Raw genomic sequence first — 113,501 nt, forward strand, 5'->3', positions numbered from 1 at the left:
CACCCCCACCCCACGACCTCCCAGAACGGACCCCCGCCCATGCCACGCCCGCCATACTCCCCGCGCGCACGCCGACCCCGGCATCTCGCCCCGCTCCTGCTCCTCCCCCTGGCCCTGACGCTGAGCGCCTGCGCCGGTGCTTCCTCCGCCCACACCTCCAGCGGGGGCCTCGGCGGCGGCAACACCGATGGAAAGGGGTCGCTCACCCTCAACGTCGGTGACCAGAAGGGCGGTTCGGAGGCCGTGCTGCGTGCCGCCGGGGAGCTGGACGACCTCCCGTACAAGATCAAGTGGTCGACCTTCACGTCCGGTCCGCCGCTCCTCGAAGCCGTGAACGCCAAGGCCGTCGACGTCGGCGCGGTCGGCAACACCCCGCCGGTGTTCGCCGCGGGCGCGGGCTCGAAGATCTCCGTGATCGCGGCGACGCACGGCACCGCGCACGGCGAGGTGATCGCCGTGCCCAAGGACTCCGAGCTGCGCGAGACCGCCGACCTCAAGGGCAGGTCGGTGGCCGTGGCGCAGGGTTCGTCGGCGCACTATCAGCTGCTCGCCTCCCTCAAGAAGGCGGGGCTCACGCTCAAGGACGTCTCCGTCAAGTATCTGCAGCCCGCCGACGCGCTCGCGGCGTTCAGCGCCGGCAAGGTGGACGCGTGGGCGGTGTGGGACCCGTACACCTCGCAGGTGCTGCGCGGCGGCAAGGCCCGGGTGCTCACCGACGGCGAGGGCGTCGTCAACGGGCTCGGCTTCCAGGTGGCCGCGCCCGGCGCGCTCCACGACAAGAAGAAGTCCGCGGCCGTCGCCGACTATCTGAAGCGGCTGCGCAAGGCCCAGGACTGGGTCTTCAAGCACCCCGAGGCGTGGGCGAAGGTCTGGGCGAAGGACACAGGGCTTCCGTACGAGGTGGCGCTCGACGCCGTCAAACGCACCAACGGCACTCGGGTGTTCGTCGCCGTCGACAAGAACGTCGTGGACTCCCAACAGCAGATCGTCGACGCCTTCGCCGCGCTCAAGCTGATCCCGCGCCGCATCGACTTCGGCGACTTCACGGACACCCGGTTCAACGGCTCCCTGCCGCCCTCCACCACCGCGCCCCGTACGTACAAGGAGTCCTGAGCATGACCGTGCACCTCCACTGGTTCCTGCCGACGGGTGGCGACGGCCGCACCCTCGTCGACCGGCACGCCTACACCGACGGCGGCATCACCCGCTCCCGCGTCACCCCGGTCAGCGGCGTGCGCGCCCCCGACATCGAGTATCTGGCCCAGATCGCCAAGGCCGCGGAACAGTTGGGCTTCGAGGCGGTGCTCACGCCGACCGGCACCTGGTGCGAGGACGCCTGGCTCACCACCGTGGCGCTCGCCCAGCACACCGAGCGCCTCAAGTTCCTGGTGGCGTTCCGGCCCGGGGTGATCTCACCGGTCCTCGCGGCGCAGATGGCGGCGACGTACCAGCGCATCACCCGCGGCAGGCTGCTCCTGAACGTCGTGACAGGAGGGGACTCCACTGAACAGCGGCGCTTCGGCGACCACTTGGACCACGACCGCCGCTACTCACGCACCGACGAGTTCCTCTCGGTGGTGCGCGGGGTGTGGAGCGGCCGCCCGTACGACTTCGAGGGCGAGCACTACCGGATCGACGGCGGGCTCACCGCGCTGCCGCCGGACCCGCTGCCGGAGATCTTCTTCGGCGGTTCGTCGGCGGCCGCGGGCCCCGTCGCCGCCCGGCACAGCGATGTGTACCTCACCTGGGGCGAGCCGCCCGAGCAGGTGAAGAAGAAGATCGACTGGATCCGGGGGCTCGCCGAGGCCGAGGGGCGCACCGTGCGCTTCGGGATCCGGCTGCACACCATCTCGCGGGACTCCTCCGCCGAGGCCTGGGCCACCGCGGCGCGGCTCCTCGACGACCTCGACCCGGACACCGTCGCCGCCGCCCAGGAGGCGCTCGGCCGCAGCGAGTCGGTCGGCCAGCAGCGCATGCTCGCGCTGCACGGCGGCTCCCGCGACGACCTGGAGATCTCCCCCAACCTGTGGGCGGGCGTCGGTCTGGTGCGCGGCGGCGCGGGCACCGCCCTCGTGGGCAGCCACGCCGAGGTGGCCGACCGGATCGAGGAGTACCACGCGCTCGGCATCGAGCACTTCGTGCTCTCCGACTATCCGCATCTGGAGGAGGCGTACTGGTTCGGCGAGGGCGTGCTCCCCGACCTCGCCGCGCGCGGGCTGCTGCCCCGCATCCCGGCCTCGCCGCTGACCGGCGTCCTGGCGGCGAACGGGCGGCCCGCGTCCGCTCCGGGCGGCGCGCCGCTCCTGGTGGCCGGGGGTCGCTGAGCACGTCTCGTGGCCAGGAGTCGCTGAGCACGCCTTCGCGCGCGGGGAAGATCTCGGCTCCTGCCGTAGTTAGTAGAAGCGTGAACGACATCGGGGTACGAGACGCGGGCGTCACCGAGGTGGACGTCGTGGTGATAGGCGCTGGTCAGGCTGGTCTGTCCAGCGCCTACCACCTGCGGCGCAGAGGGTTCGAGCCGGAGCGGGACTTCGTCGTCCTCGACCACGCGCCCCGGCCGGGCGGCGCGTGGCAGTTCCGGTGGCCGTCGCTGACGTACGGCAAGGTGCACGGCATGCACGCGCTGCCGGGCATGGAGCTGACGGGCGCGGACCCCGACCGGCCCTCCTCGGAGGTGATCGGGGAGTACTTCGACCGCTACGAGCTGCGGTTCGACCTGCGCGTACGGCGTCCCGTCGACGTCCACCGCGTCAGCGAGGGCACGGACGGGCGCCTCCTCGTCGAGACCTCGGCGGGCGTCTGGTCGGCCAGGGCCCTGATCAACGCGACCGGAACCTGGGACCGGCCCTTCTGGCCGCGCTATCCCGGGCAGGACACCTTCCGGGGCCGGCAGCTGCACACGGCGATCTACCCGGGCCCGGAGGCCTTCCGCGGTCAGCGGGTGATCGTCGTGGGCGGCGGCGCGTCCGGCACCCAGCACCTGATGGAGATCGCGCCGTACGCGGCCGACACCTGGTGGGTGACGCGGCGGCCGCCCGTCTTCGCCGAGGGACCCTTCGACGAGGACCGGGGCCGGTCCGCCGTCGCGATGGTCGAGGAGCGGGTGCGGCAGGGCCTGCCGCCGCTGAGCGTGGTGTCGGTCACCGGGCTTCCCGTGAACGACGCGGTGCGCAAGGCACGCGAGGACGGCGTCCTCGACCGCCTTCCGATGTTCGACCGGATCACCCCGACCGGCGTCGAGTGGGACGACGGGCGGCACGTCGAGGCCGACGTCATCCTGTGGGCGACCGGCTTCCGCGCGGCGATCGAGCACCTGGCGCCGCTGCGGCTGCGCGAGCCGGGCGGCGGCATCCGCATGGACGGCACGCGCGCGGCGGCCGACCCGCGGGTGCACCTGGTCGGGTACGGCCCTTCGGCCAGCACGATCGGCGCCAACCGGGCGGGGCGGGCGGCGGTGCGGGAGATCGTGCGGCTGCTGGAGGGGGCGCCCGCGGTCGTGTGAAGGGGTACACGTCGTCGAGCGGAGGGCCCTGCGACCGGACTCCCGACGGCCTCTGGAATCCCGGGTTCAGTGTCCGCCGCTCGCCCGCAGCCCTCGCGGCACCAGCCACACGACGAGCAGCGCGACGACGGTCACGATCCCGGCACTGACGTACGCCGTCGTCGTCAGCGCGGATTCGAACGCCGCCCGCGCCGCGGCCATCAGCCGTTCCCCCGCCGCGCCGCCCAGGCGGTCCGCGGCCTCCACGGCCCCGCCGACGGACTCCCGCGCCTGCGCCGTCCGGCCCTCCATGTGGGCGGCGTACACGGAGCCGTGGATCGAGCCGAGCAGGGCGACACCGAGGCCGATGCCGAGTTCGTACGACGTCTCCGACACGGCACCGGCCTGCCCGGCCCGCGCGGCGGGCACCGTCGACACCAGGACGGACGCGGCCGCCGCGATGGCGAGCCCGTCGCCGAGGCCGAGCGCGACGAAGACGACCGCGACGACGCCGTACGGGGTGGGCTCCGCCGACAGGGCCAGCAGCAGGAACCCGGCGATCAGCCCGCCGAGCCCCAGGGCCATCACGGCGCGCACCCCGAACCGCTCCATCAGCAGGGGCGAGAGCAGCGACCCCGCGAGCATCGCGCCGGCGGCGGGCAGTGTCCGCAGGCCCGCGCCGAACGGCGAGTATCCGTGGACGTACTGGAGCCAGAGCGACATCAGGAAGAGCGCCGCGCCGATGGCGAGCATCGCGAGGAACGTGGCGAGGGCGGCCGCGGTGAACGCCCGGTTGGTGAAGAGCCGGACGTCGAGCAGCGGATCGTCGAGCGTGAGCTGTCTGCGGGCGAACACCACGAGGAGCACGATGCCGAGCGCCAGGATCGCGAGGTCGCCGACGGCGAGGCTGCCCTTGGCGACGTGCTTGATGCCCCACGCGAGCGCGATCACGCCGACGACGGAGAGCGCGGCGCCCGGCCAGTCCAGCGGGCCCTTCACGCCGCTGCGGAACTCGGGCAGCAGCCGCACCCCGGCGACCACGGTCACCACGACCACCGGGACGTTCACCCAGAACGCCGCCGACCAGCCGGAACTCTCCACGAGCAGGCCGCCGACCAGTGGGCCCACGGCGGCCCCCGCGCCCGCGACGGCCGCCCAGATGCCGATGGCGAGGGCGCGCTCGCGCGGGTCGGTGAAGACGTTGCGGATCAGCGACAGCGTCGACGGCATGACCATCGCGCCGCCGATGCCGAGCAGGACGCGTCCGGCGATGAGCTGCCACGGGTCCGCGGCGGTCGCGGCCACGACCGAGGCGAGGCCGAAGAGCACGAAGCCGGTGAGAAACAGGCGCTTGCGGCCGAGCCGGTCGCTGACCGCGCCGGAGGTGACGAGAAGGCCGCCGAGGACCAGGCCGTAGATGTCGATGATCCACAGCTGCTCGACGGCGGTCGGCCGCATGTCGTCGATCAGCGACGGCAGCGCCACATTGAGGATGGTGGCGTCCATCGCCACGAGCAGCAGGCTGGCGCACAGCACGGCGAGCGCGGCCCAGCGGCCGCGGCCCGGCGTCGGACGGCTGTCCGCGGCGGCGCCCGGGGGGTCCAGGTCACGGGCCACGGGACCTCTCATCCCTTCGCGGCCTTCCGGCCCCGCGCGCTCTCCGCGCACCGGGCCAGAGGCCCTCCGAGTACCTACCTGTCAGGGAGTTTCCGTCCAAGTATCACTCATATGATCGATATGCGCCTTTTGTCAGCCCGAGTCACCCGCTCTCCGCGTGCGTCCGCTGTCGTACGGCGAGCGGGCGGCGCCTCGCCGTCGCGCGGGGGACGCCGGTGGGACCCGTCGTCAGGACGCTGATGTGATCGGTGAAGTCGGCGTCGGGCAGCGGCAGTTCGATGTCCGGGTCGACATAGCTGACAGCGGTCGCCACATAGTCCATGACCGCGCCCACCACCGCGGGCCTGGCCCCGGGCCCCGCGTGTTCGGAGACCTTCAGCCTGCTCAGGACCCGCAGCGTCGTCGGCACGCTCGGGTCTGTCCGTACGGGCGGATGATTGAGCGGAAAGCCCGGTTCCGGGCCGCCTCCCGGTTCGTCCGCGGCCCGCGCCGGAAGGGCGGCACTCGGCGTCTGCTGCTGCCACCACGCCGCCTCACCTCGCTCCCCGAGCGAGAGGTGATGCAGATAGAGGCAGTACGAGGCAGCGCTGTCGCCCGCGCCCGCCGCGTACTGCCACCAGAAGCGGGCCGAGTCCTCCTCTCCGCTCAGCTGCAGGATGCAGCCGAGAACCCGGGCGCCCGGCGGCTTGGGCATCTTCTGGGTGAGGAAGTCGCTCAGCGACGTCACCGCCGCGGTGGTCACGGCGGCCTCGCACAGGCTCTGCAGATCCCGCGCCGCGGCCCGGGCCACACCGTCCTTCCTGCCGCGGCCCGCGAGCGGCGTGACGGCGTGCACCGACCCCGGCGGGAGACCGGCGGCGGCGCACAGGCCGGTGCCGGTGGCCGCGAGCCGCCCGTGAGCGGGGGTGGCGCCAGGGCGGACGGCGCGCACGTGGTCGTAGGGGGTGTCGGTGTCGTCGAGGAGCCGGGCGCGGGCGAGCAGTTCGTCAATCGCTACGGTCACCGGAGTGTCCCTCCTGGGTGGCGGCGCGCAGGCGGCCGTCGAGGTGGCGCCGGGCGTGCCGGGCGGTGGAGCGCACAGCCGCAAGCGGCACGCCGAGGACGGCGGCGACAGCGGTCTCGTCCAGACCGCGCAGATGCAGCAGCACCATCACGTCGAGCTGCCCGGCCGGCAGCCTGCGCAGCCCGTCGAAGAGGAACATGGACTCCTCGATCTGCGCGACGGGGTCGGCGGCCGTACGCAGGGCGAGGGTGTCGAAGGCCGCTTCCACGAGCGCGGGGCTGTTGTCGGGATGCGGGGTGCGCTCCATGACGGTCTGGCGCAGGATCTGCCAGGCGAACCGCTCCGGGTTGTCGCTGGCGAGCGCCTCGTCCCAGAGGAAGAGCAACAGGATGAAGACGTCGCCCACCGCCCGGCGCGCCTCGGCGCGGCGGCGCAGGAACGTGTGCGCGTAGCCGGTGTAGGCGTCGCGGTAGAGGTCCTGGAACGCGGAGAAGTGCACGGGAAGGCGGTCGTCGGCGGACAGGCCGTCCCCCTGCAGGCAGCTGTTGATCCAGATGGTTCGCTTGTTGGCCTCGCGGGCGGCCAGGGCCCAGAGCGCGCGCATGTCCGCCATCGAAGGGGCGGGCCAGTGCAGCGCGGTGAGCAGGCTGCGCGTGAACTCCCAGCGCGGGTAGCGGCCCGCGGCGCGCAGCAGCTCGGATATCTTCGAGCGGGACCAGCCCGTCTCGCGTTCCAACTGGCCGATGGTCAGGCCGCTGGCCTGGTAGGACCCGCGCAGCGGCTCCAGCCAGGCGCGGTGCGCGCGCCCCGTCCCGGCCGTGATCGGCCCGAGCTTGCGGCCCCGCTTGCTGCGCGGAGCGTCCTCGGGCGACATGGCCTTGCCGGTCACCCGGCGCCCTCCTCACCCCGGTCGGCCGGTGGTGGGCCCAGCTCGTCGTGCCCGCCGACTGGGTCTTTCCTGTCTCGCCTGTACATCAGGCTCCTCATATGCGTTCGAGATGTGTCCGAGTCCGGAGCCGACCCCTCGGACGCCCTCGGACGCCCTCGTGCCAGGAACCGGGAGCCCAGCATGGAACCTTCGCGCGGCTTCGGCGACTGAAACTGGCGATCGGGGAACAATCAGTGACGCATGCTGACTCAAATCGATTCAGGGCCAGGTCAGTTACTGACCAGATGTCAGCAACGCGAGCCCTCTGACCGGCCCTCGGAAACCGCTCGCCGGGGCCTGCCGAGCGCGGCGGCGCCGAGGAGCGCCGCCGCACCCGCCGGGACGCGAGGCCGGGACAACAAGGGTTCGGTCAGGGCAGGTAGAGCGTGTAGAGGAGCTTGTCGGGCACGACCGGCGTCGGGCCCTGGAGCACTCCGGTGGTGGCGTTGTCGACCAGGCCCTGCTTCACCTGCGCCGCGGTGTCACCGGGCCGGAACCCCAGGTGCAGCGCGGCGGCCCCGGTGGCGTGCGCCGTCGCCATCGACGTACCGCTGAGGGTGGCCGTGGCGGCGTCGCTGTCCTTCCAGGCCGAGGGGATCTGCGCGCCGGGGGCGAACAGGGACACGCACTTGCCGGTGTTGGAGGAGGACATCACACGGTCGGAGCGGTCGCTGCCTGCGACGGTGATCGCCTCGGGGACCCGCGCGGGCGAGGTGGAGCAGGCGCCGCCCGGCTGTCCGGCGCTGCCCGCCGAGACGGCGTAGGTCACGCCGGAGCGGATGGAGTTGCGCACCGCGCGGTCCAGGACGTCGCTCGTCCCGCCGCCCAGGCTCATGTTCGCCACGGCGGGCCTCGCCGCCTTGGCCGTCACCCACTCGACGCCCGCGACGACTCCCGAAGTCGTCCCGGAGCCCTGGCAGTTGAGGACGCGCACCGCCACGAGCTTGGCCTGTTTGGCCACCCCGTAGGTGGCGCCTGCGGCGACGCCGCCGACGTGTGTGCCGTGGCCATGGCAGTCGTTGCCGTTCTGCCCGTCGTTCACGGTGTCGATCCCGACCGAGGCCCGGCCGCCGAACTCCGTGTGCGTGGTGCGCAGTCCGGTGTCGATCACGTACACGCTGACGTCCGGCGCGGTGGTCCGGTACGTGTACGTCGTGGAGAGCGGCAGCCGCCGCTGGTCGATGCGGTCGAGGCCCCAGGGGGCGTTGGGCTGCGTGTGGTCGGTGGCCACGCGGTGCGCCGGTGCCTTGTGCGCCGGTGCCTTGCGTGTCGGTGCCTTGTGCGCCGGTGCCTTGCGTATCGGTGCCGCGGCGATCCGCACGCGGGTGTCCTGACGGACGTACGCGACGCGGGGGTCGGTGGCCGTGCGGGCCGCCTGCGCGTGGCTCATCCGCGCGGAGAAGCCGTGCAGCGCGGCCCGGTACACATGCCCGACGCGCGCCCCCTCGGCGCGTCCGACGAGGTCGCGGGCCACGGCGGGCACATCGGCGGAGGCGGGCCCTGCGCCCGCGGGCTGTCTCAGGACGACGATCCAGCTGTCCGGAACGGCGGTCTCACCGGCGCCGGCCAGCCGTAACTTCCCTTCGGGGGCCGTGCGGTCGGCGCTCCCCGCCTCGGTGGCGGGCGTGGCCCGGGCGTCGGACTCGGCCTGCGCGGCGGGACCGGCGCCGAGCTGTAGACCTGCGGCGAGCAGCACGCCGGGCAGCACAAGCGCTGCCGGGCGACGGCGTAAGGACCCTCGGCGCAAGGACCCTCTCGGACGACGTATGGACGTTCTCATCTGCGGTGCACCTGAACCTTTCATGGACCATGGATGGGTCGGATCATGTGCGGTGCATTGCGTGTCGCGCGCCGGGCGTACGGTGCCTGTGGTTCGGCGGGGCGCAGGGGGTGCCTGCGGTACGGCGCGGAGCGCACGCCAGCGTCTCGCGCCGCCTTGCGGCGGCACAAGCTCCGGACGGCACAAGCCCGTTGCTCAGGCGGCCGGCTGTCTGTTCCGGTTGAACTCCGCCACGTTCCGCTGCTGCTCCTCGTAGTTCGCGGTGAACCGCGTGTCCCCGGGCTTCACCGTCACGAAGTACAGCCAGTCCCCCTGCGTCGGGCTGGTCGCGGCACGCATGGCGGCCTCGCCGGGGTTGGCGATGGGGGTGGGCGGCAGGCCCATGCGTGCGTAGGTGTTGTAGGGGCTGCCGATCTTCGTGTCGCGGCTGGTGGTCCTGAGGGTGGAGCGGTTCAGGGCGTAGTTGATGGTGGAGTCCATCTGGAGCGGCATGCCCCGGTCGAGGCGGTTGTAGATGACGCGGGCGACCTTGCCCATGTCCGCCGGGTTGTCCGCCTCGGCCTCGACCATGCTCGCGATGGTGACGGTCTGGTAGACGTTCACCGCGTTCCGGTCGGCCCCGGCGGTGACATGGCCGCCGCTGAACTTCTTGTTCGCGGTGTTGACCATGTACGACAGGACGGAGGCGGGCGTCGACTGGGAGCTGAGGGGATACGTCGCGGGGAAGAGGTAGCCCTCGGGGTTGCCGCCCGCGTCGCCCGGGAGCTTGAGGTCGGTCTTCGACACGGCCTGCTTCGTCGTGCCGGCCGGCACGTCAAGGGCCTTGTCGACGGCCTCGTACACCTGGACGGAGCGCCAGCCCTCGGGGATGGTGAGCGTCTTGGGCCGGGGTTCTTCCTCGGGCAGCAGGAGCGGCACCGCCACGGCGGTGGCCGCCGCCGCGGTACCGATGGCGATCAGTGCGATCCGGCCCCGGCGTGTCAGCCGGATCGCGCCCCGCTTCAGGCCCCGTCGGGGGGTCGTGTTGTGCATGCGGGCACGCTAACCCGACATTCCTCATATTTGCTGCATTTTTGAGCCCAGCTCGCCCCACTGCCTCATGTCACCGGCTCCAGTCGGGCGTCCCGGCGCACCAGCGCGGCATAGCGGCCGCCCCGGTCGAGCAGCTCGCCGTGGGTGCCGCGCTCGGCCATGCGGCCGGAGTCGAGGACCACGATCTGGTCGGCGTCGCGGACGGTCGACAGGCGGTGGGCGATCGTCAGCGTCGTCCGGTTGGCGGACAGGGCGTCGATGGCCTGCTGCACGGCGTGCTCAGTGCGGGTGTCGAGCGCGCTGGTCGCCTCATCGAGGATGAGGACGGGCGGGTCGCGCAGGATCGTGCGGGCGATGGCGAGGCGCTGCTTCTCGCCGCCGGAGAAGCGGTGGCCGCGCTCCCCGACGACGGTGTCGTACCCGTCGGGCAGGGAGGCGATGTGGTCGTGGATCTGGGCGGCCCGCGCGGCGTCGTGCAGCTCCTCGTCGGTGGCGTCCGGCTTGGCGAAGCGCAGGTTCTCCGCGACCGAGGCGTGGAAGAGATACGCCTCCTGGGAGACGACGCCGACCGCGCGGGCGAGCGTGTCGAAGTCCAGGTCGCGCACGTCGACGCCGTCGAGCGTGACGCGGCCGCCGGTCACGTCGTACAGACGGGGCACCAGGTGGCTCAGGGTGGACTTGCCCGATCCCGTCGGCCCCACGACCGCGAGGCTGCCGCCCGCGGGGATCGTGAGGTCGATGCCGTCGAGGAGCGCGGCGCCCTGGCCGTCGTAGCGGAACGAGACGTTCTCGAACCGGACCTCGCCCTTGACCGTCTCCAGGCGGATCGCGTCGTCGCGCTCGGTGATGTCGATGGGCAGGTCCAGGTACTCGAAGATGCGCTGGAACAGGGCCAGGGACGTCTGGATCTGCACGCCGGTCGACAGCAGGCTCACGGCCGGCCGGAACAGGCCCTGCTGGAGCGAGACGAAAGCGACGAGGGTGCCGATCGAGACGGTGGGGCCGCCGAACTGGAAGGCGAGGCCCGCGCTCCAGTAGATGACGGCGGGCATGGCGGCCATCACGATCGTGATCACGGCCATCCGCCAGCGTCCGGCCATGTTCGAGCGGACCTCGAGGTCGACGAGCTGCCGGGACTCCTCCTCGAAGGAGCGGGTCAGCGAGTCGGCGCGGCCCATCGTGCGGCCGAGCAGGATGCCGCTGACGGACAGCGACTCGGTGACCGTGGCGGCCATGACGGCCATCTGCTTCTGCCGTTCGGTCGCTATCTTCTTGCGCTCGCGGCCGACCCGGCGGCTGATCCAGACGAACACCGGGAGCAGCAGGAGGGAGACGACCGTCAGGCGCCAGTCCAGGGCGAGCATGGCGACGACGGTCGCGATGACACTCGTCAGGTTCGACACCAGGGACGTCGCCGTGGACGTGACCGTCGCCTGCATGCCGCCGATGTCGTTGGCGATGCGGGACTGGACCTCGCCCGTGCGGGTGCGGGTGAAGAAGGCGAGCGACATGCGCTGGAGGCGGCCGTACACGGCGGTGCGCAGGTCGTGCATGACCTGCTGGCCGACGGTCGTGGAGATCAGAGTCTGCAGGACCCCGAACACGCTGGTGACGACCGCGCTGAGGATCATGCCGAGCGCCAGCAGGCTCAGCAGGCCCGTGCGGCCCTCGGGGATCGCGGTGTCGAGGATCTCCTTCAGGAGGAAGGGGGTGGCGACGGACACCAGCGAAGCGGCGGCGACCAGCAGGCCGACGACCGCGAGGCGGGCGCGGTAGGGACGGAAGAGACGCAGGATCCGGCGCAGCTGGCGCGGTTCTTCCGCGGCGCCGGAATCATCGGTCGGGGGTTTCCACAGGGGATCGTCGTGACGCATGGGCTCCTACGGGAGGGCGCTTGAGGGCGGCGCGCGGGGGCGGCGGCGCATCCGCGCCGACGTCGACAGCGCACCGACGATGACCATGAGAGCGTAGCTCATTGTTACCTATACTCACAATGAAACAGGTCCTGATAATATTCCTGGCATGAGCACCCCGGACTTCCGCCCATGAGCACCCCGGACCCCGACGGACTGCTGGCCGAGCAGCTGCTGCGGCTCACCCGTCGGCTGCACCGCATCCAGAAGCGCCATCTGGAGCCCATCGGCGTCACACCGGCGCAGTCCCGCCTCCTGCGCACCCTCGCGCACTACGAACAGCCGCCCCGCATGGCCGACCTCGCGGAGCGCCTGGAAGTGGTGCCGCGCGCCGTGACCAGCCTGGTCGACGGCCTGGAGGCGTCCGACATGGTGCGCCGCGTCCCCGACCCCACGAACCGCCGAGTCATCCGCATCGAGCTGACCGACGGCGGGCTCAAGGCCCTGGGACGGCTGCGCGGCGCGCGCCGGGCCGCCGCGGAGGACATCCTGGCTCCGTTGGACGCCGCTCAGCGCGAGCAGCTGGGCGGCCTGCTCGACGCCCTGTTCGACGTGCCGGAGCGGCACCGCTGCTGACCCCGCCGGGGTCCGCGGCGAGGCCGCGAGGAACCGCAGCCGATCTGCCGAGGAGAGGCCATGCCCCTGCTGGAGCCCGACCCCGACGCACTGCGCCCCGCCCCGGACGGCCGCGCGCCGTCCCCCGACCGGGTCCCGGAGAGCCGGGCGGGCGGCACCCCCGAACCGCTGCGCGCCGACCTCACCGCGATCCTCGGCGCCGACAAGGTCCTGACGAAGGTGTCGGACCTGGTCCGGTACGCGTCCGACGCGAGCCCCTACCGCTTCGTGCCGCAGGTCGTGGTCGTCGCCGAGGACATCGACGACGTCTCGGCCGTCCTGTCCTATGCGCACGGCCGGAGCCGCGAGGTCGTCTTCCGCGCCGCCGGGACCTCCCTCAACGGCCAGGCGCAGGGCGAGGACATCCTCGTCGACGTACGCAGGCACTGGGTGGGCGTCGAGGTCATCGGGGACGGTTCACGCGCGCGGATCGGCCCCGGCACGACCATCGCGCGCGCCAACGCCACCCTCGCCCGGCACGGGCGGGTGCTCGGCCCGGACCCGGCCAGCGCCATCGCCTGCACCGTCGGCGGCGTCGTCGCGAACAACGCCTCCGGGATGACGGCGGGCACCACCCGCAACGCGTACCGCACCGTGGCCTCCCTGACGTTCGTGCTGCCCTCGGGCACGGTCGTCGACACCGCCGAGCCGGACGCCGACGACCGGCTCGCGCACGCCGAGCCCGCCCTGTGCGCGGGCCTCCTGGAGCTCAAGCGCGAGATCGAGGCGGACCCGGAGCTCACGGCCCGCATCCGCGCGAAGTACGAGATCAAGAACACGAACGGCTACCGCCTGGACGCGTTCCTCGACGGCAGCACGCCCGTGGAGATCCTGCGCGGCCTGATGGTCGGCTCCGAGGGCACCTTCGGCTTCATCTCCGAAGTCGTCTTCGACACGCTGCCCCTGGACCAGCGCGTGTCGACCGCGCTGCTCTTCTTCCCGTCCCTGCCCGCCGCCGCTGCCGCCGTGCCGCGCTTCAACGAGGCGGGCGCCCTGGCCGTGGAGCTGATGGACGGCAACACCCTGCGCGCGTCGGTCAGCGTCCAGGGAGTCCCGGCCGACTGGGCACGCCTTCCGAAGGACACCGCCGCGCTCCTGGTGGAGTTCCGCGCACCGGACGAGGCCCGGCAGGAGGCGTACGAGGCGGCGGCCGCGCGGGTCCTCGACGACCTCACCCTCGTGGCGCCGGTGGCGTCCGTGACGAACGGCTTCACCCGTGACGCCAAGACGATCGCGGGCTACTGGAAGGCCCGCAAGGCGTTCGTGACGGCCGTCGGCGGCTCCCGGCCCGCGGGCACGACGCTGATCACGGAGGACTTCGCCGTCCCTCCTTCGCGCCTCGCGGACGCCTGCCAGAGCCTGCTCGAACTCCAGACCCGGCACGGCTTCGACGCGGCCGTCGCCGGCCACGCCGCGCACGGCAACCTGCACTTCCTGCTCGCCTTCGACGCGGCCAGGCCCGCCGACGTGGAGCGCTACGCCGCGTTCATGGACGCGTTCTGCCACCTCACCGTCGAGCGGTTCGACGGCTCGCTGAAGGCCGAGCACGCCACGGGCCGCAACATCGCGCCGTTCCTTGAGCTCGAATGGGGTCCGAAGGCGACGGAGCTGATGTGGCGCACGAAGCGCGTCATCGACCCGGACGGCGTGCTCGCGCCCCGTGTCGTCCTCGACCGCGACCCGCGGGCCCACCTCCGGGGTCTCAAGACGATCCCGGCGATCGAGCTGCTCGCCGACCCGTGCATCGAGTGCGGCTTCTGCGAACCGACCTGCCCCAGCGAGGACCTGACGACCACGCCCCGCCAACGCATCGTGCTGCGCCGCGAGATGCTGCGCCAGGAGCCGGGCTCACCGGTCGAGGACGGCCTGGTGGAGGCGTACGGCTACGACGCCGTGGACACCTGCGCGGGCGACTCCACGTGCAAGCTGGCCTGCCCGGTCGGCATCGACACGGGCGCCCTGATGAAGGACTTCCGCCGCGCCCGGCACTCCCCGCGCGAGGAGAGGGCGGCCGCGCTGGCCGCACGGAACTTCCGTCTGGTCGAGGCGTCCGCCCGGCTCGCGGTGGCCGCCGCCGACCGGATCGGCGCCCGGCTCGGGGGCGGCCGTGGCGACCGGCTCCTGGGCGCCGTCACCCGGTCCGCCCGCAGAGCCGTCCGACCCGACCTCGTCCCCGAATGGCTGCCGGAGATCCCCGGGGCCGCCCCCGCCCGGCTCCCGCGCACCGCGCGCGTGGGCGCTGCCGCCGTCTACTACCCGGCGTGCGTGAACCGCATCTTCGCCAGCCCCGGCGAGATCCCCCTCGCCCAGGCCGTCGTCGCGGTCTCGGCCCGCGCGGGCAAGCCGGTGTGGATCCCGGACGACGTCACCGGGACGTGCTGCGCGACGATCTGGCACTCCAAGGGGTACGAGACGGGGAACGCCGTGATGGCCAACCGCGTCGTCGAGGCGGCCTGGGGCTGGACAGCGGGCGGCGCGCTGCCCCTGGTCGTGGACGCCTCGTCGTGCACGCTCGGCCTCGCGCACGAGGTCGTTCCGTACCTCACGCCCGACAACCGCCGGCTGCACAAGGAGCTGACGGTCGTCGACTCCGTGGTGTGGGCCGCCGACGACCTCCTCCCCCGTCTCACCATCCACCGCACCACGGCCTCCGCAGTCCTCCACCCCACCTGCTCCATGCGCCACTTGGGCGACGAGCCCCAGCTGACCGCCGTCGCCGAGGCCTGCGCCGACGAGGTCGTGGTCCCGGACGACGCGGGCTGCTGCGCGTTCGCGGGCGACCGGGGCATGCTCCACAAGGAACTCACCGAATCGGCCACGCACCGCGAGGCCGCCGAGGTGACCTCGCGTCACTTCGACGCCCATCTCTCGGCGAACCGTCTCTGCGAGGTGGGCATGCAGCACGCGACGGGCCGGGAGTACGGCTCGGTGCTGCAGGAGCTGGAGCGGGCGACGCGGCCGACGGACCCGGACTGACACCGCTCGCGCCGCTGCCTCTGGTGGGTGGCTTCCGGTCGTAGCTCCCGTGAGCGCTTCCGGTCATAGCTGTGACGACCGCTCCCGGTCCTAGCTCCGGTGAGCGCTTCCGCCGTCGTCCCGGCGACGGCGCCGTGCGGCGCACGTCAAGTGGCAGTGGGCTCACCAGGGGCGCGGGACGATCCGGCGCACCTCAGCTCCCCCTGCCCTGCTCCCGCGAGGCGTCGACGCGTGGGCACCGGTCGGGTAGGCATGAAGGGCGTCGCACCGTCCGGAGCGATCGCCGCACGCAGTGAGCGACCAGTGGGGGGACCACATGGCCATCATCGTCACCATCGACATCCCGGGCGTCGGGCAGGAGCTCTACGACGCCGTCATCAGCCGCCTCACCGACGGCGGCGAGTTCACGTCGCTCGGCGACATCCCCGCACCCGGTCTGATCTCCCACGTGGCCGGTCCGGTCGAGGGCGGGTGGCGGGTCGTCGACGTGTGGGAGTCCGAGGAGGCGCTGGAGAGCTTCTCGAAGATCCTCCAGCCGATCCTCGCCGACCTGGGCCACGCCGACGGCGAGCCGCAGATCATCCCGGCGCACAACGTCGTCACCCGCTGACCGGACGGACTCGTCGAAAAGTCCAACCCCCTGGCCACTTCGGTCTCTTGCGCCTCGACCGCCCCGCCACCAGGGTGTCTTCCGCCCATAGGTAGGCACCGCGACGACGGAGGTCCGATGCACGACGAGAACGCGACACCGGCACCCGAAGAGTCCACCGACGAGTCCACTGGCGGTCACTCCAGGCGCACGGTCCTCCGCACGGCGGGCATCGCCGGAGCAGGCCTGGGCCTTGGTGCCTTCGCGTCCGGCACCGCCCACGCGGACGCCCCCGCCGAAGCCCCCGCGGGCGCCGCCGCGGGGGCGGCCCAGAGCCCCGCCGACGCCCCCGCCCGCAAGGGCAAGACGATGATCGGCGTGCCGTTCGAGCCCCGCTCCACGGTCCGCGTCGGCATCATCGGCCTCGGCAACCGCGGCGGCAGCATGATCGACCTGTTCCTGGCCCTGCCCGGAGTCCGTGTCGTCGCCCTGTGCGACCCGGTCAAGGACAAGACGGCCGCGGCGGCGAAGAAGGTGGTGGCCGCGGGCCAGCCCGCCCCGGCGACGTACACCAACGGGGACCACGCCTACGAGAAGCTCTGCGAGCGCGGGGACCTCGACTTCGTGTACGTGGCGACGCCCTGGGACACGCACTTCGCGATGGCCAGGTCGGCGATGCTGAACGGCAAGCACGTCGGCGTGGAGTGTCCGGTCGCGATGCGCCTCGACGAACTGTGGGCGCTGGTCGACCTGTCCGAGCGCACCCGCCGGCACTGTATGCAGCTGGAGAACTGCTGCTACGGCAAGAACGAGATGCGGGTCCTGCGGATGGCGCACGCGGGCAAGTTCGGCGACCTGCTGCACGGCGCGGGCGCCTACAACCACGACCTGCGCGGCCTGATGTTCGACCCGAAGTACTACGAGGGCCCGTGGCGCCGCCTGTGGCACACGCGGCTGCGCGGCGACCTCTACCCGAACCACGGCTTCGGCCCCGTCGCCAACTACATGGACGTCAACCGCGGCGACCGCGTCACGCACATATCCAGCTTCGGCACGCCCTCGCTCGGCCTCGCCGAGTACCGCAAGGAGCACATGCCGCCCGGCGACCCGAGCTGGAAGGAGACGTACATCGAGAGCGATCGCACGATCAGCCTCGTGCAGACCGCCAAGGGCCGCGTGATCCGCCTGGAGCACGACGTCTCCACGCCCCACCCCTACAGCCGCATCAACAGCCTCGGCGGCACCAGGGGCGTCTTCGAGGACTACCCGGAGCGCATCTACATCGAGCCCGACCACACGAACGACGAGTGGGGCGACTTCGGCAAGTACGCCGCCGAGTTCGACCACTGGCTGTGGAAGGAACACGCCAATCCGCCCGGCGGCCACGGCGGCATGGACTACATCATGATCTTCCGTCTGATGCAGTGCATGCGGCTCGGTCTGCTGCCCGACTTCGACGTGTACGACGCGGCGACGTGGACGGCTCCGGTGCCGCTGAGCCACGCCTCGATCAAGGCGAAGGGCGCTCCGCAGGCGATCCCGGACTTCACCCGGGGCCTGTGGAAGAAGGCCCGCCCGGGGATGGACTCGGAGAAGCCGAAGGAGTCCTGAGCGTGCGGGGTGGGCCCGGGTGCTCCGGGCCCACCCTTCGTCCCAGCTCCGCCCACCCCTCGTATCAACCCCGCAGGGACGCCTTGTCCCCCATCACGACGACCGGACGCAGCTTCGGGTCCAGGGTGCGCAGCAGATACCGCATGCCGGACTTCGACAGGCTCACACACCCGGACGTGCCGCTGCCGTGGTCCATGTGCAGCCAGATGCTGCCGCCCTTGCGCTGTCCCTGGGGGCGCGTGGGGTCGTTGGGCGGGGTGCCCTTGACGCGGTTGTAGTCGATGGCGATGACGTGGTCGAAGTCGTGCCAGTGGGTCTTGGGCCAGTAGTGCGGGGCCTGGAAGGCTGCCGACTCGGTGTACGGGAGCCGGGAGCCGGGGTCGGCGAGGACGCCGCCCGCGTCATGAAGCGTGAACACGCCGACGGGGCTGCGCTTGTCGTTCTCCCGATGGTCGGGAGTCCAGCCCTTCTTGCCGTTGTGGGCGGGCCAGCTGCGGGTCTTCTTCCAGGTGGGACCGGAGGCGTCGGCCCCGGACTTCCCCGTGCCCGGCTTCTGCGCGTCCGCCGTGGCGTCCGTCCTCGTGTAGAGAACGACCGTCGCGTCCGCCGAGTTCCTGCCCTCCCCGTACACCGCCACGACCTGACGGGAGTTCTTCGGGATCCGCGCCTGGAGCCGGTCGCCCACGTCCGGAATGCGCCGCGAGGTCTCGCCCGCGCGGGCGTCCGTACGCCCCTCCTTGCGGGCCGCGCCCTCGTCCCCGCGGTCCCCGTCGTCTCCCGAACCACCGCAGGACGTCAACAGGACGGAGCACGCCGCCGCCGCGGCCGCCGTTCGCACCAGAGCAGCTATTCGCATGTCCCCCATCGTCGCACCGGGCGCTCACGCCCCCGCCCGCGGGCGCGCGCCGCCACGGGAGGATGGCCGACTCTTTGCCCGGTCACGGAAAATCGTTTGCTTCGCACCACCGTACGAGGCGAACCTTTCACGGTTTGTTACCTCCGCGCGCTGGGACATCATGCACATTCGCGATCTTCCGTATGCAGATCCGGGCGAACCCGATACCCGCTCCGGTCCTCGCTTCCTGCTCTGGCTCGGCCGCAACCAACTCGGCGGCCAGTTCAAGTCGCTCGGCTGGGGCCTGCTGCACTTCCTCGGCATCGCCGCCCTGCCCTACACCGTGGGACTCGCGGTGCAGGCCGTCGTCGACCGCTCCGGCACCCGGCTCGCCGTCGCGGGCGCCGTGATCCTGCTCGCCGGGATCGCCGTCGCGGCCGGCGACACCATGCTGCACCGCACCGCCGTCACCAACTGGATCACGGCGGCCGCCCGCACCCAGCAGTTGCTCGCGCGCCGCACCGCGGTGCTCGGTGCCGCGCTCCCCCGGCGCGTCGCCGCGGGCGAGGTCGTGGCCGTGTCCACCGGCGACGTCGAGAAGATCGGCTGGTTCGTGGAGGCGCTGTCGCGGTTCGCGGCGGCGGCGCTCACCGTGGTCGCGGTCTGCGTGGGCCTGCTCGTCTACCAGCCGTCGCTCGGCGTCGTCGTCGCCGTCGGCATCCCGGTCCTCGCGCTCGCCGTCCTGCCCCTGCTGCCCCGCGCGACGCGGCGCGCGGACGTCCAGCGGGAGAAGGCCGGGCACGCCACCGAGCTGGCGTCGGACACGGTCGCGGGCCTGCGGGTGCTGCGCGGCATCGGCGGCGAGGAGCTGTTCCTTGAGCGCTATCGCCGTGCCTCGCAGGAGGTGCGGACGGCGGCGGTGCGCAGCGCGCGCATGTGGGCGGTGATCTCGGCGATCCAGGTCCTGCTGCCCGGGCTGCTCCTCGTCGTGCTGCTCTGGCACGGCATCCATCTCGCCCGCGAGGGCCGTATCACGGTGGGCGAACTGGTCACCGTGTACAGCGCGGTGATGCTGCTCAACTATCCGCTGCGGCACTTCGAGGAGATCGCGATGGCGTACTCCTTCTCGCGTCCTTCGGCGAAGCGGGCGGCGCGGGTGCTCGCGCTGGAGCGGACGACGGAGGCGAAGGGCGCGCCGGCTGACGGTTCGCGCTCCGCGCCCTTCGAGCAGGTCACCGCCGACAACACCGTGTCCTACGACGACTCCGTGCCCTCCGGCGACCTGCACGACCCCGCCACCGGCCTCCTCGCCCCGGCCGGCCGCCTCACCGCCGTGGTCTGCGGCGACCCGGACGCGGCCGGGCGGCTCGCGGAACGGCTCGGCGGGCACCCGGCGTTCGAGGAAGCGGCGGACCTGCCGTCCGTGCGGCTCGGCGACGTGCCGCTGGACGACCTGTCCCTGGACACCGCGCGCACCGCCGTCCTCGTCCAGGACAAGGACCCCGTCCTGCTGTCCGGAACGCTCCGCGCGCTCCTCGACGTACCGTCGTCGGGAGCCGTGAGCCCCAAGCGGGCCCTCGCCGCCGCGCAGTGCGACGACGTGCTCGACGCCCTCGTCCAGGGCTCGGTCGCCGACGACCCGATGGACGCCCGCCTCACCGAGCGCGGACGTTCCCTGTCCGGCGGCCAGCGCCAGCGCCTCGCGCTCGCCCGGTCGCTGGTCACCGACCCGGAGGCGCTGGTCCTCGACGAGCCGACGTCCGCCGTCGACTCGCACACCGAGGCCCGGATCGCGGACGGCCTGCGCGACCTGCGCGCCGGCCGCACGACCGTCGTCCTCACCTCGTCGCCGCTGCTCCTGGACCGGGCCGACCGCGTCGTGTTCCTGCACGACGGCGAGGTCGCCGCGGTCGGCGAGCACCGCGAGCTGATCGTCGGCGAGCCCCGCTACCGGGCGGTGGTGACCCGCGAGACGGACGACGAGGCGGCCGAGGGCGACCGCGTCGCCGCCACCACCAGAACCGGCATCGACCTCCCCATCGGCATCGACATCGAGGAGCCCGCATGATCGGCCTGGCGCCGCCGGAGTACGACCCGGCCGCCCCGACCACCGCGGAGACGCTGCCCGTCGGGGCGCCGGCCACCGTACGGGCCTACGTACGCGAACTGTTCCGGCGCCACCGGCGCGCCTTCCTGACGCTCATAGCCGTGAACACGATCGGCGTGACGGCCTCCATGGTGGGCCCGTACCTCCTCGGCGACCTCGTCGAGAGCGTCTCCGACAACGCCCGCGAGCTCCATCTGGAGCGCACCATCGGCCTGTTCGCCGTCGCACTCCTGGTGCAGGCGTTCTTCGTGCACCAGGTGCGGCTGCGCGGGGCGATGCTCGGCGAGCGCATGCTGGCGGACCTGCGTGAGGACTTCCTGGTCCGGTCCGTCGGGCTGCCGCCGGGCGTCCTGGAGCGCGCGGGCACCGGCGACCTGCTGTCCCGGATCACCACGGACATCGACCGGCTCGCCAACGCCATGCGTGAGGCCGTGCCGCAGCTCGCCATCGGCGTGGTCTGGGCGGGCCTCCTCGTCGGCGGCCTCGCCGTGACCGCGCCGCCGCTGGCGCCCGCGCTGCTCCTGGCCGTGCCGCTGCTGGTCATCGGCTGCCGCTGGTACTTCAACCGGGCGCCGTCCGCGTACCGTTCGGAGGCCGCCGGGTACGCGGCCGTCGCCGCCGCGCTCGCCGAGACCGTCGACGCGGGCCGGACCGTGGAGGCGCACCGGCTCGGGGCGCGCCGCGTCGAGCAGTCGGAGCAGCGCATCAAGGAGTGGACCGCCTGGGAGCGCTACACCCTCTATCTGCGGTCGGTCCTCTTCCCCGTCATCAGCGCCACGCACGTCATCGTGCTCTGCTCGGTCCTCATGATCGGCGGCGTCTTCGTGCTCCAGGGCTGGATCGGCGTGGGTCAGCTCACGACGGGCGCGCTGATCGCGCAGATGCTCGTCGACCCGCTGAACCTCATTCTGCGCTGGTACGACGAGATGCAGGTCGCGCACGTGTCGCTTGCCCGGCTCGTGGGCGTGCGCGACATCGAGCCGGACGCGGGGGACCCCTCCGTGCGGCCGGAGGGGCGCGCGGTCCACGCGGACGACGTGCACTTCGGCTACCGCGCGGGCGTGGACGTGCTCCGTGAGGTGTCCCTCGCGGTCGAGCCCGGTTCGCGGGTGGCGCTCGTCGGTCCTTCCGGCGCGGGCAAGTCGACGCTCGGGCGGCTGCTCGCCGGGATCTACGGTCCGCGGACCGGCCGGGTCACGCTCGGCGGCGCCGAGCTGACGCGGATGCCCGCCGAGGACGTCCGCGCACACGTGGCGCTCGTCAACCAGGAGCACCACGTCTTCGTGGGCTCGCTGCGGGACAACCTGCTGCTGGCGAGGACCGGTGCGACGGACGCCGAGCTGTGGGCGGCCCTTGCCGCCGTCGACGCGGGCGACTGGGCGCGGGGCCTGGACGACGGGCTCGACACGGAGGTCGGCTCGGGCGGCTCCGGGCTCACCCCCGCACAGGCGCAGCAGATCGCGCTGGCCCGCCTGGTGCTCGCCGATCCGCACACGCTGGTCCTGGACGAGGCGACCTCGCTCCTCGACCCGCGGGCGGCCCGTCACCTGGAGCGCTCCCTGGCCCGCGTCCTCGACGGCCGCACGGTCGTGGCCATCGCCCACCGCCTGCACACCGCGCACGACGCGGACGTCATCGCGGTGGTCGAGAACGGCCGCATCAGCGAACTCGGCAGCCATGACGACCTGGTGCGGGCGGACGGCGCGTACGCGGCGCTGTGGAGGTCGTGGCACGGGTGAGCCGGGGCGCCGGGGCGCGCCGGAGGCAGGGCGTGCCCCGGGCAGGATGGCGGTCATGGACATCCGGCAGCTGGAGTACTTCCTCGCGATCGTCGATCACGGAGGGTTCAACCGGGCGGCGAACGCCCTGTACCTCTCCCAGCCCGCGCTCTCGCAAGCCGTGCGGGCGCTGGAACGGGACCTCGGCGGCAGCCTGTTCCACCGGATCGGCCGCCGCGCGGTCCTCACCGAGGCGGGGACGGCGCTGATCGAACCGGCCCGCGCGGCCGTGCGCGGCCTGGAGACGGCCCGCGCCAGCGTCGCGGCCGTGCACGAGCTGCGCGAGGGCCGCCTCGACATCGCCGCCATGCCCTCGCAGGCGGTCGAGCCTCTGACCACGATGGTCCGCGCGTTCAGCGGCCCCTACCCGGGGGTGTCGGTGAACGTCCGGGCCGCCTTCACCGCCCGCGACGTCGTGGACATGGTGCGCACCGGCGCTGCCGAGCTGGGCCTCCTCGCCACGTCGGAGCCGCTTCCGGACAAGGAAGTGGTGTCCCACGCGGCCGGGGAGCAGCGCTTCGTCCTGGTCACCCCGCCCGACGGGCCGTTTCCCGCCGGTCGGCCGATCGCCTGCGAGGAGCTTGCCGGGCAGCGGCTCATCGTCGGGCAGCGGGGCACGGGAATGCGCGCGTACGTCGACGGCCTGCGCGAGCGCGGCATCGACATCACCGTCGCGGCGGAGACCGAGCACCGGGTGGCGATCCTCCCGCTGGTCCTCGCCGGAGTCGGGCTCGCCGTGGTCACCGAGTCCTGGCGCGCCCTGGCCGAGCGGGCCGGGGCGCTGGTCATGGACATCGAGCCGAGGACGACGCTGCGGATCGCCCTGGTCAGCCGCCGCACGGGGCTGTCCCCGGCGGCCAGGACCTTTGTGTCGTACGCGCTGGAAGCCGTCGGGAAGCAGCGAAACCCGCAGGTGAGCAGTTGATAAGCCAGCCTTATACGCCAGATCGGCAGAGCGACTTGGACCGTTCGCCGGCCTGATTGCTGCAATCGGCGCATGACCCGCCATCACATCGCACTCATCCCCGGCGACGGCATCGGCGCCGAAGTCCTGCCGCCCGCCCAGCAGGTCCTGGACGCCGTCGGCGCCCGCCACGGCATCGACTTCACATACGCCACGTACGACTGGTCCTGCGAGCGCTACCTCCGCGAGGGCGCGATGATGCCCGCCGACGGCCTCGATCAGCTCCGCGACAAGGACGCGATCCTGCTCGGCGCCGTGGGCTACCCGGGCGTACCCGACCATGTCTCCCTGTGGGGGCTCCTCATCCCGATCCGGCGCGGCTTTCGCCAGTACGTCAATCTGCGGCCGATCCGCGTCTTCGAGGGGGTCGACAGCCCGTTGCGCGCTGCCGCCCCCGGGGGCGTGGACGGGGGCGTGGAGTTCGTCGTCGTACGCGAGAACGTGGAGGGCGAGTACAGCGAGATCGGCGGCCGTCTGAACCGGGGGACGCCCGAGGAGCTGGCCGTCCAGGAAGCGGTCTTCACGCGTGCCGGGGTGACCCGGGTCCTCGATTTCGCCTTCGGCCTGGCCGCGCGGCGCGGCGGCACGCTCACCTCGGCCACCAAGTCCAACGGCATCGTGCACACCCTGCCGTTCTGGGACGAGCTGGTCGCCGAGCGGGCCGCCGTCCACCCGGGGGTCGCCTGGGACCAGGAGCACATCGACGCGCTGGCCGCGAAGTTCGTCCTCGACCCGGCCCGCTTCGACGTGGTCGTCGCCTCGAACCTGTTCGGTGACATCCTCAGTGATCTCGCCGCCGCCGTCGCCGGATCCATCGGCATCGCCCCGGCCGCCAACCTCAACCCCGAGCGCGACTTCCCCTCGATGTTCGAGCCGGTCCACGGCTCGGCACCCGACATCGCGGGCCAGGGCATCGCCAACCCGCTCGGCGCGATCTGGTCGGCCGCCATGATGCTCGACCACCTCGGGCATCCCGAGGCGGCCAAGGACGTCACCGACGCGATCGCCGCGGTGCTGGCCAAGACGGATGTCCGCACGCCCGACCTCGGTGGCGGCGCGACGACCTCCGAGTTCACCGGCAAACTCCTCGACCTGCTCTGACGGTCCGACCGCGCCCACGTTCCGTGTTCCACGTTCCTCGACGAGGAGAGACGAGGAGAACCACCATGGCAGCGCCCCCGTCCCCCGGCCCCACCCCCGCCACCGTGCCCGCCCCTGACCGCCCGCCGCCCAAACCCTGGTACCGGCAGCTCTACTTCTGGGTCCTTACCGCGATCGTCTGCGGCATTCTGACCGGCTGGCTCTGGCCGCGGGTCGGGGTGGGCCTGGAGCCGGTGGGCACCACGTTCGTGTCGGCCATCAAGATGCTCATCGCGCCGATCGTCTTCCTCACCATCGTCGGCGGGATCGGCGGTGTCGACAGCCTGCGCCGTGTCGGCAGGGTCGGGCTCAAGTCCCTGGCCTGCTTCCAGGCGGGCACGCTGGTGGCGCTGGCTCTCGGCCTGCTCGCCGTGAACGTGTTCCGGCCCGGCGCGGGCGTCCACGCCGATCCCGGCGAACTGCGCCTCGCCGGGGACGCCGCCCAGTACGTCAAGGACGGCGAGGGCCAGAGCTGGTGGCACTTCCTGACCGACGTGGTGCCCTCCAGCGCCGTGGGCGCCTTCGCCGAGGGCAACATCCTCCAGGTCATCTTCTTCTCGGTGCTCTTCGGCGTCGCGCTGAAGGCCGTGGGGCCGACCGGAGCCCCGATCGTCGAGGGGATCAACCGGCTGAGCACCGTCGTGTTCAAGATCCTGCACTACGTCATGCTGGCGGCGCCCGTCGGCGCCTTCGGGGCGATGGCGTTCACCATCGGCAAGTACGGCATCTCGACCCTGACCAGCCTCGGCCGCCTCATCGGCCTGTTCTACGGCACCTCGCTCTTCTTCGTCGTCGTGGTCCTCGGCGGCGCCCTGGCCCTCCTCCGGATCAGCATCTTCCGGCTGCTGCGCCACCTGCGCGAGGAGTTCCTCATCGTCCTCGGCACGTCGTCCTCGGAAAGCGTGCTGCCCCGCCTGATGACCAAGCTCACGGGCCTCGGCGTACGCCGTGACATCGTCGGCCTGACGGTGCCGACGGGCTACTCCTTCAACCTCGACGGCAGCTCCATCTACCTCTCCCTGGCGGCCGTCTACATCGCCCAGGCCACGGACACTCCGCTGTCGCTCGGGCAGCAACTCGGCCTGCTGGCCGTCATGATCCTCACGTCCAAGGGCTCGGGCGGTGTCACCGGCGCCGGGTTCATCGCCCTGGCCGCCACGCTCTCCAGCGTCGGCACCGTGCCCGCGGCCGGCATCATGCTGATCTTCGGCATCGACAAGTTCATGTCCGAGTGCCGCGCCCTGACCAACCTCGCGGGCAACAGCGTCGCCACTCTTCTCGTGGCCCGCTGGGAAGGCGCCCTCGACACCGCGCGCGTCAACCGGGTCCTGCGCACGGGAACCCCCGAACCACCCGCGGAGCCGGGACCGGAGGCAACCCCGCCGCCGGAGCACGACGCAGGTTCCACCCCCGCACTGGCCAAGACCTGACGTCAACATCGCACCAGTGACGGCGTGTACGACCGTTGTTAGCCTGCGTTCATGATCAAGGGGAGATGGTCCGGCCGTATGGCCGGGATCGCGGGGAGCAACAGGTCGGAGCGGGTGCTGATCCTGGCCAGCTTCGTGAACCGCGTCGGCAATGGGCTCTTCAACGCGGTGTCGGCGCTGTACTTCACGCTGATCGTGGGTCTGCCGGCGGTGCAGGTGGGTGCCGCCCTCACCGTCGCGGGCCTGATCGGCCTCCTCGCGGGCGTACCGGGAGGTCATCTGGCCGATCGACGCGGGCCTCGTACGATCATGATGCTCGCCCTGATGGTGCAGGCAGTGGCCATGTCCGCCCTCGTGCTCGTCGAGAGCTGGGCCGGGCTCGCGGTCATCGCCACCGTCGACCAGCTCGCCGCAGCCGTCGGCGGCGCGGCGTGGGGAGCCCTGGTCGTCCGGGTCGGCACGGACCGCCCGGCGCTTTTCCGGGCGAAGCTCCGCACGTACGTCAATCTGGGCGTCGTCATGGGGACCGTGGGTGCCGGATTCGCGGTGACGGTCAATACGCGGGCCGCCTACTTCGTGCTGATTCTCGGCAACGCGGCCAGCTTCGCCCTGTGTGCCCTCCTTCTTTTCCTTCTCCCCCGCTACAAAGCATTGGCGGCACCGCCGATGGAGCGCCGCTGGATCGCTCTCACCGACCGCCCTTTCGTGACCTTCACAGCGCTCTATGGGGCGATGGGACTCCAGTACACGGTGGTGTCCCTGATCCTGCCGATCTGGATCTCCGAGCACACCGACGCACCCCGCTGGACGGTGGCGGCGGTATCCGCGTTCAATTCCGCGGTCTGTGTCCTCCTGCAGACCAGGATCGGATCCCGCATCGAAACCCCCCGCGACGGCGGCAGGGCGTTCCGTACGGCAGGACTGCTCTTCCTGCTCAGCTGTCCGTTGATGGCCCTGACCGCGTACGCCCCCGTGTGGGCGGCCGTCGCCCTCGCGGTCACTGCGATCTTCGTGCACAGCCTCGGGGAGATCTGGGAGTCCTCCGCCGGTTTCGCCCTTGGTTTCGGCCTGGCGCCGGACCATGCCCAGGGTCAGTACCAAGGGCTTCTCGGGCTCGGATTCAGCGCGGGCCAGGCGCTCGCCCCTGCCATTCTCACCACCGTCGTGCTCGGCCTCGGCACGGCCGGCTGGCTGCTCCTCGGAGCGTTCTTCGCCATCGCGGGCGCCTTCGGCCCCGCACTGGAACGCTGGGGCACCCGAACCCGAACTCAACAGAAAGCCGCAGCCACGGTGCCCAGCAGCGAACCCGATGAGGTGCGTGCGTAACCCATGCTGATACGCCCCCATGATCGCGGCAGTCGCGAGACGTCGCTGGAATTCGTGCGCGGCCACGGATTCGGACAGCTCATCGCCACCGGACGCAACCGCGATTTCCCCGTCGCGGTTCCCACGCAGTACCTCCTCGCCGACAGTGAGACGGTGCTGCTGCATCTCGCGTCCGGAAATCCCGTATTCCGGGCTCTTCGCGAGAATCCCGCCGTCCTGTTGAGCGTCGTCGGCGACTGGACGTACATTCCCGGCGCCTGGAAGGCGCTCGACAGCGAGGATCCCGCGCTGGGAATCCCCACGGTGTACTACGCGGCTGTGCAACTGCGATGCACGGCCGAGGTGCTGGAGACCCCGGAGGAGAAGCTCGCCGTGCTGCGGAAGCAGCTCCAGGAGCTGGAGCCGGAGAGCGGGATCGCGGATCCGACAGTCCACGAGCACCGCCTCCGGGAGATCCGTGCCCTGCGGCTGACCATCGGCGAGGTCACCGGCAAGTTCAAGTTCGGGGGCAACGTGGACGAGCCGCACCGCTCCGAGGTCGCCCGGCGCCTGCTGGCACGCGACGGGCCACGGGACTCCGCAGCACGGGAGCACCTGTTGCGCTCCCGCCGCGGTGCGTAACCGACCGGATCCCCGTCGGCACCTCAGATGAAGTTCAGCGCGACCGCGCCGCCCACTCCCCCGAGCAGCATGAACACCGGCATCAGCACCTTCAGCTCGATCCAGCTCCCGGCGCGGAACCGCATCATCCGCGGCGGCCCGATCGGGTACCAGCGCCTGCGGCCGATCGGGATGGGCCACAGGATCGGGCAGCCGGAGACGGTCAGTGCGTCCCCGATGTCGTGCACCAGCGCACCGAGCACGACCGGCAGGCCCAGCCACAGATACTCCTGGCCCGGCGCCGTGAACAGCCAGTCCGAACCGTTGCCGGGCTTGTCCAGGACCCCCGCCATGATCCAGGCGCTGGCCGCGGCGAGGAGCCACACCAGGACATCGCTGCTCGACCCGCGCGCGGCCCGCCACAGCAGGCCTTCGATGGCGAGCACCATGTGCACGAAGAGGAGCGCCAGCACCGCCCAGCGGCCGCCCGTCACCGCGAGCACCGATGAGCCCGCGCCGATCAGCACCGCCCAGACCCAGGTGTGCGTGAGCGTCCGGTGGCCGCCGGAGCGGCGCGGGTCGCCCGGCTTGCGGGTCGCCCGGTAGACGGCGTAGGAGAGCTTGTCGACGATCTCGCACAGGCCGCGCGAGACCGGCCCGAAGGCGCGCGAGATGGTCGCCGACTTGTGGTCGAGGTCGGGCGCGAGCGCGGCCCCGGCGCAGATCAGAGCTCCCACGACGAGCACCGGCCAGGGCATCGAGTGCCCCGCAGCCGCCGCGGCGGCGCCGACGCCCAGCCAGGCCGCCGCCCCCGACAGTGAGTGTGCCGGACCCATCATCGCTGTTCCCCGCCCCATTCCTGTTGTTCTGACGGCCTGTTGGCGACACAGCGTAGCGTTTGTGATCTTCGTGCGACCGTCCGGTTCCCTGATCGGGCGGGAAGGGAGGCAAGATGGGGGTGTGACCCTTATCGATCAGCTGCCGCCGGATGCCGACCCCGATGCCCTCTTCGAAGCCTTCTCGTCGTGGGCCGAGGACCAGGGGATCACTCTCTATCCGGCCCAGGAGGAGGCGCTGATCGAGGTGGTCTCCGGGGCGAATGTGATCTTGTCGACACCCACAGGATCCGGCAAGAGCCTGGTCGCGGCCGGTGCGCACTTCACCGCGCTCGCCCAGGACAAGGTCACGTTCTACACCGCTCCGATCAAGGCGCTGGTGTCGGAGAAGTTCTTCGACCTGTGCAAGCTGTTCGGCACCGAGAACGTCGGCATGCTGACCGGCGACGCCTCCGTGAACGCCGACGCCCCGGTGATCTGCTGCACCGCCGAGGTCCTCGCCTCCATCGCGCTGCGCGACGGCAAGAACGCCGACATCGGCCAGGTCGTGATGGACGAGTTCCACTTCTACGCGGAACCGGATCGCGGCTGGGCCTGGCAGATTCCGCTGCTCGAACTGCCGCAGGCACAGTTCATCCTCATGTCGGCGACGCTCGGCGACGTCTCGATGTTCGAGAAGGACCTCACCCGTCGCACCGGCCGCCCCACGTCGGTGGTCCGCTCCGCGACCCGCCCCGTCCCCCTCTCGTACGAGTACCGCCTCACCCCCATCACCGAGACGCTGACCGAGCTCCTGGAGACCAAGCAGGCACCGGTCTACATCGTGCACTTCACGCAGGCCCAGGCCGTGGAGCGGGCGCAGTCGCTCATGAGCATCAACATGTGCACGCGGGCCGAGAAGGACCAGATCGCCGAGCTGATCGGCAACTTCCGCTTCACCACGAAGTTCGGCCGCAACCTCTCGCGCTATGTCCGGCACGGGATCGGCGTGCACCACGCGGGCATGCTGCCGAAGTACCGCCGCCTCGTCGAGAAGCTCGCCCAGGCGGGCCTCCTCAAGGTCATCTGCGGCACGGACACCCTCGGTGTCGGCGTGAACGTGCCCATCCGCACGGTGCTGTTCACCGCGCTCACCAAGTACGACGGCAATCGCGTGCGCACCCTGCGCGCGCGGGAGTTCCACCAGATCGCCGGCCGCGCCGGGCGGGCGGGTTTCGACACGGCGGGCTTCGTCGTCGCGCAGGCCCCCGAGCACGTCATCGAGAACGAGAAGGCGCTCGCCAAGGCCGGCGACGACGCGAAGAAGCGCCGCAAGGTGGTGCGCAAGAAGGCTCCCGAGGGTTTCGTGGGCTGGACCGAGAACACCTTCGAGAAGCTCATCGCCTCCGAGCCCGAGCCCCTCACGTCGCGCTTCCGCGTCACCCACACCATGCTGCTCTCGGTGATCGCGCGGCCCGGCAACGCCTTCGAGGCGATGCGGCACCTCCTGGAGGACAACCACGAGCCGCGCAAGCAGCAGCTGCGCCACATCCGCCGCGCCATCGCCATCTACCGTTCCCTGCTGGACGGCGGCGTCGTCGAGAAGCTCGACGAGCCGGACTCCACCGGCCGCATCGTGCGCCTGACGGTCGACCTCCAGCAGGACTTCGCGCTCAACCAGCCGCTGTCGACGTTCGCCCTCGCCGCGTTCGAACTCCTCGACCCCGAGTCGCCCTCGTACGCCCTCGACATGGTCTCCGTCGTGGAGTCCACCCTCGACGACCCGCGCCAGATCCTCGCCGCCCAGCAGAACAAGGCGCGCGGTGAGGCGGTCGCACTGATGAAGGCCGACGGCGTCGAGTACGAGGACCGGATGGAGCGCCTTCAGGACATCACGTACCCGAAGCCGCTGGAGGAGCTCCTCTTCCACGCCTACAACACGTACCGCACCAGTCACCCGTGGGTCGGCGACCACCCGCTGTCCCCGAAGTCCGTGATCCGGGACATGTACGAGCGGGCGCTGTCCTTCACCGAGTTCACCTCGTTCTACGAACTCGCCCGTACCGAGGGCATCGTCCTGCGCTATCTCGCGAGCGCGTACAAGGCCCTGGAGCACACCATCCCGGACGACCTGAAGTCCGAGGACCTGGAGGATCTGATCGCCTGGCTCGGCGAGATGGTCCGCCAGGTCGACTCCAGCCTCCTGGACGAGTGGGAGCAGCTCGCCAACCCCGAGGTGATGACGGCCGAGGAGGCCCAGGAGAAGGCCGACCAGGTCAAGCCGGTCACGGCCAACGCCCGCGCCTTCCGAGTCCTGGTCCGCAACGCGCTGTTCCGCCGCGTCGAACTCGCCGCCCTCGACCACGTGGAGGAGCTGGGCGAGCTGGACGCCGAGTCCGGCTGGGACGCGGACGCCTGGGGCGCCGCCATGGACAAGTACTGGGACGAGTACGAGGACCTCGGCACCGGCCCCGACGCGCGCGGCCCCAAGCTGCTGCGCATCGAGGAGGATCCGGAGCACGGTCTGTGGCGCGTCCGCCAGACGTTCGCCGACCCCAACGGCGACCATGACTGGGGCATCAGCGCGGAGGTCGACCTCGCGGCCTCCGACGAAGAGGGCCGCGCCGTCGTCCGCGTCACGGACGTCGGGCAGCTCTGAGCGCCCCGAGCCCCCGGACAGGAGTCGAAGAGCCGTCATGAACAATCCCGCCGACCGCCTGGTCGATCTGCTCGACCTGGAACAGATCGAGGTCAACATCTTCCGCGGCCGCAGCCCGCAGGAGTCCCTCCAGCGCGTCTTCGGCGGGCAGGTCGCCGGACAGGCCCTGGTCGCGGCCGGCCGCACGACCGAGGGCGACCGGCCGGTGCACTCGCTGCACGCGTACTTCCTGCGTCCAGGACGCCCGGGCGTGCCCATCGTGTACCAGGTGGAGCGGGTGCGCGACGGCCGCTCCTTCACCACGCGCCGCGTCACCGCGATCCAGCAGGGTCGTACGATCTTCAATCTCACCGCCTCCTTCCATCAGCCCGAACAGGGCGCTTTCGAACACCAACTGCCGCCCCGCATCGAGGCGCCCGCTCCGGAGTCCCTTCCGACGGTCGTCGAAGAGATCAAGGAGCATCTGGGCGCGCTCCCGGAGCAGTTGGAGCGGATGGCCCGGCGGCAGCCCTTCGACATCCGCTACGTGGACCGGCTGCGCTGGACCGCCGAGGAGATCAAGGGCGCCGAGCCGCGCAGCGCCGTGTGGATGCGCGCCGTCGGCCCGCTCGGCGACGACCCGCTGGTGCACACCTGCGCGCTCACGTACGCCAGCGACATGACCCTCCTCGACGCCGTCCGTATCCCGGTGGAGCCGCTGTGGGGCCCGCGCGGCTTCGACATGGCCTCGCTCGACCACGCCATGTGGTTCCACCGGCCCTTCCGCGCCGACGAGTGGTTCCTGTACGACCAGGAGTCCCCGATCGCCACCGGCGGCCGCGGCCTCGCCCGGGGCCGTATCTACGACATCGAGGGCCGGCTCCTCGTCTCGGTCGTCCAGGAGGGACTCTTCCGTCCGCACACGCCCCGCCCCATGGACACGCCCACTCCGGACGCCTGAGTCACAGCACCCAGCACCCAGCACCCAGCACCCAGCACCCAGCACCCAGCACCCAGCACGGCCAACCGGCACACGAGCCGGCCGACACGACCGACCGTCACATTCCGGACGAGAGCGAGACGATGAGCACCCGCAAGAGCACGAACGCCGGTCCGGAAGCCGACGCCGGCCGCAACGAGGTACTCGCCGAGGCCGTACGGCTCCGTGAGTCCGGCCACCGCGAGGAAGCGCGCGCTCTCCTGGTCCCCCTCAGCGAGCGCTTCCCGGCCGACCCCGAAGTGGCCTACCAGACCGCGTGGGTGCACGACACCCTCGGCCTCGAAGCCGAGGCCCTGCCGCACTACCTGCGCGCCATCCAGCGGCCCGGGCTCTCGGAGAGCGACCGCCGCGGCGCGCTCCTGGGCCTCGGCAGCACCTACCGGGTCCTCGGTCGGTACGAGGAGGCCGTCGCCGCGCTCAGCCACGCGTCCGAGGAGTTCCCCGACGACGGAGCCCTCAAGACCTTCCTGGCCATGGCGCTGTACAACACGGGCAAGGCCCATGACGCTATGGGGATCCTGCTGCAGCTGCTCGCGTCGACGAGCCGGGACCAGGACATCGCCGTGTACGGCCCCGCCATCGAGCACTACGCCAAGGATCTCGACGCTACGGTCTAGCCGGGTCCGGCCGCGTCGGCTAGGTCCGCCTGCGGCGCAGCCACTTGAAGAGTCCTCTCGGCTCCTCGCACCGCCTGTCCCCGTCCGGCTCCGGCATCCGGCCGTCCGGCGGCCGTGTCTCGTGCGCCCGCTGCCCGGGAGCAGCCGCGGTGTCGTGCGCGGTCGGCCACGGCACCGGGTCGAGCGCCGGGTGGGGACGAGGTGAGGCGGAGATGGGTGGGCGGCCCGGCCGGGGCGCGGGGCGCAGCCGCCTCGCCTCTTCGATGGTCAGGATCACGTTGGCCCGCAGCCAGCTGATCTCGTTCGGGTCGTCGGCGGTCACGATGCGCTCGACGATGCGTGTCGTGGGTGAGTCGGGTGCCGCTTGCGTCAGTGGCTCGGGCTTGAGCCGGTTGAGGTAGGCGCGTTCGTAGGGGTCCCTCACCACCTCCGCGAGCTGCACCGGGTCCAGCAGCGAGGCACCGGCTGCGGCACGCTCCCACGGGTCCTCCGACTGGCGCAGCAGAAACCCCGCGTGCCTGCTCCGCCAGGTGCGCGCCCGCAGGTCGGCGCCTCCTTCCAACCGGGTGCGCAGCCCTTCCGGTGTCCGCCCGGTGAGCAGGTCCTTGTTGGCCTTGGAGGCGGCGAACTGGCGTAGCTCTTCCTCGAGGTAGAGCCACACGACCGCTCGGTAGCGGTTGATGTAGAACTTCACCGGCGTCAGCACACCCGCGCGGGCGAGGCGTGTGAACCTCGCCGGTGTGATCTCCATGAGGGCGGCGCCGTCCGCCGTTCCCACGGTTTTGACGCGATCCCGCAGGGACTCCGGGAATCCCGGCGCCGCGCGGACGCGGTCGATCTCCTCCCGCCGCACGCGGCGGCGTCCTCCGGCCGGATCCGCGACGGTGCGGATCCGGCCCAGCATCACCGCCAGGTCGAACTCGCCGCGTTTCAGCCCCAGTTCTCGTGCGGCGCTGCTGCGTGCGAGCGTCGGCGGCGCCCCGGCCCGTGAGGTCGGCGGGTGACTCGAAGGTGAGCCGCCTTGCCTGAATGCTGCCCCCGGCCCGAAAGCGAATCCGGCCTGGGGCGCGGCCCTGGATCCCGACATGGACCTCGAACCCGGCACAGGCCTGGGTCCCGACGCGGACCTGGGTCCGAACGCGGACCCAGGGCGGGACGTGGCCCCCGGTCCAACTGCGGCTACAAGCTGGTCAATGGATTGCGTGTCGCCCGTCATGGCGGTTCTCCCCCGTGCGTGGTCATTGCTCGTGGAAAAACCGTAGCCCGGCGGCCCCATTTCCCGCTCGGCCTGTGGATAACTCTGCCTGCGTGACCGTTTCCGCAGGTCAGAGGTCTACGACGGGAGTCCTGTCCGGATGCCGGGCGCCCACGCCGAGGTGTTCGCCGACGCGGTTCACCAGCAGTGTCATCTCGTACGCCACTTGGCCGATGTCGGCCTGCGCGGAGCTGAGCACGCACAGACAACTGCCGTCGCCCGCCGCCGTCACGAACAGGACGGCGTCGTCGAACTCGATCATTGTCTGACGTACGTTGCCCGCGTGGAAATGGCGGCCGGATCCCTTCGCCAAGCTGTGCAGACCGGACGACACCGCCGCCAGATGCTCGGCGTCCTCCCGCTCGAGATCCGAGCTCGCCCCGGTCACCAGGCCGTCGTTGGACAGCACCAGTGCGTGTCGTACGTGCTCCACGCGTTTGGTCAAGTCGTCGAGCAGCCAGCCGAGCCCCGTGTTCTGCGCCATGATCCCTTCTCCCCCTGCGTCGCTCCCCCTGGCTGGAGGATCTGACCTGTCAGCCTTCCCCACCTCCGGCGTCCCGGCAAGCATGATGGGGACATGGCACAGAAGATGACCGATGAACAATGGCGGGCCTTCGTCTCGCACGGCACCCGCACCGCCAAGCTGTCCACCGTTCGTGCGAACGGCAGCCCGCACATCGCGCCGATCTGGTTCCTCCTCGACGGGGACGACCTGGTGTTCAACACCGGCAAGGACACCGTCAAGGGGCGCAATCTGGCGCGCGACGGGCGCGTGGCGCTGTGCGTGGACGACGACCGTCCACCGTTCGGCTTCGTCGTCCTGCAGGGCCACGCCGAGCTGATCGAGGACATCGAGCAGGTACGGCACTGGGCGACCCGTCTCGGCGGCCGGTACATGGGCGAGGACCGGGCCGAGGAGTTCGGCAGGCGCAACGGAGTTCCCGGCGAACTGCTGGTCCGGGTCAGGATCGACAAGGTGCTGGCGCAGGACGCGGTCGCCGACTGACCGGGCTCCGCCGACATCTCACCCGATGGAGTCGAGCAGCCGGGCGGTATGCCTCCGCCCGGCGTACTCGACCAGTCGAATCAACACCTCCTTTCCTGAATCGCGGTCACGTGCGTCGCACAGCACCACTGGAGTCCCACGGTCGAGGTCCAGGGCTCGTGAGACGTCGTGTGCGCCGTACGTCCGGGCGTCCGAGAAGCAGTTGACCGCCACGACGAACGGAATCTGGCGGTGCTCGAAGTAGTCCACGGCGGGGAAGCAGTCCTCGAGGCGGCGGGTGTCCGCGAGGACGACGGCCCCGAGGGCTCCCTGTGACAGCTCGTCCCACAGGAACCAGAAACGGTCCTGCCCCGGTGTCCCGAAGAGGTACAGCGAAAGGCCGGCTCTGATGGTGATGCGGCCGAAGTCCATCGCGACGGTCGTCGTGACCTTGCGGTCCACCCCCTCGGTGTCGTCGACCGACTGGCCCGCCTCGCTGAGGAGTTCCTCGGTGCGCAGGGGCCGGATCTCGCTGACGGCGCCGACCAAGGTGGTCTTGCCGACGCCGAAGCCTCCGGCGACCAGGATCTTCAACGCCATGGCGGTGCTCTCGGCGGTTCCTTCGGGACCGGCGGTCTCACCGGTCACCGTGGTGTCGCCGCTCATGGCGTCAGAGCGCTCGGAGCCCATCGATCACCTCTCGCAGGATCTTCTCGTCAGGTAGCTGGGCGGGCGGCACGGGCCGGTGCACGACGGCGTGGCCGCCCTCCACGAGGTCGCCGAGCAGGACCCTGACCACGCCCACGGGCAGGTCGGCACCGGCGGCGAGCTCCGCGACGGACTGGGTCTCGGCGCGGCACAGTCCGATGAGCGCACGGTGCTCCGGGCCCAGTGCCGCGTCGCCGCCCGGCCCGGTCGCGGTGGTTCCGGATTCGGTGAGGGTGACGAGGGCGATCAGGTCGAAGCGCACACCGCTGGGACCCGGCCGGGTGCGTCCCCCGGTCATGGCATACGGACGGACCAGGGGCCCGGCCTCGACATCGAACCACTGGCTCCCGTGCCGGTGCTCGGCACCGCTCCTGTCGTCGGTCATGGCTGCCGCCCGCCTCGGTCACCCGGAGCCCGGCTCGCGGCCGGAAAGGCGCGCCGGGGTGTCCAGGTGCTCCCCGACGCGCTTGACCATGCGGGCCATCTCGTACGCGACCAGGCCGATGTCCGCCGTGACCGTGCTGAGCACGGCGAGGCACGACCCGTCCCCAGCGGCGGCCACGAACAGGAACGCGTCATCCATCTCGACCATCGTCTGGCGCACGCCCCCGGCTCCGAAGTGCCGGCCCGCGCCCTTGGCGAGACTGTGGAACCCGGAAGCGACGGCGGCCAGATGCTCGGCGTCCTCACGCGTGAGCGCCGTGGAGGCGCCGACCGCGAGCCCGTCGTTGGACAGGACCACTGCGTGTCGCACGTCGCCGACGCGCAGCACCAGGTCGTCGAGGAGCCAGTCCAATTCACCGGACCGTCCGGCGGTGAGGCTCGAATCCCGGATCATGTGGGCTCTCCTTCGCTGCGGTCAGTGCTTCCGTGGGCCACGTCCAGGTCCGGCACGGCTCCGATGACGCCGGGCAGCCGTCCCCCGCCGCGGGCCCAGCCGTCCCGGTAGGCGGCGATGCGGTCCCGTACGCGCTCGGGACTGCGCGGGTTGTCGGGCCAGGCGTCGGCGGCCCGGGGCGCGACGGTGGGAGGTCCGTGGCGCAGTTGCGGGGCGAGGCTCGCCTGGCGCACCCGGCGCGGGAGTTCGTCCGAGGCGTCCGCGGCAGCGGTGTTCGGCGTCCCCGACGACGCGCCTTCCGGTTGCTTGCGCAGGTGGAGTGCGGTGACGCCAGGGGGCGGCGGCGTGGGCCGACCGGGTTCCGACGGCGGGCCGAGTGCGGGACGTCCGGCCGCGGCGGCCAGATGGGCGCTGCGGGACGCCGCGCCGCCCACGCGCGCGTACTCGGCAGCCTCGGCCTCACGCGGCTCTTCACGCTCGCGACGGTCCGTCGTACGCCCTGCGGGGGGCTCAGCGGTGCCGCCGTGCAGGAGTGCGGTGGGCAGCAGGACCACGGCTGTGGTGCCGCCGTACGGCGAGGTCCGCAGGTGCACCTTGATGCCGTGCCGCACGGCGAGCCTGCTCACTACGAAGAGGCCCAGTTGGTCGCTGTCGAACAGGTCCAACGCCTCGGACTGCGTGACGCGGCGGTTGGCTTCGGCCAGGACCTCCGTGCCCATGCCCAGTCCCCGGTCCTCGATCTCCAGGGCGTATCCATTGCCCACGGGTTCGCCGCTGACCCTCACCTTGGTGTGGGGCGGTGAGAACTGGGCCGCGTTCTCGACGAGTTCGGCGAGGAGGTGGGTGAGGTCGGCGACGGCAGCGCCCACGACGTCGGCGGCGGGCAGCTGGCGTACCTCCACGCGCGCGTAGTCCTCGACTTCGGAGAGCGCGGCGCGGACGACGTTCGTGAGCGGGACCGGCATGCGCCAGGCCCGGCCGGGCGCGGCTCCGGAGAGGATGATCAGGCTCTCCGCGTGCCGTCGCATGCGCGTCGTCAGGTGGTCGAGGCGGAACAGGTCACTGAGTTCGTTCGGGTCCTCCGCCCGGCGTTCCATGGTGTCGAGCAGGCTGAGCTGCCGGTGGACGAGGACCTGGCTGCGGCGGGCGAGGTTGACGAAGACTCCGGAGATGCCACTCGCGAGTTCGGCCCGCTCGACGGCGGCGCGCAGGGCGGCACGGTGCACCGTGCCGAGCGCTTCGACGACTTGGCCCGTCTCGTCCTCGGCCGGGGGTCCCTGCGGCGCCTCCACGTGGATGTCAATGTCGTCGCCCGCCCTGAGCTTGCGTATGGCGTGCGGCAGTTGGCGGCGAGCGATCTCCAGGGCGCGGTTGCGGAGCCCGACGAGTTCGACGACGAGGCCGCGCCCGATGCGTACGGAGATGACCAGGGAGGCCACGACGGCGACGAGTCCGAGGAACACCGCGGCCCCGGCCGCGGTGAACACGCCCCGGGTCAGGGGGTCGGCGCGGTCGGCGGCGTCCCGTGCCGCACGGTCGGCGATGGCGCGCTGCTCGTCCAGCACGGTCGCGTGGGCGGAGTCCCAGGTGCCGCCCGGGGCCGCCGCGAGGGCCTGCTCGCCGGGCTCGGCGAGGAGCACCTTGTCCTCGACGGCTGTCACGTCGGCGTACGCGGCTCCTGCCAAGAGACGCTGCCACGCGGCGCGTTCGGAGCCGCGCAGATCACTCGCTGCCGTCTCGACGAGTGTCTGCCGGGTGTCGGCGGCGCCGGTGAACCTGCGCAGTCGCTCGCCGTCGAAGGTGCCCGCGAGCCGGGCGCTCGCCAGCAGAACGTCCTCACGGGCCAGCATCTCGCCCGCCCGTGAGAATTCGAGCAGTACGCGCGCGTGGGAGCCCGATTCACCACTATGGACGGCGGAGAGCGCGCCGTTGACTTTGAAGGCAGCGGTGATGGCCTTGGTGTACTGCCCGTAAGCGTCGTCCCATCCGGTGCGACGGTCGAGTACGGACGTGCGCACTGTACGCAGCTCCTCGGCCCCCGTGACGAACGCCGCGAGCCGGTCCGGCACCGGCGCGGGAAGGCCCGCTCCGTCGGCCACGGTGTTGCCCTTGCCCAGGCGCAACGCCGCCACGGCCCGGTCGGTGCGCGCGGCTTGCCGCTTGAGGGCGGCGGCGCGGTCGGCGGCGGGCTTGGTCGCGTACCTCACGGCGTCGGCGCGTTCGGCTTGGAGCGCGGCGACGGCCGCGATGACGGGCGCTCGTACGCCGGAGTCCACCTGCTGTGTCCGCCGCAGGCCCGCGACGTCCTGGGCGGTGCTGACCGTCGCGAAGGCCCACAGGGCGAGGAGGGAGACGACCGGCACCATGAGGAGGCAGACGACCTTGGCCCGGACGGTGCGCGGGCGCAGTCGCCACCGTGCCGCAGGCGGCGAGGTGATCGGCGCCCCGTCCGGACGGGGTTCCGCCGGGGCACGGTTCTCGTCGGCGGGCGGGCCCGCGTGGGCACGGCGGCCTCGGGCCTGTGCCGCGCTCGGGGGCGGCGAGCCGGTTTCGGGGGTGGTCCGGGGTGTCTCCATGGCCTCCTCGCTCGGCAGGGTGCGACGTGTGCCTCCCGGCCGTGGCCGGTCCGCGTGCGCTACGGAGTGGCGCTCTCGACGGGTCGCTGGGCCGACACGGTGGCCGCCCGCTCCCCGGCGCTCGGGGACAGTGCGACGAACGCCGAGGTCAGGAACAGGTAGGAGCCGAGGCCGACGGCGAGCGGAAAGATGAACTGCATCGTCGTCGCCCCGGGCAGCTCCGCGCCCGAGGGCGTGACCCGGACACTGACGGCCAGCATTCCGGTGTAGTGCATGCTGCTCACCGCCCCGCCCATGACGAGCGACGCTCCGGCCACCGCGAGGGGTGACGTGATGTTGACGGCGGCCCACAGCGCGGCCGTCGCCGCGACCACGGCGATCACGACGGACAGCGTGACCAGCATCGGGTCGTACCGCACGTCACCGTGCAGCCGCAGCGCGGCCATGCCCAGGTAGTGCATGCTCGCGACCCCGAGGCCGGTGGTGAGCCCTCCCAGCGCGAGGGCACGTCCGCGCTCACGGCCGTAGCCGACGGCGAAGACTCCCGCGCCGACGACGACCATCGCGACGAACAGGCTCAGCAGCGTGAGCGGCACGTCGTAGCGGATCTCTGTGCCGCTGACGCCGAATCCGAGCATCGCGACGAAGTGCATCGTCCAGATGCCGGTGCCGATCGCGGAGGCGGCGGTGATGAGCCAGTTGCGGCGCGAACGCCCCGTGGTGCCCAGGGCTCGCACGGTGCACTGCAGTCCGAGCGCAGCGCCGACGCAGGCCATCGCGTACGACAGCACGGGGGTAAGCCAGCCGAACGTGGCGTGGTCCAGGTGTCCCATGGCCCATGGACGCTAGACCCGTCAGGGGCGCACGACGGGGGCGCAGTTCGAAAGCTGCCCCCGAAGTTTCGAATGCTGCCGTCAAGCGACACCTGCTGTCCCTGAACGATCGCGCCACCCACGAACACCTGCGCGTGCGGGATCATGAGCCACATGACCGACGACCACACGCACGTCCAGGAGTTCTTCACCGCACGCGCCGCCGACTGGGACAGCCGCTTCCCGGACGACGGCCCTGCGTACCGCGCGGCGGTGGCCGAGCTCGGGCTCCGGCCGGGCGACCGCGTCCTGGACGCGGGCTGCGGCACCGGGCGCGCCCTGCCCGCCCTCAGGGACGCCGTGGGGCCCGCGGGCGCCGTCCTCGGGGCGGATCTCACGCCGGCGATGCTCGAAGCCGCCGTGCGGGCGGGCAGGGACGCCCACGGGCTGCTGCTGCTCGCCGACGTGGCGCGGCTGCCGGTGTGCACGCATTCCCTGGACGCCGTGTTCGGCGCGGGCCTGATCTCTCATCTGCCCGAGCCGGCCGTGAACCTCCGGGAGCTGGCTCGTGTGGTACGCCCCGGCGGGCTGCTCGCCCTGTTCCACCCCATCGGCCGGGCCGTGCTCGCCGCCCGACAGGGACGGCAGATCACTCCGGACGACCTCCGCGCGGAGCCCAACCTCCGGCCGCTCCTGTCCGGTTCGGGCTGGCGCATGAACTCGTACGTCGACGAGGACACCCGGTTCCTCGCCCTGGCCGTGCGGGAGAGCTGACGACGCCGGTGACGTCCGGCACAGCGTCAGGCGTCACCCGAACCCGCAGCGTCAGCGAGTCAAACCCGGCCGGCGACCGCCGCGGCGAAAGCCGTCGCGTTGTCCAGCATGACGTTGTGCCCGGCGCCCGGAACCGTGACGACCCGCACCCCGGACGCCACCAGTTCGTCATGGCCCACGAGTTCACCGCTCAGCGCGCCTTGCAGAAACACGCGTTCTACGGAGAGGCCCATCAGCATCACGCGCATGGTGGGGTCGGTGCCCCGGACGAGCCCGGTCGCGCTGCGGTGCAGTGCCCGCGGGTCGGCGAGCCGCATGGTCGCAGCCCACACGGGCCCCGCCTGCTCGAGTACGCGGGCGTGCCCCTCCTTCACGAACTGCTCCTCTTCGTAGACAGCGATTCGGCTGCTGCCCGCTGTCTCCGCAGGAGCCGGATCGAGGTTCGCCTCCGTGAGGACCAGGCGTGACACGAGGTCCGGCCGCCGATGTGCGAGCACGATGGCGACGGAGCCGCCCATGCTGTGCGCGATGAGCTCCGCCCCGTGCGCCCTGGCCCCCTCCAGTGCGGCCGCCACCGCATCCGCGTGGTCCTCCAGGGTGTAGCCGAAGTCGGCGGGGCGGTCGCTGAGGCCGTGGCCCGGCAGGTCCAGGAACAGCGATCTGCGCCCGGCCAGCTCCGGGCGTGCGGCGATGTGCGCGTGGTAGGCGGCCGAGGCGGCGCCGAGGCCGTGGACGTACACACGCGCCGGTCCGACGCCTTCGGACTCCGTCCACCGGATCCGACTTCCCCGCACATCGAACCGCGCGTCACGCATGGTCACGTCCATCCCCCCGCCTCGTGGCTTGACATCCCGTTGCCTCGCCTCTCCGGAGACTATACATCGGTATCGATGTATTACGGAGTCGATGTACACCGTGAATGCGGCAGAATACGGGCATGCTGGAGCTCGCCATCCTCGGATTCCTCTACGACCGCTCGCTGCACGGCTACGAGTTGCGCAAGCGCATCACGGCCCTCACCGGGCACGTGCGTCCGGTCGCGGAGAGCACGCTCTACCCGGCCATCAAGCGCTTGGAGAAGGCAGGCCTGCTGGCCCGTGAGACCCAGCCCGGCGCCGTCGCCGCGCCGCGTCACGTCCTGAGCCTCACCGATGCCGGCAGGCGCGCGCTGCGCCGCCGCTTGACGGAGCCCGCACGGGCGGACATCACTGACGAGAACCGCTGGTTCACGCTGCTGGCGTTCTTGCGCCACCTCGACGACGCCGACGCCCAGGCCGGAGTGCTGCGGCGCCGTCTGGACTTCCTGCAGGAGCCGGCGAGCTTCTTCTACGAAGGCGACCGTCCGCTGCGCGCCGAAGAGCTCGACGATCCGTTCCGGCAGGGCATCCTCACCATCGCCAGGGCCACGAGCCGCGCGGAACTCGCCTGGCTCCGCAAGACCTTGGTGTCACTCGACTGAGACCGGCGGGCGGGAAGCGAGGCCGCGGTCACTCAGGACGCGGCGGCGCCGACGGATCCGCGTGGCGCACCGGGCAGCCGCGCACCCCGGGCACGGGACGCGTACCGAGCTCGTCCACCCGGTAGCCGTACGGGTATCCCTTGATCTCGCGGTTCTGCCGGGCGTAGTGCGGGGCCGTGCGCGGCGGGAGCAGGCGTACCGCGCGACCACGCAGCCGGACCGCGCCACGGACGAGCGTCCTGGTGACGGGATGGGGCTGGTCGTAGCGGAAGGCATTCACCAGGGTGTCGTCGAGCAGGGCGACGGTGGCCGCGCGCAGGAGCGGAGCGAGGGGGCGGGGGTACCAGGAGGCCATCAGGTCGATGGTCGCGTCGGAGACCGTTCGCGCGTCCTCGTCCCAGGCGAAATGGGCCTCTTCGTAGGCGTCGAGGCACGCGGCGAACTCCTCGTAAGAGCCGGGGACGTCCTGGATGCCCAGATGCCGCCCGAGCGTGCGGTAGTACACGGCGGACGCGGCGGCCTCGTGCTGGGAGAACCTGCGCCATCCGTAGGTGTCGATCCACCTCTTGGGCGTCACCACAAAGGTGCAGAGCACATACCGCATGTCGTCGTTGGCGATGTCGTAGCTGCCGTGCATCTGGTTGATGCGCCGCATGGCCGTGCGGCCGACGTCGCTGTCGAAGCCGTGCTCTACGACCGCGTCGAGCAGCAGCGCCGTGTCGTCGTACCGCTTCTGCGTACGGTCCGTCAGCTCCGCGGTCCGTGCGAGGAGGCGGCCGATGCTCGGGACGGCGTAGGTGCGGTAGAGCGCGAGCTCGAGGGCGCGGGTGAAGTCCCAGGGGAACTCGTACGTCGCGGAGAGCCGGTAGATCGTCAGGAAGTCCTTCTCCGGGGCCAGGCGCCGGATGTGCCGGAGCCGTTCGTAGCGCTTCACCGCACGGTCCCCCTATCTACAGCCGGGACTCCAACTCTACGTTGGGGATCTGCAGTTCACGTGCTCCACGGTGTGATCCACATGGGGGAAGGCGGTCGGAATGTTCGACAAGATCCGCAAGCGCTGGCATCGGGGCGTGGCGTCGGAACCGGCTGCGCCCGCCGCGGTCGCCGAGAAGCAGCGCCCGCACAACCTCTTCGAGGCGGCCGCTGTCTATGTGGCGGCGTGCGCCGAGGACGACCAGGAGGGCGTTGACGAGGCCGCGGGGTGGGTTTCTCCGGAGGCCCTGTCCTTCGGGGTGAACGAACTCGCCTGCCGAGCCGTCATCGCTCTCGCGCGGGAGCGCGACGAGTCGCCGCGCGACGTGGCGCGTACGCTCCTCGGCCTGCCTGCCGCCTGACGTCGGAGTGCGTCGGGTCCGGGCACACGAGGGCCGCACTGATGGGCACCCCTGCGTCTGCGGCGTGCAGCAGACGTTCGCGGACTTCGCGGGGCGTACGCGGCCGGTAGCCAGGTCCACAGCCGCAGCAGTCCGGCCGGAAGCGCACACCGGCGGCCAGGAGGACCGCGAGGGCGCGCCACGCGGCGGTGTCCCTGCGCCTGGGCACCGCGAGGGCAGTGCCCGCGTCGAGCAGGTGGCGACCGCACTGCGGGCAGACGTCGTGGCGCACCCGTGCGAAGTCCGACGGTTTCTTGAAGGACGCGCGGCACGGCAGACAGACGAAGTGCGATCTGGCGCTGGGCATGACGGGCAGCCTAGGTGGCCGCTCCGTCGCCGTACGAGCGAATTTCCTGGTCATCGCCCCTCGACGACGTGTTGAGCCAATGGTTAAGGTGCGCCGACGGAGCAAGCAGAGGCTAGTGATGGGGAGGCAGCATGGCCGCCACGGACGACGCTGTCGCCGCCGATGACGACGCGCTGTACGTACTGACGGCGGTCTTGCTGATGCCCGCGAAGTTCCCGAGCGTGCTCGGTGACGACTATCCCGAAGCCTGTGCCGCGCTCGGGCTGCCGCCGTTGGCTGCCGGGTACGGCCTGGTGCTCGGACAGGACAGCGCCGGTGCGCGCTGGACCGTCGTCACCGACGACGTGTCGCTCGTCGCCGTCGCGATCGCTTCCTGGGACTGCGGCATGGAGTACGACCTGTCGCCCGGCGAACGCACCGTGGTCGCGGCGCTGCCAGGCTGGCCGCTCGCGGTGGCCGTCGCGGCCCCCGGCGTGCCCGCGCCGCACGACCCCGAGCCGGACCCCGAACAGCCCGAGCAGCTCCCGCTCGCCCCGCCGCAGTCGGACGCCTGGGGGCCGGCCCAGCGCCGTCTGGGCGCCGACGAGATAGCCCTCCAGTGGGCCGCGTGGCGCGAGCAGATCGACGACGCGAACTTCGACACGGACGGCATCGCTGAGGGCGACGGCGCTGGGGACGACGCCGGGGCGGGCCCAAGCGGCGCGAAGGCCGAGCCCACCGTGGAGGGAAACCCGGGCGGGAACGCGGACGGGGCGCGCCCTGCCGGAGGGAGCAGCCCCGAGGGCTCGGCCTCATCAGCGCCCTTGACCGGTGTGCGACGGGTCCTCGCCGAGGCGCGTGCGTACGTGGAGACGCCGCCGCCGCTGGGGCGGGTGCGGTCATCCTTCGCCTCCGGTGAGGCACGCACGCTGCGCGCCGACGGTCCCGGCTGGTCCATGGTCGCGAGGACCGACGACATCGCTTTCGTACTGCTCGACGAGGAGCCGGGCGAGGTGCTGCCGGTCGGACGCGGGCCGGAGCTTCCGGGGCTGCTCGAAGCGCTCGACAAGATGGCGGTGCGCCCCTCCTGACTCAGGCGTTCGGCACCGCCTCATGCCGTGGACGGCTGCGCGGGACGCGCTGCCGCGCCATGGCGGCTCAGCGGCCGAGCTCCTTGCGGGTGACGCGGCGCAGCCTGCGCCGCTGTCCGGAATCCAGGGTCAGATAGGCCGCGGCCGGGACGCCGACCACGATCAGGAACGCGAGCCACCAGGGCAGCCAGATGAGCAGGATCAGCCCGGCCGCCACGCCTCCTGCGGCGATCTTCGCCTTTTTCGACATGTCCGTCGCCTCCTTCGCGGCAGGTGCCGCTCTCTGTCTTGAGAAACGGGATCGGACCGCACCCAGTTCCAGGTCGCGACCCTGACCGATCCCTGACGTGCGTCCCCTACTCGACCCTGAGTGTCCTCAGCGGTTCGCCCACCTCGTGCATGTGGCGAAGCACCTGCCGGTAGGAGTCGACGAGCCCGGTCTCCGCGTAAGACATACCCACAGCATGACAGTGCGCACGGACCAGGGGCTGGGCGAGGCGCAGATGCGGCCGCGGCATGCTCGGGAAGAGGTGGTGCTCGATCTGGTAGTTCAGCCCGCCGAGGAACCAGTCGGTGAGCGCGCCGCCGCGGATGTTCCGTGAGGTGAGGACCTGGCGCTTGAGGTGGCCCCACCGCTCGCCGTCCGGGTCGGGCATTTCCATGCCCTTGTGGTTCGGGGCGAAGGCCATCCCCAGGTGCAGGCCGAAAAGGGCCTGGTGGAGGGCGGCGAAGGCGAGCGCGTGCCCCAGGGGCATGGCCGCCAGCAGGAGCGTCACGTATCCCACGAGATGGACGACCAGAAGGGGGCCTTCGACGGCTCGCTCACGGCGGCTCTGGCGGCGCAGGTCACGGAATCCGTAGACCTTCATGGCGATGCCCTGGAGCAGCGTCAGAGGGAAGAACAGCCAGGCCTGATGGCGCGTGAGCCACCGCCGGAATCCGGCCCGGGGCCTGGCCTGCCATGCCGTGAACACCAGGATGTCGGCGGCGACGTCCGGGTCCTTCTCGGTGTGGTTGGGGTTAGCGTGGTGGCGGTTGTGCTTGTCGTTCCACCAGCTCACGCTCATCCCGAGGAGCAGGTTGCCGTGGACGAGGCCGATCAGGCGCGCCACCGCGCGGTTGTCGGTGATCTGGGAGTGCCCGGCGTCGTGCCCGATGAAGGCGGTGCGCGCGCACAGGACGGAGAGCACCGGGGCGAGGAGCAGCACCCACCAGGTGTGGCCGATGGCGAACAGTCCCGCGCCGACAGCCGCCAAGGCCGCTGCGTTCACGGCTATGCCGCGCGCGTACCAGCCGGTGCGCCGGTCGAGGAGCCCCTGCGTTTTGACGGCCCTCAGGAGTGGGGCGAAGTCGCTCCCGGAACGTTGCCGTGCGCTGATCCCACCGGGGCGTTCCGCGACGGCTGCGGCAGCCTGGGCCATGACGAGGTCTCCGGTCTCCGTGAGGATGCTCTGACCTCAGGAAACGTACGGATCTGTGACCTTCGGCGACCATGGCGCCACCCCCCGTGTTCCGCCGGGGGCAAGCGCCCGCGCAGAGGGGTGCTGGATACACCCCCCAGAAGAAGTGGCACGCATCACAGCGTACGAAGCGCCCCGGGATGCGGTTTGCGAGGTATCCTCGGCCGCTCCCGTCACATTAGTCAAGTTTGAGGAATGCGCCATAGCTGTGCACAAGCACTCCGCTGTCCCCCTCTCCGAGATCGCAGAACTGTCCCGCTGCTCTGTCGTGTTCGTTCCCGCTGACCCCGGGCGCACCGGTCAGGTCGCGTTCTGGCACGCCGACGGCCGCACCCCGCCCGCCCCGACGGTTGGCGAAGTCGGCGAGCTGACGGTCGCCGTACCCGGCGACGACGGCATCCACCTCGTCGTCGTACCCGCGGCACTGCTGCCGGTCGACGCCGCCCTGCCGGTCCTCACCCGCGCGCGGGCCGCGTCCGGCACGCATCCCACCGCCGCCTTCTGGGGTACGGCGACCGTCCTCGCCCTGCAACTGGCCGCCCGCGGCCTACTGTTGCCCGGGCTCACCGACAGCGATCACGACGCCTGGCGTGCGGGTCCGCTCAACGCGGACGACCTGCGGCGGCTGCGTGACCTCGCGGCGTCGATGCCACCGGCCGCCCACGCCGTCCCCCTCGACGCCGCCGTGCCACCGCGCCTGCCCGCACCGGAGCGGCTGCTGCGCCAGTTCCTGGACGCCGTGGCCGATACGCTGCCGCGCTCCCCCGCGGCTGCCGCGGCGGCCGGCCGGCCCGCGTTCGCCGCACCGGAACCCCAGCATCTGCCCGCACAGCGCGCCTGGGCCCTGGACGTCGCGGCAGGCCACGACGCCGGTGTGCGGATCTCGCTGCGCGTCGAGGTGCCCGGTCTGCTGTCCGACACCTCCGCCGAGACCCGGCTGCCGTTCCGGGCCGTCCTGCAGGTCCACAGCGTCTGCGACCCCTCGCTCGTCGCGGACGCCGCCGAGGTGTGGGCCGGTTCCGGCGCCACGGCGGGCTCGTTCGGGCCGCGCGCCCGGATGGACGCCCTGCTGGCCCTGCGTCGCGCCACGCGCGCGTGGGCACCGCTCGGACCGCTGCTGTCAGCACCCGTGCCGGACGCGGTCGAGCTCGCGGACGAGGACGTGACCGAGCTCCTCGGCCCGGGAGCCCGCATGCTCGCGGCGGCCGGAGTGGACGTGCACTGGCCCAGGGAACTGGCGCGCAGCCTCACCGCCCGCGCGTACATCGGCCCCGACGACGCCGAGCACGAGGGCGGGAAGAGGCCCGACAAGCTCGGGTCGGACACTCCGTCGTACCTCTCGGCCGATGCCCTCCTCGCCTTCAACTGGCGTTTCGCGCTGGGCGACCAGGAGCTGAGCCGCGCGGAGCTCGACCGGCTCGCGGAGGCCAACCGCCCGGTGGTGCGGCTGCGGGACCAGTGGGTGCTCATCGACCCCCACGAGGCTCAGCGCGCCCGCGCGCAGCAGGACCGCAAGGTCACCCCCATCGACGCCCTGAGCGCCGCCCTGACCGGCACCACCGAGGTGGACGGCCGCCGTGTCGACGTCGAACCCACGGGCTGGCTCGCAACCCTGCGAGAGCGGCTCTCGGACCCGGAGGGCATGGAGCCCGTCGGACAGCCCGCGGCGCTCGCCGCGGACCTGCGCGACTATCAGCTCCGGGGGCTCAACTGGCTGGCCAGGATGACGTCCTTGGGGCTCGGCGGGTGCCTCGCCGACGACATGGGCCTCGGCAAGACCATCACCTTGATCTCACTGCATCTGCACCGGCAGACCGACGAGGCGACCGCGGGACCCACGCTGGTCGTGTGCCCCACTTCCCTCATGGGCAACTGGCAGCGGGAGATCGAGAAGTTCGCGCCCGGCACGGCCGTGCGCCGCTTCCACGGAGCGCAGCGTGGACTCGACGACCTGGCGGACGGCGAGTTCGTCCTGACCACCTACGGAACGATGCGGCTCGACGCGAACCGCCTCGACGCGGTCGGCTGGGGCATGGTAGTCGCCGACGAGGCGCAGCACGTCAAGAACCCGTACTCGGCGACAGCCAAGCAGCTGCGCGCCATCAGCGCCCGCGCGCGCGTGGCGCTCACCGGCACGCCTGTGGAGAACAACCTCTCCGAGCTGTGGGCGATCCTCGACTGGACGACTCCGGGGCTGCTCGGCAAGCTCGGCGCCTTCCGCACCCGCTACGCGCAGGCCGTCGAGAGCGGTTCCGACCCGGCCGCGGCCGAACGGCTCTCCCAATTGGTGCGTCCCTTCCTGCTGCGGCGCCGCAAGTCGGATCCGGGCATCGCCCCCGAGCTGCCCCCGAAGACGGAGACCGACCGCGCCGTCTCCCTGAGCGCCGAACAGACGGGCCTCTACGAAGCAGTGGTCCGCGAGACGCTGGCCGAGATCTCCGGAGCCGACGGCTTGGCCCGGCGCGGCCTCATCGTCAAGCTCCTGACCGGGCTGAAGCAGATCTGCAACCACCCCGCGCAGTACCTCAAGGAGAGCAAGCCACGCATCACCGGACGCTCCGGAAAGCTGGAGCTCCTCGACGAACTGCTCGACACCATCCTCTCCGAGGACGCGAGCGTGCTCGTCTTCACGCAGTACGTGCAGATGGCGCGCCTCATCGAGCAGCACCTGTCGTCCCGCGGCATTCCCTCGCAGTTCCTGCACGGCGGCACCCCGGTGGCCGAGCGCGAGGCGATGGTCCGGCGCTTCCAGGACGGTGAAGTCCCGGTCTTCCTGCTCTCCTTGAAGGCGGCGGGTACGGGCCTGAACCTCACGCGGGCCGAGCACGTCGTGCATTACGACCGGTGGTGGAACCCCGCGGTCGAGGCCCAGGCGACCGACCGCGCGTACCGCATCGGGCAGACGCAGCCTGTACAGGTGCACCGGCTGATCGCGGAGGGCACCATCGAGGACCGCATCGCCGAGATGCTGCTGCGCAAGCGCGAACTCGCCGACGCCGTCCTCGGCTCCGGAGAGGCGGCGCTGACCGAGCTGAGCGACGCCGAGCTGGCCGACCTGGTCGCGCTGCGAGGGGGGACGACGCGATGAGTGACGCGTACGACGAGACGTATGACGAGGCACACGAGGACAGCAGGATCGACGACGGGGGCGACGCATTGACCGGACACGGCGCATCGGCCGGGCAGGACAACGAGCGGACCTTCGCGGCGCTGCCTCCGGCCCATGGGCGGGGTTTCGCGGAGACCTGGTGGGGTCAGGCGTGGTTGAAGGCGTTGGAGGACACGGCGCTGGACCTCCAGCAGCTCAAGGCGGGGCGCCGGCTCGCGCGCGCCGGTCATGTGGGCGCGGTCTCCGTGCGCCCTGGCCGCATCACCGCGGTCGTGCACGACAAGGACCGCACGCCGCACCGCTCCGACGTGCTGCTCCAGGAGTTGAGCGACGACGAGTGGGACCGCTTCCTCGGCATGGCCGTCGAGCGGGCCGGGCACATCGCCGCGCTCCTGGACCGGGAGATGCCGCCGCACCTGGTCGAGGACGCCGCGGCCGCCGGCGTCGAACTGCTCCCCGGCATCGGCGATCTGGAGCCGGAGTGCGACTGCGACGCGTGGGACCACTGCGGGCACACGGCAGCGCTGTGCTACCAGGTGGCCCGCCTGCTCGACCAGGATCCGTTCGTGCTGCTCTTGATGCGGGGGCGCGGGGAACGGGAGCTCCTCGACGAGCTGCAGGTCCGCAGCGTCGCGCAGCAGTCCGCGCCGGACTCCTCGCAGGGGGAGGCGCCGGAGGCCGCTCAGGAGGGCGTGGACGCCGCTGAGGCGTACGCGGACGGCGCGGTGCTGCCTCCGCTGCCCGAACCGCCCGTGCTGCCCGCAGAACCCGGCCTGCCGCCTTCGTTGGACACGGAGGTGGAGCCCGCGCCCGGCGTGGACGTGCCCGCGCTGGAGTTCCTGGCGGCCCGGGCGGCGGTCGAGGCGCACCGGCTGCTGGCCGAAGCGCTCGTCCCTGGGCACGACGAGCAGCCCGCCGAGCCGGGTCTGACGCTCGAAGAGGACGCCGTCCGGCTCGCCGCCGCCTCTCCCGAGCCCGCGGTCGTGGACCGGCTCGCCGCGGCCTCGGGCCGCGACCGGGACGGTCTGGCCCGAGCGGTACGGGCCTGGGAGTACGGCGGGCGTGCCGCGCTGGTCGTCCTTGAGGACGAGTGGGTGTTGGAGGCGGACGCGTTGGCACGCGCGCGTGCCTCTCTGGACGCGGCCTGGGACGAGGGCGAGCGTCCCACGCTGCGCGCGGCCCGCAACCGCTGGACGGTGACCGGTGCCGACGCGCAACTGCGCCACGGGCGCGACGGACGCTGGTGGCCCTACCGCAAGGAGCGCGGCCGTTGGGTGCCCGCAGGTCCGGCGGCGCACGACCCGGCTACCGCGCTGGCCGCCGTCACCGCGGGTGAGTGACCGGCGCGGCGACTGTGGCTGAAACACAGTCAGCGGCCACCGGCGTGACGGCGGTGGTGACACGTGCGCCGGGAACACCGGCGCACGCACTCACCCTGGTCAGCGATTGAGTGCGGTCATGACATCCAGGACCGTGGATCACGCCGGTTCAGTCGTGCGGGCCAAGCCGAAGGGGAGATGACAGGGCGTTGTGCCCCCGCCACTGCTGATCGCCCCGGTGATGACGGCGCCTCCTGCCCCTCGCGGGAGGCGCCGTCGGCGCGTCGCCATGCGCCGTTCACCCGTGTGCCCCCTGACGTTCGTGACGGCGGCGAAGGGTGGCGCCGTCACCGAAATCGTGCCCCAGGAGGCCTGATGCCCTCGCGCGCCGCCGACCAGCGTCGTGTCCACCGCTCCGTAGTCTTCGGCGTGCCGCTCGCCTTGCTCACCGCCGTGGTGGTCACCGGAACCGCGGTGGGCGCGCCGACGGGCTCGACGGACGACGGTCGAAGCAAGGTCAGGGGAGCACGCGTCACCGCCACGGCGACACTCGGCGACATCCCTCTGGGCCCCTTCAGCAACCGTCTGCTCCCCGGCACCGTGCGAGACGACCGGGGTGTGGACCTCGGCGGCATCGGAAGCGACATCTTCCCGGCGGGCCGCAAGGGCGAGTTCTGGACAGTCACCGACCGTGGCCCCAACGGCCAGATCAAGGTCGACGGCAAGAAGCGCCGCACGTTCCCCGTGCCCGGTTTCAACCCGGCGATCGTGAAGGTCCGGGTGTCCGGGCGCTCGGTGAAGGTGATCGACGCGCTGCCGATCACCACCCGCTCCGGGAAGCCCGTCACCGGTCTGCCCAACCAGGAGAGCCGCGACGAGGCCCCCTACACGTACAACGCCCAGAAGCCGCTCTCGTACGACCCGAACGGGCTGGACACCGAGGGAATGGTCCGGGCCGAGGACGGTTCCTTCTGGCTGGTCGACGAGTACGGTCCGTCGCTGGTCCACGTCTCCGCGCGCGGGAAGGTCATCAAGCGGTACGTCCCCAAGGGGCTGAAGCTGCGCGGCGCGGGCTATCCGGTGTCGGAGTCACTGCCCGCCGTGCTGCTGCACCGGAAGATCAACCGCGGCTTCGAAGGGCTCGCTCTCCTGCCGAACGGCGAGCTGGTGCTCGCGGTGCAGAGCCCGTTGTCCCTTCCGGACGGGGAAGCGGGTGACGGCTCGCGGACGGCACGGCTGCTGCGGTTCTCACCACGGAAGCAGGCGGTCACCGCCGAGTACGCGTACCGGTTCGACCCGGTCGGTGTCGTGGACCCGGGCGAGGACGAAACCTCCGAGCTCAAGATCTCCTCCGTGGTCGCCGTCGGCCGTGACCGGCTGCTCGTCGAGGAGCGCACCGACAAGGCGGCCCGGCTGCAGGTCGTACGCCTAGACCGGCGCGCCGACATTCTCGGCGGACGCTGGGACGACGCGGCGACGCGCCCGTCCTTGGAGCAGTTGGAGGACCCGGCCGCCTCGGGTGTGCCGGTCCTGCGCAAGCGCCTGGTGGTCGACCTGGGAACCGTCGACGGCGTACCCGGGAAGATCGAGGGCGTGGCCCGTGTGGACAACCGCACGCTGGCACTGATCAACGACAACGACTTCGGGATGACCGACGGGCCGGAGGCGTTCGACAAGCACGGCCGACTGGTGGACAGCGGCATCGAGACCAGCGTGACGTACGTGCGGCTCCCCAGGGGCCTGTGACCCACAAAGGGCACAGAGAGGCCTGTGACCCGCACAGGGCGCAGGCCGCCTCAGCCCGTCGGGATCAGCGATTCGAGGTCGCTCGGCAGCCCCGTGGGCAGCGTGGGGAGGTCGCTGGGCAGTCGGGTCCTGATGTCGCTGGGCAGTTCGCTCGGGAGTTCTGAGGGGATCTCCGAGGGGATGCTCAGCGACGGCGTGGGCCTGGGCACGCGGCTCTTGGTCTCCTCGGAAGGGCTCTTCTTGTCCGAGGAGTCGTCGCCTCCGGTGGCCAGGAGCACCACCACGACGACGACTGCCACGGCGACGATCACGGCGAGCAGGACGACCAGCCCGTTGCGCCGCCCGGGCGGCCTGCCCGGCGGTGGCTGTGACGGCAGACCGTCGTATCCGGGAGGCGGACCGTATCCGCCCGGTGGAGGACCGTACCCTCCGGGAGGTGGCCCGAAGTCGCCACTCCCCGGAGGGGGTACGTCACCCGGCGGCGGAGGCTGCGGCGGTACCGGCGGCATGCTCATACCACCAAGAGTCGTCCCGAAGCGGTCAAGAAGCGACCCCCGCGCGGAGGTTGCTACACGCCCGCCCCACGGACCGGACGATTCCGGCACAGATCCCGCTGCGCGTCGGGCGGCACCGCCCCGGCCGAACCGGAATCAGCCCCACACGCCCAGCAGCCGGAATCAGCCCCGCACCCCCAGCAGGTGGTCCATGGCCAACTGGTCGAGCCGTTCGAAGGCCATGCCGCGCGCAGCGGCCGCCTCCACGTCGAAGGCCTCGTACGCACCGCGGTCGGCGAGCAGGCCCGCGAGCCCGTCCTCGGCGGTGGGGCGTGCCAGTTCGGGCAGGCGTGCCTGACGAAGCGCCTCGGCCACCTCGGGGTCGGCCCGGAAGGCCGCCGTACGGTCGCGCAGGATCAGGTAGTTCCGCATGCACCCGGCGGCGGATGACCACACCCCGGCGGCGTCCTCCGTACGCGGCGGCTTGAAGTCGAAGTGGCGCGGCCCCTCATAACCGCCCCGCTCCAAGAGGTCGACCAGCCAGAAGGCGCTCCGCAGGTCCCCTGCTCCGAACCGCAGGTCCTGGTCGTACTTGATGCCGTTCTGGCCGTTCAGGTCGATGTGGAAGAGCTTGCCCGCCCAAAGGGCCTGGGCGACGCCGTGCGGGAAGTTCAGGCCCGCCATCTGCTCGTGGCCCACTTCGGGGTTCACGCCGTACAGTTCGGGCCGCTCCAGGCGCTCGATGAAGGCGAGGGCGTGTCCGACGGTGGGGAGCAGTATGTCGCCGCGCGGCTCGTTCGGCTTGGGTTCGATGGCGAAGCGCAGGTCGTATCCCTGCTCGGTCACATAGGCGCCCAGCAGGTCGAAGGCTTCCTTCATGCGGTCGAGGGCGTCGCGCACGTCCTTGGCGGCGCCGGACTCCGCGCCTTCCCTGCCTCCCCAGGCGACGTAGATGCGGGCGCCGAGCTCGGCCGCCAGATCGATGTTGCGGATCGTCTTGCGCAGCGCGTAGCGGCGGACGTCGCGGTCGTTGGCGGTGAACGCGCCGTCCTTGAACACCGGGTGCGTGAACAGGTTGGTGGTCGCCATCGGCACGACCAGGCCGGTCGCGTCCAAAGCCTCCCGGAAGCGCTTGACGTGCCCGGCGCGCTCGGCGTCCGTCGACCCGAACGGGATGAGGTCGTCGTCGTGGAAGGTGACTCCGTAGGCGCCCAGTTCGGCCAGATGCCGTACGGAGTCGGCGGGATCGAGCGGCGCCCGGGTGGCGTCCCCGAACGGGTCACGGCCCTGCCAGCCGACGGTCCACAGGCCGAAGCTGAACTTGTCCTCAGGGGTGGGCTGATAGTTCATGTGCGACTCCTCGCGGGCTCCTCGACCATTTCGTCATGGCGATTTACAAATTAGTATCCTCACGCACCGCTGGGAAGGTCGAAGGAAGCACGTTCCCGTGCGCACGCCCGGGAGAGCCGCCAGAACGGAGTCGCCGATGTCATCAGCGCCATCAGGCCCCCTCGTCGTCGGTGTGGACAGCTCCACGCAGTCCACGAAGGCCCTCGTCGTCGACGCGGGGACCGGGGAGGTCGTGGCGAGCGGCCAGGCCCCCCACACGGTCAGTTCCGGGGCTCTTCGGGAGAGCGATCCCGAGCAGTGGTGGGACGCCCTCTGCGAGGCCCTGCGCCAGTGCGGCGCCGCCGCGCGTGAGGCCGCCGCGGTGTCGGTCGGCGGACAGCAGCACGGGCTCGTCACACTCGACGCCCGGGGCGGGTCCGTGCGGCCCGCGCTGCTGTGGAACGACGTGCGGTCCGCGCCGCAGGCCCGAGCGCTGGTGGAGCGGCTCGGCGGCGCCAAGGCGTGGGCGGACCGCGTCGGAAGCGTCCCCGGGCCCTCGTTCACGGTGACCAAGTGGGCCTGGCTCGCCGAGCACGAGCCCGCTTCGGTCCGCGCCACGGCCGCGGTGCGCCTCCCCCACGACTACCTGACGCAGCGCCTGACGGGCTCCGGGACGACCGACCGCGGCGATGTCTCCGGTACCGGATGGTGGGCGTCGGCGACCGAGTCGTACGACGAGGAGATCCTGCGCCTCGTGGGCCTCGATCCGGCGCTCCTGCCGCGTGTCGTGCACTCCGGAGAGGTCGCCGGAACGGTGCGCGGCAGCAATGAACTGCCCTTCTCCAAGGGCACGCTGGTCGCTCCCGGCACCGGCGACAACGCGGCCGCCGCGCTCGGCCTGGGGCTGCGGCCGGGCACACCGGTCCTGAGCCTCGGTACGTCCGGCACGGTGTACGCCGTCTCTGAGCGCCGCCCGACGGATCCGACCGGAACGGTCGCCGGTTTCGCCGACGCGCGCGGTGCGTGGCTGCCGCTGGCCTGCACGCTCAACTGCACCCAGGCCATCGACCGGGTGGCCGCGCTCCTCAGCCTCGACCGGGAAGCCGTGCAGCCCGGCGGAGCCGTGACCGTCCTCCCCTACCTGGACGGCGAGCGCACGCCCGACCTGCCGCACGCCTCGGGGACACTGCACGGCCTGCGCCACGACACGACGCCGGGACAGGTGCTCCAGGCGGCGTACGACGGCGCGGTCCACGCTCTCCTGGGAGCACTGGACGCCGTACTGGACGCGGAGGCCGACCGCTCCGAGCCGCTGTTGCTGATCGGCGGCGGCGCGCGCGGCACGGCCTGGCAGGAGACCGTGCGACGCCTCTCCGGAAGGCCCGTTCAGATCCCCGAAGCCCGCGAACTCGTCGCCCTGGGCGCCGCCGCACAGGCCGCCGGACTCCTCTCCGGGGAAGACCCTGCCGCGGTCGCACGGCGCTGGGGCACCGCCCGGGGGCCTGTCCTGGAGGCAGTCGAACGGGACGAGCCGACGCTCGTCAGGATCTCGTCCCTCCTCTCCGATGCGGCACCCTTGCTGGATGGGGATCATGGGGCGTGACGGTACGGAGCGGGTGGAGGACGGCCGAGGCGGGGCAGAGGCCGCTGCGACGCGGGAGCGGACACTCACCCCACGGCAGGAACGGCCCGCTCGCGGCACCCGTGAGCGCCTCGCCGACACCCAGCAGGGCATGCGCCGCCGCAACCTCTCCCGGGTGATGCACGCGGTCGCCGCACAGGGCACGCTGTCGCGCGCCGCTGTGGCGTCCCGGATCGGCCTGACCCGCGCCGCCGTGTCCACGTTGGTGGACGAGTTGATCCGTGCGGGACTCCTGGACGAGCTGGGCCCCGAGCGTCCGGGCCGGGTGGGCCGCCCCGGCTCCGCGCTCGCGGTCAGCGCTCGGGGACCTGCCGGCATCGGGGCGGAGATCGGTGTCGACCACCTTGCGGTGTGCGCGGTCGACCTGCGCGGTGAGGTACGCGCGCGTGCCGTGCGGCGCGTCGGCAACCGGGGCCGCACACCCCGGCCCGTGCTCGCCGACCTCGCCGCCCTCATCCGGGACGTGGCCGGTGAGGCCGAACTGGAAGGACTGCGTCCGGCAGGCCTCGCGGTCGCCGTCCCCGGTCTGGTCGTGCGCGACACGCACACCGTCGTACGCGCCCCCAACCTCGACTGGCACGACGCCGACCTCGGCGCCCTGCTCCCCTCGGAACTGCCCCTGACCGTGGACAACGAGGCGAACTTCGGCGCCCTGGCGGAGCTGTGGCTCGGCGGTGCGGCGCCGGCGGACTTTCTGCATGTGTCGGCCGAGATCGGCATCGGCGCGGCGCTGGTGGTCGACGGGCAGTTGCTGCGGGGAAGCCGAGGCTTCGCGGGCGAGCTGGGGCATGTTCCCGTCTGGCCGGAGGGGCCGCCGTGCGCGTGCGGTGGCCGTGGCTGCCTGGAGCAGTACGCGGGCGAAGAGGCGGTGCTGCGGGCGGCGGGGCTGGCGCCGGGGGCCGACCGGGTGGGGCTGCTGGCCGAGCGGGCCCTCGCGGGGGACGCGAAAACCAGGGCGGCGCTGCGGGGTGCCGGGACCGCGCTGGGGGTCGCACTCACCGGTGCGGTGAATCTCCTCGATCCACGCGCTGTGGTGCTCGGCGGCGCGCTCTCCCGGCTCTCGCCCTGGCTACTCCCGTCCTTGGAGGGCGAGTTGGGGCGCCGCATCGCAGGTCCCGGCTGCGAGGTCGTGGTCTCCGGCATCGGGTCGGACGGGCCGCTGCTGGGGGCGGCTCATGCGGTGGTGCGGGCTGTGCTCGACGATCCGGCGGGGGTGGCTTAGGGCGGCTCGCCCGGCTGCTCGGAGCACGTGGGAGTCCCACCCGACCTCACTGGACATGCGCACGGCTCACCCCGCTTGCTTCTGGAACGGCCGAGACGTCCCTTGCCAGGAATTCCCTTTTGAGTTTGCGGGAATGCCACCGGTTTAGCCCAATGACGGGACCGCGTCAGCGACTTCAGCCTGCCTGATCGATGGCCGTCCGGCCCACTGCGGACATGGCGAATGAATCGGCGATTCCGCTCCTGCGCCCCAAGGTTTCCGCCCCTGCCCCCCACACGAGTGGTCGAGTTATCCACACTGGCCGCCCCGTGCACAGATGCGGCTCAGGCCCTTCCACCTCGACAGACCTGGCCCGTAACGTATTTCGCGTGAGGTCACCACCGCGCCGGCAACGGGACGGGAGCGTGGCCGCACGGGCGCAGACAAACCCGCCAGTGCACAAAGGATTTCAGCAAGACGGCTCGCGCAAACGAGCGCAGACAGCACACGTGAACGCCTCGCGGACGCCTCACATGAACGGCTAAGGAAAGGATGCGGAGGAACGGCTCAGGACCTACACGAAACTCACCGCGGGGAGCCGAGACGAGTGCGAGAATCGCGCCTACCGCTCCTGGACTCCCACGAATTCGCCACCCACACTGTGCAGGCGGCGGCACCGCCCTCTACCCGCCCTGCACCGCCCCTCGCCATGACGGCCCCGAGCCGTCCCCTCACCGAGGAACCGTGCCGTCCAGCTGCTCCCCCCACCGAGAGGCAGAACAGCCATGGATCGAGCAGAACACCGAGCGAAGGACACACCACAGGCCGAGACAACCGCGCCCATACCGCGCCCCGGCAGGCGCCGGATCCTCCAAGGAGCCGCTCTCGCCGCCCTCCCCTCAGCGCTCCTGACGGCACGTCCGGCCGACGCTCAGGCGCGGGCCGTCGACTACCCCCTGGCCGAGTCGGTGCCGGCCAGCACCTCCAACTACACCGCCGCCAACCGTCCCACCACCTATCCGGTCGAGTACGTGGTCATTCACGTCACCCAGGAGACCTACGCCGACACACTCGCCATCTTCAAGAACCCGGCGAAGAAGGTCTCCGCGCACTACGTCGTCCGCTCGTCGGACGGCCACATCGCCCAGTGCGTCCGCGAGCGCAACGTCGGCTGGCACGCGGGCAACTGGAGCTACAACACACGCAGCATCGGCATCGAGCACGAAGGGTGGGTGGACAAGCCGCAGTACTTCACCGACGAGATGTACGAGCAGTCCGCGGCCCTGACCGCGGCGATCTGCAAGAAGTACGGCATCCCCAAGGACCGAGAGCACATCATCGGCCACGTCGAGGTGCCGGGGGCGGATCACACCGACCCCGGCCGGCACTGGGACTGGTCGCGCTACATCCGCATGGTGAACTTCGCCTGACCGCGGGATCGGCAGCCCCCGACGGCGAAGCAGTCACCGGCAGCCCGGGCCGACCCAGGGCCGACCTGGAGCCGCCCCAGCTCCGCCCGAGGATCAGTCTAGGGCTGACCTCAGAAGGTCGAGGACCAGCCGACGTGAGTGCGCGGACGCTTGTCGGCTCGAGTTCCCGGGGTGACGATGGCAACACCGCATCGCCGCCCCGGGAGGACCGAGTTGACCGATCCATGGGTAGCTCTGGAGTTCGGCACCGACCCCGCCGAGCGGGTACGGACGATGCGGAGCGCGCATGAGCGGTTCACGGCGGCGGGCACCGTCACCCGACCCGTGCGTTCCGTGGTGGCCGAGTCGTGGCGCCGCTCGGTGCGGGCGCGGGTCAGCCCGGAGGACACCGGGGCGTCGGTCGAGCTGACGGCCGGGGACCTGGGGGCGTACCGGGCGGAGCATCCGCTGTCGCGGGTGATGCCGGTGTTCCGCGAGTTGATGGGCGGCTTCGCCAAGGACGGGGAGCATCTGCTGGCGGTGTGCGACGCGCACGGCAGACTGCTGTGGGTCGAGGGGCACCCCGCCACCCGGACGCGGGCGGGGCGGATGAACTTCGTCCCGGGTGCGCGGTGGGCGGAGTCGGCGATGGGCACGAACGCGCCGGGAACGGCGGTCGCCGTGGACAGGCCGGTGCAGGTGTTCGCGACGGAGCACTTCGTGCGCAGGGTGCAGCCCTGGACGTGTGCGGCCGCCCCCGTGCACGACCCTCGTTCCGGCCGGCTGCTCGGGGCCGTCGACATCACCGGAGGCGACGGGCTCGCGCATCCGCACAGCCTGGCCTTCGTGCAGGCGGTGGCGCGAGCGGCGGAGTCCCAACTGGCCCTCCTGTCGCCGCCGGTGGAGGCGGATGGCGCGTGGGAGTTGACGGCGCTCGGGCGCGACGAGGCGCTGCTCGTCGCGAACGGTCGCAAGGTGCGGCTGAGTCGGCGGCACAGCGAGATCGTGGTGCTGCTCGCCCGGCATCCGGAGGGGCTGACGGGTGATGAGTTGCTGTGCGCGTTGTACGAGGACGAGTCGGTGACGCCGGTGACGTTGAGGGCGGAGTTGGCGCGGCTGCGGCAGGTACTCGGGCCCGAGATGCTGCGGTCGCGGCCGTACCGCCTGGCGGTGCGGGTCACCTCGGATGTGGATGTCGTGGAGCGGCGCCTCGGGTGTGGGGCGGTGACGGCGGCGGTGTCGGGGTACGCGGGGCCGTTGCTTCCGGGGTCGCAGGCGCCGGCTGTGGCGCGGTTGCGGCGGCGGCTGGCCGACCAGGTGCGGGCGGCGCTGATCGCGCGGGGTGACCCGGACCTGCTGTCGGACTGGGTGCACGCGCCGTGGGGCGAGGACGACGCGGAGGTGTGGCGGGCCTTGGCGGCGGTGCGGCCGACGGCGCCGGTGGTGGCGAGGCTGCGGTCCCTCGAGGGTGAGTTGACGGCCGATCGAGGGTGAGGTGAGGGCCGACGCAGTGGACAGCACCGGCCGTCGCCCGTAGGAGAGCCGTCGCGCCGGGCTCACGGGCAACGGCGTCTCTCTCGGGCACCACCTAGGCGAGGCATCGGCCCCGGCCCGGCCCCATCGTGGCCGTAGCCGTGGCCCTGCCCATGGCCGTCGCCATGGCCGTCGCCGTGGCCGTCGCCGTGGCCGTGGCGCGCAACGTACTTGCAACCTCCGTCTCCCTAACCTCCAGCGGAGAGCTGCCCAATGGCGGGCGGCGTGTCCGGGGAGGCAGTCAAGATGGCCCGTTACGCAGCGCCCGGTACGGAGGGCGCAGTCGTCGCCTATGAGGCCCGGTACGACCACTTCATCGGCGGGGAGTATGTGGCGCCGGCGCGGGGGCAGTACTTCGAGAACCCGAGCCCGGTGAACGGCCGGCCGTTCACCGAGATCGCGCGGGGCACGGCCGAGGACGTGGAGCGCGCCCTGGACGCGGCGCACGCGGCGGCACCGGCGTGGGGGCATACGTCCGTGGGTGAGCGGGCGGCCGTCCTCAGGCAGATCGCCGACCGCATGGAGGCCGGGCTCGAAACACTCGCGGTCGCGGAGAGCTGGGAGAACGGCAAGCCGGTGCGGGAGACGCTGGCCGCCGACATTCCCCTGGCCATCGACCACTTCCGCTACTTCGCGGGGGTGATCCGCGCGCAGGAGGGTTCACTCAGCGAGCTCGACGACGACACCATCGCGTACCACTTCCACGAGCCGCTGGGTGTGGTCGCTCAGATCATCCCGTGGAACTTCCCGATCCTGATGGCGACGTGGAAGCTGGCGCCCGCGCTCGCCGCCGGGAACACGGTCGTCCTGAAGCCCGCCGAGCAGACACCGGCGTCGATCCATGTCTGGCTGAGCCTGGTCAGCGACCTGCTGCCGCCCGGAGTGGTCAACGTCGTCAACGGCTTCGGCGTGGAGGCGGGCAAGCCGCTCGCGTCGAGTCCGCGCGTCGCGAAGGTCGCGTTCACCGGGGAGACGACGACGGGGCGGCTGATCATGCAGTACGCCTCGGAGAACATCAAGCCGGTGACGCTGGAGCTCGGCGGCAAGAGCCCGAACATCTTCTTCGACGACGTGTGGGCCGCCGACGACGACTTCCGCGACAAGGCGCTCGAAGGCTTCACCATGTTCGCGCTCAACCAGGGCGAGGTCTGTACGTGTCCGTCGCGGGCGCTGATCCAGCGCGGCCACTACAGCGAATTCCTGGAAGCGGCGATCGCCCGGACCGAGGCGATCAAGCCGGGCCACCCGCTGGACACGGACACGATGATCGGCGCACAGGCCTCCAACGACCAGTTGGAGAAGATCCTCTCGTATCTGGACATCGGCCAGCAGGAGGGTGCGAAGGTCCTGACGGGAGGGCAGCGCATCGAGTACGACGGCGAGTTGGCGGGTGGCTGGTACGTACAGCCCACGATCTTCGAGGGCGACAACCGGATGCGGATCTTCCAGGAGGAGATCTTCGGCCCCGTCGTGTCGGTCGCGTCGTTCAACGACTTCGACGACGCCATCAAGATCGCCAACGACACGCTGTACGGCCTGGGTGCCGGGGTGTGGACGCGGGACATGAACACCGCGTACCGCGCCGGCCGTTCGATCCAGGCAGGCCGCGTCTGGACGAACTGCTACCACGCGTACCCGGCGCACGCGGCGTTCGGCGGCTACAAGCAGTCCGGGATCGGCCGTGAGACGCACAAGATGATGCTGGAGCACTACCAGCAGACGAAGAACCTTCTCGTGTCGTACTCGGCACAGAAGCTCGGCTTCTTCTAGGGGCACGAGAAAAGGCGCCTGACCTGGGCTTTTGCCGGTCAGGCGCCTTCCGCTCGGCCCGCTCAGAGCAGGGCTCGATTTACGTCGTAACTCCCAGTTTCTCCCACCGCTATCCCGCTTCTGACCAGCTCTTCCGGACCAGTCACGGACCAAAACCCCGACTCACCCCTCAGGCGCCGCGCCCTGGCTGACGCGGTCCCACTCCTGCATGGACTGCTCAATCAGCCGGTTGGCCTGCTCCCTGACGCCATCCAGGAACTTGGCGTAGTGGCGGAAGAGGACTTCGATGCTCTGGCCCGCGCGGCGAGCGCATTCGGCCGGGTCCACACCGGAGTACAACCAGAACGAGATCCCGGCGTGCCGGAGATCGTAGGGCCGCTTGGCCAGCCCGGAGGCGAGTTCCGTGCGGGTCAGCACGTACTTCCGTGCCCGCCCCCACGTAATGCCATACGCAGACGCGTCCACGTAGTTGCCGGCCTCATTCCGGAACAGTCGACCGTCCGGCGCCACGCCGAACCGTTCGATGTGTGCCCGCAGGATCCGCACGAACTTCGGCGGGATGGGCACAGGCCGGGTCGCGGTAGCCGCGCGGCGTTTGAGCGAGTGCACCTCGTGTACCGCGCCGTCGTCCGTCCACTCCTTGCCCGCGGTGATGACGCCGCCCGAAAGGTTGAGCATCCCCCATCCGGTCTCGGGCAGATGGCACTGTTCGAGCCGGAGGTGGATGACCTCCGCGGGCCGCATGGCCGCGTAGTACATGCAGCCGAAGAACGCCTCCAGGTGAGGGCCTCGCCCGCGCAGCTGAGCAACCGCCGCGAGCAGCCGGTCGACTTGGGCCGGATTGGGGACGGCAGCCGGGTCCACCTCCTCGTTGACCGCCGGAGCGTTCCACCTGAGCCCGTTTAGGGGGCTCTCCGCGAAGTAACCTTTCTCCACGGCGGTGTTGAGCACTTCGTTGAACGCAGCCCGCTTGCGCCGCGCTGTCTTAGCCGCAGCCGCTTTGCCGTCCAGCTTGCGACACAGGGCGTCCAGCGCCCGTCGCAGCACATCGGCTTCCGCGAGAGCACCGACGGGCAAGGAGTTTCGCTTCAGCCAGTCCAGGGCTTTCCGCCACTCCTCGGTCGGCTCTTGGGCCCATGCGTTCTTGTTGAACGCCCACGAGTACAAGGCGCGCCGCAGCACCCGCGGCTCCGGATAGGTTGCGCCAGGGTGCACCAGGGCAGGCGTGATGGTGGCGAATGCGTCGGCCAGGGTACGGCGGGTGTTTCCCGGTGTACGGTCCCACCGTTGATCGATGTATTCGTGGGCAAGGTCGTACCACGTCGTCCGCTGCTTGATGGCTCGCAGCTCGGACGCCGGCAGACCCGTGTGCTCATCGAAAGGCTCGCCCTCACGCGCCGCCGTCATCAGCTTCGCGTGCCTGCTCTCGGCGAGCCCGATAGTCATGAATGACTCTGATTTTTCACGTCCGTTGACCGTCCACCGGACCATAAACGCCTTGCGCCGGTCAGGGCGCTCGCGTATGTCCCAGAAACGGACGTTGTAACTCATCGCCAAGTGTCAAAATCTCTCTCGCAAGCGTCCCACCAGGCATCCAGATCTGTGCGACGGCACCGGAGTTCGCCATTGGGCAGCTTGATCATGCGGGGGGCTTGCCCGCGGGCGCGCATGCGGTAGAACGCCGACGGACTCATGCGGATCTCCGCAAGAACCTCGGTCAGCTTCAGCGCAGGAGGACGAGCCATGCAATTTCACCTTCGTATTGAGAAAGGCTTCATGCCGGAAATCCAGGCGTGCATCGATACGCGGCACAGACCAGCCGCCCTACTGGGCCATCCATTGCGGAGTGACCGATAGAACGCAGCGGGGCATCGCGAATCGACCCAGCATGGGATTTTCCTCACGGCGCACAGGCGAGTGGCCAGGGAGGAGACCTGGCGTAGCAATCAGGCAGCCAAAGCCGTGGGCATGAAGACGCGGTCATTGATAGGGCAGCAGGCGGCAGCAGCGCCCTCTACCTCCTCGCGAATGCGTGCGGCACTGCCAACTGCGTCCGCCACGACTCCACCGCCAAGCACAGCCGCGTGCGAACACCATCAATGCTCTGCACGATCCCCGGTTTCGCTAACCGGGGATCGTCTGCTATGTATCGCGCAGCACGAAAAGGGGGTCGCCCATCAGCACCCCTGTCGTCTCCATGAGGACGACAGCCGGTAGGACCGGAGAGCGGGGGTCGCTCCGTCCGTGCCGAGCGTCAGAAGCCCGTCTTCGGTGAGTCGGCTGAGGCTACGGGCCACGACACACTCGGGGGCACCAACGGCGCAGGCGACTTGTCGGAGTGCGGCTCCGGGGTGCATCGCGACGTGCGCGACAACCGCTCGATCACGACGGTAGCCCCGTTGCACCAGGTCCTCCCCGAACAGCCCGGCCGCGCAGACGCAGAGACAGAGCGCCGTGGAAAGCGCGCCATAGTCTCCCGTCTCCTGCGCGGTCCACGCGTTCAGGGCGCCGAGCGCCAAGAGGATGGGGGCAGTGAAGCGGGTGGATCGGAGAGCGGGATTCGACAGATGGGCCTCCTTGAGACGAGCCTCAGCCACGAGGCCGAGCAGGACGGGGGTACGGGCTCCCAAGGCGTCCGGCCTGCATGCCGGTCTGCCCGAAGCCCGCGTCCCTTCGCTGACCTGGTGTTTTCCGGGACGCTGTACGTTGACATGGTCTCGGAGGAGGTTCCAGTCCTTTGGGGCTCTTTCCCGTCTGCCGTGGGCGAATCCTGTCCTTTGACAGCGAACCCAGTCGCTTTGTCATCCAATCGAGGCGTTTGACAGCGAACCCAGTCGTTTCGGCTTCTTTGACAGCGAATCTAGTCGTGAGGGGCGAGCGGGCTGGGGGTGTCGTATGTCGGTATCGGCTGGGTCGGAAGGGGCGGCGCCGTACGTCGAGGTGTCGAGTGTGGTGGGCAAGCGTGAGCGTCGTCGGCGTCCGCTGTTGGACTGTGTGTCGGTCAGGTTCGAGGACGTTCGTCCGGTGCGGCCGTTTCGGTGGCCGCCGGGTGGGCGCTATTTCCCGGGCTGGTACTGGGCGGCGACGACTCGGCAGCATGTCGGTTTCGAGTCGTGGCTGGAGCGGGACCGTCTCGTGCTCATGGATTTCGATCCGGCTGTGGTGGGGGTCGCCTCCCAGCCGTTCTGGCTGCACTGGCACGACGGGACGCGTGAGCGTCGGCATGCCCCGGATTTCTTCGTGCGCCGCGCGGATGGCTCGGCCGTGGTTGTCGATGTCCGCGCCGACGACTGCATCGCACCGCGCGATGCGGAAGCGTTCGAGGTGACGCGCCGGGCCTGCGCCGACGCCGGGTGGGGCTTTGAGCGGGTGGGGAGGCCGGAGGCGGTGCTGCTGGCGAACGTGCGGTGGCTCTCGCGTTACCGTCACCCGCGCTGTCGACAGCATCCGGTGGCGGCCCGGCTGATGGAAGTCTTCTCGCAACCGGTGCCGCTGATGGCCGGGGCCGACAGCGCCGGCGACCGGCTCGCGACGCTGCCTGTGTTGTTCCACCTTCTGTGGCGGCAGGAGTTGTCCGCCGAGGGGATGTCGGTCGAGCTGCTGGGGCCGCGCACGGTCGTGCGCCTCGCCGGTGGGGGTGCCGGATGACGGAGCAGGGACGGCGGGTTCCACCGACAGCCCGGATCGCGGAGTACCCCAAGAACGCGGCTGACCAGGCCCGTTGGTGGGAGGGGCACATCCTGGAGGTGTTGCACGGTTTGCCGCCGGATGCTCCCCAGGGGGCGGTGCCGCGGCCGGAGTTCGACCCCAGGCTGCACTCGCTGGCCGAACGCGAGCGGGCCAAGGCTGCCGAGCTGACGGCGGCGGGTCATCGGATGACGGCCAGTGGCGTCAAGCAGCGGCGCCAGCGTTATCGCCGCGACGGGCTGGTTGGGCGAGGATGTCAACTGGGTTGTGTGCGTTCGGTGTTGTGCTCCGTGGGTTCTGATTCCTGCCGTGGTTACTGTCTGTTGATGTTGGTCAGAGTGGGAGTCGGTCGCCGAAGCGGATCTTGAACTGGTTCATGGCGCGGTTCCAGCCGAGGGTTCCGGTGCCGCGGACGCGGCCGGCGGGGACCTTCGTTCCGTTGCCGTCGATGTGGCGGCCTTCGATGTTGCGGATGCCGAGGTAGAGCATCTTCAGTGCGGCGTCGTCGGACGGGAAGTGCCCGGAGGTTTTGACGAGTTTGCGCAGATTGCGGTTCATCGACTCGATCGCGTTTGTTGTGTATATGACGCGGCGTATGTCCTGGTCGAAGTCGAGGAACGGGATGAACTGGGCCCAGGCGTTCTCGAACACGCTGATCGTGCCGGGACACTTCCGGCCCCACTCCTCCCGGACGGTCTCGAGGGCCTCCAGGGCGCCTGTCTCGTCCACGGCGGTGTAGACGGGCTTGAGTGCGGCGGCGACCTTCTTGCGGTCGGTGGAGTTCACGTATTTCAGCGCCGACCTGATCAAGTGAACGACGCAGAGCTGCGTGACGGCCGCGGGCCAGACGGCCTCGATCGCCTCGGGCAGGCCCTTGAGGCCGTCGCAGCACACCACGAGCGCGTCCCGCACGCCTCGGTGCTTGAGCTGGGTCAGAACGTGGAGCCAGAACTTGGCGCCTTCGTTGTCCTGCAGCCAGATGCCCAGGACGTTCTTGATCCCGTCCACGTCGACGCCGATGACCAGGTGGGCGGCCTTGTTGACGACGTGCCCGTTGTCCCTGACCTTGATCCGGATCGCATCGATGTACAAGATCGGATAGCACTCGTCCAAAGGACGGTCCTGCCAGCTCTTGACCTCGTCCGCGATCACGTCCGTGACCTTCGACACCAGCGCCGGGGACACCTCGGCACCGTAGACCTCGTACAGGTGGGCGGTGATGTCGCGGGTGGTCATGCCGCGCGCGTACAGCGACAGGATCATCTCGTCGACCTGGCCCAGCCGGCGCGTCCCCTTGGGCACGATCTTCGGCTCGTACTCGCCCCGACGGTCCCGCGGCACGTCGATGTCGACCGGGCCGGTCGTGGTCGTCACCGTCTTCGGATACGAGCCGTTGCGGTTGTTGCCGCTGCCCCGCCCCGCCGGATCCCCGGCCTCATAGCCGAGATGATCGCTCAGCTCGGCCTGCAGAGCCCGCTCGATGACCTGCTTCATCATCTGCTGCAACAGCCCGCCTTGGCCATCCAGGCCGATCCCGGACTCCTTCGCGTCCGCGATCAACGCGTCGATCGCCTCCGGCGACAGCACCCTCTTCACCCGCTCCACGGCCTCAGCACGGCCCTGCTCAATGTCCTGCCCAGATATCACGGTGTGTCACTTTCCGTTCAGGGCAGGAACCAGAACCAAACAGGAGCAATCATCCCCTACTCACACACTCTGGTGTACACCCTCGGTTGGGCTGGCCGACGGCCGGACGGCCAAGCAGCTGCCTCCCTTCGGCCAGATCGCCCCGGCGGTGGTCGACGCGATGCGGCAGGCGATCGCCGAGACGACCGATGCCTCCTCAAGGACAGTCCGATTCACCATCTGGCGGACCAAGCAGATCCTGGCAGCCGGCGAGGATGGCGACGGCATTGAAATGCCCCACGAGCGCACGCTCTACCGGCTGTTCGACAAACTGGCCGCCGGGACGCATGCGACCGGCTCGGCAACCACGCGCCGCTCGCTGCATGCGCGTCCGGCCGGCCCGTTCGGGGAAGTCCCGGCCATTGCACCTGGCGAGTTGATGCAGATCGACTCCAGCCCGCTGGATGTCCTGGTCAGGCTGGACGACGGCATCGCGGAGAAGGTTGAGCTGACCGCGCTGGTCGATATCGCGTCCAGGTCGATCACTGCGGCGGTGCTGCGGCCGACGACGAAGGCGGCCGATGCCTCCGCCCTGGTGGCCCGCAGCATCACGCCGGACATGATGCGTCCGGGCTGGTCGGAGTCGCTGCGCATGTCCCGGTCGGCACTGCCGCACCGCCGGCTGCTGGAATTGGACGAGCGGCTGGAGCATGCGGCGGCGCGGCCGGTGATCGTTCCGGAGACGGTCGTCTGCGACCACGGAAAGCTGTTCATCTCGAACAACTTCCGGGCCTCTTGCCGCTTTCTGGGCATCACGCTGCAGCCGACGCACAAGGCATCGCCCTTCGAGAAGGGAGTGATCGAAAAGACCCTGGGGTCCGTGGCGACGCTGTTTGCGCAGTTCGTCGCGGGTTACACCGGCCGGTCGGTGGACCGCCGCGGCCGGCACTTGGAGGACGGACCGCTGTGGTCGCTGCCCGAGCTGCAGGAACTGCTCGACGAGTGGATCGTCGCTGTCTGGCAGAACCGGCCGCACGACTCCCTGCGTGACCCCGACGCGCCGAAGCGGGCCTTCTCGCCGAACGAGAAGTACGCGATGCTGCTGGAGTCGAGCGGCTACGTCCCGGCCGCGCTGAGCGGTGAGGACTACGTCGAGTTGCTGCCGGAACGGTGGCAGGCGATCAACGCCTACGGCATCAAGATCAACCACCGCACCTACGACAGCCCGGAGTTGAACCCGCTGCGCCGTCAGCGCTCCGGCGTCGCCGAGAAGAACGGCTTGTGGGAGATCCACCACGACCCCTACGACGTGTCCCGGATCTGGGTACGCGACCGCCGCGGCGACAGGGACCGGTGGATCACGGTGTTTTGGCGGCACCTGCACCGCGTCGGCGTCCCGTTCGGCGAAATGGCCTGGGACCACGCCCGCCAACGGGTCCAGGGCGGCAACGAGGCACAGATCGCGGATGCGGCTGCCGCCCTGCTCCAGCGCGCCCACGATGGCCCCCAGGATGAGCAGGGCCCTGCGGCCAAACGGTCTCAGAAAGATCGCCGGATTGCCGCCCGCACCCGGGCGACCGCCCCAGGCCGGGAGATCCCCGATCCGCCGGCCGACCGCGAACCAACGGATGAGGACACCGACACCTCGCCGGCCAAGGTCATCCCGCTAGGTCTGTTCGACCCGCTCGCCAACCCCTGGAGGCGCCCGTGACTCTCTCCAAGCCGACAGCCCGGCAAGCCGTGTTGCGGGAGGCCGACGCCGAGGCCGGCCGACAGCTGAACACCCTGACTGGATGGAACAGGTTCATCGACGGGCCGCCCGCGCCCCCGGCCCTGGCCTCCCGGAGCGCTTGGCAGCAGATGCCAGTATCCGAGCGGGACCTCTACGACGAAGACCGCCTGGACCATCACGCCCGCATGCTCACGATCGCCACCTCGTTCGTCGAGAAGACGGCGATCTGCGGACGCCGGCTGGTCCTGCTCAACCGCCACGCGATCAGCGCCCGCCGAGGGCTGATCGTTTCCGGCCCCGCGGGCACCGGAAAGACCATCGCTATCACCCAGCTGGGACGCTCCCACGAACTCCTTGACCGGGCCCGGCACCCACACGTCACCGACCGCATCCCGGTCGTCTATGTCACCGTCCCGCCGGCCGCGACGGCCCGCATGATCGCCACCGAGTTCGCCCGCTTCCTGGGACTGCCGGTGCGGGCCCGCTCGAACATGACCGACATCATCGAGGCCGTGGTCGGTGTCTGCACCGACACGCGCACCGGTCTGGTGCTGGTCGACGAGCTCCACAACATCTCACTCACCAGCCGCCACGGCGCCGAAGTCGCCGACACCCTCAAGTACTTCTCCGAGCGCCTGCCCGCCACCTTCATCTATGCCGGCATCGACATCGCCGAATCCAGCCTGCTGTCCGGGACACGCGGCGCCCAGATCGCCGGCCGCTTCACCGTGATCCCCTCCCGCCCCTTCCCCTACAACAGCGAATGGAAGGGCCTGGTCGCCACCATGGAAGACACCCTCCGGCTCCACGACCACCGCCCCGGCACGCTCACCAGCCTGGACCGCTTCCTCCACGACCACACCGGCGGCATGATCGGATCCCTCTCACACGCCATCCGCGGAGCCGCGCTCGATGCCATCCTCACAGGCACCGAGAAGATCACCAAGAAGAGTCTGCAGGCCATTCCGCTCGACCACACCGCCCGCACCACCGCCTCGATGGCCACGAAGACCGCAGCATGCCGATGAACAGCGAACTGCCGCCCCGGTATGCACCCCTACCGGTCCGCCTCCGCCCCTGCCTAGGAGAATCCTCCGACTCCTACATCCGGCGCCTGGCCCGCGCCAACCATCTCAAGCCCAGCTTCCTGCACTGCTATCTCTCCGGCCCACCGCAGTGGTTCGCCAGGCCGCTCCTCGAACACCTCGCCACGGTCGCAGGCCACTCGCCCGAGGCACTCGAGCGCGCCCTGGCTGACGCCAGCGCCCTGGGCGGCGCCAACAGGCCACGCCGCCGCCTGCCCAGGAAGAATCCCTTCGCCCGGCGCCAGGACCTGGCGCACCAAATCACCCAAGAGGCCCTGAAAGGCACACGGATCCACACGCTCGCCAAGCGCTACAACCTCCGCTGCTGGGATATCCGCTTCGCCCTGGAGATCCCACGCCTGACCACCACAGAGACGGGACAGCTGGCCGACCCCATCACCGGCGAACTCGCCGACCTGATCGAGAACATGATCAGCAGAGGGCTGAACAAGAGGCAGATCTGGATCGAGCTCATGGACGACCACGACTACCTGGTCAAATACCACAGCATCCGCCACTACATCGACTACACGCGATCCGGCAGACAGCGCAAGAAGCGGTCAGCCTCCCCCTTGACATCCAACCTAGTCGCCCCAGGTCAGCGCACTGCGCCCGACTAACTTCGATGTCAAAGGACAAATCCGCGCCGAGCACACCGTAGGCGCGACTCTGCTGCCCTGCTCGGCCCCGCCTCTCGGCATCATGGTCGAGTCACCACCCGCACCGTGTGGATGACGGATTGCCCAGCGCTCTCCGCCAGCTACTCTGCATCGCGGCGGAGGCTTCGCTGTTGAGGCCCAACGGCGAGTGCCGGATTGATACCGGATTCGTCGCGGCAGCGTCGACAGAACAGACGGCGGGGCAGTCACCGCCGCGTCACATGCAAAGCTCGATGCGCCAGAGGTGCTCGGCAGCTTGGTCATCGACCAGTGCTGGAAGACGGCAGCGTTGGCTCGGTGTTCCTCGCATTCGCGCCCGGCACCCCGGGATGGCGGGAGGGTGTCGTCTGTCGACGGGGCAGACTGCGTCCGCGCGCCGTGCCGCGCGATCCGGTGAATCGAGGGGTATCAGCCCTCGCGCACACGGACGGGCACTCCTTGTTCGTCGCGCCTGTACTCACGCCGCGCGTTCTTCTCGATCTTCTGGGCGACCTCGTGACCGAGGTCGATGTCGTTCATCTCGGCCAAGGCCGCCAAGTACAAGAACACGTCGGCCAGTTCCTCGCCGAAGTCCGGCAGGCGCTTGCGCCATGCTGTGAACGCCTCGCCGACTTCGGCGTTCAGAAGACCGAACTCAAGTGGCACGTCAGTGGTGTTGAACCCCTTCGCGGTCTTGTTCTCCCAGGCGAGCTTCTGGGCGGTCCGGATTTCCAAGGCTCCTCCGGGGCAGTACAGCAGTTGCTGCCGCAGCCTACCGAGGGCCAAGTGGCTCCCGCTGACGGATGCGCGGGGTCTCACCCCGTGGAAGGAAGATCGAGTCTCGTCGTGTCGATGGTTTCCACGGGGCAATACGACGCGAGCGTCTCGAAGGTCCGCTGGTAGATCGTCACGAGGTCCGAGATCTCGTCCAGGCCGGCGGCTGCCCCGTCACGCTGCAGCAGTCGCTGCTGTATCACGACCGGAGGTGCGATCAGGTGAAGGAAGACACCGTTCCGGCTGACGACAGTCTCAGCAAGATCAATCGCCTGGGTCCAGGTGAGCCGCGAACGCCCGCGCAACAGTGGACCGTAGACGAGTTCACTCAGGAAACACCGGTCGAGGAGCAGCCGTCCGGGTTTGTCCAGGAGCTCGCGGTACCGGCTCACCAGGTCCAGATGATCCGGGGTACGGGGCGAGTGGGTGATGGTGAAGCCGTGTTGGCAGGCCAAGCGGGTCGCGAGCGTGCTCTTGCCGACGCCGTCGCATCCCTCCAGGACCAGGGTCTCGTGTTTCACCGCCACCGTCTCGACGTTCATGACCGCAGCCACTCGTCGAGCGCCGCCGGATCGGACAGGTGGGCGGAGGAGGCGTACTGGATCATCAGGTTGCGCCAGTTCGGCTCGCGGCCGTGGGCGTGGGTGAAGGTGAGGCGGGGCTGGTACGCGGCGATCCGGGTGCCACACGCCGACGCCGCCCCGATGAGCAGGGCCGCTCCCGGCGGTGTCTCCGGACCTGACACGTCGGCGATCAGCACGTCCGCAGTCAGCGCATCGTTCAGATCCTGGTGTGCCGCCACCACAGGGTCGGGTGCCTCGAACCGGCCGGGAGCACACAGCACATAGCCCGCAGCCGAAGCCAGTGCTGTCAACACGCCTTGCCAGGCGAGATACGGGGACGGCTCCACGAAGGCCACCTTCCCGGCTCCGTCGCGCGGTGACGCGGTGGCCGGTCTGCGAGCGGGGAGATCGAGCAGATTCTCGACTGCCGCCTCCAGAGCCCAGTCGAGCTGGCCCTCATTACGGTCGACGAATGCCTCCAAGCGCGTCTTGGCCGCGTCCGCAGACTGCTGGTCGGCCAGCCGGGCCACCCGGACCACGCTGGTGGCAGCTGCTTGCACGATTGGATCGGGAAACTCGAGCCGGGGCCCACCCGCCGACATCGAGTAGGTCTGGAAGTCGGTCGTCACGACGACTACGGGGACGCCAAGGGCGCAGGCGTAGCCGATCTCCATGCACACGCCGTCGTCCAGACTCGGTCCGTGCAGGATGGCGATCATGGCGGTCAACTTCCCCAGCCGTTCACGGTCCAGCTCGAACAGGCGCTGCCCTTTCACATCGGCGATCAGGTCCTCCTCGTTGGTGTCGCAGAAGGGGAGGAAGACGTTCTCTGGTCCCGTCTTTTCGGCGACCCGTTGTGCGAGTCGGGCGGCGAGGGCACGGTCATGAGCGGCGAACAGTCGGTGGGCAACGTAGTACACAGGGAGGCTCCCATCGAGGGCTCAAGGTCGGCGCGGAGCCGGAAGGGGTAAGGGAGGGGCTGAGATGTGAGCAGCAGCGGCGGCCGCAGCTGCTGGAAGGGCAATCTCCGGAGTGGCGCCTTGTGCGCGATAGGCGAGGTAGGTGCCGGCCAGGGTGTCGCCGGCGCCGGTCACTTCGCCGTACACCGGGTCGGGCGGGTAAACCTCCGCGGCAGGCCGTCCCCAACGGTAGACGCGCACAGGGCGCGGGCCGTCGGTGACCACTACCTCAGCCAGGTCGGCGATGGCAGCGACTTGAGCGAGCAGTCGATGCTCAGCGGCGTTGACGAACACGGTCGTGGCCTTCGTCAGCCAGGGAGCTGCTTCACGCATCATCTGCTCCGCGCTCGTCAAGAAGAAGTCGAGACTGAACTGGGCCGAACAGGAGTCGAGGGCGTGCAGCAGCGCGGCCACGTCGAGAGGTCGACGACAGCAGAGGTGGTAGACGTGGCCTGGGTGGTTCGCGATGCGGTCGAGTGCATGGGACGTCCCAGCGCGCGGCGCTCCATACTGCGCATCCACGGCCAGAAGTTGACCGTGAGCGTCATAGTCCAGAGTGAATGCCGTCGACGAATCCTCGCTGACGTGCAGAGCGGACCAGTCGAGACCGTCTACGATCACCGCGCCAGGCAGATCCTGCAGGTCTCGTCCAACGACTGCGACGGGCGCCGCCGCGGTTCCCGCTCGGGCTGCCGCAAGCGACACCAACAGCGCGGCTCCGCCTAGCTGTTCGCCGCCTCGGTCGTCCGGGTACCGGGTGCGGTCGCGCGAGATGTTGCCGATGACCGACAGGCTGTTCATCGCCGATTCCCCCGGACCGGTTCAGCAGTGGACGTGGGCACAATCGACTACCCGCGTGCAGACCGGTCGACGGGTGCACAGGCGGGGCGAAGGGCCGTTCAGATAGAGCCGCTTGAAGTAGATCAATACGAGGTGCACCCACCAGGTCGGTTCGACGCCAGCGGGGATGGACACCCGGTAGTCGAGAGCGTCGACCAGCCGCCGGAAATCGACGGACCGGGCTCGAACCCCTTCTTCAAGCAGACATCGGAACCGCTCGTGTGCCGCGGCGCCCGAGCCCACAGAAGCCCCCAGGGCGGGTGCCAGCTTGGTGACCATGCCAGAGTCGACCGGGATGATTCCGCAGTGATAGCCGCGGGCGTACAGCACGGCGCACTGGGCGACCTTGTACGACGCTCCTCGGACCTCGCGTGCGAAGTCGTGGATCAGCAAATCGCAGTCAGTATCCGCGGCAAGCGGGTCGACGGAAGCCTTCTCCCAGCTCTGTAGCAGCTCCGTGAGGGACCGAAGGTACGAAATGCGGGTCTGGCCGAGCCCGAGCGGCTGAACAAGCTGGGCAAGCTCAGCGTCGGTGCTGGCGGTGAGCCGGTCGAATCCGAGGGCGTCGGCGTCGACCACGACTCGCGCATAGATGTCGATCATTCGGTAGGAGACGCGGGTCGACCAGCCCGCGACCGCCATCCGCAGGCGCGGATCGGTCACTGCGGTGGGCCACCACCGGTTCTCGTCATGGTTGGCCTCGACCTCGGCCTTGACGTCCGGAAGGCTCGCCGCGCGCTCGACGAGGTGATGGATGCGGGCGATGTCGCTCCGGCTCGGTTCCGTACGGAAAGACCGTTTCATGTGCTCACTCCGGCGGAGAGTCTGGCCGCGTGCAGGGCAATGGCAAGGTTGGACGAGACCACCGGTCTGCCCAGCTCTTCTTCCAGGGCCTGGACGCAGGACAGCGTGTGCCAACCGGTGCACGAGAGCACCACCGCGTCGGCGGCACGCAACGTGTCCGGTGGCAGTCGGTACAGCAGCGTACGGACATCGGCGGGCCGGACGTCGGCGAAACCGTCATCGAGCCCGAGGCTCGTGTGCGCCCGGACAGCGACGCCCCCGGCCCGCAACGCGTCGACCTCCGAGCGAGTGACGGCATCGGGGTACGGCGTGGCGAGCACCACCCGTGTGGCGTTGAACGAAGCCAGAGCCCCGAGCAGAGCATCGAAGGCGGTGATGGTCTCCCATGGAAGCGGCGGTCCTCCGGTAAACCCTGCGGAGGTACAGGCCAACACCACGGCGTCCAGGGGCACGTGCCTCAACGAGTCCATGGCGGTGGTGGACGCCTCGCGCAGGCCGTACCAGAACGACGCATCCACTGCGGTCGTCCGAGACGCGGGGACAAGACGCGCGTAATGGAACACGGTGTGCACCAGGCCCAGACGCGGGAGTTCCTCCTCGACGGCCACGTTCGCCCACGGCAGCAACACCCCTACGCGAACGGTCCGCTCGGCCCGCGAGTCCAATTCGGCGAGCAGGCCGAGCGTGCTCTCATGCGGCGGGGGCAAGGCGTTCCCCGTAGATGAGGCGAGGGGCGTGGCCGGTCACTCGGAGAGCCGCATCCGTGGCCACGGGGACAGCGGCTCCCCTCTCCACTATCTGGATCGAGTAGGAGCCCAGCCGTCGGAACCAGGTACCGCGGTCACTCACGAAGTAGGAGTGCAGTCCGGGTACCTCCAGTCCATGTGGGTAGACGCGTTCCTTCATCGGTTGATCCCAGCCGTGGTCGATGTCCGCCTTCCACGATGCGAAGTGCTCCACCGAAGGCAGCGGTCCGGGTAGCCCTTCTTCCGCGAGGGGCGTGCCCGGGAACGCGCGAACCTGCCTGACGTTGGTGCGATGACAGAGCAGCCCCGCCTCCAGGATGTTCGTGAGGTGCGTCAGGTTCGCGATGTGGGTCGCATGGGTCTCGCCGGGCAATCCGTAGATCAGATTCAGTCCTGGGAGCAGCTTGGGAAGACCGCCCGGCCCGCGCTCGGCACCGGCATCGTTGATGTGCTCCACCGCGCGCCGCAGGATCTCGGGCGTGCAGGTGAGGGTGTTCCGCTCGATGACGACCTGATCGAAGCTCTCGATTCCCATCGGTGCGCAGTTGCCCTCGGTGCAGAACTCTGCCACCAGCTTGGCGATCCGAAGGCCGACGGGTGCCGCGACAGCGAGCGGGTCGGCATTGTCGATGTGCAGCACCTCAAGATCGGGGCAGCGGTCCCGAATGCCCGCGAGGAGCGTGTGGATCGCGTCCTCGCTGCGATGTTGATAGGAGAAGAAGCACGTCTGTTGGCCCAGACGGAAGTTACGGACGCCGGCGTCGTAGAGCTGACCGGCCTCTTCGATCACGTCGCTGACATCACGGAAGACTACGAGAGGCGACTTGCTCGGCTCGCTGCAGAAGTTGCAGAACCTGCGGCGGGTGCACCCGCGATACAACTCCAGCTCGGCGATGGGCCGCCAGAGCATCTGGGCCACCAGCCCGCCGAAGTCCCTGCGTTCCTTGCGGAGCATCCCGTACGCCGCCGGCGTACGGCTTCCTCCTGCAAGCCCATCAGCGGTGAGCGTGTGCGTGTGGACCGCATCGAACAGCCCCGCGTACTCGGCGGGAGATTCCAGTGCGTATGTCGACAGAGGACCGAGCAGGATGCGCTGTCCACGCACGCAGGCCATCGCGCGAGCGATCTCCTCAAGACTGCCGTTGACCGCGTGCAGGTGGACGCTCGGAACCTTGTCGCCAGCGATGACGACAACGCGGTCCGCCCGATGGAGAAGATCGACGGCCTGCGTCCGGTTCGTCGTCGCGGAGTAGGTCAGGGGGTCGCTGAGGGGTGGGTCCACCGCGGGCTTCCCCCCGGCGAGGCACCAGCGCACGTCGTCGATGGTCAGGTATCGCACGTCCGCCTCGGGCTGTGCCGTGGTCAGAGCAGACCAGGCAGCGCGTACGTACGTGGACAGGTAGGGAGGAACACCTAGTCCGCTCGGTTCCACGGTGAAGGCGTCCAGGATCACAACGATGGGCTTAGGCATGAGTCCCCTTCTGGTCGCCGCCGAACTCTCCGGCGGCTCAGTGCGGAGATGGCAAGGGGCATGGGCTCGCCGCCTCCGGCGCGTCCCCAGTCTCGGCAGAAGAGGTCCGCGATAGCAGGGGGCGTCGGGGTTGTCCGGTTGCACGGAGGTTGTACTCGCACGGCAGGCTGTCCGAAGGCCGGGACAGAGAGTGACCGCTTGGGCATCATCGACGTATGAGCGGTGAGACAGCGTCGAGCGAGCCCAACAAGACCCTCTTCGTCGTGCTGAAGGAAGCGGGTTGTTCGCACGCCGCGCTGGCTCGGCGAGTCGTCGAACTGGGCCGTCGCCAAGGTGTGGTGATGCGCTACGACAAAGCGTCGGTCACCCGATGGCTCCAGGGAATGCAACCCAGGGGACGAGCAACGGAGTTCATCGCTGCCGCACTCTCCGAAATGCTCAATCGACCAGTGGCACCAGCGGACTTAGGCTTCTCAGCTGCCCCTCTGAAGCCGGTGATTACGCGAGCCCTGTCTTACTCTGAAGACGTGGGTGAAACGCTGCACACGCTCGCCGAACTCGGTTCTACCGCCATCTCCCGACGCAGCCTGCTCGGCACCGTGCCCTTTGTGGCATCTGCGTTGCTGGAGCCACAGAGGCAGTGGCTGCTCTGGCTCCTGGAAGAGGAACAGCAGCCGACCCTGGCTGTCGTCGAGGGTGGCGGTCAGGTCGAGCAAGTCCAAGCCATGATCAAGATGTTCGACCAGATGGACAACACCTACGGTGGCGGCGGAGTCCACTCCAGCATCGTGAACTACCTGACCGTCGAAGTCGTGCCGATGCTCCAGCAGCGCGGCATCCCTCATCACCAGCGGAAGCAGCTCTTCACCGCCGGCGCGAAGCTGGCTGCAATGGCGGGTTGGTGTTCATACGACTCGGCGGAGTACGGCCTGGCCCTGTGCAACATGAACATGGCCCTTAGTCTGTGCAAAGAAGGCGGTGACCGGGTGCTCGGCGGGCAGATCCTCGCGGGCCTGTCGCACCTCTTCACCAACCTCGGTTATCCGCGCGACGGTGTCGCACTCGCCCGAATCGGCATTGCCACCGCCAAGTCGGCCGGCAGCCCGATGGGGCTGATGCGCCTCCATGCCATGGCCGCACGCGGGCACGCGGCCCTCGGCGACGGGCGAGCCGCGACGGCTTCGCTGCACGCAGCGGCCCAGTCTCTGGACTCTAGTCGGGGCGCCTTGCAGGAGTCGGAGTGGGTTCGGTACCTGGACCCTCACTATCTAGAGGCCGAAGCGGCCCTGTGCCACAGGGACTTGGGCGAGTCAACGAAAGCAGAACGACTGGCTGAAGCGTCTGTCACTGCGAACGCCGAACGTCGCCGTCGGCAGGCAATCAGCCGGTCGGTGCTGGCCACCGCTCATCTGCAGCAGGGCCGCCTCGACCAGGCCATCAGCACGGCCACCCACGCCTTGAACGGATTGAGTGGCGTCCACTCCGAGCGCTCCGTCCAGGCCCTGCGGGAATTCAGATCGAGGCTCGAGCCACGGCGAAATGAGCCGATGGTCCGCGAATTCGAGCGGAAGGCGAAACCCATCCTCGGCGCTGCCTGACGGGCTCAGTATCCGCCTGGGGTCGGTGCGTTCTGCGCCCGGTCGACAGGGACGTTGGCTCCTGAAATGCCCCGCGCCCGGTCCGACAACAGGAACGTCACAACCTCTGCGACCTCGACTGGGGACACCAGCGAGCGAGCTGGGAACTCGTCGAGGAATCGCTCATACGCCGCCGGATCCTCCGTACGCATGCGATCCCATCTCTTCCCCGGAATGAGCATCGAGCCAGGCGAGACAGCGTTCACCCGGATGTTGTCCGGGCCCAGCTCACGGGCCAGGGACGAGACAAGGTGGATCTGAGCCGCCTTTGCCGCTCCGTACTGTGCCTGGGGCCCTGGCTTCCATCCGGAGATCGACGCAATCACGACGACAGCACCGCCGCCTGCGGCCCGAAGGTGAGGAAGGGCCGCCGCAGTGAGACGTGCGGAGTGCCCGGCGTTCAGTTCCCAGGTGGTCGTCCAGTCCTGCGCAGTCGACTCCCCGAGGGAACGACCAGCCGCTCCCCCGGCGCACGCCACCACGCCGTGCAAGCCCCCGCGCTCGGCCGCGGCGGCGTCGACGAAGCCCTCCAGGGCCTCCGAGTCCGTGACATCCAAGGAGCGGGTGAACAAGGCTGGCAGGCCGTCCTGCTGCACCGAGGCATTGAGGGCATCGAGCCGGTCCGCATTCCGTCCGCACGTGGAAACGATCGCGCCCTGGGCCAAGAGCAGGCGCACGACCTGTTCCCCCAACCCGCGAGAGCCGCCCGTCACCACCACATGCCGCCCCTCAAGGGGGCCTGGCACGGCTCGATTCCCTACAACCACATCTGCATCCAGCATTACGCCCTCCATCCCCGTACAACCTATGCGCACGAGCGTGGCGGAATGCATCCCCAATGCCGACTTCATGGTTCCTAGAGTGCGCGGTTCGCTTTACCCCGTACCTCATGCGTGACATGGCGGGAGCCGCTCAGGCCGTCGCGATCAGCGCCAGCAGCCGTACCGGACGCCCACTCGGCTTCATACGGCGACGAGGTGCCCCAGGCGAGGGTGAACCTCACTTGCCGTTGGCCCCCTCCACGAAAGGACCACGCGCCATGGCCAGCTCCACAGCACCCGCACCGCCGGCCTCCACCGCTTCGGCCGCCGTTGTCCGCCGAGTCCTTAACGGACTCTGGCGGACGCTATGAGGAGCCGCCCGTGGTCACCATCCAGGCCCTGGACACCATCAACGAGGCAGCCGAGCGCCGGAAGATTCTGACGATGGTCGCGAACGACCGGGCACCGCGGGAGGCGCGCGCCTTCGCCCGCGAGGCGCTCACGGCCTGGGGTCTGGAAGACCTCCTGGACCGAACCGTGTTGATCGTCAGCGAACTCACCACCAACGCGCAGCGACATGGCCGCGCTCCCCAAGTGCCGGGCGAGTCCGAGAACGAAGCTGTCGGCCGCCCCGACGAGCACATCACGCTGACCCTTACCGCTCTGGTCGATGTGGTGGGGATCGAGGTGGAGGACAACTCCCCACGGTCGCCCAAGCCGCGGGTCGCCCCGGTCGACTCGAGCGATGGACGCGGGTTACAGATCGTGACAGCCGAGGCCGACGCATGGAGGGCCTGCCTCAAGGCGGACGGCAGCGGGAAGCGGGTGGTGGCACTCGTACGGCGCCCCGCCGCAGACCCCACGTCGTAGCGCTTGCTCGTCCCTTGCTCCGATCCGCCCGACCTGGAGGTGTTCGCCATGCCCGTCCGGCACTCGCCCACCGCTTCGTTTGAAGCCCCGAGGGAGAAGATGGAAGCCGACGTCGACCCGCGCCATGTGTTGCTCCTCGACCTGGACGGCGTGCTCGTAGACACGCGGCCGGTCATGGAATCGGCGTGGAAGGCGGTGCAAGAGTCCCACGGCATCGACGTGCCGTTCGAGGAGTACGAAAGGCATCTGGGCCGACCTTTCAACGACATCATGGAACGGCTCGAACTCACCGACGTCGGCGGGATTCACGCGATCTACTCGCGGGCGTCGATGGCTGCCGCTCACCTGGCAAGGCAGTTCGACGGCATCGCCGAGGTCCTCCACGCCTTCGTGGCCGCCGACTGGCGCCTCGGAATCGTGACGTCGAAGCCGCTGGACCGCGCGACGCCACTCCTTGCCCAGCTCGGGTGCCCGTTTGCCACGGTCCGCGTCCCCGGCGGACAAGGCCGGGGGAAGCCCGCGCCGGACCCGCTCCTACTCGCGCTTGTCGATCTCGGTGCCGACCCGGCCCACGGTACGTACGTGGGCGATATGGCGGTGGACCAGGAGGCCGCGCGCCGCGCCGGCGTCTCCTACATCCATGCAGGCTGGGGGTACGGATGCCCCGGCACGCCCACGCCCGAGATCGCGCAGTCCCCGAAGGATCTCCTCCGGCTCCTCGACGCGCGTCATCGCGACACCGCGTTCGTCGAGGGGAGCCTGCCGTGACGGCCCAGCGGCGCAGCGCCCTTGGCATAGCCCGCACTGAGTCGGGTGGCGAGCCGTTATGGGCGCTGGTCGGCGAGGGCGCCCTCGCCCGACTGCATTCGGACAAGGTCACCACGGCCGAACTCGAGGCGCTGCCGCTCGACCAGCGCGAGGTGGACCGGCGCGTCGAACACCTGATGGCGAAGCTCGAAGCCTATTGCTCCCACAGCGTGACGACTCCGGAGGGCGCGGAATGGCTGTACGTCCAGCACGTTCCTGTCCGACGTCTGGTGACCCAGCTGGTGCGCAAGCTGCTGGCGTTGCACACATGGACGCCCTTCGCGCGATCGCCCGGTCCGCTGTCCCTCGCCCCGTACGAAGGGCTGATCGGGATCCGTGACAGCAGCTCGCGCGAGTACAGGGCGTACACCGTCACATGGTCCGGCGTCGCCTATGTGCTGGGTGCCCCAGCGCCGTACAACCCCACGCGATCAGCGCTGCTGCGGAAACACCTGGCTCGTACGCAAGCACCTGAGCCGGCGCTCGGCCCTTCTCCCTCGACGTTGCCCCGAGCCGATGTGGTGGGCCTTTCCTGGTCGTCGCGCCACGCGGGCACGCTGCTCCCGGTGTTGGAGAAACTGGCGCAGGACGGGCGGCGGAGCGTGCTGGTCGATCTCGCGACCGATCCGGCCGAGCGGTGCCCGGCCCCGGTGTCAAAGTCCGTCGTCGTTCATCCCGCGTCGCCTCGGCTCTTCGACCTCGACGGCGCATTCGACCAGCTGCCGCTCCAGAACAGTGCTTACGACGGCAGTCGTACGGTAGACGTGCACGATCATGCTGTTCGACTGGACCGGTTGGCCCACCTTGCCGCCGGCCTTGTGCAGGTCGGTGGGGGGTGTACTCAGCCGTCCTGGCGCTCCGTGGTGCGAGTGGAGACGTGGCTGAAGGACGTGCTCACGGCAGCCCGTCCGCACACGGTGGTGGTCAGCAACGACACCAGCCCGCTCGGCGCGCTCGCCGTTCACATGTCCGAGCGCCACGGGATCAACACGGTGCACCTGCAACACGGTGCGTGGGCCGAGGACACGGTGGCGTGGCCCGCCCTGCACAGCCGCCACATCGTGGTCATGGGTGAGCGTGATGTCGCGATGGCGAAAGCCTGGGTGCGACACCCCGAGGCCGAGATCCATGTGCTGGGCCAGCCTCGCTTCGACGCCCTGACCAGCCTGGGCCGTGAGGCCCAACGACGCTACATGCGGAAGCTGCTGAGCACAGGCAAAGGTCGTAGACCTGACCGCATCGCGGTTTGGGCATGCCAGCCCTTCGGACCTGAACGGCTCCGCGCCCACGCCGACCTCATTCTGGACGGGCTGTGGCGAGCCGACGGGAGTTGGGGGCTGATCGTCGCTCCGCATCCGGCACAGAGCATGGATACCTTCGACCGCCTGCTTGAGCGAGACGGCGAACCGCTGGCCGCCGTGGCTGACCCCCGAGTGGGAGCACGCGGCTGTCTCGCCGGCGCCGACGTCGTCGCGAGCGCCTACTCCACGTGCGGCATCGAAGCCGCGCTCTTGAACATTCCCGTTCTCGAAGTGGGCCGTCCCGGCGAGCGCACGCTGGGGCTCGCCGACCACGGACTCGCTCGCCGGTGCACCAGCGCCGACGAAGTCGCCGATGCACTGGCTGCGTTACGCGGCCCGCGCCCGCGAACTGTGCACGCGGCAGCAGATGCCGTGTGCCGCTGGCGTGGAGACAGTACAGCCGAGATCGCGCGCCTGATCCTCGACCGTGCCGACGCTGCGCGTCCCACCCCCGACCACCACGATGCCCCCGGCGCCGAATCCGGGCTGCCGCAGGGCGAGGGAGCCTCTGCCCAATGACGAATCTGACTGCCGACAGCGTCGCCGAACTCTTCGTCGGCGCCGTGTCCCTGGCCAAGAACGGGGAGAAAGTGAGCCCCCGCGGCATGGAGACCCGGGAGGTGCTCGATGTCCATATGCGGCTCACTCAACCGCGGGCTCGACTGCTGTACGCACCGCCCTCGCGAGTGATCAATCCCGCGTTCGCGGTAGCTGAGACTGTCTGGCACCTCTCGGGCTCCGACGCTCCGTGGATCTTCGACTACAACGCACAGCTGCGGAAATTCGCCGATGACGGAGTCCTGCGCGGCGCGTACGGACCGCGGATGCGGAACTGGGCGGGGAAGGTGGACCAGCTGCACCGCGTCGTCGAGATCCTCAAGGAGGACCCCGACTCGCGCAGGGCACTGATCCAGCTCTACGACCCTGCCCAGGACGCCGCCGGCCACAAGGACGTGCCGTGCACGCTCGGTTTCCGCTTCCACCTGCGCGGTGGTCGCCTGCACATGTCGACCACCATGCGTGGCCAGGACGTGTGGATCGGGATGCCGTACGACCTGTTCTTCTACACGACCCTGCACGAGCTGGTCGCCGGTTGGCTCGACGCGGAAGTTGGTGAGTACCACCACCACGTCGGCTCTCTCCACATCTACGACCGCCACCTCGACGACGCCGACGGACTCCTCGAAGTCACCGCCAGCGCCGTGATGCCCGAACTCACCACGAAGTGGGAGGGCTTCGGCGACCTTCTCGACCAGGTAGAGGCCCGCGATGTGACCGGCCACCCGGGTTGGGACGCCATGGCCGCGACGATGCGCAGCTACCGGCTGTGGAAGGACGGACTGCACGAGCAGGCGTGGCGGGTGGCGGACACGATCAACGGACCGCTCGGCCAGGCCCTGGTCGGCTGGTACGGCGAACTGGACCGTCGCGCGAAGGCGTCGGCACGCCGCGTCGAGGCGGCAGCGAGGTGACCGCCGCCGTGGACCACGTGCCGTCCGTCATCCTCGGGCTTTGCTCCTTCACGCATGACTCGGCAGCTGCGCTCTTGGTCGACGGGGAGCTGATCGGCTTTGTCGAAGAGGAGCGTCTCTCCCAGGAGAAGCACACGCGACAGTACCCGCGCCGGGCAGTCGAGTGGCTGCTGGGCGAGGCCGGACTCGTGCCCGACGACGTGGACGCCGTCGCATACAACTTCCAACCTGCCCGCTACCTCGTCGAGTCCCCCGCCTCCCTGCGCCTGGCGTTCTCAGCAGCGACCCGCAGCCGGGCTGTGCCAAGGGCCGTGGGCTTCGCGAAGGTTGCCCTGCGAACCCAACGACGGCTCCAGTCCCTCAAACGGCGCTTTCCCGGCGCCCGTATCTCTCCCGTCCTTCATCACCGATCGCACCAACTCGCGGCCTTCGCGGCCTCTGGCTGGGACGACGCCGCGGTGCTGATCGTCGACAGTCTGGGCGAGCGACAGACCACGACCATCGCCGACGGCCGCTGTGCGAGCCGTCCGGCCGTCCGGACCGTGGAGGCGATCCACGACCCGGCCTCGTTGGGTTACGTGTACGGAGCGATCACCGAGCACCTGGGCTGGGGCCGCGGCGACGAAGAGGGCACCGTGATGGCCCTCGCCGCGCTCGGTGACCCGGCCCGCTTCCGCCACTTGTTCGCCCGAGCCGTTCGGACCACCGCCACCGGCTTCGTTCTGGACCCGGGCTACTTCCTGCCGCGCGTTCTTTCCTCGGGATATCCACGGACCTCGCGGCGCTTCATTGAAGAGACCTGCGGCGAGCGCCATCCGAGCGAGTCCCTCCAGGACGTCCACCGTGACCTGGCGGCGGCCCTGCAGGAGCGCACTGAGCAGGTGATGCTGCACCTGGCACGGCGGGCCCGGTTGGTTACCGGCTCACGGCGCCTATGTCTCGGCGGTGGTGTGGCGACGAACTGCGTGAGCGTCGGCAGGATCATCGAGGCCGGCATCTTCGACGACGTCTTCGTACCGCCCGCGCCGGGCGACGCCGGAACCGCCATCGGGGCCGCCGTCGCTCTGCACACCGACAGCGGCAGCAGGCGACCGGTGTCCGGTGTGGCCCGCGCCTGCTACCTCGGCCCGTCCTACCCGGAGCCGACCCTCGATCTCACGCCATGGCCGGGCCTCCAACAGAAGGTCCTGGGGATCGAGGTCGCGGAGTTTCTCGCCGACCAGCTGGCCCACGGAATGATCGTCGGCCTGTTCCAGGGCCGCGTGGAAACCGGCCCTCGTGCGCTGGGCAACCGCTCGATCCTGGCGTCTCCTCTAGAGGCCGGAGTCGTCGAGAGGCTCAACGCCACCGTGAAGTTCCGTGAGCCCTTCCGGCCCTTCGCCCCCATGGTCCTCGCGGACCAGGCGAAGGAGTTCTTCACCCTCGGCCAGGAGGCGCCGTACATGTCCATGGCCTCGGGGGTGACAGACAAGGCACGCCAGCACATCCCCTCCATCGTCCACGCCAACGGCACCTCACGCCTGCAGACCGTCACCGCGCACCAGAACCCCTTCATGCACGAGGTCCTGCGGGCGTTCGCACGCCGGACCGGAGTCCCCGTCCTGATCAACACCTCGCTCAACATCAAGGGCAAGCCCATCTGCGGGACCCCGGAGATGGCCCTGAACTGCCTCGCCGGCTCGGGACTCGACGCCCTTCTACTGGAAGGCCGGTGGATCACCAAATGAAGATCGGTTACAGCTTCTGGGGCTTCCTCGGCAACGGCATCACAGATACCCCAGACGGAGGCCGCAGCCACCGGCGTCCGTTGATTGACGCTCTCCACGACCGAGGCCACGAGATCGTCTTCCTGCAGGCAAACCGCGACCTGCTCGAAGCGGGCGACAACCTCGGCGGTGCCTACACCTTCGACAGCGGCATACCGGACATCGACGTCCTGTTCCTCGAATGGCGCTGGCCGATCGACGGTCGCAACACCACTCAATGCGGCACCCCGGGCCACACGTGCGACCTTCATCGACAGGCCGAACTCATCAAGCGATACTCCGTTGCGTGCGGCACGCCCATGGTGATCTGGGACAAAGACCGGCAGCTGCGGCCGGACAGTCCCTGGCGTCGCGCTCCGCGGGTGGCCATCTGCGAGGCTGCCCTCGAACCCACCCCCGGCGCGTACCCGTTGCTCTTCCCGGTCGCGGACCGACTGCTGGCCCAGGCGGATCCGAGCGTGCTCGCCCAGCAGCCGCGCGAGATCACGCTCGGCTACGTCGGGAACCAGTACGTCGGTAATCGGCAGGACCGTGACGAGCACTTCGACCGCTACTTCTCACCGGCCGCCTCCTGCTTCGATCACCAAGTTGGCGGCAAGTGGACTGACACCAGCCGTTGGCCCCACGTCTCCTTCCTCGGCCGGATCCCCTTCGAGGAGGCACACCGGCTCTACAGCGGAGCAATAGCTACGGTCCTTCTCCTGCCGAAGCGATACGCCGAGGTCGGCCAGATGACCCAGAGGATCTTCGAGGCCGTGCTCGCCGGGTGCCTGCCGCTGGCCCCCGCCGACATCCGCCAGGTCGAACGGTTCGTGCCCGAAGCCCTGGTGGTGAGGTCCGGCAGCCATGTGATCCACCAGCTCAACCGACTTCGTGCCATCGCAGGCACTCGGCAGCATGTGGACCTGATCGCAGATTGCCTTGATCGTCTGAGCTTGTTCCGTCTCAGTCGGCAGGTCGACGCCCTGGAGGCCGTCCTCGACACCATCACGGGGGCAACCTCGCGTCAGCAAGGAGCGGCCTGATGCAGCTGGTCCTCCGGGGCTCCACGCCTGGATCATCCGTACGTGTTCTGTCGGCCGTGCCGTCCGGACACCCGAGCACCCCTAGGGTGGAGCACCATGAAGAAGGTCGCCATCGTCGGCTGCGGAGGCAGCGGCAAGTCGTACCTGGCCCGCGAGCTGGGAAAGGTGCTGGACGCCCCGGTCACGCATCTGGACGCCGCGTTCTACGACGACGAGTGGAACGAGCTGCCGATGGACAAGTTCGCCGAGGTACAGCGCGAGCTGGTCGCGCAGCCGAAGTGGGTGATCGACGGCAACTACAACTCAACGCTGCAGATTCGGCTCGAAGCCTGCGACACCATCGTCCTCATGGACGTCTCGACGCCAGCCGCTCTGTACGGGATCTTCTCCCGCCAGATCCGCCACGGAGCCGGGCACAAGGGCAACGGCGTGCACAACCGCATCCACTGGGGCGTGATCAAGTACGTCGCGACGTACCGCCGCAAGATGCGCCCCCGCGTCATGGCCAAGATCGAGCAGTTCGCCGCGGGGCACGCCGATGTGGTGTTGCTGACCGGGCGACGTCAGACCCGGCGCTGGTTGCAGCGGGTGGCCACCGAGCAGCGCTGACGAGCCGGCGCGCCCGAGAAGGGTGCGCGGCATGAGCGTCAATCCCTTCCTCGACCCGGCGCGCCGGGAGGAGCTGTACGGGCACGCGTCTCGGCTGGTCGGCCGATCCAGCGCGTTGATGCGCGCGAAGGTCGCCGGGGATCCGGTACCGGACACGGTTGTCCGGTTGGTCCGGGCCCACCACGGGGAGCGGGCGGGGCGCCTCGGCCTCGTGGTCGACATCGGCTGTGGGCGGGGGACGAGCAGCCGAGTTCTCGCCGAGCAGCTCTGCCCTTCCCGGCTCGTCGGCCTTGATGCCGCACCTGCCCTGATCACGGAAGCCCGGAAACGTGTTGGTCGAATCCGCGGCGTGCAGATGTGCTTCCTGCAGGGCGACTTCCACCGGATGCCGATACCGGACTCGTCCTGCGGCCTGGCCGTGGCGGCCTTCTGTCTCTACCACTCGCCTCGGCCAGCGGACGCCATCGCGGAGATCGCCCGTGTCCTTCGCCCCGACGGCTTGGCCGTTCTGGTCACCAAGGCGCTGGACAGCTACCGCGAGATGGACGCCCTTGCGGCAGCCGCCGGACTCGACCCGCGGGCGGAACGTCACGAAAGCCTGTACGTCGCCGCGCACAGCGGCAATCTCGTTGACCTGGCGAAGCCGAACCTCGACGTACTCGCGGCCGAGCACGAGGAGCACCGCTTCACCTTCGACGGGCACGATCACGCGGCCGAGTACCTCGCCACCAATCCGAAATACGACCTCGCCCCCGGCCTGTACGGCAACCCGGGTGCGCTGGCGGCCTCGCTCCATGAGTTCGTCCCGGACCGCCCGATCACCACCGGTTCCGTCATCACGTACGTGGTGGCTCGGCCGCGAGGAGCCCGGTCGTGACCGTCACCCATTTCACGAAGCACTACAACGACCCTGGTCAGGTCGCCGCAGCGGCCCGGAACTACGCCTGGATCGCTACCCACGCCCAACCACTGCGGCAGCCGGCACTGACGGTGGTGGGTCCGACGAGCCTGACCTTCGAGCGAATCCAGGGGCGCCCCGCTCAGCAGGGTGACCTGTCACGACTGGCTCGGTTGCTGGGCGACGCTCACGGCGTCGCGTGGGCGAGTGACCTGCGACCTGCTGCCCTGAACATGCCGCACACCTTTCGGGACGGGACGATCTTCGGCGACTACGTCGGCACGCGCGAGGTGGCCCTGCACAAGAGGCTGGAGCAGGGCTACTTGCCGGACAAGATCGCCCTCCACGCGATGCTGGCCCTCCTGGAGAAGACAGCGGAGGGACCCACCGCCTTCTACAAGGACAGCAATCCCCGGAACTACGTGATCACCGAGGACGGCACCGTCTTCGTCGTCGACACCGACGACCTCACGCTCGCCCCGTTCGCGTACGACCTAGCCAAGCTGATCGCGACACTGATCATGACGTACGGCCCGCTCCCCGCAGGCGCCGCCGACGAGGCCCTAGCCGCCTACAACGAGGCTGCCTCACGCCACGATGCCCGGCTCGGCACCACTGACCGCGAGCGCCTCAATGACTTCCTCGCCCTGCACTCCGTCCTCACTGCCCCGTACGCCGGGCGCAACGGCTACCGCTATGGCTGGCCGTTTCAGCGCCCCCGACTCCAAGGTCCGGCATGATCACCACCGAACTCGTCTTCCTCCGCCACGGCGAGGCCCAGTGCAACGTCGCCGGCGTGGTCGGCGGCCCGCGTACCTGCACCGGGCTCACGAACCTCGGATACGACCAGGTCGAACGGGCTGCGACACGGCTGGCTGCCGAGCATCAAGAGTTCCCGTTCACCGCGCTCTACGCCGGCCCTCGGATTCGGTTACGACAGACCGCAGAGATCCTCAGCCAGACGCTGAAGATTCCGCTGCGCACCGAGGCCGGGCTCGACGGCCCAGTGCACGGCGCGGCAGACGGCAAGCCCTGGACCGAGATCAAGGACCTGGCCAATGGCGGGCCACATGCCCATCCCGACACACCCTGGGCGGAGGGGTCAGACACCTGGAACGGCTACCTGCAGCGCGCGGGCGACCTCCTCCGAGCTCTCATCGCACGCCATGAGGGGGATCGCGTGCTCTTCGCCGCACACGGCGAGACCGTGATCGTCGCGCACACCCTGCTTCTCCAGATCCCACTGGGCTCGCCGGCGGGCTTCACCATTTCCCACGGGTCGATCACGCGCTGGCAGCACCACTTCAACCGGCTCGGCCAGAGGCGCTGGATGCTCGACCGCCACAACGACACCGAACACTTGGCGGCCTTAACAACAGAGGCCGCATCATGATCACGGACCTCTCAGACCCGCGCGTGGAACTTGCCCGGCAGACAGTCGGAGCGGTGAGCATCGTGGCCGAACCCACACTCCCGCCCCGCCTGCTGTGTCTCGCCGACGCCCACGGACGCAAGTACTTCGCCAAGCAACACGAGAACCGCGAGAGGTATGTCCGGGAAACCATCGCCTATCTGACGTGGGGGCGACACCTCGAAGGGCACGCTCCGGAACTGATCGGCCGACAGGACTCCACACGCACCCTGCTGGTCACCGCCATGAGCGGATCGAGCGTCGAGACCTTCGCGCCCGGGTCGCCCGAGGAGGAGCAAGCACACCACGACGCCGGCGTCGTACTGGGCAGACTTCACCGTGCCACGACCGTCGCCCACACCGGGGCCATCGGAGCCGACCTCGCGCAGCGCCTCCTCGGCTGGATCGACCGAGCCGACAGGGTCGAACTTCTCTCGGCGACGGAACGCGGCAGCCTGCGGGAAGCCGCAGACGCCCTAGCCGGCACCCTCATGGACAGCGCGATCTGCCACCTCGACTACCAACCCAGAAACTGGATCCTCGGAGAGCGCTTCGGTATCTACGACTTCGAGCACATGCGTCGAGATGCCCGCATACGCGACTTCGCCCGCCTCGAGTTTCGCCGCTGGCAAGCAGCGCCCCACCTGCGCGACGCCTTCCTCTCCGGATACGGCTCTCCTCTGACCGGCACCGACCAACGGCTGCTGGAGAGGTTCGGCGCCATCGAAGCAGTCACCGCGCTCGTCCGCGGTCACGAACAAGACAACCCCGCCCTCAGCGCCCACGGCCGCACCGTCCTCGCCCGCCTGAGCTGACCAACCACGCCCCTGGAGACAGCCCCGTGTCAGAACACACCCCCGCTCCGCACCCCCCGGTTCTCCGCCGCGCGGTGGTCACCGGGGCCGCCGGATTCATCGGCTCCCATCTCGCCCACGCTCTGCTTGGGTCCGGCACCATCGTCATCGGTGTCGACCGCCGGGACCCCGCCACTGACCAGGTCGCTGCGGCCAACCTCGCTGCTCTGCAAGGCGTTCCGGGATACATGCACATCACCGCGGACCTGCTCAACTGCTCGGTCGACCCGCTGCTGTTCGAAGCGGACGTCATCTTCCATCTGGCCGCCGTGCCTGGAGTTCGCCCCTCCTGGGGCCCCCGGTTCAATGAGTACGTCGCCTCGAACATCCTCGCCGCGCAGCGTGTGATGGAAGCCGCCCATCGCATGCGCGTCCCTCGACTGGTGGTCGCCTCCTCCTCCAGCGTCTACGGCCCGACCAGCGGTGGCGCCAGCGTTGAGGCCGATCACCTGCGCCCCGCATCGCCCTACGCCGTCACCAAGCTCGCCGAGGAACAGCTGTGCCTCGCGCACGCCGCCCGCGCCAACTGCCCGACAGAGGTGGTCGCCCTGCGGTACTTCACGGTTTACGGCCCCCGACAGCGCGCCGACATGTTCATCCATCGTGCCCTCCACGCGGCCCTCACCGGGCAACCGCTCTCCTTGTACGGCGACGGCCACCAGCGCCGGGATTTCACCTACATCGACGACGCCGTCACCGCCACCATCGCCGCAGCCACCGTCCCCAACGCCACGGGCGCCTTCAACGTCGGCGGTGGCTCCAGCGCCTCCTTGCTCGAAGTCATCAACATCGCCAAGAGCCTTGTCGGCCGCGACATCCAGATTCACCTGGAGCCCGCGCGCGGCGGAGACGTCCTGACGACCCTAGCCAACCCCGCTCGCGCCCACGAAGTTCTCGGCTGGCAGCCCCAGGTTGACCTGCACAACGGGCTGCGCGCTCATATGCAGGCCCTGGCCCAAGCCGCTGGGTACGGCGCCGCAGCCTGATCACCCCGCGACCAGCAGGAGTTGCAGTGGAGAGCCCCGAGAAAGTACGGCTGGATGCGTTCTTCCGCCGGATCACCGCGCAGTTCCCTGCCGACGGCCAGGTCACAGCCCTGATCATCACGCACCTACTCCAAGAGCGCCCGGCGTTCCTCCAGGCCATGTCCCGGACTGTCGCGATCGGAGCCGTCCTCCCCAAGCCCCGCTCCATCGACCAGCCGACGCTCGATGAAGTCCAGCACAGCTATGCCGTCCACGGCCTCAGCCGAGAGCTGTTCGCTGACGAGACCCGGGCTCTGGAGTTCCTGGAGGACACCGCTGCGGGAACGGACGTGGTCCTTCTCGACATCGGCGGCTACTTCGCGCCGAGCCTCCGCACGCTGGTCGACAAGTTCTCGGGCCGAGTCCTGGGAGTCGTCGAGGACACCGAGAACGGCCACCAGCGATACGCCGCACTCGGTGACCTGCCTTGCCCCGTGATCTCCGTGGCACGCTCGCCGCTGAAGGACTGCGAGGACCACCTCGTCGGTCGATCCATCGTCTTCTCCACTGACGCCCTGGTGCGCACCCGCGGCGACATCCTCACCAGTCGCGCTGCCTGCGTCATCGGATTCGGCAAGGTCGGCCGCGCCATCGCCCAGACCCTCCGCGCCCACGACCTGCGCGTCACGGTGTACGACAGCGATCCGATCAAGCGCGTACAGGCCCGCGCCCAAGGATTCTCAACAGCGGGCTCCTGCACGGAAGCACTTCGCGGCGCCGACCTGGTCCTGTGCGCCACCGGCAACCTGGCACTGCGCCAACACCACTTCTCCGCGCTTCGCAACGGCGCCTACGTGGCATCCGTGACCTCGTCGGAGGACGAACTCGAGCTGAGCTACCTGGATGACCTCTACCAACGTACGAAGGTCGCCGAGCAGCTGACCCGATACGAAGTCACCGGCCACTACTTCTACGTGCTCGCCGACGGCGGCGCGGTCAACTTCGTCCACGGCGCGGCCGTCGGCTCGTATATCCACCTCGTCCAGGCCGAAATACTCGCTGCCACCGCCGCGCTGAGCCGGAGCGGCCCTGTCCCCGGGCTCCAAGAAATGTCCCCGATCCACCGCCAGACCATCGCCGAGATCTGGCTCGACCACTTCGACAGGTGAGGGCGGAAATTCGAGGCGGTCGCCCCCACCAACCGTCCGGGCCGAACTGGCTCTCCTCCCGCGCACCACACGCCCCTGACCGCCCCTCGACGGGAGAATTCCGTGGCCGCCACCACGATCATTCCGCGCTCAACACCACGTCGTCACATAGCAGTTATCCCCTGCCGCTGGGGAGCATCACGATTCCCCGGCAAGCCACTCGCCGTCTTGGGCGACAAGCCTCTGATGTGGCACGTCTATCAACGCTGTACACAAGCGAAGCGCCTCGATGAGGCTCTGGTCGCCACGGACGACGAGCGCATCGAGGCCGCCTGTCGCGAACTCGGCATTCCCTGTCTGATGACCGCCGAACACCCCACGGGAACCGACCGGGTCGCAGAGTGCGCGCAGCGGATCAAGGCCGACGCGTACATCAACGTCCAGGGCGACGAACCGTTCATCAGCGCAGCCGCGATCGACGCCGTGTCCGAGGCGTTGCTGCGCCTGGAGCCCGAGATGGTGGCCGTCAATGCATATGCAGAGCTGGACGAAGTCGGGTCCGTGCTCGACCACAACGTCGTCAAGGTCGTCGTAGGCAGCAGCAGGGAGGCGCTGATGTTCTCCCGGCAGCCAATTCCGTATCCGAAAGGCTGTCGGCCAACCTACCTGCGCCAGCTGGGCCTTTACGGCTTCACGGGCGATGGGCTCCGTTTGTTCCGGCGCCTCCCTCAAGGTCCTCTGGAACAGGCCGAGGGCATCGAGATGCTTCGGCTCATCGAGCACGGATACGGCGTGCGGATGCTCCGCGTGAGCGACACGGAGTGCGCGGTGGACACGCCAGAGGATCTTGAAAGAGCTCGCGCGAGACTGCGGGAGGTTTCCGGAGGTCCTGGCAGCGCCGCGTCGTACTGATCAGCCACAGCCTGACGGTGCGACGAGTGCTTGCCCCGATGGGTGGTTGCGGTTCACCCTGGGCCACAAGGCACCTCGACATCACCGGACGGGGGCGCGCCATGGTCGTCAAGCGAAGGCGTCGCATCGGCAGGTACAACCGCGCCTGCTCCTCCCGATCGCGAGGAGCGTGCGCTGCGTGCACACCATGTGGGCGCAGACCCTGCTCCGCCTGGCAAGGGCCGGTCAGCATCGCGAAGTTGGGCCGCACAGTGGCGACGTATCGCGGCTGTCTCCGCCGGTCGCTGTCCGTGTCCGCGGCGATGGCCGGGCTGCTGCTCGGGGGCGCGTTGGCCGGTGTGCTGCTGCCCACAGGGGCGGCTGCCGCGGTTCTCGCACTTCTGTGGGTGGTCACGACGGTGCGCGTGGTCCGGCTCGTCCCCTCCTGTGGTTCGCTGGACGGCGGCCCGGGGCCGGGCGGCGCGGGTGTACGCGAACCACGTCGGCCCAAGCCCTGTCCGCCCAGCGGGGCGGTCTCCCTGCCTATGCCGAAGGACCCGCCGGACGGTGCCGCGGCCCTCGCCTGATCGCTCACCGTTCCTGTCCACGTGAGCCCACCCGGCACACGCAGCCTGTACGAGGCGTTCGGGCACGCAAGTCGCCCGCTTTCCCCGCACCGCCACGCGCCGTTGGTGGGCCGTGAGCTTCGGAACGACGGTGAGGAGCGGCGTCACGGACGCTCCAGTACCGGCCCTCCGTGACGCCGACTGTCGAAGACGGCAGGCAACCGGCCGGACAACCCGTGACCGTCGGCCCGACCGACCCGCCAGGGGTGCGGATCGGCCGGACCGTCGCCGGGGTCAGCCGGCCTTGAGGGCGTACTGAGCGGTGTGGGTGGTGTACGGGGTGGCCTGTTCGGTGGCTTCGATGGTGTAGGTGCCGGCAAGGCACCCCTTGGCTTCGCCGGCGAAGTGGAAGCGGCCAGCCAGGTCGCTGGTGATGGTCTTGCCGTTGAGGGTGTCCTTGTCGCAGGCGTGCTTGAGGCCGGTGCTGTTGAGCGTGAACTTCTGCTTGGGCGGAAGGTTCTGGCCGCTGAGGACGAAGGCGGTGTCGCCGTTGCTGGTGGCCGTGGAGGAGGCCGGGTGGACAGTCAGCTTGCCCGACTCAGCCTCCGGCTCGGGGGCGCGAACCTGCTGAGCGGCGGTCTGCTGCGGCTGGTCCAACAGCGGCAGGTCGTCCGCGGAGGCGGGGGTGGCGGTGGACAGGGCGGCCGAGGCCACCAGGATCGCGGCGGCCATAAGGCGCTTGCGGTTCATTCGGGGTTCTCCATGTGTCGTGTGGCGGGGGCACGTCGTTGAGCACTGCGGCCTCCGCTGTGGGTTGGGCTGTCGTCGCCACGGTGGGTCTGGGCAGCTCGTGTGCGGGCAGTGACTGTGCCCGCACGCGAGCCCCGAAGCCCGTCGTGAACGGTGGCGACGATGTGGGAACCCGCGTGTGGCCTCGGCATTTCCAGTGAGTTGAGGAGCTGTCAGGCAGCGGACGCAGCTGGCTTGCTGAGCCGATCGTCACACCGGTCCGCGGCTCGTCTGGCGGGCTACCTGGCCAGTCGGATCAGCCTGGCCGGATCCGTGATGTGGATGGCCCGGTAGGCCAGTTGGATCGCGTCGTGCTGCTCGAACTCTCTGAGGATCTTGTTCAGGGAGGGGCGGCGTACGCCGAGCATGGCCGCGAGCGTGCGCTGGGGCAGGGGCACTGTGCCGTCCTCGGCCTCCGCGAGCAGGAGGCGAGCGGTCTGCTGCGGCAGAGAGGCACCGAGCTGGGCGACGAGACGGGCCTGGCTGTGGGCGAGGCGGGCGGCGATGGAGGCGAGCCAGCGACGGGCGATGGCCGGGTGGCGGTCCAGGACTCGGGGGAAGTCGGCGGCGGGCAGGTGCAGGAACGTGCAGCTGTCCAGGGTGCGAGTGGTGTAGGGCAGGGGCATGCCGAGAAGGAGCTGGACATCACCGTCGACGTCCCCGGCGCGCAGGACGTGCACCACGGCCTGGCGAGGCCCGGTGCCGACGGTCAGTTCGGCGTGCCCCTCCCGCAGGATCCACACCCCATTCGAGGTGGCGCCCGCGGTGGTGACGGCGGAGCCGGGCCGGGCCTCGACGGGGTGCAGGACACCCGCGAGGGCGGTCAGGTCGGTGTGGTTCAGCGGTGCGTGGCGGCCACGCCCGACGCAGCGGGCGACCCAGGCTGCCTGCTTGAGGTGCTGTGCGTGTGGGCCTGTGAGTGCGGTGAGCCGAGACATGGTTGATGGGGTCGCAAAGTGGGCGGATGGTGTCATCGTGCCGACACTTCCTTCGGTTCAGCGGATGTGAGCGGGTTTCCTCGATGCCTCCTCGGTGTCGGATCGGGAGGGTGGCTGGCAGGCAGAGCACGAGGGTTGCCCGCACCGAAGTGCCGTCACTTCGCTGGGTGGTACGTCTCGTCCGGTCCGTCGGACCATTCTTCTTCGTCCGGTGAGCAGGACTCCTGCTTCCGGGTAGCGGCACGGCGGCGGTGCAGGGCCCGTGCCGCCCACCCCATCGTGAGCAGGACGAGCACGGCGGCCACGAGGGGCCAGGGGCCCAGGTCATTCAGCCACTGAGTCACGGCACCCTGCCAGCGGGTGGCGGTGCTCACCACAGGGTCGTGGTCCGCATCGCCGCGCAGCAGGCGGATCTCGTACCAGCCGTAGTAGGCAACATAAGCGCCGGCGAGGAGTATCAGTGCCCCGGAAGCGCGGCTGACATAGGGCAGAACGGCACGGATGCGGGCCAGGGCAGCCTGTCGGGACAGCGCCACGGCCAGCGTCAACGCCTCAACAATCAGGCCCATGCCTGCGGCGTACGCGAGGAACACACCTACCACCGCGGGCACGCTGCCGACGCGGAAGGCCGTGGTGGTGAGCGCGAGGAAGGGGCCGATGGTGCACGACAAAGACGCGATGGCGTACGAGATGCCGTACAGGGTCATGGAACGGGCCGAGTCGGCCGGGTTGCCGGTGGCCTGCAACTTCGGTAGGCGGACGCGCAGTTCGCGCCCGGCCAGGAGCCAGACGCCGAGGGCGATCAGGAGCAGGCCGATGGCGACGGTGGCCCAGGGCAGCCAGCGCTCCACCGACAGGGCGAGCGGCGAGACCAGCAGCGCGAAGGTGCCGAAGACCAGGACGAAGCCGCCGGTCAGCGCTGCGGTGGCTACCAGAGCCCGGACAAGGGAGCCGCGTCGGCCACCGTCTCGTGGCTGCTCGCCGCTGCCGGAGATGAACAGCGTCAAATACGCGGGCAGGAGAACGAAGCCGCAGGGGTTGACCGCGGCGAGCATCCCTGCGGTGAGTGCCAACGCATAAGGCACTCCGGTCACTTGAGAGTCAGCCGTTCGATCTCGTCCCCGAACTGCGTGGCGCCGACCGGGCCGAGGCCCACCTTGACGGTGCCGTCGTCGTTGACGAGGGCGACGGCGGGCTGGGCGGGCACGCCGAAGCGGGACCACAGGGACCCGTCGGTGTCGACGGCGTGCTGGATGCCGTCGAGGCCGGTGTCGGCGACGAACTGCTTCATGTCGGCGGTGCGGCTCTTGCCGGGAATGCCGACGAACGTGACCTTGCCCTTCCACTTGTCGGCGGCCTTGGCGATGGTCGGGGCCTCGGAGCGGCACACGTGACACCAGGGCGCCCAGAACCACAGCACGGCGTCCTTCCCAGCGAGCGAGGAGCCCTGGAACTTCTTGCCGTCGAGGGTCGTGGTGGTGAACTTCAGCTCGTCGGGTACGGGGGCAGAGGCTGCCTTGGTGGCGCCACTGCCCTGGCTGGGCGAGGCGGTCCGGCCCGGTTCGCCCGTCGCCGATTCGGCTGCGGTGGTCTTCTGCTCCGTGCTGCCGCAGCCCGCCGCCAGCAGCGCGAACGCGGCGGTGATGACCGCGGTGGTGGTACCGAAACGCCTGATGCGCATCGCAAGTCCCTTCCCAATGGGGCCGTCAGGGCCGACCGAGGGGCGGCCGGTCCTGACGGGAACCCGGTACGGGGCATAAGCGCTTCCCTCCTTGACCCGGATGAGGGATACCGGGCGGGAAACCGTCCGTGCGCTGGACTGTGCCGACCGTCGAGAGCTGGCGGCACGCCCCGGGATGGGTCCTGGAGTGGGAGCGGGGCCGGTCGTCCGGTCCGGGGGAACCTGTGACGACGCCGGTCCGGCTTCCGCCCCCGCTCCCGTGCCGTGGTGCGGGCTGGGCGCTACCGCCCGCACCACGACGTTCAGTCGCCCGCTCTACCTGCCGGGCGCCTGGGTAGAAGGGCGCAGGCAACCGTCCACACCGGAGCGATCCGGTGACCGTAGCGGTGCACCAGGAAGCCGAGCAGCGCGCCGAATCCAGCGTGTGCGAGGCCGACGGTGAGCTGGAACTTGGGCCACATGTCGGCGCCGAACTCGCCCGCACCAACCGCGTTGGGTACCGGGCTGAGCAGGAATCCGAGGGCGAGCGTGAGCCCGTACCCGGTGCCAAGGAGCGTGCCCGTGAGTCCGGCGCCCCAGCGGCGGAAGGGGAATCCGCCGATGAGCACGGCGTAGCTGATGCCGAACATCGCGCCGTTCCAGACGTGGTACATCCACCCGGCGATGTTCGATGCCGTGTCCGGGCCCCTCATGATCTGGTCGCGCAGCAGCACCCCCATGAGCATGGGGATGTCTCCGGGCATCGAGTCGAAGACGCGGAAGCCCACTTCCCGTACGAGTTCGAGCACGGCAGTGCCCGCGATGCCGCCAAGCGCGCCGAGCAGCACCGCCCGGCCCAGCCGGGGCCCCGCCACCCGCAAAGCGATCAGCGGGGCGATGACGACCGCGAGCGCGCCCGGGACGCCGACCTCGCGCACCAGATCCGGCAGCGTGCCGTAACCGCCCTGGGCGAGAGCGAACAGCAGCGCGCCCGCAGCCGTGGCCCCGGCCAGGACCACACCTGTCAGCGCCAGGTCGGCAAGGGCCCGAACGGGAGACGAGGCGACGTCCGGGGCACGGCTGCGGACCGGAGCACTACTTGACGGCACCATGGGAGATCTTCTCCGCGGCCATCTTCATCTGCTTGCCGCCGTCGGCGAGCTTCGGGTCGATGGCCGTGAACAGCGGGGCCGGGTCGTAGTAGCCGATGTGGGCCTTGCCGTCGTCGTCCGCCCAGACGTACATGCGCAGCGGGATGACCGTACCGATAGCCGGGTTCTGCTGGAAGAACATCTTGCCCTTGGCCGGGTTCCCGACGAAGTAGGCGTGCGCGCCCTTGAGGTTGAGGCCCGTGGACTTCAGCGCGCCGGCCTGGTTCAGATCGCCTAGCACCATCATCCCGCTGTCCGCCACGGACTTCTTCAGCGCGCTCTCGGTATCCGCGAACGACTTGGCGGAATCGACGGACACGAAGGAGGCCGCGACCTTCGTACCGGCCTCGGCGGAGCCGCCCGTCGCCCCTTGGGCGATCTTGTCGGCGGCCATGGCCATCTGCTTGCCGCCGTCGGCGAGTTGCTCGTCGACGGCGGTGAACATCGCGGCCGGGTCGAAGTAGCCGACGTGGCCCTTGCCGTCCTCGTCCGCCCAGACGAACATCCGGATCGGGATCTCGGTGCCGATGGCCGGGTTCTGCTGGAAGAACATCTTGCCCTTGGCCGGATTGCCGACGAAGAACGAGTGCGCCCCCTTGAGGTTGAGGCCCGTCGACTTCAACGCGCCCGCCTGGTTCAGATCGCCGAGCACCATCATCCCGCTGTCCGCCACGGACTTCTTCAGCGCGCTAACGGTGTCGTCGAACGACTTCGACGAGGCGTACGAGGTGAATGCCGTCTGCACCGCGGCGGAATCCGCTGCGGAGGACTCCTCGGAGGAGGCCGGCGGGGCGGGCGTCTTGTCGGCGTCGGCCGTGTCGGATGAGTCACTGGAGCCGCACGCCGTGGCGGTCAGAGCCACGGTGAGAGCCCCGACGGCCAGGCCCGTGTAACGGGCACGGCGGGAACGCAGTGGGCGTCGGATGAGCTTCATAGGTCAGGTCCCCTGAGTTTGTCGAGTCGCTGTCGCGGGCCGCGCGGGCCCGGGGAGGGCAGGTCTCGTGCCGCGCCCTGCCCTCCCAGCGGGCGCGGCGAGGAGGGAACCCTCTAGGCGGCGCTTTTCGTGCACGACTGTCAGCTCGCTGACAGACTTCGGCGTTTGCGCCACCGCGGCACTCGGTCGGAGGAATTTCCCTGGGCTCTGGAAAGCAGATCGATCTCGTGGGGTTACCCCTCCCGTCATATCGAGAAGGCCGATGAGGCGGGATGGAGCGGACCCGATGGGCCACCGCAGGAGTGTGACCAGGCGCAAGCTGCTGAAATCCCTGAGCGGAGCCGGCACAGGGGCGGCGCTCCTTGGCGCGGGCGGCTGGGCGGCGCACGCCGAGCTCACGGATCCCGGTGTCGCCCCCACCGAGGAGGGGGCTCCTTTGAGGGACCTGCCGGAGGTCCGCAGCCGCGGTGGACTTCTCGAGTACGAGTTGACGGTGGCCGCAGCCCGCCCGGTGGTGGGCGGGAGGCGGCTGCACCTGGACACCTACAACGGGCAGCTGCCGGGCCCGCTCCTACGCATCCGCCCCGGGGACCAGATGCGGATCCTGCTGAAGAACCGGATGCTGCCCACTGGCGTTCCGCTCAACGCGCTGCCGCCGATCTGCGCGGACAAGGCCCAGGCGCACCGGCCGCCGCACGATCATGGCCTGGTCGACGGGCTCCTGCAGTGCGTGCCCGAGGCCGTTCACGGCCTGACGTCGGGCCACACGATTCTGCAGCAGGCGATCACCACCAACCTGCACACCCATGGCCTGCAGGTTTCGCCGGAGGGCAGCGCGGACAACGTCTTCGTCCGCGTGGGCCTGCTCGGCCACCGTCAGTACGCGTACGCGATTCCGTCCGATCACCCGGCGGGACTGCATTGGTACCACCCGCATCTACACGGCTCCACCACCCACCAGGCGTGGTCGGGCCTGGCCGGGCCCATCGTCGTCGAGGGCGACATCGACGCCGTACCCGCGATCACCGAAATGCGCGAGCGGACCATCGTCATCAACGCCCTGCGCATCGACGCCAACGGGGAGAACCCAACCGCGCTAGTTCTGCCCACCGGTGGCGACGAGCCCTTCACCACCGTCCCGGCCGTGCCCTCGACGATGCTCTTCCCCCTCAACGGGCAGCTACGTCCGGTCATCTCACTCCGCCCCGGCGAGACGCAGCGCTGGCGGGTCCTGAACGCCGCCCCGCACCGCTCGATCTGGCTGCACATCGAACAGCACGCCCTGCACCAGATCGGGCAGGACGGCATCCCCTTCGCGCGAACCAAACCGGTCCGCTCGATCATGCTGTCGTCCGCCAACCGCGCCGAGTTCATCGTGCGCGGTGGCGAACCGGGCACGTACCGCATCTACGCCCGCGGCTACGACCAGGGCCACCCCGGCGGCGTGCGCCCCGACATCGAACTCGCCACCCTGCACGTCACCGGCACCCCCACAACAGGCCGCATCCCCAACCAGCTGGTGGAACCACCCCGCATCCCGAAGCTGCCCGTCGCCAGGCGCCGCACCATCACCTTCTCCGGGGACATCTCCGGCAAGTACGGGGCCGGGGTTCGGTTCCTCATCGACGACCGCCTGTTCGACCCCGACCGGATCGACCAGGAAGTGGAAGCCGGAACGGTGGAGGAGTGGCGGGTCGTCAACGAGGACGTCTTCCAGCACCCGCTGCACATCCACGTCAACCCGTTCCAGGTCGTCGACGTCAAGGGCATCCCGCGCGGAGACACCTCCTGGCAGACCGACCCGGACATCTGGTGGGACACATTCCGGGCGCCGCCCAAGGGCGAGTTCACGCTGCGGACGTACTTCCGCCCGGACACGCCCGGCAAGACGGTCTTCCACTGCCACATCCTGCCGCACGAGGACAACGGCATGATGGGCAACCTCCTCATCAACCCTCCTGGCACGCCTGGCCGCCCCTCCCACACCGGACCCGACGCCGGCGACGGCAGCGAGACCGTGCCGCCCGTCCACCCACGCGACGCCGGAGGCCGCCGATGAACGCCCGCGCCCCCGTCCTCGCTGCCGTCCTCTTGGCGGCCGCGCTCGCCGCCCCCGCCGCCGGGGCCGAGCCTCCCGTCTCCCCCGGCTCCCGGTATGCGCCCGTCCCACCACCGGCGGCCGATGTGCCCGACGACACCGGCACCCGCGACCATCCCTACCTCTTCACCCAACAGCACCGCGACAACCTCTGGTGGTGGAACGGCACTTGGCTCCCCCAGACCGTGCCGAACGGCGCCCACGTGCAGATCCAACTGCCGGGCGGCCCATCCCGATGGAAGCCGTACACCGGGCCCGGCTGCCGCACCGAAGGCACCGTCCCCGGACTGCTGTCCCTGCTCCCCGCCCGCTCCACCTACCTCGGCCAGAGCCCCACCCTGCCCAACGACGACCGCATCGACGGATACACCAACCTGCAGCGCTTCGACTACACCGTGAGCGGCCTGGGCATCGCCCGTATCTGCCTGCGCCCCGACCCTAGGCCCGCCCACCCCGAGGACATCGGTCTGCCGGACAGTGCCGCCGACCCCTATGTCCTCAGCCTGCTGGTCGGCATCCCGCAACTGTCCCTGTCCTCGCCGCTGTGAACCGGCGTCCCCCCGACTGCCGAGGGGACGAATCCCGAGGGTGCCGGGCCGAGCCGGCACTGAGCTAGACATGACTCATGCGTCCTGAACCCGGGCAGGTCCTGCACTTCTCCGAGGACCCGACGATCACCCGCTTCGTCCCCCACGTCGCCGCCACCGCGCAACAAGCCGACGCCTACGTCTGGGCCGTCGACGCCAACCGCGCGCCGGACTACTGGTTCCCGCGTGACTGCCCCCGCGCCCTGGCATGGACGCTCCCGACGACGTCCACCATCGACCGGGAGCGGATCCTGGGGCCGGGCGGCGCGAGCCGCGTCCATGCGATCGAATACGACTGGGTCGACAGGCTCCTCAGCAGCCGCCTGTTCGCCTACCGGCTGCCCGCCGCCCCGTTCCGGCCCTTCGGCGAGCCCGAACCCCACGCCATGGTCGCCACCGAATCCGTCGTCCCCCTGGGCCCGCCCGAACCCGTCGGCAACCTCCTGCACCTGCACCGCGACGCCGGCATCCAACTCCGTGTCCTGGACAACCTCTGGGGCTTCTGGGACGCGGTCACCGCGAGCACCCTCGGCTGGAGTGGCATCCGCCTGCGAAACGCGCGCCCGCGTCCGGTCGCCAAAGCCGCCCGCATACCGCCGCCCTGACCCCCTGCCGGCGTTCCGCAGAGGTGTCAACCCCCGCTCCGGAATACCCCGAACCCCCTGTCGGGTTCCCCTCCCCCGACACCGAGGAGGCGCTACGTGCCCCACACCGACCACCCCTCCCACGTCAAGATCCAGGTCTACTGGCGGCCCGGCTGCCCCTTCTGCACGCGACTGCGCCGGGGCCTGCGCCGCACCGGCCTGCAGTACGAGGCAATCGACATCTGGCAGGACGCGACCGCCGCTGCCTACGTCCGCTCCGTCAACCGCGGCGACGAGACCGTGCCGACGGTCGCGGTGGCCGGGCACGCGCTGACCAACCCCAGCGTCCGCCAAGTCCTCGACCTCGTACGCCACCATGCCCCGCAGCTGTTGCCCGCCCCGGATGCCCAGCCCGCTCGGCGGCGCCTGTGGCCCTGGCGGCGGACCGCATAGCCCCACACGCCCCAAGCCAGGAGTTCTCATGTCCGATCCCGAGCGCCGCTACAACGACCTGCGGGCTCTGTTCATCAACGCGACCCTCAAGCCGTCCCCCGAGCAGAGCCACACCCAGGGCCTCATCGACATCAGCCGCAAGATCATGGAGACGCAGGGGGTGCGGGTGGACGAGATCCGCGCCGTCGACCACGACCTCGCCCCCGGGGTCTACCCGGACATGACCGAGCACGGGGCCGCGAGCGACGAGTGGCCGGTGCTGTACTCGCGCGTCATGGACGCCGACATCCTCGTCCTCGCCGGGCCGATCTGGCTCGGCGACAACAGCTCGGTCATGAAGCAGGTCATCGAACGGCTCTACGCCTGCTCCGGCATCCTCAACGACCAAGGGCAGTACGCCTATTACGGCCGCGTCGGCGGCTGTCTGTTCACCGGCAACGAGGACGGCGCCAAGCACTGCGCCATGAACGTCCTGTACTCGCTACAACACCTCGGGTACGCCATCCCGCCGCAGGCCGACGCCGCCTGGGTCGGCGAGGCCGGACCCGGCCCCTCCTACCTCGACCCGGGCTCGGGCGGCCCGGAGAACGACTTCACCAACCGCAACACCACCTTCATGACCTGGAACCTCCTCCACCTGGCCCGCATGCTCAAGGACACGGGCGGATTCCCCGCGCACGGCAATCAGCGTTCTCAGTGGGACGCGGGCTGCCGCTTCGACTTCCCCAATCCCGAGTACCGATGACCGGCGATCGCCGAAGCGGTGAGCAACAGCAGGCTGAGCGGATAGAACACCGGGCGCAGCGGGACTGCGTACGGCAAGACGGCGGCGGCTGTGCCGGTGCCCAGGGCCAGTAGGAAGGCGGGTACACAACACGCGAAGCCGAGCAGGAGCGCGGGCAGTACACCCAGCAGCCGGGCCAGTCCGCGCGAGCGCGGGGCGCGGCAGCCCGCTTCGTCCCGCGCCACCAGCGCAAGTGCGGCATTGGCCCCGGCGAGGGCCGCCACGACGGCGCCAAGAAGCACGTTGACGGGGCTGAGGAAGAACGCGACATACGGGGTGCGCAGGGCCAGGACCGGCTCGTACAAGTAGGGCGCGCGGGCGTGGAACAGGCGGTCCGAGGCCGCCTGCGCGAAGGGCATGCCAGCCCAGCGGCCGGACGGCGAGAAGGCCAGATCGCCGATCGCCGTGAGATGCACCGCCAGCAGGACGGCCGCCACGATCATCGCCGCCCGCCGCCGACGCCGTACCGACAGGGCGCTGCGCAGCCGGGAGGGGGTGGCCGCCACGGCGTGGAACCCCGCGTCCCACGCGTCCCCGACCCTGGACAGGGCGGCCACCACCCGGCTCACGGCAGGACCTTGGTGTTTGGGTGGAAGGCGAACCATGCGAACCACATCGCATCGAATGCGTCCACATCATCCCCCGCCTCGGTCACCAAGCGGGCCGTGCCGAGCGCATGGTCCCAGCGCACCCGCACCATCTGCCCGCCGAGTTCGGTTCGCACTGATCCCTCGCGCTTGATCCGCTCCTTGCCGATCGCCAGGTGATGCTGGGCGCGCCGGAGGCCCAGAACCACGTCCTTGTCGGCGAAGCGCCGGTCCTCATCCCGTTCAAGGACAGGGAAGATAGGGCCGCCGCCCGCGTAGTAGCCGCGGTTGTGCGGATAGGAGCCATAGGGGTCGCTGCCGTAGTCCCGCAGATGCCCAGTGTCCGTCGACAGCACTCGTGTCGACGGGTGCGCGGTGCGCCACGCCTTCCACGTGGCCCAGTGAAGGGGTGTGGTGACAAGCCGCTGTCCCTTACGCGGCCCGGCGATGGCAGTGCCGGTCAGCTGTGGCCAGGTCGAACCGGTCTGCCGGTCGTACATCAGCAGGTTGGAGTTGACCAAGTTTCCGGTGGTGCCGAAGGTCAGCGCGGCATGGTCCGGCGGGCCGGTGAAGGCAATGGCGGTGCCGGTCAGGGGACAGTAGGTAAGGGTGAGCGGGGTGCCGTCGTCCGCTGTGTCGTTGACGATCTCGTGCCAGACGAGCACCAACTGCGGGTATGCGCGCGGCCGTTCGCCGCCTGCCGCCTCCAGGCCGAAGACAGGCTGGTCGTCGGAGAGGAATGCGGCGGACTCGGCCGCAACGAAGCGGGGCCTGTCGACGGCAGGGATGCCGTCCTTGCCTGGGCCACCGGAGACGACGCTCGCGGCCAGTCGTTCCAGTGGGTCTGCTCCGCCCCCGGCATCCGGCGCCCCGGCCGGGGTCGAGCCACCGCCCGAGTCCTTCGCCAGCTCACGCACACCCAGGACGCCGCCGGCCGCGAGTGCGGCCAAGCCGCCGATCACCCCCACACCCTTCAACGCCTGCCGCCTGCTCGGCGGCACGGTCCGCCTGGCCGGTATGCCCGGCTGCTCGTCCATGGCGCACCATCCCGGATCCGGTGAGGAGCCAATGACACACCGGAAACCCGGAAGACGACTTGGTCCCTTCCCTCGTTTTCAAGACCCTTTCGCGGACGGCGCCCGGCCCTCGCCAGCATGACGCGCGGGCCCAGCCGACTGACTCCGACCATCGTGCGAAGGGGCGGGCAGCAGCAGGGTGCCCGCCGCCGTGAGGGCCAGGGAGCCGCCAACGGCGAGCAACGCCAATTGATAGCTGCCACTGGCATCTCTCAGATACCCGGTGATGTAAGGGCCCGCGAAGCTGGCCAGACTGGCCGTCGCGTTCACCCCGGCTACCGCCAGCGCGGCACGCGGTCCCGCAAGGTGTGCGGTGCACTGACTCCAGAACGCCGGCACGGCCGCGAAGATCCCCCCGAGCGCCACGCTCACCCACATCAACAGCAGCGTCCGCGAGTCCGTCACCTGAGCGGCGCAGACGGCTGCGACCGAGGCGGCCAGGGCGGGCCCCGCGATGTGCGCGGGGCGGGCACCCACCCGGTCACAGCGCAGACTCCAGACGAGTATCGCCACGCCCGCCACGGTGTACGGGCACGCGGCGACCGCGCTCGCGGCCAGGGCTCCACCGCCCCACGCCAAGGGAGCGACGACGATCTGCGGCAGGAAGAACTGCAGGGCGTACAGGGCGAAGTACAGCCCCGCGTACACCGCGGCGAACATGATGGCCACGCGCCGTCCGCCGTCGCGCGAGTGCGCCGACGGAGCCATCACCCGCGCGCTCCGTCAAGCGCCGTCGGCCTCTTCGTCCGGGGGCGGCTCCTCAAGCAGCGCGGCGCCGAAGTCACGCAAGCGATGCAAGGTCAGTTCATCGGGCTGCTGCCGGCGGGCAAGGGCGTTCTTGATCTCCTCGTAGAGGGTGGCCTCCAGGCCGCAACGACGACAGTCCTCCAGATGGGCGGCCACCCGGCGGGCGGTGACCTCGTCGGTCTCGCCGTCCAGGTAGGACTGCAGAACGCGGGCCACCTGCAGGCAGTTCATGTTCCGCTCCGAGCGGGGACGGCGGCTCCAGGGTGCTCTGCTCACATCAGACCTCGCTTCGGTGCCAGTCCGGCCGCGGTCAGCCGAGCCCTTATGCGTTTGCGCGCCCGGTGCAGACGGCTCATCACGGTTCCTTCCGGTACGTCGAGGATCCGGGCGGCCTCGGCGTAGGTCAGGCCGTCGATGTCGACGAGCTGCACCACGGTTCGGTGCTTGACGGGCAGTGCCGACAGCGCCTCGTCGACCACCGAGTCGAACGCTTCCCCGACCACGACTTCTTCCGCGGAGCCCTGAGTGCCGGTGGTACTGAGCCGGTCCAGGTCCGCGTCCGGGTCGTCGAGGAGGTGTGGTCTGCGGCGGCGGTGCCGATTCATCTCGGCCCGGCGCATGATGGTCAGCAGCCAAGCCCGCGGATGTTCGCCGTCGAACCGGTCGATGGCCCGGTAGGCGCGCAGCAGTGTGTCCTGCACCAGGTCCTCCGCGTCGGCGGGCTGCGCGGTCAGCGTCATCGCGACGCGCAGCAGCACCTCGACCTCGGGCAGCACGTAGGCGGCGAACGCTTTGCCCCGCGGGTCCGCTGGATCCGGCGGACCGGTGATTTGGTCTTCCACACCTCAGAAACCCGGCGATCGGCCCGGCGCATTCCATGGAATGGCGCACACCGCGGCGCGGGTTCCCGGTGCATGAAGAAGCTGCGCTTTCCGGGGCCCCGGCAGCTGTGGGCCGACTGCTGTGAGCGAGTACGGCACCTGCGACTGCGCGGTTCCCTGGAGGCGTACGCGGACGGAGAGCTGACCGGCGCCCGCCGAGCCCAGCTGGCCGCGCATGTCGCCCGCTGTTGGGTGTGCAGCGGATCTCTTCAAACGCTGCGCCTGGTCAAGGCATCGCTGCGGACCAGCCCACGACGACACCCGCAGTCACTGGGTGCGGTCCGCATACTCCGGTACGCCGAGCAGATGGCCGCCGTCCACCACCCCCAGGGAGCACATCGGACCGGGCGACGCCCACGGAGGAGGCGCAGTGATGAAGCCACGTCGTGAGCCCACCCGCGGCACCGGTCATCCGAACACAGGCCGTCTCGCCACGGTGGCGATCATGTCGCTGCTGGTGGGGCGCTGTGCAGGCCCGCTCCTTGTGTCCGCCGTCGGCGTCGGCATCACTGGCAGGCTGCTCGGAAACTGGTGGCTCGTCACGGTGGCCGCCGTGGTCGCACTGGCGGCCGTCGGCCATGTATTGCTCTGCCGGACGCGCAGGTTGCGCGGCACAGCAAGCCCCGATGACTGCTGCCCGACTCTCTCGTTGCACGGTGAGGCGGACCGAACCAGTCCCACGAGCACGAGGAGTGGGTGACGGGCCGCATTGACATCGCGCGGAGAGGCCCGGGGCTGCAGCTCATCGGCCGTCGCGGGTCATCGCCGAGCACCGGCGCCTCAACACCCGTGCGTTGCGGGACTTCGCGCTCGCGTGAACAGTGACGCCATTGGTCGCAGGTCGTGGCGGCGGGGGTGTTCCTCCTGACCCGATGACCGGACGCACGGGGTCCGGGCGATCGGCGGCGCCCGGACCCCGGTGCGTGCTGGTCAGCAGCAGGCGGACCCGCTGTCCCCCGCCACCATGCTCTCAGCGGGCGCGCACGGGAACAGGCCGAAGTGCGTGGACTTGTCACCGGTGACGGTGAAGTGGGGCGCGTAGCGGGTGGTGGAGAGCATGTCGGCGGTATTGCCGCACACCAGCATCGGCTTGCCCGTGTGGAAGCGATGATGGTCGTCCAGGTCGAAGGCGTGCGGGTGCTCGGCGAGCGTGCCGCGGTAGACGGCGACTTCCCCGAAGTCCTCGCAGCGGTCCTCCAGGGCGAGCTTGAAGGCCCGGATGGTGCGGGAGGCAAACCGCGCGAAGCCGATCTTGCGCTCGACGTCCGGGCTGCTCAGCGTGATGGGCGCGCTCGCCACTGTGCGGGCGTCGGCGCAGCCGGAGTCGGCGATGATGCGGCGGAAGTCCTCGGTGTAGAGGGCGCCGGCCAGGCACTCACCGACCAACATCGGGTCTTCCAGGAGCGCGGCGGGCAGGCGACGGTCGGCGAAGACGTCGGAGAAGTACAGCTCGCCGCCGGGTTTGAGGACCCGGAAGATCTCGGCGAAGACGCGTGGCTTGTCGGGCGACAGGTTCATTACACAGTTGGAGACCACCAGGTCCACGGACGCGTCCGGGATGCCGGCGGCTGCCAGGTCTTCGATGTAGCCGTGGCGGAAGTCGGTGTTGGCGTACCCGAAGCGCTCGGCGTGCCAGTCCTGGTGGCGGCGGGCCACCGCCAGCTGTTCATCGGTCATGTCGACGCCGATGACCCTTCCGGTGGGACCGACGAGCTGGGAGAGCACGTACGCATCGCGGCCGGTGCCGCAGCCCAGGTCCAGAACGGTGGCGCCCTCCAGTGCAGACGGGATGGGCGAACCACAGCCGTAGAAGCGGTCCTTGACCTCGTCGTGGACCTTCGAGAGCGCCGCGGCGATGTGCGCGGGCGGCGCCTCGGCGGTACAACAGGCCGAAGTCTTGAGGTCCTTGGAGGAGGACAGCACCTTGCCGTAGTAGTCCTTGACCGCGTCTTCCAACGACACCCCGGGCTTCGTAGGTGCGTGGCTGAGCTGGGATACGTCGACCGTCATCTCTCTCCCCTGGGATGTGGCTCTCCCGCACCGGCGTCGGACCAGCGCCGTGCATCGGTGCGTGTGCGAGACGGGAACCCGCCCCGCCAAGGACAGCATTCCCTCGGGCCGTGTCAGGGTCACCCGGAAGCACTGGCGATCGGGCGTTCGGCGATGACGCGGCGCAGCGGCAGTTCGATGCGGCGGCCCGGTCGTGCCCAGGCGGCCAGCGCGCGCTTGGCCGCCTGGGCACGGTGCGGGGTGAGACGTGGCAGGTACAGGCCGTCGACCAGCAAGGCGGTGGCCTCGGGAGTGTCGAGGCGCAGCGTGAAGACCCGGTGCTCGTCAGCACGCACGGCAAAGCCTAATTCCCCCAGCAGGGCGGCCAGTTGGTCGCGGGCCTGCGGATTGGGCCAGGGCTGGTGGACGGCCCGTAGGGCCGTCATGACCCTGATCCAGGCCAGCGCCCCGGACGGGGTGAGTCCGCTCTGGGAGGGGACCAGGACGGCAAGCGTGCCCCCGGGCCGGAGGACGCGCCGGATCTCGTCGAGTACGCGCGGCAGCGGGGTGAGGACGGGCAGGCACATCGACGCGCAGACCGCGCCCACGGTGCCGGAACGCAGGGGCAGTGCGTCGGCGGACGCCCGGATCAGTGGCAGTCGGCCACGGCGGGCGGCCTCGGCCAGTTCACCCGCCGAGGAGTCGACACCGACCCATGGGGTGTCCGGGAGCAGCGCCCGAGTGGGCGCGGAGCCGCAGGCCAGGTCCACCACGATGCCGTCCGTGGTATGCAGGGGCTCGGCCAGCCACGCGTACGGAAGGGGTTCGGCCAGCGTCAGGAGTTGCTCGGTGATGCCCGCGTGAGTGTCGTGGTAGTGCCCCAGGAAGCGGCGCCACTGCTGTTCGTCCACTCCTGCATCCTTCCGCGTCCCGTCTCGCGAGTCCCGGTTCCAGGCTTCCGACCCGGGCTGGACTCCGCCGACACGGGGAACCCGGGCGGCCTTTAGTTCCCTTCCATCTGGGGACACACCGGGCACGCGGCATGGCCTCGCGGGCCGCCGAGCCGAAACTCTCTACGGGAGAGGGAAGGTTTGGCGGTACTCGCCGGGTTCCCTGTCCGCCGAACCCGCGCCGGGGCCCCGCCCGCCGGCGCATCGATGTCGAGCACGGGAATGAGACCGCACGATGAGCAAGGGGCATCCCCGACACGCCGAGGCCCATTTTGACCTGGTGGTGATCGGCGGGGGCAGCGCCGGGCTGACCGCGGCCCGCACAGCGGGGCGGCTTGGCGCCCGGACCTTGCTGGTCGAGCGGGAGCGCCTGGGCGGTGACTGCCTGTGGACCGGGTGCGTGCCCAGCAAGGCGTTGCTGCACGTGGCAGCCGAGGTACAGGCGGCGCGCAACGCCGCCCGCTACGGGCTGATCGCTCCGAGCGGTCCGGCTGACCTGGCTGCCGCCATGACGCACGTGAAGCGGGCGATCGGGGCGATCGAACCGCACGACTCCGCCGATTCCCTGCACTCCTTGGGCATCGAAGTAGCCTATGGAGGCGCCGAGTTCACCTCGCCGCGCACGCTGCGGGTCAGGAATGGGGTCTCCCCTGCTCGAGCTGGTTCGAGAGCTTGGGGAAGCGAGGTCGCCTTCCGGTTCGCGCTGATCGCCACCGGTTCGGCGCCCGTCCTCGTGCCCGTACCGGGGCTCGCCGAGGCCCGGCCGCTCACCAGTGACACCGTCTGGGATCTGGACGCCCTCCCGGACCGGCTCGTCGTGTTGGGCGGCGGCCCGATCGGTTGCGAGCTGGGGCAGGCGTTCGCCCGGCTCGGCTCCACCGTGACGGTGGTCGAGGCGATGGAACGGTTGCTGCCCCACGAGGAGCCCCGCGCCTCACAGATCGTCCGCGAGAGGCTCGAGGCGGAGGGCGTCACCGTCCTGACCGGCCACCGTGCCGAGAAGGTTGCCGACGGCGCGCTGCACGGCCCGACCGGTGCCGTGGCGTTCGACGCACTCCTTGCTGTCACCGGGCGCCGTGCCAACACCGCGGGGCTCGGCCTTGAGGTGGCCGGTGTGGAGGTGGCCGAGCACGGCGAGGTCCGGGTGGACGATCGGCTGCGCACCTCCAACCCCCGGATCTACGCCGCCGGGGATGTAACCGGGAAATCCGCCTTCACGCACCTGGGCGGAGTGCAGGGCGGCGCGGCGGCCGTGGACGCACTGCTCGGGGTACGCCGCCGCATCGACTACGGCGCGGCGCCTTGGGTGACGTACACCGATCCCGAAGTCGCCCGGGTCGGCGCGGTGTCCGCGGACGGGGCACGCACTCTCACTTTGGCGCACGACCGGGTGGACCGCGCCGTGGCAGACGGCCGCACAGACGGCTTCACTTCGCTGGTCCTTGACCGGCGTGGGCGGATCGTCGGGGCGACGGTGGTGGCGCCGCGGGCCGGGGAGACGATCGCCCATCTGGCTGCCGCGGTCCGCTTGGGCTGGACGCCGTCGCAGTACGCCAAGACCGTGCATCCGTACCCCAGTTACACCGATGGTCCCTGGCACGCGGCGCTCACCGGCGTCTACGCCCGACTCGCCGAGACCCGCAAGGTCACCGGCGCGCTGATGGGGCTGCGGCGGAGGGGGCGGTCGTGATCCTGCGGCTGATCCTCGGAGCGCTGCTGGTGGCGATGGCGCTCGGCCAGCTCGTCTCGTTCGGCTCGATGACCGCGATCCTCGACGCGTACGGAGTCACCAGCGGCACGGCCTCCACGGCATTGGCGGTGGTGCTGATCGCGGGTGAGCTGGTGGCCGGGCTGTGGCTGCTGGTCCTGCCGGGCTCGAAAGCGCTCGCCCCGGCGTGGGTCTATCTCGGTGTGGCGGCGCTGTGGGCGCTGCTTGCCGGTCAGGCGTACGCGCGTGGGCTCACGGTCGACAACTGCGGCTGTTTCGGTACGTACCTCGCGCAGCCGCTGCGTTGGTTCGTCCTGGTCGAGGACGCGCTGATGCTGCTGTACGGGTGGCTGCTGCTGCGTGCTTCACGCAGGCCGAAGCGGAAGCCACCCCCTCGCCTCCGGGCACCGGAAGGTGTGCACGAGTGACCGTGGCCGAGCATCGCACGAGGGACGGAGAGAGCTGATGGGGTTGCCGGCGTGGCTGCGGGCCGTGGAGCGGGCGACGCGGCCGTACGATCCGGAGTTTGTCGCCGCGATGGAACGGCGGTGGGCCGAGTTGCCCGAGGTCGCCCGGACGCCAGGACAGATCATCGGGCGGCATGGCGTGGGCTGCGAGGGCACCCATGGTGTCTTCCCCAAGTGCAATCTGAAGTGCACGCCCTGCTACCACTCGCGCGACGCCAACCAGGTCCGGGTCGACGGCCCGCACACGCGCGAGCAAGTCGCCGCGCAGATGGGCCTGTTGCGCGAACTGCGCGGTCCACGGGCCCATACGCAGCTGATCGGCGGCGAGGTGAGCCTGCTGCCGCCCGATGACCACGCCGCGACCCTCGCGATCATGCGGGAGCAGGGGCGGGAGCCGATGAGCTTCACGCACGGCGACTTCGACTACGACTATCTGCGGCGCCTCGCGCTCGGCCCTGACGGTCGGCGGCGGTTTGCCCGGCTGTCGTTCGCCGCGCACTTCGACAAGTTCATGTACGGCAGGCGCGGCATCGAACGGCCCTCCAGCGAGCGGGCGTTGAACCCGTACCGGGCCCGGTTCGCCGCGATGTTCGCAAGGCTGCGGCGCGAGCTGGGCGTCCGGTCCTTCCTTGCCCACAACATGACGGTCACGCCCGGCAATCTGGATGAGGTCGCCGCTGTCATCCGCGACTGCCATGCCATGGGGTACGGCATGTTCTCCTTCCAGCCCGCCGCCTTCCTCGGCGACGAGCGGCGCTGGAAGGAGCACTACCGCGAGGCGAGTCCGGACGCGGTGTGGCAGCAGATCGAGCGCGGCGCGGGCAGTCGGCTCGATTACGACGTGTTCCACAACGGTGACGTGCGCTGCAACCGCACCGCCTACGGCTTCTACGTGGGCAGCCACTGGTTCCCCTTCCTCGACGGCTCCGACCCACGCGACCTTGCCGTGCGCGATGCGTTTTTCCGCTATCTAGGCAAGGTGAGTTTCACGGGTACCCCGCCCGCGCTGCTCGTGGCGAAGCTGCTGCGGATCGTGGCCCGGCACCCCACGACGGTGGCCTTCGCGGGGTCGTGGCTGGCCCGCACAGTGCGCCGGGTCGGCCTTGGCCGTCTCCTGCGCCACCGCTTCCGGGTACGGCCGGTCACCTTCGTGATGCATCTGTTCATGGACGCCGAACAGGTCACCCCTGCCTGGGAGTTGACACAGCGCGGCGAGACCAGCGACGACCCGAAGGTACGCGAGACCCA

General features: G+C 70.2%; 104 protein-coding genes (1 of these 104 running past the window's edge). 59 read left to right on the forward strand and 45 right to left on the reverse strand.

The window, feature by feature from the left end; translation table 11 throughout:
• Positions 1-39 precede the first annotated feature (39 nt).
• The 3 genes from OO63_RS14435 (at position 40) to OO63_RS14445 (ending at position 3,502) form a co-directional block, all read left to right on the forward strand.
• Positions 40-1,113: an ABC transporter substrate-binding protein gene (locus OO63_RS14435; protein WP_030359332.1), complete on the forward strand. Its 1,074-nt coding sequence runs from the start codon at positions 40-42 to the stop codon at positions 1,111-1,113.
• Positions 1,114-1,115: 2 nt separating this feature from the next.
• Entirely contained in the window at positions 1,116-2,324 is a 1,209-nt protein-coding gene (locus OO63_RS14440; protein WP_030359331.1) for an LLM class flavin-dependent oxidoreductase, read from the forward strand.
• Positions 2,325-2,404: 80 nt separating this feature from the next.
• Positions 2,405-3,502, forward strand: a complete 1,098-nt coding sequence (locus OO63_RS14445) for an FAD-dependent oxidoreductase (protein WP_030359330.1) — start codon at positions 2,405-2,407, stop codon at positions 3,500-3,502.
• 66 nt (positions 3,503-3,568) lie between these two features.
• On the opposite strand, the gene OO63_RS14450 is transcribed toward OO63_RS14445, so the two are convergent.
• The 6 genes from OO63_RS14450 to OO63_RS14475 all read right to left on the reverse strand — a co-directional run bounded on the left by OO63_RS14450 (position 3,569) and on the right by OO63_RS14475 (position 11,715).
• Entirely contained in the window at positions 3,569-5,098 is a 1,530-nt protein-coding gene (locus OO63_RS14450) for an MFS transporter (protein ID WP_267885477.1), read from the reverse strand.
• A 142-nt stretch (positions 5,099-5,240) separates the two neighbouring features.
• On the reverse strand, positions 5,241-6,101 hold the full coding sequence (locus OO63_RS14455; RefSeq protein WP_051810860.1) for a hypothetical protein: 861 nt from the start codon (positions 6,099-6,101) through the stop codon (positions 5,241-5,243).
• Positions 6,085-6,990, reverse strand: a complete 906-nt coding sequence (locus tag OO63_RS14460) for a helix-turn-helix domain-containing protein (RefSeq protein ID WP_051810861.1) — start codon at positions 6,988-6,990, stop codon at positions 6,085-6,087. The genes OO63_RS14455 and OO63_RS14460 overlap by 17 nt, the downstream gene beginning before the upstream one ends.
• A gap of 409 nt (positions 6,991-7,399) precedes the next feature.
• Positions 7,400-8,725, reverse strand: coding sequence for a S8 family peptidase (locus OO63_RS14465; protein WP_234311219.1), 1,326 nt, complete (start codon positions 8,723-8,725; stop codon positions 7,400-7,402).
• 279 nt (positions 8,726-9,004) lie between these two features.
• Positions 9,005-9,841, reverse strand: coding sequence for an endolytic transglycosylase MltG (gene mltG, locus OO63_RS14470; RefSeq protein ID WP_030359325.1), 837 nt, complete (start codon positions 9,839-9,841; stop codon positions 9,005-9,007).
• Between the two features lie 65 nt (positions 9,842-9,906).
• Entirely contained in the window at positions 9,907-11,715 is a 1,809-nt protein-coding gene (locus tag OO63_RS14475; RefSeq protein ID WP_030359324.1) for an ABC transporter ATP-binding protein, read from the reverse strand.
• Positions 11,716-11,886: 171 nt separating this feature from the next.
• Between OO63_RS14475 and OO63_RS14480 the strand changes: the two genes are divergently transcribed.
• The 4 genes from OO63_RS14480 to OO63_RS14495 all read left to right on the forward strand — a co-directional run bounded on the left by OO63_RS14480 (position 11,887) and on the right by OO63_RS14495 (position 17,545).
• Positions 11,887-12,330, forward strand: a complete 444-nt coding sequence (locus tag OO63_RS14480; protein ID WP_030359323.1) for a MarR family winged helix-turn-helix transcriptional regulator — start codon at positions 11,887-11,889, stop codon at positions 12,328-12,330.
• A 60-nt stretch (positions 12,331-12,390) separates the two neighbouring features.
• Positions 12,391-15,345 carry an FAD-binding and (Fe-S)-binding domain-containing protein gene (locus OO63_RS14485; RefSeq protein WP_030359322.1) on the forward strand — a complete coding sequence of 985 codons (2,955 nt, stop codon included), beginning with the start codon at positions 12,391-12,393 and terminating at the stop codon, positions 15,343-15,345.
• A 316-nt stretch (positions 15,346-15,661) separates the two neighbouring features.
• The gene (locus OO63_RS14490) at positions 15,662-15,955 is read left to right on the forward strand and encodes a hypothetical protein (RefSeq protein WP_030359321.1); all 294 of its coding nucleotides are present in this window, start codon (positions 15,662-15,664) and stop codon (positions 15,953-15,955) included.
• 117 nt (positions 15,956-16,072) lie between these two features.
• Positions 16,073-17,545, forward strand: a complete 1,473-nt coding sequence (locus OO63_RS14495) for a Gfo/Idh/MocA family protein (protein ID WP_030359320.1) — start codon at positions 16,073-16,075, stop codon at positions 17,543-17,545.
• Between the two features lie 64 nt (positions 17,546-17,609).
• On the opposite strand, the gene OO63_RS14500 is transcribed toward OO63_RS14495, so the two are convergent.
• A complete protein-coding gene (locus OO63_RS14500) occupies positions 17,610-18,401 on the reverse strand; it encodes a L,D-transpeptidase family protein (protein ID WP_030359319.1) in 792 nt (263 codons plus the stop codon).
• A gap of 160 nt (positions 18,402-18,561) precedes the next feature.
• Here OO63_RS14500 and OO63_RS14505 point away from each other — a divergent pair, with 160 nt between their 5' ends.
• The 7 genes from OO63_RS14505 to OO63_RS14535 all read left to right on the forward strand — a co-directional run bounded on the left by OO63_RS14505 (position 18,562) and on the right by OO63_RS14535 (position 27,746).
• A complete protein-coding gene (locus tag OO63_RS14505) occupies positions 18,562-20,448 on the forward strand; it encodes an ABC transporter transmembrane domain-containing protein (RefSeq protein WP_033264140.1) in 1,887 nt (628 codons plus the stop codon).
• Positions 20,445-22,226, forward strand: a complete 1,782-nt coding sequence (locus tag OO63_RS14510) for an ABC transporter ATP-binding protein (RefSeq protein ID WP_030359317.1) — start codon at positions 20,445-20,447, stop codon at positions 22,224-22,226. Before OO63_RS14505 ends, OO63_RS14510 begins: the two co-directional genes overlap by 4 nt.
• A gap of 55 nt (positions 22,227-22,281) precedes the next feature.
• Positions 22,282-23,190, forward strand: a complete 909-nt coding sequence (locus OO63_RS14515; RefSeq protein WP_033264141.1) for a LysR family transcriptional regulator — start codon at positions 22,282-22,284, stop codon at positions 23,188-23,190.
• Between the two features lie 72 nt (positions 23,191-23,262).
• The gene (locus OO63_RS14520) at positions 23,263-24,330 is read left to right on the forward strand and encodes a tartrate dehydrogenase (protein ID WP_030359315.1); all 1,068 of its coding nucleotides are present in this window, start codon (positions 23,263-23,265) and stop codon (positions 24,328-24,330) included.
• A 65-nt stretch (positions 24,331-24,395) separates the two neighbouring features.
• Positions 24,396-25,799, forward strand: coding sequence for a C4-dicarboxylate transporter DctA (gene dctA, locus OO63_RS14525; protein WP_051810863.1), 1,404 nt, complete (start codon positions 24,396-24,398; stop codon positions 25,797-25,799).
• Positions 25,800-25,850: 51 nt separating this feature from the next.
• Positions 25,851-27,125, forward strand: a complete 1,275-nt coding sequence (locus OO63_RS14530; RefSeq protein WP_078619131.1) for an MFS transporter — start codon at positions 25,851-25,853, stop codon at positions 27,123-27,125.
• 3 nt (positions 27,126-27,128) lie between these two features.
• A complete protein-coding gene (locus OO63_RS14535) occupies positions 27,129-27,746 on the forward strand; it encodes an FMN-binding negative transcriptional regulator (RefSeq protein ID WP_030359312.1) in 618 nt (205 codons plus the stop codon).
• Positions 27,747-27,769: 23 nt separating this feature from the next.
• On the opposite strand, the gene OO63_RS14540 is transcribed toward OO63_RS14535, so the two are convergent.
• The gene (locus tag OO63_RS14540) at positions 27,770-28,564 is read right to left on the reverse strand and encodes a metal-dependent hydrolase (RefSeq protein ID WP_030359311.1); all 795 of its coding nucleotides are present in this window, start codon (positions 28,562-28,564) and stop codon (positions 27,770-27,772) included.
• Positions 28,565-28,625: 61 nt separating this feature from the next.
• Between OO63_RS14540 and OO63_RS14545 the strand changes: the two genes are divergently transcribed.
• The 3 genes from OO63_RS14545 (at position 28,626) to OO63_RS14555 (ending at position 32,795) form a co-directional block, all read left to right on the forward strand.
• Positions 28,626-31,199 (forward strand): DEAD/DEAH box helicase, encoded by a 2,574-nt coding sequence (locus OO63_RS14545; RefSeq protein WP_199819502.1) that lies wholly within the window; start codon positions 28,626-28,628, stop codon positions 31,197-31,199.
• Between the two features lie 37 nt (positions 31,200-31,236).
• Complete coding sequence (locus OO63_RS14550; RefSeq protein ID WP_030359309.1) at positions 31,237-32,139, forward strand: acyl-CoA thioesterase; 903 nt, start codon at positions 31,237-31,239, stop codon at positions 32,137-32,139.
• 122 nt (positions 32,140-32,261) lie between these two features.
• On the forward strand, positions 32,262-32,795 hold the full coding sequence (locus OO63_RS14555; RefSeq protein WP_030359308.1) for a tetratricopeptide repeat protein: 534 nt from the start codon (positions 32,262-32,264) through the stop codon (positions 32,793-32,795).
• Between the two features lie 19 nt (positions 32,796-32,814).
• On the opposite strand, the gene OO63_RS14560 is transcribed toward OO63_RS14555, so the two are convergent.
• Positions 32,815-33,699, reverse strand: a complete 885-nt coding sequence (locus tag OO63_RS14560) for a DUF6397 family protein (RefSeq protein WP_397622174.1) — start codon at positions 33,697-33,699, stop codon at positions 32,815-32,817.
• Between the two features lie 421 nt (positions 33,700-34,120).
• Entirely contained in the window at positions 34,121-34,534 is a 414-nt protein-coding gene (locus OO63_RS14565; protein ID WP_030359306.1) for a roadblock/LC7 domain-containing protein, read from the reverse strand.
• Between the two features lie 93 nt (positions 34,535-34,627).
• Here OO63_RS14565 and OO63_RS14570 point away from each other — a divergent pair, with 93 nt between their 5' ends.
• On the forward strand, positions 34,628-35,056 hold the full coding sequence (locus OO63_RS14570) for a PPOX class F420-dependent oxidoreductase (RefSeq protein ID WP_030359305.1): 429 nt from the start codon (positions 34,628-34,630) through the stop codon (positions 35,054-35,056).
• Between the two features lie 18 nt (positions 35,057-35,074).
• Here OO63_RS14570 and OO63_RS14575 read toward each other — a convergent pair whose 3' ends face one another.
• The 5 genes from OO63_RS14575 to OO63_RS14595 are packed head-to-tail and all read right to left on the reverse strand — an operon-like array spanning position 35,075 to position 39,990.
• Entirely contained in the window at positions 35,075-35,725 is a 651-nt protein-coding gene (locus tag OO63_RS14575) for a GTP-binding protein (RefSeq protein WP_078619132.1), read from the reverse strand.
• On the reverse strand, positions 35,706-36,128 hold the full coding sequence (locus tag OO63_RS14580; RefSeq protein ID WP_030359303.1) for a DUF742 domain-containing protein: 423 nt from the start codon (positions 36,126-36,128) through the stop codon (positions 35,706-35,708). The genes OO63_RS14575 and OO63_RS14580 overlap by 20 nt, the downstream gene beginning before the upstream one ends.
• Positions 36,129-36,146: 18 nt before the next feature.
• Entirely contained in the window at positions 36,147-36,581 is a 435-nt protein-coding gene (locus OO63_RS14585) for a roadblock/LC7 domain-containing protein (RefSeq protein WP_030359302.1), read from the reverse strand.
• Positions 36,578-39,157, reverse strand: a complete 2,580-nt coding sequence (locus OO63_RS14590; RefSeq protein WP_030359301.1) for a sensor histidine kinase — start codon at positions 39,155-39,157, stop codon at positions 36,578-36,580. Before OO63_RS14590 ends, OO63_RS14585 begins: the two co-directional genes overlap by 4 nt.
• A gap of 59 nt (positions 39,158-39,216) precedes the next feature.
• The gene (locus OO63_RS14595; protein WP_030359300.1) at positions 39,217-39,990 is read right to left on the reverse strand and encodes an MHYT domain-containing protein; all 774 of its coding nucleotides are present in this window, start codon (positions 39,988-39,990) and stop codon (positions 39,217-39,219) included.
• A gap of 153 nt (positions 39,991-40,143) precedes the next feature.
• Here OO63_RS14595 and OO63_RS14600 point away from each other — a divergent pair, with 153 nt between their 5' ends.
• Positions 40,144-40,743, forward strand: coding sequence for a class I SAM-dependent methyltransferase (locus tag OO63_RS14600; RefSeq protein WP_030359299.1), 600 nt, complete (start codon positions 40,144-40,146; stop codon positions 40,741-40,743).
• 59 nt (positions 40,744-40,802) lie between these two features.
• Here OO63_RS14600 and OO63_RS14605 read toward each other — a convergent pair whose 3' ends face one another.
• Positions 40,803-41,558 (reverse strand): alpha/beta fold hydrolase, encoded by a 756-nt coding sequence (locus OO63_RS14605; protein WP_030359298.1) that lies wholly within the window; start codon positions 41,556-41,558, stop codon positions 40,803-40,805.
• Between the two features lie 122 nt (positions 41,559-41,680).
• Here OO63_RS14605 and OO63_RS14610 point away from each other — a divergent pair, with 122 nt between their 5' ends.
• Positions 41,681-42,202, forward strand: coding sequence for a PadR family transcriptional regulator (locus OO63_RS14610; RefSeq protein ID WP_030359297.1), 522 nt, complete (start codon positions 41,681-41,683; stop codon positions 42,200-42,202).
• 28 nt (positions 42,203-42,230) lie between these two features.
• Here OO63_RS14610 and OO63_RS14615 read toward each other — a convergent pair whose 3' ends face one another.
• Positions 42,231-43,136, reverse strand: coding sequence for an oxygenase MpaB family protein (locus tag OO63_RS14615; protein ID WP_030359296.1), 906 nt, complete (start codon positions 43,134-43,136; stop codon positions 42,231-42,233).
• Between the two features lie 100 nt (positions 43,137-43,236).
• Between OO63_RS14615 and OO63_RS14620 the strand changes: the two genes are divergently transcribed.
• Together OO63_RS14620 and OO63_RS14625 are read left to right on the forward strand one after the other, a co-directional pair.
• A complete protein-coding gene (locus OO63_RS14620; protein WP_030359295.1) occupies positions 43,237-43,536 on the forward strand; it encodes a hypothetical protein in 300 nt (99 codons plus the stop codon).
• A gap of 477 nt (positions 43,537-44,013) precedes the next feature.
• Positions 44,014-44,952, forward strand: a complete 939-nt coding sequence (locus OO63_RS14625) for a hypothetical protein (protein ID WP_030359294.1) — start codon at positions 44,014-44,016, stop codon at positions 44,950-44,952.
• A 67-nt stretch (positions 44,953-45,019) separates the two neighbouring features.
• Here OO63_RS14625 and OO63_RS14630 read toward each other — a convergent pair whose 3' ends face one another.
• Positions 45,020-45,202: a hypothetical protein gene (locus OO63_RS14630; RefSeq protein ID WP_030359293.1), complete on the reverse strand. Its 183-nt coding sequence runs from the start codon at positions 45,200-45,202 to the stop codon at positions 45,020-45,022.
• A gap of 106 nt (positions 45,203-45,308) precedes the next feature.
• Positions 45,309-46,373: an acyl-CoA desaturase gene (locus tag OO63_RS14635; RefSeq protein ID WP_030359292.1), complete on the reverse strand. Its 1,065-nt coding sequence runs from the start codon at positions 46,371-46,373 to the stop codon at positions 45,309-45,311.
• A 247-nt stretch (positions 46,374-46,620) separates the two neighbouring features.
• Here OO63_RS14635 and OO63_RS14640 point away from each other — a divergent pair, with 247 nt between their 5' ends.
• From OO63_RS14640 to OO63_RS14650, 3 genes are all read left to right on the forward strand, one after another.
• Entirely contained in the window at positions 46,621-49,500 is a 2,880-nt protein-coding gene (locus OO63_RS14640) for a DEAD/DEAH box helicase (protein WP_169786613.1), read from the forward strand.
• Positions 49,497-50,861, forward strand: a complete 1,365-nt coding sequence (locus OO63_RS14645; protein ID WP_199819501.1) for an SWF or SNF family helicase — start codon at positions 49,497-49,499, stop codon at positions 50,859-50,861. The genes OO63_RS14640 and OO63_RS14645 overlap by 4 nt, the downstream gene beginning before the upstream one ends.
• 354 nt (positions 50,862-51,215) lie before the next feature.
• The gene (locus tag OO63_RS14650; protein ID WP_030359289.1) at positions 51,216-52,586 is read left to right on the forward strand and encodes an esterase-like activity of phytase family protein; all 1,371 of its coding nucleotides are present in this window, start codon (positions 51,216-51,218) and stop codon (positions 52,584-52,586) included.
• Between the two features lie 50 nt (positions 52,587-52,636).
• Here the strand turns inward: OO63_RS14650 and OO63_RS46325 are convergent, their stop codons facing one another.
• Together OO63_RS46325 and xylA are read right to left on the reverse strand one after the other, a co-directional pair.
• Entirely contained in the window at positions 52,637-52,897 is a 261-nt protein-coding gene (locus tag OO63_RS46325) for a hypothetical protein (RefSeq protein WP_030359288.1), read from the reverse strand.
• 366 nt (positions 52,898-53,263) lie between these two features.
• Positions 53,264-54,430, reverse strand: a complete 1,167-nt coding sequence (gene xylA / locus OO63_RS14660) for a xylose isomerase (RefSeq protein ID WP_030359287.1) — start codon at positions 54,428-54,430, stop codon at positions 53,264-53,266.
• 136 nt (positions 54,431-54,566) lie between these two features.
• Here xylA and xylB point away from each other — a divergent pair, with 136 nt between their 5' ends.
• The 5 genes from xylB to exaC all read left to right on the forward strand — a co-directional run bounded on the left by xylB (position 54,567) and on the right by exaC (position 61,964).
• The gene (xylB, locus tag OO63_RS14665) at positions 54,567-56,012 is read left to right on the forward strand and encodes a xylulokinase (protein WP_030359286.1); all 1,446 of its coding nucleotides are present in this window, start codon (positions 54,567-54,569) and stop codon (positions 56,010-56,012) included.
• A 130-nt stretch (positions 56,013-56,142) separates the two neighbouring features.
• Positions 56,143-57,273, forward strand: a complete 1,131-nt coding sequence (locus OO63_RS14670) for an ROK family transcriptional regulator (RefSeq protein ID WP_051810900.1) — start codon at positions 56,143-56,145, stop codon at positions 57,271-57,273.
• Between the two features lie 764 nt (positions 57,274-58,037).
• Positions 58,038-58,682 (forward strand): N-acetylmuramoyl-L-alanine amidase, encoded by a 645-nt coding sequence (locus OO63_RS14675; RefSeq protein ID WP_051810864.1) that lies wholly within the window; start codon positions 58,038-58,040, stop codon positions 58,680-58,682.
• Positions 58,683-58,895: 213 nt separating this feature from the next.
• Positions 58,896-60,155, forward strand: coding sequence for a GAF domain-containing protein (locus tag OO63_RS14680; RefSeq protein ID WP_030359283.1), 1,260 nt, complete (start codon positions 58,896-58,898; stop codon positions 60,153-60,155).
• A 285-nt stretch (positions 60,156-60,440) separates the two neighbouring features.
• Positions 60,441-61,964, forward strand: coding sequence for an acetaldehyde dehydrogenase ExaC (gene exaC / locus OO63_RS14685; protein ID WP_030359282.1), 1,524 nt, complete (start codon positions 60,441-60,443; stop codon positions 61,962-61,964).
• Between the two features lie 162 nt (positions 61,965-62,126).
• Here the strand turns inward: exaC and OO63_RS14690 are convergent, their stop codons facing one another.
• The gene (locus tag OO63_RS14690) at positions 62,127-63,515 is read right to left on the reverse strand and encodes a tyrosine-type recombinase/integrase (protein ID WP_030359281.1); all 1,389 of its coding nucleotides are present in this window, start codon (positions 63,513-63,515) and stop codon (positions 62,127-62,129) included.
• Positions 63,512-63,709: a helix-turn-helix transcriptional regulator gene (locus OO63_RS46780; protein ID WP_078619135.1), complete on the reverse strand. Its 198-nt coding sequence runs from the start codon at positions 63,707-63,709 to the stop codon at positions 63,512-63,514. Before OO63_RS46780 ends, OO63_RS14690 begins: the two co-directional genes overlap by 4 nt.
• Positions 63,710-64,859: 1,150 nt before the next feature.
• On the opposite strand from OO63_RS46780, the gene OO63_RS14695 reads away from it, so the two are divergent.
• Entirely contained in the window at positions 64,860-65,612 is a 753-nt protein-coding gene (locus OO63_RS14695; RefSeq protein ID WP_030359280.1) for a TnsA-like heteromeric transposase endonuclease subunit, read from the forward strand.
• Positions 65,613-65,984: 372 nt separating this feature from the next.
• Here OO63_RS14695 and OO63_RS14700 read toward each other — a convergent pair whose 3' ends face one another.
• A complete protein-coding gene (locus tag OO63_RS14700) occupies positions 65,985-67,247 on the reverse strand; it encodes an IS256 family transposase (protein ID WP_078619143.1) in 1,263 nt (420 codons plus the stop codon).
• Positions 67,248-67,458: 211 nt separating this feature from the next.
• On the opposite strand from OO63_RS14700, the gene OO63_RS14705 reads away from it, so the two are divergent.
• Genes OO63_RS14705 through OO63_RS14715 form a run of 3 tightly spaced genes read left to right on the forward strand, consistent with a single transcriptional unit; the run spans position 67,459 to position 70,714 of the window.
• On the forward strand, positions 67,459-68,988 hold the full coding sequence (locus OO63_RS14705; protein ID WP_030359278.1) for a Mu transposase C-terminal domain-containing protein: 1,530 nt from the start codon (positions 67,459-67,461) through the stop codon (positions 68,986-68,988).
• Positions 68,985-70,037, forward strand: coding sequence for a TniB family NTP-binding protein (locus tag OO63_RS14710; protein ID WP_030359277.1), 1,053 nt, complete (start codon positions 68,985-68,987; stop codon positions 70,035-70,037). Before OO63_RS14705 ends, OO63_RS14710 begins: the two co-directional genes overlap by 4 nt.
• Positions 70,028-70,714 (forward strand): TniQ family protein, encoded by a 687-nt coding sequence (locus tag OO63_RS14715; RefSeq protein WP_030359276.1) that lies wholly within the window; start codon positions 70,028-70,030, stop codon positions 70,712-70,714. The genes OO63_RS14710 and OO63_RS14715 overlap by 10 nt, the downstream gene beginning before the upstream one ends.
• Positions 70,715-71,161: 447 nt before the next feature.
• Here OO63_RS14715 and OO63_RS14720 read toward each other — a convergent pair whose 3' ends face one another.
• The 7 genes from OO63_RS14720 to OO63_RS14750 all read right to left on the reverse strand — a co-directional run bounded on the left by OO63_RS14720 (position 71,162) and on the right by OO63_RS14750 (position 76,889).
• The gene (locus tag OO63_RS14720) at positions 71,162-71,467 is read right to left on the reverse strand and encodes a nucleoside triphosphate pyrophosphohydrolase family protein (protein ID WP_030359275.1); all 306 of its coding nucleotides are present in this window, start codon (positions 71,465-71,467) and stop codon (positions 71,162-71,164) included.
• Positions 71,468-71,547: 80 nt separating this feature from the next.
• Positions 71,548-72,048, reverse strand: coding sequence for a P-loop nucleotide/nucleoside kinase family protein (locus OO63_RS14725; RefSeq protein ID WP_030359274.1), 501 nt, complete (start codon positions 72,046-72,048; stop codon positions 71,548-71,550).
• Positions 72,045-72,989, reverse strand: a complete 945-nt coding sequence (locus OO63_RS14730; protein ID WP_030359273.1) for a nucleoside 2-deoxyribosyltransferase — start codon at positions 72,987-72,989, stop codon at positions 72,045-72,047. The genes OO63_RS14725 and OO63_RS14730 overlap by 4 nt, the downstream gene beginning before the upstream one ends.
• A gap of 21 nt (positions 72,990-73,010) precedes the next feature.
• A complete protein-coding gene (locus OO63_RS14735) occupies positions 73,011-73,829 on the reverse strand; it encodes a carbohydrate kinase family protein (RefSeq protein ID WP_030359272.1) in 819 nt (272 codons plus the stop codon).
• A gap of 21 nt (positions 73,830-73,850) precedes the next feature.
• Entirely contained in the window at positions 73,851-74,672 is an 822-nt protein-coding gene (locus OO63_RS14740) for an HhH-GDP family DNA glycosylase (RefSeq protein WP_051810865.1), read from the reverse strand.
• Complete coding sequence (locus OO63_RS14745) at positions 74,669-75,280, reverse strand: aspartate racemase/maleate isomerase family protein (RefSeq protein WP_234311217.1); 612 nt, start codon at positions 75,278-75,280, stop codon at positions 74,669-74,671. The genes OO63_RS14740 and OO63_RS14745 overlap by 4 nt, the downstream gene beginning before the upstream one ends.
• Before the next feature lie 82 nt (positions 75,281-75,362).
• Positions 75,363-76,889 (reverse strand): radical SAM protein, encoded by a 1,527-nt coding sequence (locus OO63_RS14750; RefSeq protein WP_030359269.1) that lies wholly within the window; start codon positions 76,887-76,889, stop codon positions 75,363-75,365.
• Positions 76,890-77,104: 215 nt separating this feature from the next.
• On the opposite strand from OO63_RS14750, the gene OO63_RS14755 reads away from it, so the two are divergent.
• Positions 77,105-78,487, forward strand: coding sequence for an NsdA family TPR-like regulatory protein (locus OO63_RS14755; RefSeq protein WP_030359268.1), 1,383 nt, complete (start codon positions 77,105-77,107; stop codon positions 78,485-78,487).
• A gap of 5 nt (positions 78,488-78,492) precedes the next feature.
• Here OO63_RS14755 and OO63_RS14760 read toward each other — a convergent pair whose 3' ends face one another.
• The gene (locus OO63_RS14760) at positions 78,493-79,308 is read right to left on the reverse strand and encodes an SDR family NAD(P)-dependent oxidoreductase (protein ID WP_051810903.1); all 816 of its coding nucleotides are present in this window, start codon (positions 79,306-79,308) and stop codon (positions 78,493-78,495) included.
• 360 nt (positions 79,309-79,668) lie between these two features.
• Between OO63_RS14760 and OO63_RS14765 the strand changes: the two genes are divergently transcribed.
• The 15 genes from OO63_RS14765 to OO63_RS45395 all read left to right on the forward strand — a co-directional run bounded on the left by OO63_RS14765 (position 79,669) and on the right by OO63_RS45395 (position 93,891).
• Complete coding sequence (locus tag OO63_RS14765) at positions 79,669-80,157, forward strand: ATP-binding protein (RefSeq protein ID WP_051810866.1); 489 nt, start codon at positions 79,669-79,671, stop codon at positions 80,155-80,157.
• A 99-nt stretch (positions 80,158-80,256) separates the two neighbouring features.
• Complete coding sequence (locus OO63_RS14770) at positions 80,257-80,925, forward strand: HAD family hydrolase (protein WP_078619144.1); 669 nt, start codon at positions 80,257-80,259, stop codon at positions 80,923-80,925.
• On the forward strand, positions 80,922-82,784 hold the full coding sequence (locus tag OO63_RS14775; RefSeq protein ID WP_030359264.1) for a hypothetical protein: 1,863 nt from the start codon (positions 80,922-80,924) through the stop codon (positions 82,782-82,784). The genes OO63_RS14770 and OO63_RS14775 overlap by 4 nt, the downstream gene beginning before the upstream one ends.
• Positions 82,781-83,737 carry a thymidylate synthase gene (locus OO63_RS14780; protein WP_030359263.1) on the forward strand — a complete coding sequence of 319 codons (957 nt, stop codon included), beginning with the start codon at positions 82,781-82,783 and terminating at the stop codon, positions 83,735-83,737. Before OO63_RS14775 ends, OO63_RS14780 begins: the two co-directional genes overlap by 4 nt.
• A complete protein-coding gene (locus OO63_RS14785) occupies positions 83,734-85,464 on the forward strand; it encodes a carbamoyltransferase family protein (protein WP_030359262.1) in 1,731 nt (576 codons plus the stop codon). The genes OO63_RS14780 and OO63_RS14785 overlap by 4 nt, the downstream gene beginning before the upstream one ends.
• Positions 85,461-86,528, forward strand: coding sequence for a glycosyltransferase family protein (locus OO63_RS14790; protein WP_030359261.1), 1,068 nt, complete (start codon positions 85,461-85,463; stop codon positions 86,526-86,528). Before OO63_RS14785 ends, OO63_RS14790 begins: the two co-directional genes overlap by 4 nt.
• 96 nt (positions 86,529-86,624) lie before the next feature.
• Positions 86,625-87,137 carry a P-loop NTPase family protein gene (locus tag OO63_RS14795; protein ID WP_030359260.1) on the forward strand — a complete coding sequence of 171 codons (513 nt, stop codon included), beginning with the start codon at positions 86,625-86,627 and terminating at the stop codon, positions 87,135-87,137.
• 31 nt (positions 87,138-87,168) lie between these two features.
• On the forward strand, positions 87,169-88,014 hold the full coding sequence (locus tag OO63_RS14800; protein ID WP_030359259.1) for a class I SAM-dependent methyltransferase: 846 nt from the start codon (positions 87,169-87,171) through the stop codon (positions 88,012-88,014).
• Positions 88,011-88,775 carry a phosphotransferase gene (locus tag OO63_RS14805; RefSeq protein ID WP_030359258.1) on the forward strand — a complete coding sequence of 255 codons (765 nt, stop codon included), beginning with the start codon at positions 88,011-88,013 and terminating at the stop codon, positions 88,773-88,775. The genes OO63_RS14800 and OO63_RS14805 overlap by 4 nt, the downstream gene beginning before the upstream one ends.
• Positions 88,772-89,428 (forward strand): histidine phosphatase family protein, encoded by a 657-nt coding sequence (locus OO63_RS14810; RefSeq protein ID WP_030359257.1) that lies wholly within the window; start codon positions 88,772-88,774, stop codon positions 89,426-89,428. Before OO63_RS14805 ends, OO63_RS14810 begins: the two co-directional genes overlap by 4 nt.
• Positions 89,425-90,261 carry an aminoglycoside phosphotransferase/kinase family protein gene (locus OO63_RS14815; RefSeq protein WP_030359256.1) on the forward strand — a complete coding sequence of 279 codons (837 nt, stop codon included), beginning with the start codon at positions 89,425-89,427 and terminating at the stop codon, positions 90,259-90,261. Before OO63_RS14810 ends, OO63_RS14815 begins: the two co-directional genes overlap by 4 nt.
• 74 nt (positions 90,262-90,335) lie before the next feature.
• The gene (locus OO63_RS14820) at positions 90,336-91,286 is read left to right on the forward strand and encodes an NAD-dependent epimerase/dehydratase family protein (RefSeq protein WP_030359255.1); all 951 of its coding nucleotides are present in this window, start codon (positions 90,336-90,338) and stop codon (positions 91,284-91,286) included.
• A 26-nt stretch (positions 91,287-91,312) separates the two neighbouring features.
• A complete protein-coding gene (locus OO63_RS14825; protein WP_030359254.1) occupies positions 91,313-92,434 on the forward strand; it encodes an adenosylhomocysteinase in 1,122 nt (373 codons plus the stop codon).
• Positions 92,435-92,536: 102 nt separating this feature from the next.
• On the forward strand, positions 92,537-93,325 hold the full coding sequence (locus OO63_RS14830) for a 3-deoxy-manno-octulosonate cytidylyltransferase (RefSeq protein ID WP_051810867.1): 789 nt from the start codon (positions 92,537-92,539) through the stop codon (positions 93,323-93,325).
• A 239-nt stretch (positions 93,326-93,564) separates the two neighbouring features.
• On the forward strand, positions 93,565-93,891 hold the full coding sequence (locus tag OO63_RS45395) for a hypothetical protein (RefSeq protein ID WP_157854000.1): 327 nt from the start codon (positions 93,565-93,567) through the stop codon (positions 93,889-93,891).
• Between the two features lie 273 nt (positions 93,892-94,164).
• Here OO63_RS45395 and OO63_RS44685 read toward each other — a convergent pair whose 3' ends face one another.
• From OO63_RS44685 to OO63_RS14860, 6 genes are all read right to left on the reverse strand, one after another.
• Positions 94,165-94,620, reverse strand: coding sequence for a hypothetical protein (locus tag OO63_RS44685; protein ID WP_157854001.1), 456 nt, complete (start codon positions 94,618-94,620; stop codon positions 94,165-94,167).
• Between the two features lie 278 nt (positions 94,621-94,898).
• On the reverse strand, positions 94,899-95,597 hold the full coding sequence (locus OO63_RS14840; protein ID WP_030359251.1) for a Crp/Fnr family transcriptional regulator: 699 nt from the start codon (positions 95,595-95,597) through the stop codon (positions 94,899-94,901).
• Between the two features lie 155 nt (positions 95,598-95,752).
• The gene (locus OO63_RS14845) at positions 95,753-96,670 is read right to left on the reverse strand and encodes a cytochrome c biogenesis CcdA family protein (RefSeq protein WP_199819500.1); all 918 of its coding nucleotides are present in this window, start codon (positions 96,668-96,670) and stop codon (positions 95,753-95,755) included.
• Positions 96,671-96,687: 17 nt separating this feature from the next.
• Positions 96,688-97,278, reverse strand: a complete 591-nt coding sequence (locus OO63_RS14850; RefSeq protein WP_030359249.1) for a TlpA family protein disulfide reductase — start codon at positions 97,276-97,278, stop codon at positions 96,688-96,690.
• A gap of 302 nt (positions 97,279-97,580) precedes the next feature.
• Positions 97,581-98,369: a hypothetical protein gene (locus tag OO63_RS14855; RefSeq protein WP_169786614.1), complete on the reverse strand. Its 789-nt coding sequence runs from the start codon at positions 98,367-98,369 to the stop codon at positions 97,581-97,583.
• Entirely contained in the window at positions 98,353-99,342 is a 990-nt protein-coding gene (locus OO63_RS14860; RefSeq protein ID WP_031192226.1) for a DUF302 domain-containing protein, read from the reverse strand. The genes OO63_RS14855 and OO63_RS14860 overlap by 17 nt, the downstream gene beginning before the upstream one ends.
• Before the next feature lie 304 nt (positions 99,343-99,646).
• Here OO63_RS14860 and OO63_RS14865 point away from each other — a divergent pair, with 304 nt between their 5' ends.
• The 5 genes from OO63_RS14865 to OO63_RS14885 all read left to right on the forward strand — a co-directional run bounded on the left by OO63_RS14865 (position 99,647) and on the right by OO63_RS14885 (position 103,809).
• The gene (locus OO63_RS14865; RefSeq protein WP_051834879.1) at positions 99,647-101,401 is read left to right on the forward strand and encodes a multicopper oxidase family protein; all 1,755 of its coding nucleotides are present in this window, start codon (positions 99,647-99,649) and stop codon (positions 101,399-101,401) included.
• Complete coding sequence (locus OO63_RS14870) at positions 101,398-101,988, forward strand: hypothetical protein (protein ID WP_030359245.1); 591 nt, start codon at positions 101,398-101,400, stop codon at positions 101,986-101,988. The genes OO63_RS14865 and OO63_RS14870 overlap by 4 nt, the downstream gene beginning before the upstream one ends.
• A 77-nt stretch (positions 101,989-102,065) precedes the next feature.
• Positions 102,066-102,632, forward strand: a complete 567-nt coding sequence (locus tag OO63_RS14875; RefSeq protein ID WP_030359244.1) for a DUF6886 family protein — start codon at positions 102,066-102,068, stop codon at positions 102,630-102,632.
• A gap of 96 nt (positions 102,633-102,728) precedes the next feature.
• A complete protein-coding gene (locus tag OO63_RS14880; RefSeq protein WP_030359243.1) occupies positions 102,729-103,064 on the forward strand; it encodes a mycoredoxin in 336 nt (111 codons plus the stop codon).
• Between the two features lie 28 nt (positions 103,065-103,092).
• Entirely contained in the window at positions 103,093-103,809 is a 717-nt protein-coding gene (locus tag OO63_RS14885) for a flavodoxin family protein (protein WP_030359242.1), read from the forward strand.
• On the opposite strand, the gene OO63_RS14890 is transcribed toward OO63_RS14885, so the two are convergent.
• The 5 genes from OO63_RS14890 to OO63_RS14910 all read right to left on the reverse strand — a co-directional run bounded on the left by OO63_RS14890 (position 103,758) and on the right by OO63_RS14910 (position 107,100).
• Complete coding sequence (locus tag OO63_RS14890) at positions 103,758-104,417, reverse strand: hypothetical protein (RefSeq protein ID WP_051810871.1); 660 nt, start codon at positions 104,415-104,417, stop codon at positions 103,758-103,760. The genes OO63_RS14885 and OO63_RS14890 overlap by 52 nt on opposite strands.
• Positions 104,414-105,472, reverse strand: coding sequence for a DUF3179 domain-containing protein (locus OO63_RS14895; RefSeq protein WP_051810872.1), 1,059 nt, complete (start codon positions 105,470-105,472; stop codon positions 104,414-104,416). Before OO63_RS14895 ends, OO63_RS14890 begins: the two co-directional genes overlap by 4 nt.
• Positions 105,473-105,550: 78 nt before the next feature.
• Entirely contained in the window at positions 105,551-106,171 is a 621-nt protein-coding gene (locus OO63_RS14900) for an MFS transporter (protein WP_234311222.1), read from the reverse strand.
• A 63-nt stretch (positions 106,172-106,234) separates the two neighbouring features.
• Positions 106,235-106,489 (reverse strand): anti-sigma factor family protein, encoded by a 255-nt coding sequence (locus tag OO63_RS14905; RefSeq protein ID WP_030359238.1) that lies wholly within the window; start codon positions 106,487-106,489, stop codon positions 106,235-106,237.
• 41 nt (positions 106,490-106,530) lie between these two features.
• On the reverse strand, positions 106,531-107,100 hold the full coding sequence (locus tag OO63_RS14910; RefSeq protein WP_234311216.1) for an RNA polymerase sigma factor: 570 nt from the start codon (positions 107,098-107,100) through the stop codon (positions 106,531-106,533).
• 72 nt (positions 107,101-107,172) lie between these two features.
• On the opposite strand from OO63_RS14910, the gene OO63_RS43470 reads away from it, so the two are divergent.
• Positions 107,173-107,529, forward strand: a complete 357-nt coding sequence (locus OO63_RS43470; RefSeq protein WP_106983377.1) for an anti-sigma factor family protein — start codon at positions 107,173-107,175, stop codon at positions 107,527-107,529.
• 540 nt (positions 107,530-108,069) lie between these two features.
• Here the strand turns inward: OO63_RS43470 and OO63_RS14915 are convergent.
• Together OO63_RS14915 and OO63_RS14920 are read right to left on the reverse strand one after the other, a co-directional pair.
• Positions 108,070-109,149, reverse strand: coding sequence for a methyltransferase domain-containing protein (locus OO63_RS14915; protein WP_051810874.1), 1,080 nt, complete (start codon positions 109,147-109,149; stop codon positions 108,070-108,072).
• 119 nt (positions 109,150-109,268) lie between these two features.
• Positions 109,269-110,039: a class I SAM-dependent methyltransferase gene (locus OO63_RS14920; protein WP_033264144.1), complete on the reverse strand. Its 771-nt coding sequence runs from the start codon at positions 110,037-110,039 to the stop codon at positions 109,269-109,271.
• Between the two features lie 274 nt (positions 110,040-110,313).
• On the opposite strand from OO63_RS14920, the gene OO63_RS14925 reads away from it, so the two are divergent.
• The 3 genes in view from OO63_RS14925 to OO63_RS14935 are tightly spaced (at most 37 nt apart) and all read left to right on the forward strand, a layout consistent with a single transcriptional unit that may run on beyond the window.
• Entirely contained in the window at positions 110,314-111,768 is a 1,455-nt protein-coding gene (locus OO63_RS14925; protein ID WP_051810875.1) for a dihydrolipoyl dehydrogenase family protein, read from the forward strand.
• Positions 111,765-112,214, forward strand: coding sequence for a MauE/DoxX family redox-associated membrane protein (locus tag OO63_RS14930; protein ID WP_051810876.1), 450 nt, complete (start codon positions 111,765-111,767; stop codon positions 112,212-112,214). The genes OO63_RS14925 and OO63_RS14930 overlap by 4 nt, the downstream gene beginning before the upstream one ends.
• Positions 112,215-112,251: 37 nt before the next feature.
• On the forward strand, positions 112,252-113,501 hold the 5' portion of the coding sequence (locus OO63_RS14935) for a hypothetical protein (RefSeq protein ID WP_030359232.1). 163 nt of this gene lie beyond the right edge of the window; the window shows 1,250 of its 1,413 coding nt (coding positions 1-1,250); the start codon lies at positions 112,252-112,254; its stop codon lies beyond the right edge, outside the window.

It is taken from the genome of Streptomyces alboflavus, assembly GCF_000716675.1.
Taxonomy (GTDB): Bacteria; Actinomycetota; Actinomycetes; order Streptomycetales; family Streptomycetaceae; genus Streptomyces; species Streptomyces alboflavus.

What these genes read in the sequence shown, in the direction of transcription:
- OO63_RS14840 (WP_030359251.1), bottom strand. Translation starts at nt 95,597, where the DNA reads ATGTCTCGGCTCACCGCACTCACAGGCCCACACGCACAGCACCTCAAG.
- OO63_RS14650 (WP_030359289.1), top strand. Translation starts at nt 51,216, where the DNA reads ATGCCCTCGCGCGCCGCCGACCAGCGTCGTGTCCACCGCTCCGTAGTC.
- exaC (WP_030359282.1), top strand. Translation starts at nt 60,441, where the DNA reads ATGGCCCGTTACGCAGCGCCCGGTACGGAGGGCGCAGTCGTCGCCTAT.
- OO63_RS14925 (WP_051810875.1), top strand. Translation starts at nt 110,314, where the DNA reads ATGAGCAAGGGGCATCCCCGACACGCCGAGGCCCATTTTGACCTGGTG.
- OO63_RS14715 (WP_030359276.1), top strand. Translation starts at nt 70,028, where the DNA reads ATGCCGATGAACAGCGAACTGCCGCCCCGGTATGCACCCCTACCGGTC.
- OO63_RS14670 (WP_051810900.1), top strand. Translation starts at nt 56,143, where the DNA reads ATGCGCCGCCGCAACCTCTCCCGGGTGATGCACGCGGTCGCCGCACAG.
- OO63_RS14505 (WP_033264140.1), top strand. Translation starts at nt 18,562, where the DNA reads ATGCACATTCGCGATCTTCCGTATGCAGATCCGGGCGAACCCGATACC.
- dctA (WP_051810863.1), top strand. Translation starts at nt 24,396, where the DNA reads ATGGCAGCGCCCCCGTCCCCCGGCCCCACCCCCGCCACCGTGCCCGCC.
- OO63_RS14570 (WP_030359305.1), top strand. Translation starts at nt 34,628, where the DNA reads ATGGCACAGAAGATGACCGATGAACAATGGCGGGCCTTCGTCTCGCAC.
- OO63_RS14625 (WP_030359294.1), top strand. Translation starts at nt 44,014, where the DNA reads ATGGCCGCCACGGACGACGCTGTCGCCGCCGATGACGACGCGCTGTAC.
- OO63_RS14790 (WP_030359261.1), top strand. Translation starts at nt 85,461, where the DNA reads ATGAAGATCGGTTACAGCTTCTGGGGCTTCCTCGGCAACGGCATCACA.
- OO63_RS14495 (WP_030359320.1), top strand. Translation starts at nt 16,073, where the DNA reads ATGCACGACGAGAACGCGACACCGGCACCCGAAGAGTCCACCGACGAG.
- OO63_RS14895 (WP_051810872.1), bottom strand. Translation starts at nt 105,472, where the DNA reads ATGGACGAGCAGCCGGGCATACCGGCCAGGCGGACCGTGCCGCCGAGC.
- OO63_RS14635 (WP_030359292.1), bottom strand. Translation starts at nt 46,373, where the DNA reads ATGGCCCAGGCTGCCGCAGCCGTCGCGGAACGCCCCGGTGGGATCAGC.
- OO63_RS14610 (WP_030359297.1), top strand. Translation starts at nt 41,681, where the DNA reads ATGCTGGAGCTCGCCATCCTCGGATTCCTCTACGACCGCTCGCTGCAC.
- OO63_RS14510 (WP_030359317.1), top strand. Translation starts at nt 20,445, where the DNA reads ATGATCGGCCTGGCGCCGCCGGAGTACGACCCGGCCGCCCCGACCACC.
- xylB (WP_030359286.1), top strand. Translation starts at nt 54,567, where the DNA reads ATGTCATCAGCGCCATCAGGCCCCCTCGTCGTCGGTGTGGACAGCTCC.
- OO63_RS14760 (WP_051810903.1), bottom strand. Translation starts at nt 79,308, where the DNA reads ATGCTGGATGCAGATGTGGTTGTAGGGAATCGAGCCGTGCCAGGCCCC.
- OO63_RS14705 (WP_030359278.1), top strand. Translation starts at nt 67,459, where the DNA reads ATGCGGCAGGCGATCGCCGAGACGACCGATGCCTCCTCAAGGACAGTC.
- OO63_RS14630 (WP_030359293.1), bottom strand. Translation starts at nt 45,202, where the DNA reads ATGTCGAAAAAGGCGAAGATCGCCGCAGGAGGCGTGGCGGCCGGGCTG.
- OO63_RS14580 (WP_030359303.1), bottom strand. Translation starts at nt 36,128, where the DNA reads ATGACCGACGACAGGAGCGGTGCCGAGCACCGGCACGGGAGCCAGTGG.
- OO63_RS14695 (WP_030359280.1), top strand. Translation starts at nt 64,860, where the DNA reads ATGTCGGTATCGGCTGGGTCGGAAGGGGCGGCGCCGTACGTCGAGGTG.
- OO63_RS14575 (WP_078619132.1), bottom strand. Translation starts at nt 35,725, where the DNA reads ATGGGCTCCGAGCGCTCTGACGCCATGAGCGGCGACACCACGGTGACC.
- OO63_RS14485 (WP_030359322.1), top strand. Translation starts at nt 12,391, where the DNA reads ATGCCCCTGCTGGAGCCCGACCCCGACGCACTGCGCCCCGCCCCGGAC.
- OO63_RS14500 (WP_030359319.1), bottom strand. Translation starts at nt 18,401, where the DNA reads ATGCGAATAGCTGCTCTGGTGCGAACGGCGGCCGCGGCGGCGGCGTGC.
- OO63_RS14560 (WP_397622174.1), bottom strand. Translation starts at nt 33,699, where the DNA reads ATGCTGGGCCGGATCCGCACCGTCGCGGATCCGGCCGGAGGACGCCGC.
- OO63_RS14870 (WP_030359245.1), top strand. Translation starts at nt 101,398, where the DNA reads ATGAACGCCCGCGCCCCCGTCCTCGCTGCCGTCCTCTTGGCGGCCGCG.
- OO63_RS14755 (WP_030359268.1), top strand. Translation starts at nt 77,105, where the DNA reads ATGAGCGGTGAGACAGCGTCGAGCGAGCCCAACAAGACCCTCTTCGTC.
- OO63_RS14595 (WP_030359300.1), bottom strand. Translation starts at nt 39,990, where the DNA reads ATGGGACACCTGGACCACGCCACGTTCGGCTGGCTTACCCCCGTGCTG.
- OO63_RS14645 (WP_199819501.1), top strand. Translation starts at nt 49,497, where the DNA reads ATGAGTGACGCGTACGACGAGACGTATGACGAGGCACACGAGGACAGC.
- OO63_RS44685 (WP_157854001.1), bottom strand. Translation starts at nt 94,620, where the DNA reads ATGAACCGCAAGCGCCTTATGGCCGCCGCGATCCTGGTGGCCTCGGCC.
- OO63_RS14480 (WP_030359323.1), top strand. Translation starts at nt 11,887, where the DNA reads ATGAGCACCCCGGACCCCGACGGACTGCTGGCCGAGCAGCTGCTGCGG.
- OO63_RS14800 (WP_030359259.1), top strand. Translation starts at nt 87,169, where the DNA reads ATGAGCGTCAATCCCTTCCTCGACCCGGCGCGCCGGGAGGAGCTGTAC.
- mltG (WP_030359325.1), bottom strand. Translation starts at nt 9,841, where the DNA reads ATGCACAACACGACCCCCCGACGGGGCCTGAAGCGGGGCGCGATCCGG.
- OO63_RS14440 (WP_030359331.1), top strand. Translation starts at nt 1,116, where the DNA reads ATGACCGTGCACCTCCACTGGTTCCTGCCGACGGGTGGCGACGGCCGC.
- OO63_RS14855 (WP_169786614.1), bottom strand. Translation starts at nt 98,369, where the DNA reads ATGGTGCCGTCAAGTAGTGCTCCGGTCCGCAGCCGTGCCCCGGACGTC.
- OO63_RS14490 (WP_030359321.1), top strand. Translation starts at nt 15,662, where the DNA reads ATGGCCATCATCGTCACCATCGACATCCCGGGCGTCGGGCAGGAGCTC.
- OO63_RS14810 (WP_030359257.1), top strand. Translation starts at nt 88,772, where the DNA reads ATGATCACCACCGAACTCGTCTTCCTCCGCCACGGCGAGGCCCAGTGC.
- OO63_RS14750 (WP_030359269.1), bottom strand. Translation starts at nt 76,889, where the DNA reads ATGCCTAAGCCCATCGTTGTGATCCTGGACGCCTTCACCGTGGAACCG.
- OO63_RS14740 (WP_051810865.1), bottom strand. Translation starts at nt 74,672, where the DNA reads ATGAAACGGTCTTTCCGTACGGAACCGAGCCGGAGCGACATCGCCCGC.
- OO63_RS14905 (WP_030359238.1), bottom strand. Translation starts at nt 106,489, where the DNA reads ATGAACTGCCTGCAGGTGGCCCGCGTTCTGCAGTCCTACCTGGACGGC.
- OO63_RS14605 (WP_030359298.1), bottom strand. Translation starts at nt 41,558, where the DNA reads ATGCGTGACGCGCGGTTCGATGTGCGGGGAAGTCGGATCCGGTGGACG.
- OO63_RS14435 (WP_030359332.1), top strand. Translation starts at nt 40, where the DNA reads ATGCCACGCCCGCCATACTCCCCGCGCGCACGCCGACCCCGGCATCTC.
- OO63_RS46780 (WP_078619135.1), bottom strand. Translation starts at nt 63,709, where the DNA reads ATGGCTCGTCCTCCTGCGCTGAAGCTGACCGAGGTTCTTGCGGAGATC.
- OO63_RS14590 (WP_030359301.1), bottom strand. Translation starts at nt 39,157, where the DNA reads ATGGAGACACCCCGGACCACCCCCGAAACCGGCTCGCCGCCCCCGAGC.
- OO63_RS14735 (WP_030359272.1), bottom strand. Translation starts at nt 73,829, where the DNA reads ATGAACAGCCTGTCGGTCATCGGCAACATCTCGCGCGACCGCACCCGG.
- OO63_RS14475 (WP_030359324.1), bottom strand. Translation starts at nt 11,715, where the DNA reads ATGCGTCACGACGATCCCCTGTGGAAACCCCCGACCGATGATTCCGGC.
- OO63_RS14850 (WP_030359249.1), bottom strand. Translation starts at nt 97,278, where the DNA reads ATGCGCATCAGGCGTTTCGGTACCACCACCGCGGTCATCACCGCCGCG.
- OO63_RS14515 (WP_033264141.1), top strand. Translation starts at nt 22,282, where the DNA reads ATGGACATCCGGCAGCTGGAGTACTTCCTCGCGATCGTCGATCACGGA.
- OO63_RS14535 (WP_030359312.1), top strand. Translation starts at nt 27,129, where the DNA reads ATGCTGATACGCCCCCATGATCGCGGCAGTCGCGAGACGTCGCTGGAA.
- OO63_RS14875 (WP_030359244.1), top strand. Translation starts at nt 102,066, where the DNA reads ATGCGTCCTGAACCCGGGCAGGTCCTGCACTTCTCCGAGGACCCGACG.
- OO63_RS14725 (WP_030359274.1), bottom strand. Translation starts at nt 72,048, where the DNA reads ATGAACGTCGAGACGGTGGCGGTGAAACACGAGACCCTGGTCCTGGAG.
- OO63_RS14675 (WP_051810864.1), top strand. Translation starts at nt 58,038, where the DNA reads ATGGATCGAGCAGAACACCGAGCGAAGGACACACCACAGGCCGAGACA.
- OO63_RS14885 (WP_030359242.1), top strand. Translation starts at nt 103,093, where the DNA reads ATGTCCGATCCCGAGCGCCGCTACAACGACCTGCGGGCTCTGTTCATC.
- OO63_RS14620 (WP_030359295.1), top strand. Translation starts at nt 43,237, where the DNA reads ATGTTCGACAAGATCCGCAAGCGCTGGCATCGGGGCGTGGCGTCGGAA.
- OO63_RS14520 (WP_030359315.1), top strand. Translation starts at nt 23,263, where the DNA reads ATGACCCGCCATCACATCGCACTCATCCCCGGCGACGGCATCGGCGCC.
- xylA (WP_030359287.1), bottom strand. Translation starts at nt 54,430, where the DNA reads ATGAACTATCAGCCCACCCCTGAGGACAAGTTCAGCTTCGGCCTGTGG.
- OO63_RS14600 (WP_030359299.1), top strand. Translation starts at nt 40,144, where the DNA reads ATGACCGACGACCACACGCACGTCCAGGAGTTCTTCACCGCACGCGCC.
- OO63_RS14555 (WP_030359308.1), top strand. Translation starts at nt 32,262, where the DNA reads ATGAGCACCCGCAAGAGCACGAACGCCGGTCCGGAAGCCGACGCCGGC.
- OO63_RS14780 (WP_030359263.1), top strand. Translation starts at nt 82,781, where the DNA reads ATGACGAATCTGACTGCCGACAGCGTCGCCGAACTCTTCGTCGGCGCC.
- OO63_RS14795 (WP_030359260.1), top strand. Translation starts at nt 86,625, where the DNA reads ATGAAGAAGGTCGCCATCGTCGGCTGCGGAGGCAGCGGCAAGTCGTAC.
- OO63_RS14690 (WP_030359281.1), bottom strand. Translation starts at nt 63,515, where the DNA reads ATGAGTTACAACGTCCGTTTCTGGGACATACGCGAGCGCCCTGACCGG.
- OO63_RS14915 (WP_051810874.1), bottom strand. Translation starts at nt 109,149, where the DNA reads ATGACGGTCGACGTATCCCAGCTCAGCCACGCACCTACGAAGCCCGGG.
- OO63_RS14770 (WP_078619144.1), top strand. Translation starts at nt 80,257, where the DNA reads ATGGAAGCCGACGTCGACCCGCGCCATGTGTTGCTCCTCGACCTGGAC.
- OO63_RS14565 (WP_030359306.1), bottom strand. Translation starts at nt 34,534, where the DNA reads ATGGCGCAGAACACGGGGCTCGGCTGGCTGCTCGACGACTTGACCAAA.
- OO63_RS14540 (WP_030359311.1), bottom strand. Translation starts at nt 28,564, where the DNA reads ATGATGGGTCCGGCACACTCACTGTCGGGGGCGGCGGCCTGGCTGGGC.
- OO63_RS14585 (WP_030359302.1), bottom strand. Translation starts at nt 36,581, where the DNA reads ATGATCCGGGATTCGAGCCTCACCGCCGGACGGTCCGGTGAATTGGAC.
- OO63_RS14815 (WP_030359256.1), top strand. Translation starts at nt 89,425, where the DNA reads ATGATCACGGACCTCTCAGACCCGCGCGTGGAACTTGCCCGGCAGACA.
- OO63_RS14550 (WP_030359309.1), top strand. Translation starts at nt 31,237, where the DNA reads ATGAACAATCCCGCCGACCGCCTGGTCGATCTGCTCGACCTGGAACAG.
- OO63_RS14900 (WP_234311222.1), bottom strand. Translation starts at nt 106,171, where the DNA reads ATGTTCGCCGCGGTGTACGCGGGGCTGTACTTCGCCCTGTACGCCCTG.
- OO63_RS43470 (WP_106983377.1), top strand. Translation starts at nt 107,173, where the DNA reads ATGAAGAAGCTGCGCTTTCCGGGGCCCCGGCAGCTGTGGGCCGACTGC.
- OO63_RS14530 (WP_078619131.1), top strand. Translation starts at nt 25,851, where the DNA reads ATGATCAAGGGGAGATGGTCCGGCCGTATGGCCGGGATCGCGGGGAGC.
- OO63_RS14860 (WP_031192226.1), bottom strand. Translation starts at nt 99,342, where the DNA reads ATGAAGCTCATCCGACGCCCACTGCGTTCCCGCCGTGCCCGTTACACG.